The organism is Achromobacter sp. RW408 (assembly GCF_003184165.1).
GTDB classification, from domain to species: Bacteria; Pseudomonadota; Gammaproteobacteria; order Burkholderiales; family Burkholderiaceae_B; genus Achromobacter; species Achromobacter xylosoxidans.
The window spans coordinates 659,117-745,477 of the sequence record NZ_QHHO01000046.1 but is presented as its reverse complement, the minus strand read 5'-3'; the positions used below and the strand labels follow the sequence as shown (position 1 = coordinate 745,477).

Below are 86,361 nucleotides of genomic sequence, written 5' to 3'. Positions count from 1 at the left end.
TGTTCGCCCCCGCCCTTGCCTGGTCCGGCCACCTGCGCCGCCGTCTCGATGCCCATCCGGACCTGGCCGCGTGGCTGGAAGACGCCGTACGGGAACCCGTCACGCGGGAACGGCTGGCGCACTGGCAGGCCGAGCTGGCCGGCCCCGGCGCGCCGGACATCCTGCCGGTGGAATTGTGCCGCCAGGTGCTGCGCAAATTGCGCGAGCGGGTCTTCAGCACGCTGATCGTGCGCGACCTGACCGGCCAGGCGCCGCTCGAGGAAGTGGTGGGCGCGATGACGGCGCTGGCGGATGCCGCGGTGGCCGCCGCCTATCGCAGCGTGGCCGCCGAATTGGCCGAGGTGCACGGGGTGCCGCGCGACCCGGCCACCGGCCTGCCCCAGGAAATGCTGATCGTGGGCATGGGCAAGCTGGGCGGCGCCGAACTGAACGTGTCCTCCGACATCGACCTGATCATGCTGTACGGCGAGGAAGGCGACACCGATGGCCCGCGCCGCATCAGCCACCACGAGTTCTATGGCCGCCTGACGCGCCGCATGATGCCGGTGTTGTCCGAGGTCGACGCCAACGGCCAGGTGTTCCGCACCGACCTGCGCCTGCGTCCCGACGGCGACGCCGGCCCGCTGGCCTGGAGCCTGGACGCGCTGGAGCACTATCTGATCGGCCAGGGCCGCGAATGGGAACGCTACGCATGGCTCAAGGCGCGCCTGATGCCGGCGCGGGCGTTCGAGGGAAGCGACAGCGCCGCCCAGGCCCGTCAGCTGGAAAGCCTGCGCGTGCCCTTCGTCTACCGCAAGTATTTCGACTTCGACGCCTTGGCCGCCCTGCGCGCCCTGCGCGAGCGCATCCGCCAGGACTGGCAGCGGCGGGCTTCCGCCCGCAACGGCATCGACAGCGCCAACAATATCAAGCTGGGCGATGGCGGCATCCGCGAAATCGAATTCGTGGTGCAACTGGCGCAGTTGATCCGCGGCGGCCGCATGCCGGCACTGCAACAACGCGGACTGTTGCCCGCCCTGCACGCCGAATGCGTCGCCGGCCTGGTTCCGGCGCAAGACGCGCGCCGCCTGGAGGATGCCTACCGGTTCCTGCGCCGCACCGAACACGCGCTGCAATACCGGGAAGACGAACAGACCCATCTCCTGCCGGGCGACCCGGCGCTGCGCGCCGGATTGGCCGCCGCCCTCGGCATGAGCGCGCAGGATTTCGAAACCACGCTGGCGGCGCATCGCCAGTTCGTCTCGCAGACCTTCCGCAACGTATTCCGCATGGTCGGCATGGACAAGGCGGACAGCGCCGATGCCACCGAAGAAACCACCGCGGACGAAAGCGACGAGCAATGCGAACTGGCCGAGCAGATCCGCCAGGCCTTCGGCGAGCAGGCCGACGACCTGCTGCGCCGCACCGAAACGCTGCTGGGTAGCCATCGCGTGCGCAGCCTGCCCGAAAGCAGCCGGCGCCGCATGGAAACGCTGTTGCCGGCCGCGCTGCGCGCCGCCCGCCAGACCGACGCGCCGCTGGACGCGGCCGTGCGCCTGTTCGACTTGATCGAGAAAATCGCCCAGCGCAGCGCCTATCTGGCCCTGCTGGCGGAATACCCCGACACCCTGGCGCGGGTCGCGCGCATGGTCGCGGCCAGCCCGTGGGCGGCCCAGTACCTGACGCAGCATCCGCTGCTGCTGGACAGCCTGATCGACTGGCGCACGCTGTTCGAACCGCTGGATTTCGCCCAGATCGCGCGCCAGTTGTCCGCCGACCTCGACGCCTGCCGCCTGCCCGATGGCGATCCCGACATCGAGCGCCAGATGAACCTGATGCGCGACGTGCAGCGCCAGGCCAGCTTCCAGTTGTTGGCGCAGGACCTGGAGGGCGAGCTGACGGTCGAAAAGCTCGCCGACCAGCTATCCGCGCTGGCCGACCTGCTGCTGACGGAAACCATCCGCCGCACCTGGCCGCTGGTGAACAAGGTCGCGGGCGCCGAACCGCGTTTCGCCGTGATCGCCTACGGCAAGCTGGGCGGCAAGGAACTGGGCTACGCCTCCGACCTGGACCTGGTGTTCCTGTATGACGATGCGCGCGAGGACGCCGCCGAGGTCTACGCCAAGCTGGGCCGCCGCATGACCTCCTGGCTGTCGACCATGACCTCGTCGGGCCGGCTGTATGAAGTCGACCTGCGCCTGCGCCCGGACGGCGACGCCGGGCTGCTGGCGGTATCGGTCGAAGCCTTCGAGCAGTACCAGCAAAAGCACGCCTGGGCCTGGGAACACCAGGCCCTGACCCGCGCCCGCTACGCATCCGGCGATGCCGCGGTCGGCCAGCGCTTCGAGCAGATCCGCGAAGCCATCCTGGTGATGCCGCGCGATACCGCCAAGCTGCGCGAGGAAGTGCTGGCGATGCGCCAGAAGATCAACGCCGGCCATCCGAACAGCACCGACCGGTTCGATCTCAAGCACGACGCCGGCGGCATGGTCGACGTGGAATTCGTGACCCAGTACCTGGTGCTGAGCCATGCCGGCACCCACCCGGTGCTGGTGCGCAACCTGGGCAACATCACCCTGCTGCGGCTGGCCGGCGAGGCCGGGCTGATCGATCCGGCGTTGGCCGCGCGCGCGGGCGATGCCTACCGCACGCTGCGGCGCGTGCAGCACCAATTGCGCATGCAGGGGGTGGAAAAGGCGCGCGTGGCGCCGGACCAGTTGCAGGCCGAGCGCACGGCCGTGCGCGAACTGTGGGATGCGGTGCTGGGCTGAACAACGGGGGACGCCCCCTCCCCGTGCCACGCGCCACCCGCCGTCACGGCAACTCGGCGTAAAATAAGGGGTTTTCCGCCTCATTGCCCGCTTTGACCATGTCCGAATTCGTGCGCCCCAAACTCGACCTGCCCGTCGGCCGCAGCAAGGTGCTGTTGCACTCGTGCTGCGCGCCCTGTTCCGGCGAAGTCATGGAAGCCATGACGGCTTCCGGCATCGACTACGCGATCTACTTCTACAACCCGAACATCCATCCGGTCAAGGAATACGAGATCCGCAAGCAGGAGAACATCCGCTTCGCCGAACAGCACGGCATCGAATTCATCGACGCCGACTACGATATGGACAACTGGTTCGAGCGCGTCAAGGGCATGGAAGACGCCCCCGAGCGCGGCGAGCGCTGCACCGCCTGCTTCGACATGCGCTTCGAGCGCACCGCGCTGTATGCCCACGAGCATGGCTTCGACACCATCACCAGCTCGCTCGGCATTTCGCGCTGGAAGGACATGAACCAGATCAACGGCTGCGGCGAACGCGCGGCCGCGCGCTACGACGACCTGGTCTACTGGACCTACAACTGGCGCAAGGGCGGCGGCTCGTCGCGCATGATCGAGATCAGCAAGCGCGAGAACTTCTACCAGCAGGAATACTGCGGCTGCGTCTATTCGCTGCGCGACACCAACCGCCATCGTCGCGCGCAGGGCCGCGAGCGCATCCACATCGGCGTGAAGTTCTACGGCAAGGAAGACCTGATCAACGCGGAAGAGCTTTAAGGCCTGCGTGGGTCCGCGCCGGCCCCGCCCGGCCGCTCAGTCCGGCTCGTCCGTCCGGCGTCCCTGGCGCCGGTATTCCGACGGCGACACCCCATAGCGATTGCGGAACGCGTGGCTGAAGCGCGCCGCGTCCGAGAACCCATGCCGGAAGGCGATCTCGCCGATCTGCCGCGCGGTCTGTGCGGCGTCGGCCAGCATGTCGCGGCAACGCTCCAGCCGCGCGCCGAGAATGAAGTCGGCCGGCGTGGTGGCCGCCTGCGCGAACAGGTTGTACAGATAACGCCGCGACACGCGCAGCGCCTCGGCCGCCGTGGCCGGCGACAGATCGGGGTCATGCAGGTTCTCGATCAGGTACTGCTGCACCCGCCGCAACTGCGCCTGCCGCAATTCGGCGGGGTCTTGCGCCCCGCCCCCGCCCGCCCGCTCACTGATGTCGAGCCCCATCATCTGCATCACCGCGTTGGCGGCGTCGCGCGCGGCGCTTTCGGACAGGTGCGCGTGTTCGCTCAGGGCCACCCGCAGCAGATCCATGGCCATCCGGCCGCAACCATGGCGCGCGCTGAAGCTGCGCGCCACGGCGTTGCGCATGGCCGGCAGCCAGGCTTCGGACTGCTTGGCGGGCACCTGCATTACCAGGAAATGCGCATTGTCGTCGACATCGACCTCGTACGGCCGGGTGGTGTCGTAGATGCCCCATTCGCCCGGCATCAGCAAGGCGGTGCGCGCGGCCTGGCGGATTTCACTGCGGCCGTCGAGCTGCAGCGTCACCTTGTAGCCGGATGCCTCGGCCCGCTCGGCCAGCAGCCGGGTGCGCCGCACGCGCTGGGCCCCCGTGCGCATTTCGCAGATCTGCATCCATCCCAGCGCATCCACCGCCACGCTGCTGCGAAAGTGCTTGGGATCGGCGGCCGACACTTCCAGCGGCACGAACGTGTTGCTGATGTTTTCCTTCCAGCTGGCGCAATCCAGGAACTGCTGGGGCGCGCTGCGTACGAGGGGGGGTGACATGGCGACTCCGGCGCGCGGCATGGAACAAGTGGCGGTATTCTTTCTATCACCGAGCCCCGGGCGCGGAGTATCGGTGACAACCCCTAGGACGCAACCGCAATCCAGCATGCCGGGCACCCTCCGCGCCGGCGCTCCCGACAACGCGCGCCTCAGGGCTTGCGGGCGCTGCCATATGAATAGTCGGACAGGGCAAAACCCAGCGCCCCCAACTCACGCGCGAGGCCGTGGCGTACCGGCACCACGTCGTCGTATCGGCGTGGCCGGGCCGCCGCCACCTCGCTTTCAGTGTACGGACGGAACCCTGCCGGCAGTTGCGCCGGGCTGAAGGTGTGGAGCAGCCAATTCAGCACGTTCGCCAATTCGGCATTGTTCAATTGTGAATAGGCGGCGCCCGGCACCCGGATGAGGTATTCGCGGCCCGCGGGCAGGTGCGTGAACGCGCCCACCGAATTGCGGAAATCGGGAATGCCGTGCGGTGTGCTGCCGCGCCCGTCGACCCGATGGCACCCTGCGCATTGCAGTATGTAGTCGGCGCGAGCGGCCTGCCACAGCGCGCCGGCGCCGGCCGCGCCCGGGGCGTCTGGCGCCGCCGCGGGGACGGGATCGCCGGCGGCCGCGCCGAAGGACGCGGCCGCCGCCACGATGGCCATGGCACAGGCGAGCGCAACCCGGGCGCCCCGCCGCCGGCGCGCCCCGCCGCGAGCCCTTGCCGCCATGACGTTCATGGCTTCTTCTTGGCCAACCCCACGATGACGGAGGTGGTGCAATGGAAGATGGACGACTCGTTCGACATGCACCAGTTGACGTCATTGTGCAGGAACATCTGGTAGCCGGGCCGCTCGCGCTCGGCCGAGGCGCACATGCACTTGCCGCAGGCCGTCTTGCCGCAGCAGTCGTTGTAGCTGATGAGATAGTCCTTGCCATCGAGCGGGTTGTGGCAGGTTCCCACCCACGATACCGCCGACGGCGAGGTGCCCGGCGGGCACGAGGTCATGCTGCCACCGCAGCATGAGCACAGAAAGCCGTCCACCGCGCAATAGCGCCAGTAGTCGCAAGCGGTCTCATCGGTCTGCGGCTTCCTGGCCGCCGCGGGAGCCGAGCGGGCCACCGGCAGCACCGGCACCAGGAAGGCGGTGCCGACCAGCACGCGGCCGATGCGGTTGAGCACGCTACGGCGCGAGGTGGTGTGGGCGACGGAGCGCGTGACGCGCTCGCCAAGCTTATCCAGCCAGAGCATTGCCGTTCTCCTTGCGTGAAACACGGGTTTCCTGCAGCGCGCTCCCGGCCAGGAATTCCTGTACCGAGGCCACGCCCAGCTCCTTGGCCGTGAACAGGCTTTCGAGCTGCTCGCGGGAATTGATCAGGCCCTTGGCGCGGATCACGCCGGACTCGTCGATCAGCACGGCATAAGGCAGCTTGCTGATCTGGAACTTCATGCCGAGTTCGGTCGACAGCAGGTAGGGAAAACGCTCCAGGCCGGCCTGGCGGTAGAACGCCAGGTGCTCGGGCATCTCGCCGTCGCTGGCCAGCACGATGCGCAGCCAGGCGTTCTCGGTGCTCGCCACGGACTTCAGGATGGGCAACAGCTTCTTGCACACCGGGCAGGTCGGCGACAGGAAGAACAGCAACTGGCTGTGCTGGCCGCGTTCGCCGATGGTCAGGCGCCGCCCCAGCAGGTCGGCCAGCTCGAACCGCGGCGCGGCCTCGCCCACCGCCGGCCCCTTGTCCATGGTCAGGGCCCCCATCGGCGCCACCCGTTCGTACAGCACGCCGATCTGGCGCGACAGCGCCAGGATGACCAGCAGCAGGCAGAGCACCACGCCCCACAGCAGAAAATTGGAAATGATCAAGGCTTCCATATCGTGTCTCTCCGTTGTTCCTAGATGTGCAGCTGCCGCAGCTTCAGGTGCGAGGCCAGCAGGTGATTGGCGGTGAAGTAAAGGGCCACGGCGCTCATCGCCAGGCCGAACACCGAGGCGGCGTCGGCCCACTGCAGGCTGCGCGACGCGCCCTGCGCCGCGGCGAAAACCGGCAGCGTCCACAACGCCAGCAAGGCGTTGCGCGGCACCATCCACCACGACAGGCCGGCGCCGCGCGCCGCCGCGCCGCGCATGGCGGGACCGCCGCAGCCGCAATCGATGTCGCGGCGGCCGCGTGCCAGGTTCACCGCCACGCCGGCGGTGGCCAGCGCCAGCACCAGCAGCGCCAGCGCCGCCCCCGGCGAACGCAGGCCGGGTACCAGCAGCAAGGCGCCAGCCAGCGCTTCGGCGAGCACATAGCCCCAGGCAAACAGGCCACCGAACGCTGCCGGCACGATCTCATAGGCCTGCACGGCGGCGGCAAACGCGGCCATGTCCTTGAGCTTTTCCAATGCCCCCAACAGCAGCACGCAGGCCAGCGCGGCGCTGGCGGCATAGAGCAGGACGGGATCGGTCATGGCGTGCCTCCCGGTTGCGGTTCGACCTGCAAGGCGGTTTCACCGGCGCCCTGGATGGTGCCCTTGAACACCGGCGCGGCCGGCGCCGCGTCGTAGACGTTGACGTTGCCGCCGTCGATGGTGAACAGGCGCGGCTTGTCGTCCTGCGACACCGACATCGACAACGCGTTCTTGCCCGGGATGCGCGCCAATCGCTTGTGCGTGGCCAGGTCGTAGACCCAGATCTCGGCCGCCGGCGTCTTGTGCGACCCCTCGGCGCCATTCGGATGCATGCCCACGTACAGCCGCTTGCTGGCGCGGTTCACCGCCAGCAGGTTGTAGCCGCCGGGGCGCCAGCCGCGATCCTTGCCGGAAGCGTCCAGCAGCGACCAGCGCTCGCCGAAGCGGGCCTCGGCGCCGCTGAAGTCGGCGCTGTAGACGTTGCCGTTGTACGAGACGAAATAGAAGGTGTCGCCCAACCGGTCGGTATGGGTGAAGATCGGGTCCTTCTCCACCTCGAACATCGGCTTGCTGCGCTGCTGGCCGGATGGCTTGCCGGCGGAATCAAGGTCGACCATGACGAAAGAGCCGTCGCCGCAGATGCTGGCGAAGCTGCGCGGCCGCGATGGCGGCACGATGATGCTCCAGCAGCCCGCCGCCGCGGTCACTTCGTCGGCGAACTTGCGCGTCTTCAGGTCGACCACCGTCACCGACGACGCGGGCGTGGCGTTCTGCACGAACAGCAGGCCGCCGTCCGAACTCTGCTGCAGGTAATTGCGGTAATTCAACGCCTGCGCGCGCTTCTCCGGGATGGGCACCTCATACTTGGGCGTCAACGTCTCGGCATCCCAGGCCTCGACCACGTCGGTGCGCTTGCCCCGGTTCAGGCGCTCGTAGTAGGTGGTCATGATGTAGATGTCCTTGCCGTCCGCCGACACCGTCATGTGGCCGTTGAACGACGAGGGCACCAGCCCCAGGAATTTCATCGTATCGCCGTCATAGATGTTGATGCGGCTGTCGACCAGGTGGTTGAACACCGCATCCATCACGTACAACCGATGCGGCGTGGCCGGCGGCAGGCGCGTGCCGCCCTTGAGTTCCTCGACCGGCAGGTCGGCGCGGGCAAGCCCGGCCGCGGCGGCCAGCGCCGCGCACAGCGCCCACTTGCCGGCCCGCCCGGCGCTGCCCTTGGCACAAAGCGCAATCATTGGCTCTCTCCTGGTGTCATGTCCATTGCTCCTAGAAGGCGTAGACGTAGCGCATCTGCACGCCCCGCATGCGCGGGCCGTTCTCGACCTTCAGGTCGTGGATGTACTGCATCTGGATCTGGTTGGCGTCGTTGATCTGGTGGGTAAGCTCCAGCGCCAGCTGGTGGTTGCGCGCGCGGCTGCTCACGGTTTCGCCGCTGGAGCGTTCGCGCCCGCCGGTCTCATAGCGGTAGCGTATGCCCGTATAGGTGTCGGGCGTGAGGTTGGTGGAAGCCAGCGCAAAGAAGCGGAAGGACGGATCCTTCTTGAGCGTCTGGCTCATCCAGTCGGTGTTGCGTCCGTAGATTTCCACTTCGGCGATGGCCTCGAGGAAGGTGGACTCGCCCACGCCCTTGACGAACGAAAAGTCCTGGACCGTGGACCAGCGATTCTTGCCTGGCGAGGTGTCGGGGCGCGAACCGTCGTAGCGGCCAAGCGGCACCACCACGAAGGGTTCCCAGGCGAACCAGGTCTTGGTCTGCTCATTGTTGTAAAGCCAGATCGCGGAACCCAAGGTAACGTCGCCGATACCGGTCTGGCGATCGCGCGAGGCGCCCGGCATCTCCATGGTGGTGCGCGACATCGGCACGATGAACTCCAACTGCACGGTCTTGCCGAACAGTTCGCGATAGTGCATCTGGCGGTAGATCAGCGCGTCCACGTCCACCGAGGCGCCGTCGACGCGCTTGCCGGCCGAGTACAGCCCGGACGAACGCAGTCCGGACAGGTAGCCGGCGATGATATTGGTGCCCACCGGCGCGGGTATCCAGTCGCGCGCGCTGGGATCTCCCGCCCATGCCGTCTGCGCCATCGCCAGGCACGCCAGCAGCAATGCTGTGCGCGCCCGGGCCCGGCAAATGGTCTTGCCTGCCATGCACTTCCCCTTGGTTGCGCAGCCTGCGCGCGCCGGTATCTCCCGGCTTGTCCCGCGCGGCCGTCAGTCTAATAAGCGATACAAACGGACTTCTTCTCCAGGTACAGATCGAGGACGGCGCGGCCATGTTCACGGCCGACACCGGACTGCTTGAAACCTCCGAACGGCATGTTCGGGTCCAGCATGTTGTGGGTGTTGATCCAGAGCGTGCCCGCGTCGATGCGCGGAATCAGCCGCTGGACTCGCGCCAGGTCGTTGCTCCAGAGACTGGCGCCCAGCCCGAAGGCGCTGTCGTTGGCCAGCCTCACGGCGTCGTCCAGCGTGTCGAAGGACTGGGCCACCACCACCGGCCCGAAGATCTCCTCGCGGGCGATGCGGGCGTCCTGCGGCAGATCCGCGAACACGGTCGGCCGCACGAAATAGCCGCCGCCCTCGCCCGCCTCGCCGCCGGCCAGCACCTTGCCGCCTTCGGCGCGGCCGATACCGATGTAGTCCATCACGCGTTGCTGGTGGCGGGCCGACACCAGCGGACCGACCTGCGTATCCGGGGCAAAGCCGGAACCCAGCTTCATGCCGCTGGCCAGGTCGGCCAGCCGCTCCACCACCTTGCCGTACAAGCCTTTCTGCACATACAAGCGCGAGCCGGCGGTACAGACCTGTCCCTGGTTGAAGAAGATCGCGGCGGCGGCTCCCTGTGCCGCCATATCCGCATCGCAGTCATCGAGCACGATGACGGGCGATTTGCCGCCCAACTCCAGCGAGACGCGCTTCATGTCGTCCATGGCGGCGCGGCCGATGAGCTTGCCGACTTCGGTGGAGCCGGTGAAGGCGATCTTGTCCACGCCGGGATGCGCAACCAGCGCCGCGCCAGCGGTCTCGCCACGGCCGGTCACCACGTTGACCACGCCCGGCGGGAACCCCGCCTCCAGCACCAGTTCGGCCAGGCGCAAGGCGGTCAGCGGGGTTTCCTCGGCCGGCTTGAGCACCACCGTGCAACCGGCGGCCAGCGCCGGCGCGATCTTCCAGATCGCCATCAGCAGCGGAAAATTCCACGGAATGATCGCGGCCACCACGCCCACCGGCTGCGGCAGTGTGTAGGCGCTGTACTTCACCCCGGGCGGGAACGGGATCGACAGGGCCAGCGTGTCGCCGGTCAGCTTGGTGGCCCAACCCGCCATGTAGCGCAGCCATTGGGCGCCGGAGCCAACCTCCAGGCCCTGCGCCACGCCCAGCAGCTTGCCGTTGTTCAGGGTCTCCAGGCGCGCCAGTTCCTCGCCATGGCGTTCCACCAGGTCCGCCAGGTTCAGCAGCAGGCGCTCGCGTCCGGCCGGCAGCATCTCGTGCCAAGGGCCACCGGCGAACGCCCGGCGCGCGGCCTGCACCGCCAGGTCGACCTGCGCCGCGCCAGCGTCCAGCTGCATGGCGATGATCTCGCCGGTTGCCGGATCGTGGACGGGAATGGGATCGCCCTGCCCCTCGCGCAGCGGCTTGCCGTCGACGATCATGTATTCCCGGATGGCAGCCAATTCCGGACGGCCGGTGGCGGAAACGCTGGCGGAGGGGCGGGCGGACGACATGCGAAAGCTCCAACGGATAGTGTCGGGCCAGCATAGCAACGGCCCATCGCGTTCGCTTGTCCGCCCGTGCATGGCGATTTGTCCCGGTGCGCACGGCCCAAAAAAAAGCGGGACGCTCGCTGCGCCCCGCCTTGCCAGTCGCGCGCCCCGGGGGCGCGCCGGATCAATCCAGCATCAGCACGGTGGCGCCGGTGGTCTTGCGCGAGGCCAGCGCGGTCTGCGCTTCGCCCGCCTGTTCCAGGCCGTAGCGCTGGTCGATACGCACCTTGATCTTCTTCTTCAGGACCAGGTCGAACAGCTCATCCGAGGCGGCCTGCAGCTTTTCCAGCGTGTTGACGTGCACGCCCAGCGACGGCCGCGTCACGTACAGGCTGCCCTTCTGGTTCAGGATGCCCAGGTTGACGCCCGCCACCGGACCGGACGCATTGCCGAAGCTGACCATCAGGCCGCGCGGCTCGATGCAGTCCAGCGAGGTTTCCCAGGTGTCCTTGCCGACGCCGTCGTACACCACCGGCACCTTCTTGCCGCCGGTCAGGGCCAGCACGCGCTCGGCGACGTTCTCGCGCGAGTAGTCGATGGTTTCCCAGGCGCCGTTGGCGCGCGCCAGCTCGGCCTTCTCGGGGCTGGAGACGGTGCCGATCAGCTTCACGCCCAGGGCGCGCGCCCATTGGCAGGCGATCAGGCCGACGCCGCCCGCGGCGGCGTGGAACAGGATGGTCTCGTTGCCTTGCAGGCGGTAGGTCTGGCGGAACAGGTACTGCACGGTCAGGCCCTTGAGCATCACCGCCGCCGCTTCGTCGAAGCCGATGCCCTTGGGCACCTTCACGACCTGGTTGGCCGGCACGTTGCGGGCCTTGGCGTAGGCGCCGATGGGGCTCTGGCCATAGGCCACCCGGTCGCCCTTTTTCAGGTGCTTGACGTCGGCGCCCACGGCGGTGACCACGCCAGCGCCTTCGAAGCCCAGGCCATGCGGCAGCGGATGGGGATACAAGCCCGTGCGGAAATAGATATCGATGAAGTTCAGCCCGGCCGCATGCTGGTCGATGGTGACCTCATTGGCGGCCGGCGGCGGCACTTCGACTTCGACCAGTTTCAGGACTTCGGGACCGCCATGCTGCTCGATACGGATTGCCTTGACGAGATTGCTGGCCATGCTGGCCTCCTTTCATTGGATTGTTGCGACGCAAGCTTGAGAATCAAACGGGAAGCCCGGACTTCAACGCGGAGCAGCGTTGCCGCCGGGCGCGGCGGGCGAAGGCCTGGCGGCCCCGCCCCCCATCAATACGAATACACCCGCCAGTACCAGCGCGGTCCCGGCCATCTGCCAGACCGTGATGGGCTCTTGCAGGAACCACGACGCCAGGAACAACACCGACACCGGCCCCAGCATGCCCAGGAGCGAGGCGGTCGGCGCGCCGATCAGCGCCACCGCCCACATCAGCATGAAGACGGGCACCACCGTGTTCAGGGTGGCGTGGATGATCGAGTAGCCGTACACGCCCATCGGCTGGACCAGCACGGAGGCGGGATGGATCACGAAGAACTGCACGATGCAGGCCACGCAGGACACCAGCATGGCATAGGCCACCAGCCGCGTGGGTCCGACGCGCTTGATCAGCTCCCCGGAACAGATCAGGTACACAGAATAGCTGAGCGCCGAACCGAAAACGAACAAAGACCCTGACAACACCTCGGCGGAGCCGCCGAAGCTGAGGTCATGGGCAAAAACCAGCACCACGCCGGCGTATGACAGCGTCATTGCCAGCCACTGGCGGCGCTCGACCGGGCGCTTGAACCAGAACGCCGAAATCAGCACCACCAGCGACGGCGACAGGAACAGGATCAGCCGCTCCAGGCTGGCGGTGATGTAGCGCAGGCCGAGAAAGTCCAGGAAACTGGACAGGTAATACCCGAGCAACCCCAGCAGGCAGACCTGCAGGCGCTCTTTCCAGGTCATGACGACGATCTCGCCGCGCGCCGCCAGGCGCGACTGGTGCCAGGCCACGGCCGCGAAAAACGGCATGGCGAACAACATGCGGAAAGCGATGAGGGTGACCGCGTCGATGCCGTAGCGGTAGGTGAACTTGACGACGATGGCCTTGGCCGAAAACAGGATGGCGCCAAGCGCGGCCATGAAGAACCCGGCCGCGCGGCTGGAGGGACGGGAGACCGGCAAAAGCTTGGCAATACGATTCATGCGATGATTTTAGATTCAGCGCCACGGGATTTGCACGCCCGCGCGCTTTTTTTAGCCACTAGCCCAGCGTCCCCCCGCCGTCCCATTGCGAATGACCCGACACCGCGCCCTCACCTACATCCACATCGCCGCCGTCCTGTTCGGCCTGACCGGCGTCTTCGGCGAACTGATCCAGGCCAGCGCGGCGGTCATCACATTGGGCCGGGCGGTCTTCGCGGTCATTTCGCTGGGGCTTTTTGCCCGCATGCGGCGGCGCCCGCTGCTCGGCGCCCTGACGCCGGCCCAGCTGTTCGTGCTGGTGATCGCGGGCGCCCTGCTGGCGGCCCACTGGGTCACCTTCTTCATTTCGGTGAAAGTGGGCGGGATCGCCATCGCCACCTTGGGCTTTGCCAGCTTTCCCGCCTTCATCACGCTGTTCGAGGGTCTGATCTTCCGTGAGCGCGTGCGGTTGGCCGAATGGTTGCTGCTGGGACTGGTCACCGCCGGCCTGGTGCTGGTCACGCCCTCGTTCGATCTCGCCGACCAGGGCACCATCGGCCTGGCCTGGGGCCTGCTGTCGGGCCTGACCTTCGCGCTGCTGGCCCTGAGCAACCGCCGCTCGGCCTCGGGCATGGATCCGATGCAGGTGGCCTGCTGGCAAAACCTGGTGGTGGCGCTGGTAATGCTGCCATTCGCCGTCGGCCAATTGCCCGCCCTGCCCGCCATGGACTGGTTCTGGCTGGCATTGCTGGGCGTGTTCTGCACCGGCCTGTCGCATTTCCTGTTCGTTTCCAGCCTGACGCGCCTGAACGCGCGCAGCGCCGGCCTGGTGATCGCGCTGGAGCCGGTGTACGCCATCGCCTTCGCCTGGATCCTGTTCAGCCAGCAGCCGACCGTGCGCATGATGGCCGGCGCGGCCCTGATCGTGGCCGCCATCGTCTGGTCCGGCCTGCGCAAAACGCCTGCTCCTCTCCCGGAAAGCGAGCCTGGAAAGCAGTCTTGACAATTACTGCCTAGGCAGTAAAATTCGCGAATGAACGCCCCGCCCCGCCCTGATTCCTCCGAAAATCCGATCCATTATCGCGGCGACACGCGCTGCATGATGGAAGAGAACGCCGGCTACCTGATCAAGCTCGTCGCCAACTCCCTGAACCGGATGCTGGACCAGGAAATGGCTCCGCTCGATCTCACCGCCATGCAGTGGCGCCCCATAGCCATGGTCTCCCTGGGCCGTGCCGACACGCCCGCCGAACTGGCCCGGCTCAATGGGGTGGACACCGGCGCCATGACGCGCACCCTCGACCGGCTCGAGGCCAAGGGTCTGCTGCGCCGCGCCCGCAGCCAGCAAGACCGGCGCGTCGTGAAAATCGAGTTGACCGAACTGGGCGAAGCCAAGGCGCGCGAAATCCCGCCCAATATCGCCCATGTGTTGAACCATCATCTGCGCGGTTTTTCCGCTGACGAAGTCACGCAACTGATGCACTTCCTGCGCCGCATGATCGCCAACGGTTCCGCCTCCGCCCCCGAACGCTGACGGCGTCGGCCGGCACCGCCCCCCCCTGTAAAAGGGGTTTTATTTGACGTAATATTTGCCTAGGCAAATACAGATTAATCAATTACTTTCAGCAGATTGTCAGGATGAAACGCCTTCTTTCTACCGCATTAGTGTTGGCTTTGAGCGGTTGCGCCCTGATGGAACCCGGCCCCGAGCCGGTGGCCGCCCTGAATGAAGCCAAGCTGGGATTGACGGGCCAGGCAGTGGCCTGGCCCGAAACGAAATGGTGGCAGCGCTACGGCGACAGCCAGCTCGACACGCTGATGGACGAGGCGCTCGCCAACAGCCCCTCCATGACCGCAGCGCAGGCCCGCCTGGCCAAGGCCAACGCGGCCGTCAGTACGGCCCGCGCCCCGTTGATGCCGCGCGTCGACGCCAACTACACGCTTAACCGCGAGCACCTGTCCGCCGACTACATCTATCCGGCCCCGCTCGGTGGCTCGGTGGTCAGCGAAAACCGCCTGGCGCTGGACTTCAGCTACGAGCTCGATTTCTGGGGCAAGAATCGCTCGCACCTGAAGGCAGCCGTCTCGCAGCAGGCCGCCGCCGAAGCCGACGCCCAGGCCGCGCGCAACGTGCTCGCCAGCGCCACCGTGCGCGCCTACCTCAATCTGCAGGACGCCTTCGCCCAGCGCGACGTCATCAAGCGCGTGCTGGCCCAACGCGAGGAAGTGCTGTCGCTGACCCGCGGCCGCTATTCCGCCGGGCTGGACACCCAGGTCGAGGTCAAGCAGGCCGAATCGTCGCTGGCCGCCGGCCAGGTCGAGCTGACCCAGACCGAAACCACGCTGGCGCAATTGCGCAACCAGGTCGCGGCGCTGGCGGGCGCCGGTCCGCAGCGCGGCCAGTCGCTGGTGGCAACGGCGCTGACCGCCCCCGCCGGCGGCGTGCCCGCCAGCGTGCCGCTGGAGCTGCTGGGCCATCGCCCCGACGTGGTCGCGGCGCGCTGGCGCGCCGAAGCCGCCCGGCACCAGATCGACAGCGCCCGCGCCGAGTTCTATCCCAACGTCAATCTGGTGGCTTTCGCCGGCTTCCAGGCGATCGGCACCGGCAACCTGCTCGGCGCCGCCGCCCGCACCGCCGGCATCGGCCCCGCCATCACCCTGCCGATCTTCCACGGCGGCGAATTGAACGCCAACCTGGCCAGCCGCCGCGCCGACGCCGACCTGGCCGTGTCCGACTACAACCAGACCGTGCTCGATGCCGTGCACCAGGTCGCCGACGCGCTCGACGGCCTGCGCCTGCTGGAACAGGAAAGAGCGCAGCAGCGCCAGGCGCGCGAAGCCATCGAGGCGGCCTATGAACTGGCCGTCAATCGCTACAAGGCGGGCATGGGCAACTACCTGACCGTGCTGATCGCGCAGACCGGCGTGCTGACGCAGGCGCGACTCGACACCGACCTGCGCATCCGTGCCTACCAACTCGACGCAAACCTGGCCAACGCGCTGGGCGGCGGCTATGCGCCCGCCCCCGCGACCGACGCCGCGCCCGCCACGAACTCCACTCATTGAACGCTCCGGATTCAGACGTCATGAACGCAGCCACTCCCACGACCAATCCCGCCCGCAAACGCCTGCTGCTGATCGCGACCGGCGTTTTCCTCCTTATCGCGATCGCCTACGGCATCTGGTGGGTCCTGTTCGGCGCCCACTTCGAGAGCACCGACGACGCCTACGTGCACGGCAACCTGGTGCAGATTACGCCGCAGGTGCCCGGCACCGTGGTGGCCATCGAGGCCGATGACACCGAGACCGTCGCGGCCGGCCAGCCGCTGGTGCGCCTCGATCCGGCCGACACGCAGGTCGCCCTGCAGCAGGCCGAGGCCAAGCTGGCGCAGACCGTGCGCCAGGTCCGCACCTACTATGTCCAGAACGACGCGCTGGCCGCCGACGTCGACCTGCGCAACGCCGACATCCTGCGCGCCCAGGCCGAACTGACCCGCGCCCAGAGCGACGTCAGCCGCCGCCAGCAGTTGGCCAAGTCGGGCGGCGTCAGCGGCGAGGAAATCCTGCACGCCGAAGCCGCGCTAAAGACCGCGCAATCGGGCCTGGCCCAGGCCCGCGCGGCACTGGCCGCCTCGCGCGCCAAGCTGGCGACCAATCAGGCACTGACCCAGGGCACCACGGTGGCGGACCACCCCGACGTGCGCCAGGCCGTGGCCGGCCTGCGCAACGCCTGGCTGGCGCAATCGCGCACGGTGCTGCCGGCCCCCGTCGGCGGCGTCGTCGCCCGCCGCAGCGCGCAGGTGGGCCAGCGCGTGGCGCCCGGCGCCGCGCTCATGACCGTGGTGCCGCTGGACCAGGTCTGGGTCGAAGCCAACTTCAAGGAAGGCCAGCTGCGCAAGATGCGCGTCGGCCAGCCGGTCAAGATGGTCGCCGACCTGTACGGCAGCTCGATCACCTATCACGGCACTGTCGAGGGCCTGGATGCCGGCACCGGCAGCGCGTTTGCCCTGCTGCCGGCCCAGAACGCCACCGGTAACTGGATCAAGGTGGTGCAGCGCGTGCCCGTGCGCATCAAGCTCGATCCCGAAGACCTGAAAACGCACCCGCTGCGCGTAGGCCTGTCGATGGATGTGGAAGTCGACGTCGGCAAACAGGAAGGCGAAGCGCTGACGGCCGCCACCCGCAAGGAACCGGCCTGGTCGACGCGCGCCTTCGAACCCGCCCATGACGAGCTCGACGCCATGATCCAGAAAATCATCCAGGCCAACCTCGCCTCCGACGAATTCACCCCGCAGGCGGACGCCTCGCCCGTGGCCAAAGCCGGCTTGGCGCGCGGCGCCAAGTAAGGGAGCGCTCCCATGAGCACCACCGCGCAGCCCGCGGCCGGCGGCGCCCCCGCCGAACCCACCGTTCTCCCGCCGGGCACCTACCCGCCGCTGGAAGGCGCCACCCGCATCATCGGGTCGATCGCCCTATCCACGGCGGTGTTCATGAACGTGCTGGACACCTCGATCGCGAACGTGTCCATTCCCACGATCTCCGGCGACCTGGGCGTCAGCTCCAGCCAGGGCACCTGGGTCATCACCTCGTTCGCCGTGGCCAACGCCATCACCGTGCCGCTGACCGGCTGGCTGACGCAGCGGTTCGGCCAGGTCCGGCTGTTCCTGATCTCCACGCTGCTGTTCGTGCTGGCCTCGTGGCTGTGCGGCTTCTCGCCCTCGCTCGAAGCGCTGATCGCCTTCCGCGTGCTGCAAGGCGCGGTGGCCGGGCCGATGATCCCGCTGTCGCAAACGTTGATGCTTGCCAGCTTTCCCAAATCCAAGGCCGGCATGGCATTGGCGGTGTGGTCCATGACCACACTGGTCGCGCCGGTGGCGGGGCCGCTGCTGGGCGGCTGGATCTCCGACAACTACACCTGGCCGTGGATCTTCTACATCAACGTGCCGGTTGGCCTGCTGGCCGCGTGGATCAGCTGGCGCATCTATGGCAATCGCGAATCGCTGACCCGCAAGCTGCCGATCGACAAGCTCGGCCTGGTGCTGCTGGTGGTGTGGGTCGGCGCCTTGCAGATCATGCTCGACAAGGGCAAGGAACTGGATTGGTTCGCCAGTCCCACCATCATTGCGCTGGCGGCGATCGCCTTCGTCGCTTTCGTCTTTTTCCTGATCTGGGAACTGACGGATGCGCATCCGGTGGTGGACCTGCGCCTGTTCAAGGTCCGAAACTTCACGGTGGGTGCGCTGACCCTGGCGGTGGCGTACGGCGTGTTCTTCGGCAATGTGGTGCTGCTGCCCCTGTGGCTGCAGAGCTACATGGGCTACACAGCCACCTATGCCGGTCTGGTGACCGCGCCGGTGGGACTGCTGGCCATCCTGCTCACACCCATGGTGGGCAAGATGCTGGCCACGCGCGACCCGCGTCAGATCGTCACGGTGGCATTCCTGATCTTTGCGCTGGTCTGCTTCATGCGGTCCGGTTTCAATACGCAGACCGATGTGCGCACGCTGATGATCCCCACCATCATCCAGGGCGCGGCCATGGCGGCGTTCTTCGTGCCGCTGACCTCGATCACGCTGTCCAGCATCGAACCCTGGCGCATACCCGCGGCCTCCGGCCTGTCGAACTTCCTGCGCCTGACGGCCGGCGCATTCGGCACCTCGATCGCCACCACGTTGTGGGAAAACCGCGCCACCCTGCACCATGCGCAGCTGACCGAAGTCGCCAAGCCCGGTCAACAGGCCTTCGACCAGACCGTGAACCTGCTGCAGAATAGCGTGGGCATGTCGCACTCGCAGGCGCTGAGCACCGTGGACCGGATGATCAACTCGCAGGCCTTCACCATGTCGGCGGTCGATGTCTTCTACGCCTCGGCGGTGATCTTCCTGCTGCTGACCGGACTGGTATGGTTCGCGCGGCCCCGCTCGGCCAAGGCGGGCGGTGGCGGCGGCGCCGCGGAAGCCGCGGCAGGCGCTCACTGAACGGCGCCACGCCCGCGAAACACGCGAAAAAAAGCCCGGCGAGCGCCGGGCTTTTTTTCAATTCTTGAGAAGCGCCTGCCAATCCTGCCGCTCGATCACCTCTGGCGGCAACGCGCTCACCGGCGACAGGTTGATCACCGACACGCCTCGGCCGCGCCACTGCTGCGCGGCAAAACGGAACGATGGCTCGATCAAGCGGGCAAAGTTGCGCACCAGGCGGCTGGTCTGCGGCGTGGCGCCCTCATCGTAGAAACGCATGCCGTGCTGCAGTGTCAGGTCGAGACCATGCAAGTAGACCTTGCGCGCTCCGCCCGAAATCAAGACCTGCAGCGCCACATAGGCCACCGTATCGGCATCGAACACGCCCAGCGACGCGTCGAAGCTGTAGCCCAATCCTTGCTTGGCATCCAGCAATTGCAGGTCGGGTGATGCCGCCACCATGCGCTTGAGCACCGCCGGCGCGGCGCTGCGCTCGTAGGCGCGCTCCGAGATCAGCTCGATGATGCAGATGCGGCAACGGATGAGATCCTGCGGAATGCCCTGCATGATGTAGCGCAGGACTTCCGGCAACACATACAAGGTCAGGTCGCAAGCGACGATTTCACGCACCAGGTCGATGCGATCACGCACGAAATTCTGGTCGATGATGCAGTAGTACTTGAACGGCAACTTGAACTTGCGAGCCAGCGCGATCGAGCCATTGACGCCCATCGCCGTCCGGATATCCAGGCGGTCGTATGGAATCTGCGCAATGGAGGGTCCGCTCAGGATCAGGTGCACCTCTGCGTCCGCCGGGTCATAGCCCTGCTGCAGCGGGGTAATGGGAAAGGTGCGTCCGAACGCCCGAAAACCGCAGATCACGCCCGCCGGATCGCGCCAGATCCGCACGAACGGCCACAGGTGCTGGTTGTGTCGCTGCGTGCGCGAGCGAAGCATGCGAAACAGCTTGCGGGCGAAGCGGTCGGCCCGGCTCCCGCCCACCGGCGCGGGCGGAGCGGCAATCGAATCGACCACGTTATCGGCCCCTGGCTGATGCATCGCTACGCCGTGGGAATCAGCGACGCAATGGCGTCGCCCACTTCGGCCGTGGACGCGCTGCCCTTCATGTCGCGTGTGCGCGGGCCATCGGCCAGCACGGTTTCGATGGCGCGAACCACCGCCGCCGATGCGTCCGGATAACCCAGGAAATCCAGCATCAGCGCGCCGCTCCAGATCTGGCCGATCGGGTTGGCGATGCCCTTGCCGTAGATGTCGGGCGCGGATCCATGCACCGGTTCGAACAACGACGGAAACTTGCGCTCGGGATTCAGGTTGGCCGACGGGGCGATGCCGATCGTGCCGGTGCAAGCCGGGCCGAGATCGGACAGGATATCGCCGAAAAGATTGGAAGCCACGACCACGTCGAACCAGTCAGGATGCTGCACGAAATGCGCGCACAGAATGTCGATGTGATATTTGTCCCAGCGGACGTCGGGGAAGTTCCGGGCCATGTCGGCCACGCGTTGGTCCCACCACGGCATCGAGATCGAAATGCCATTGGACTTGGTTGCCGCGGTCAAGTGCTTGCCGCGCTTGCGGGCCAGTTCGAAGGCGAATTTCAGGACCCGCTCGGCGCCGACGCGGGTGAACACGCTTTCCTGGATGACCACCTCGCGCTCGGTGCCGCCGAACAGTACGCCACCGCTGTTCGAATACTCGCCTTCGGTGTTCTCACGGACGATGAAGAAATCGATCTCGCCCGGCTTGCGATCGGCCAGCGGCGACGGCACCCCGGGCATCAGGCGCACCGGGCGCAGATTGATGTACTGGTCGAATTCGCGACGGAACTTGAACAGCGAGCCCCAGAGCGCTTCATGATCGGGCACGGTGGCGGGCCAGCCGATGGCGCCGAAGAAAATCGCCTCGTGCTGGCCGATCTGCTGCTGCCAGTCGTCCGGCATCATCTTGCCGTGCTTGGCGTAATAGTCGCAGCTCCAGTCGAAATGATCCCACTGGAAATCGATGCCGAAGCGCGTCGCGGCGGCCTCAAGCACCTTCAAGCCTTCCGGCATGACCTCCTTGCCGATGCCATCTCCTGGAAGTACTGCAATCTTGTGTTTTGCCACCACGTTTTCCTTTGGATTTCCGGGTTATATCGCCCAGAATCATAGGCATAAATGGTGCCAACGCAACACCCCCAGTTACAAACAACACAATACCTCGGGTTACAACACGCGGGGGCCCGAATTTGTCCTAAAAATGGAATACAGCGTTCAGCGGCGGGATTTGGATCCTAGCAGGGACCCCAGGATGCCCCGGGCCAATTGCGTCGCGATCGAACGGGCCGTGCTCTTGGCGAAGGTCTGCACCACGCCGTCGCGTTTGCCGCCACGCGGTCCGGTCGAGCCAAACAGCACGTCATTCAGGCTGTCCATGAGACCACCGCCCTGCTTCTCGGCCGGCGCGCCCCCCGCCGTTGGCGTGGGCGCGGCCTTCCCGGGCGCCTGATCGGCTGGCGCCGCGGCGCGTCCGGCCAGCACTTCGTAGGCGGATTCGCGGTCGATGGCCTTGTCATATTTGGCCGACATGGGACTGCCCTGGCGCAAGGCCTGGCGCTCGGCGTCGGTGGCCGGCCCGATGCGGCTGGCCGGCGGCACGATCCAGGCGCGCTCGGTCGGCATCGGCCGGCCCTTGGCATCCAACAGCGACACCAGCGCTTCGCCCACGCCCAGTTCAGTGATGGCCGCCTCGATATCCAGCCCCGGATTGGGCCGCATGGTCTGGGCCGCGGTCTTGACGGCCTTCTGGTCGCGCGGCGTGAAGGCCCGCAGCGCGTGCTGCACCCGGTTGCCCAGCTGGCCCAGCACCGTGTCCGGGATGTCCAGCGGATTCTGCGTGACGAAATACACGCCTACGCCCTTGGAACGCACCAGGCGCACCACCTGCTCGATCTTGTTCAGCAGCGCGGGCGGCGCGTCGTTGAAAAGCAAGTGCGCTTCGTCGAAGAAGAACACCAGCTTGGGCTGGTCGGGATCCCCCACTTCGGGCAGCTTCTCGTACAGGTCGGCCAGCAGCCACAGCAGGAAGATCGCGTACAGCCGCGGCGCCTGCATCAGCTTGTCGGCGGCCAGCACGTTGACGATGCCGCGGCCCTGGGCGTCGGTGCGCATCAGGTCGGCCACGTCCAGCATGGGTTCGCCGAAGAATTTCTCGGCGCCTTGTGACTCCAGCGCCAGCAGGCTGCGCTGGATCGCGCCGACGCTGGCCGCCGACACATTGCCGTAACGGGTCTTCAGTTCGGCGGCGCGATCGGCGACGTTCTGCAGCATGGCGCGCAGGTCTTTCAGGTCCAGCAGCAACTGGCCTTCGTCGTCGGCCACCTTGAAAACCAGGGTCAGCACCCCTTCCTGGGTATCGTTCAGTTCCAGGATGCGCGCCAGCAACAGCGGGCCCATGTCGGTAATGGTGGCCCGCACCGGCGTGCCCTGCTCGCCGAACACGTCCCACAGCGTGACCGGGCTGGCGCCCCACGCCGGCTCCGACAGGCCCAGGTTTTTCAGGCGTTCCTGTAATTTGGGACTGGCCACCCCCGCCTGCGAGATGCCGGTCAGGTCGCCCTTGACGTCGGCCATGAAGACCGGCGTGCCGATGCGGGAAAAGGACTCGGCCAGCACCTGCAGGGTGACGGTCTTGCCCGTCCCCGTGGCGCCGGTGATACAGCCGTGGCGATTGGCCAGGGCCGGCAACAGGGCCAGCTCGGTCTGGGCGTTCTTGGCGATGACGATGGGGTTGGGCATGGACTGCTCTCCGGACCGGAATGACTCAGATGCCCAAGTGTAGAGCCTGCCGCGGCGCTTGTGCGCGTGGCAATATGGACACAGGCGGTCGGCAGCCGGGCGCACCGGCCGCCGGCACGGTAAAATGCCCGTTTTGCAGACAATTTATCCTGGGAAGCCATGGCCGGACACAGCAAATGGGCCAATATTCAGCACCGCAAAGGCCGCCAAGACGCCAAACGCGGAAAGCTCTGGACCAAGATCATTCGTGAAATCACCGTGGCGGCGCGCGCCGGCGGCCCCGACCCGGACAGCAATCCGCGCTTGCGCATGGCCTGGGACAAGGCCACCGACGCCAACATGCCCAAGGACAACATCCAGCGCGCCATCCAGCGCGGCGCGGGCGGCGCGGACGGCGACGCCTACGAGGAAGTCCGCTACGAAGGCTACGGCATCGGTGGCGCGGCGGTCATCGTCGACTGCATGACCGACAACCGCACCCGCACCGTGGCGGAAGTGCGCCACGCCTTCGCCAAGAACGGCGGCAACCTGGGCCAGGAAGGCTCGGTGGCCTTCATGTTCAAGCACTGCGGGCAGTTCGTGTTCGCTCCCGGCACGCCGGAAGACCAGGTCATGGAAGCCGCCCTCGAGGCCGGCGCCGAAGACGTCACCACCGATGAGGAAGGCGTGATCGAAGTGGTCTGCGCCCCGGCCGACTACGCCGCCGTGCGCAAGGCCTTCGACGACGCCGGCCTGAAGGCCGAAGTCGACGGCATCGTCATGAAGGCCCTGAACGAAACCGAACTGGCCGGCGAAGACGCCATCAAGATGCAGAAACTGCTCGACGCCCTCGAAAGCCTGGACGACGTGCAGGAAGTCTATACGACCGTCATTTTCGACGAAGCGCAATAATTTTCCGCAGTCTTGTCGACGCTGCTTTTTCACGCAGTTTTTCCATTACCCGGCGCGCCGCAGGCCTGGCCTTCCCCGCGCCCCGCTGTCACCGGATCCGGGCCCGCCCGGATCCGTGGCCTACTTCTCGGGCAGGTGTCTGACGACACTCGACTGGCAACCTTAAGAATCACGCAACAATGAAACTCCTGGTAATTGGCTCGGGCGGCCGCGAACATGCCCTCGCCTGGCGGTTGGCCCGCTCCCCGCGCGTACACAAGGTGTACGTGGCGCCGGGCAACGGCGGCACGCAACGGGCCGAGCAGATGGAAAACATCCCGCTCACCAATGCCGAGGAACTGGCCGATTTCGTCCAGCGCGAAGGCATCGCCCTGACGGTCGTCGGCCCCGAAGCGCCGCTGGCCGCTGGCGTGGTCGACGTCTTCCGCGCTCGTGGCCTGAAGATCTTCGGCCCCACCAAGGCCGCCGCGCAGCTGGAAAGCTCCAAGGACTACGCCAAGGCCTTCATGGTCCGGCACAACATCCCGACCGCGCGCTACGAGACCTTCACCGATCCGGCCGCCGCCCACGCCTACATCGACCAGGAAGGCGCCCCCATCGTGATCAAGGCCGACGGCCTGGCCGCCGGCAAGGGCGTGGTGGTCGCCGCCACGCTCGAAGAAGCGCACGCAGCCGTCGACGCCATGCTCGGCGACGGCTCCATGGGCGAAGCCGGCGCGCGCGTCGTCATCGAGGAATGCCTGGTCGGCGAGGAAGCCAGCTTCATCGTCATGTGCGACGGCCGCAACGTGCTGGCGCTGGCCACCAGCCAGGACCACAAGCGCCTGCAAGATGGCGACCAGGGTCCGAACACCGGCGGCATGGGCGCCTATTCGCCCGCGCCCATCGTCACGCCCGAGCTGCATCACCGCATCATGCGCGAAATCATCCTGCCGACCGTGCAGGGCATGACGCGCGACGGCATCCCCTACACCGGCTTCCTGTACGCCGGCCTGATGATCGCCCCCGGCGACGATCCCGACCGCGACATCAAGACGCTGGAATTCAACTGCCGCATGGGCGACCCGGAAACCCAGCCCATCATGATGCGCGTCAAGAGCGACCTGCTGGACGCGCTCGAGCACGCCGTCGAAGGCACGCTGGACCAGGCCGACATCACCTGGGACCGCCGCACCGCCCTGGGCGTGGTGCTGGCCTCGCACAACTATCCCAATACCCCGCGCACCGGCGACGTCATCCGCGGCCTGCCCGCAGACGCCGACGACTGCATGGTGTTCCACGCGGCCACCCGCCTGGAAGGCGACGAAACCCAGACCACCGGCGGCCGCGTGCTGTGCGTCACCGCGCTGGGCGACTCGGTCAAGATGGCGCGCGACCGCGTCTACGAAGCCATCGACGGCATCCACTTCGACGGCCGCCAGTACCGCAGCGACATCGGCTGGCGCGCGCTCAAGCCGTCGCAGCAGAAGCCCAAGTCCAACGCGTAACTGGAAGCGCCGATGAACGCATTGCCCGTCGCCGACGTCCGCGGCTACTTCACCGGCCTGCAGGCCCGCATCGTCGGGGCGCTGGAAGCCGCCGAGGGCGGCCCGTTCCGCACCGACGAATGGATCCGGCCCGAAGGCGGCGGCGGCGTGTCGCGCCTGCTCGAAGGCGGCCAGTTGTTCGAACGCGCCGGCGTGCTGTTCAGCCACGTCCAGGGTTCCAAGCTGCCGCCCTCGGCCAGCGCGCACCGGCCCGAACTGGCCGGCCGCTCGTGGCAGGCCATGGGTGTCTCGATGGTGCTGCATCCGCGCAACCCCTACGTGCCCACCACGCACATGAACGTGCGCATGTTCGTCGCCACGGCCCGTCCCGGCCATGACGAAACCGACGTGTTCTGGTTCGGCGGGGGGATCGACCTGACGCCCTACTACCCCTTCGAGGAAGACGCGCGCCACTTCCACACAGTGTGCCGCGACGCCCTGGCGGGCCACGGCGCCGACTACTACCCGCGCTACAAGCGCTGGTGCGACGAATACTTCTTCCTCAAGCACCGCAACGAAACCCGCGGCATCGGCGGCATCTTCTTCGACGACCTGAACGCCCCCGGTTTCGACGCCTCCTTCGCCTTGACGCGTTCGGTCGGCGACGCCTTCCTCGACAGCTACCTGCCAATCGTCGACCGCCGCCGCCACACGCCGTATGGCGAGCGAGAACGCGACTTCCAGGCCTACCGCCGCGGCCGCTACGTCGAGTTCAACCTGGTGTTCGACCGCGGCACGCTGTTCGGCCTGCAATCGGGCGGCCGCACCGAGTCGATCCTGCTGTCGATGCCGCCGCTGGCGCAATGGCGCTACGACTGGCAGCCCCAGGCAGGGACGCCCGAGGCCGAACTGGCCGCCTACCTGACGCCGCGGGATTGGGTGTGAAGCGTATCGGGCTCCTGGGCGGCAGTTTCGACCCCGTCCACGTCGCGCATGTCGCCCTGGCCGAAAACGCGCTGCGCGCGCTCGGCCTGGCGCAGGTGCAAATGATCCCGGCCGCCAACCCGTGGCAACGCGCCGCCCTGCACGCCACCGCGGAACAACGCCGCACCATGCTGGAACTGGCCATTGCGGGCCGCGACGGCCTGGCGGTCAACCCGATCGAACTGGAGCGAGGCGGCGCCACCTACACCATCGACACCCTGCGTGCCCTGCCCGCCGATGCGCGCTACGTCTGGCTGCTGGGCGCCGACCAACTGGCCAATTTCTGCACCTGGCAATCCTGGCGCGACATCGCCAGCCTGGTGGACCTGGCGGTAGCGACCCGCCCCGGCACGCCGCTGGCGCCGCCGGCGGAGCTGGCTGACTGGCTGCGCGGCCAGGGGCGCGAACTCGAAGAATTGCCTTTCGCCCCGATGCCGGTTTCAGCCTCGCAGATCCGCGAGCGCCTGGCCCGAGGCGAACCGACCGACGGCCTGCTGGCCGCACCCGTCGCCGCCTATATTGCGGCGCACCATCTTTACCGATAAACCCATCCCGCCCTGGCGCGCAGCGCCACGGAAACCGGCACTCGCCGTCCGTCAGCGGGTTATATTTGCAGCTATGGATATACAGAAACTCCAACGCGCCGTCATCGACGCTCTCGAAGACGTCAAGGCGCAAGACATCAAGGTCTTCAACACCACGCATCTGACCAGCCTGTTCGATCGCGTCGTGATTGCAAGCGCCACCTCCAACCGGCAGACCCGCGCGCTGGCCTCCAGCGTCTCCGACCGCGGCCGCGCGCTCGGCCTGTCGGGCATCACGATCGAAGGCGAAGACACCGGCGAATGGGTCGTCGTCGACTTGGGCGACGTTGTCGTCCACATCATGCAGCCCGCCATCCGCCAGTACTACAACCTGGAAGAGATCTGGGGCGGCAAGCCGGTGCGCGTCAAACTGCTGCCCGAATCCACTCGGTCCGCGCCGATCGCCGGCGACAGCGGCTACGACAGCACTGACGACTGAGGCGCGTCGTGAAACTGATCGTCGCGGCCGTGGGCACCCGCATGCCGGACTGGGTGCAGACAGCCTGGGACGACTACGCCAAGCGCCTGCCGCCGGACTGCGCGCTGGAACTGCGTGAAATCAAGCCCGAACCGCGCACCACCGGCAAGACCCCGGCACAGATGATGGCGGCCGAAGCCAAGCGCATCGAGGCCGCCCTGCCGGCCGGCGCGTTGCGCCTGGCGCTGGACGAACGCGGCCGCGATCTCACCACCATGGCGTTATCGCAAAAGCTCGAGCAATGGCGCGCCGGCGGCCAGGACGTCGCCTTCCTGGTCGGCGGCCCCGACGGACTCGACGCCGACCTCAAGGCCTCGTGCAGCGGTCAACTGCGCCTGTCATCCCTGACGCTGCCACACCCCATGGTGCGCGTGGTGCTGGCCGAACAGCTCTACCGCGCCTGGGCCATCATGACCAACCATCCCTATCACCGCGCCTGAGGCATGACGCCGGGCGCCAGCCTCGCGCGCCTGCAGCGCGCCGCCTCCCATGACTGACGCCTTGCCCGCACGCCTCTACCTCGCCTCCGCCAGTCCTCGCCGGCGCGAATTGCTGACACAGATCGGCCTGCCGCACGCGGTGCTGCGCGTGCCCGCGCCGCCCGGCGAAGACGAACCGCAACACCCCGGCGAAAGCGCCGCCGACTACGTCCGGCGCACGGCCCGCGACAAGGCCGAACGCGGTCGCGACTGGCTGCGCGCCCAATCCTTGCCCATCATGCCGCTGCTGGCCGCCGACACCACGGTCATCCTGGACGGCCAGGTGCTGGGCAAGCCCGCCGACCGCGACGACGCCATCCGCATCCTGCAGGCGCTGTCGGGCCAGACGCACCAAGTGCACACCGCCGTGGCGCTGTGGAGCGGCGAACGCCTGCTGGAGTCGGTCTCCATCACCGAGGTGCAAATGCGTCCGCTGCAAGCGGACGAAATCGCGCGCTATTGCGACAGCGGCGAACCCTACGGCAAGGCCGGCGCCTATGGCATCCAGGGACTGGCCGGCACTTTCATCGCGCGCATCGACGGCAGCTACACCGGCGTCATGGGCCTGCCCCTGTTCGAAACCGCCAACCTGCTGCGGGCCGCCGGCATCGCGATTCCCTGATTCGCGCGGCAACATGAAAAAAGCCCCCGGGACCTTGGCGATCCCGGGGGCTTTTTTGTAGCGATCCGCGGCAGCGATCAGCTTTGCGAGGTCGACACCTGCGCCATCGCCTGCGGTTGCACGCCGGGCGCCGGGGCCTCGCCTTCCAGCGCCGCATGCAACTGGTCCTTGTCCAGCTCGCCTTCCCAGCGCGCCACCACCACGGCGGCGGTGGCGTTACCCACCAGGTTGGTCAGCGCGCGGCATTCGGACATGAAGCGGTCCACGCCCAGGATCAGCGCCATGCCGGCCACCGGCACGGTCGGCACCACCGACAGCGTGGCTGCCAGCGTGATGAAGCCGGCGCCCGTCACGCCCGCGGCGCCCTTGGAACTCAGCATCGCCACCAGCAGCAGCAGGATCTGGTCGCCCAACGACAGCGGAATGTCGCAGGCCTGGGCGATGAACAGCGCCGCCATCGTCATGTAGATGTTGGTGCCGTCCAGGTTGAACGAATACCCGGTAGGCACCACCAGGCCGACCACCGACTTCGAGCAGCCGGCGCGCTCCATCTTCTGCATCAGCGTCGGCAGTGCCGCTTCCGACGAGCTCGTGCCCAGCACCAGGAGCAGTTCTTCGCGGATGTAGCGCACCAGCTTCAGGATCGAGAAGCCGTTGTAGCGCGCCACCAGGCCCAGCACCACGACCACGAACAGCACCGAAGTGGCGTAGAACGTGCCCACCAGCATCGCCAGGTTGATGATCGACTTGATGCCGTACTTGCCGATGGTGAACGCCATCGCGCCAAATGCGCCGATGGGCGCGGCCTTCATCAGGATGGCGACCAGCTTGAAGATGGGCTGGGCCAGCGCCGTCAGGAAGTCCAGCACCGGCTTGCCGCGCTCGCCGACCTGCGCCAGCGCGATGCCGAACAGCACCGCCACGAACAACACCTGCAGGATGTCGCCGCCGACGAAGGGGCTGAAGATCGTGGTGGGGATGACGTTCAGCAGGAAGCCAGTGATGGTCGAGTCATGCGCCTTGGCGACATAGCCCGACACCGCCTTCTGGTCGAGCGTGGCCGGATTGATGTGCATGCCGGCGCCCGGCTGCACAAGGTGGCTCACCAGCATGCCGACGATCAGCGCCAGGGTCGAGAACACCAGGAAGTACAGCATGGCCTTGCCGGCCACCCGGCCGACCTTCTTCAGGTCGCTCATGGCCGCGATGCCGGTCGCCACCGTCAGGAAGATCACCGGCGCGATGATCATCTTCACCAGCTTGATGAAGCCATCGCCCAGGGGCTGCATCGCCTGGCCGAGATCGGGCTTGAAATAGCCCAGCAGAATGCCGACCACAATGGCGAACAGCACCTGCACGTACAGGATTTGATAGAACTTGAGCTTGCGCGCAGGCGCGCCTTGATCCACTTCGATCATTGGGATTTGTCCCCACCAGGGGCCCCTGTTCCCCCGCGTCGTGGCGCAGCGGATATCGGGGCGTTATCTCTTTTAGAGCCTTGCGTATTGGCGCAGGCCGATTTCACCCGGTGTGCGATGTGGCCGGGCTTGGAGGGACATACGCAAACCCCGTGCCAGCAGCAGGCCTCCCTCGCCGCTGCCTCAAGTGTTTGATTCGACTTGGAATTTTTTCCACCCCAAGGTACACCGATAAAATATCGAGCGAAATACCGCACAGAAACCGGATAAAATGTGCGAAAAACCGCACAACACCATGCCCCTCCCCTCAGCCTTCCCGCCGACGCAGCCGGACCCGGACGCCATCGGCCCACGCCGCCTTCCCGCCTGGGCCTGGATCCTGCTGGCCTTGGTGGCGGTGGCCGCCGTCTTTGGCATCCTGCACGCCGCCAGTCAATGGGCGCGGGAAGGAGCGCTCAAGGAGGCCTACCAGCAGGCCCGCAGCGCGGGACAGATCAATGCCGCCCTGCTGCGCAACAACCTGGACAAGTTCCGCGCGCTGCCCTTCGTCCTGACGCGCGACGTGGACCTGCGCGCCACGCTGCAGGCGCCCTCGGCAGCGCAGATCGAAGCGCTGGACGAGAAACTCGATACCTTGAGCCGCGGCGTCGGCGCATCCGCAATCTACGTGCTGGACCGCAGCGGCTATGCGATCGCCGCCAGCAACTGGCGCGAGCCGGCCACCTTCGTCGGCGTCGACTACCAGTTCCGGCCGTATTTCCGCGGCGCAGTGGCACATGGCTCGGCCGAACACTTCGCCCTGGGCACGGTCAGCCACGAAGCCGGGCTGTACCTGTCGCGCCGTGTGGACGACGCCAATGGCGCCATGCTGGGCGTGGTGGTATTGAAAGTCGATTTCCGCGATCTCGAGGCCGATTGGCGCCAGTCGAACGCGCCCATCTTCGTCACCGACGAGCATGGCGTGGTGCTCCTGGGAAGCGTGCCCGACTGGCGCTTTCGCGTCGTGGCGCCGCTCGCGCCCGACCTGGCCCAGACCCTGCGCACCAGCCTGCAGTTCGGCGATGCCATGTTCCAGCCACTCCCGTTGCAGCCGCCCCTGCAAACCCTCAGTGGCGGCCAACTGGTGCGGGCCGGCGAAGCCTTGCCGCAAATCCCGGCCAGTGCGCCGCTGCTGCACACCACGCTGCCCATTGTCGAATCGCCGGGCTGGACGTTGCATCTGCTGTCGCCGGTGCAGTCGGCCCTGAACCGCGCCACCGCCAACGCGCAGCTGGGCGCGCTGCTGGCGCAAGGCGTGCTGTCCGCGGTGATCGGCATCCTGCTGTACCGCCGTCACCGGAGCCGCGAGCGCAGCGCGCAGCAATTGGCCGTACGCCGGCAACTGGCCGCGCAGGTCGAGGAACGCACCGCGCAGTTGCGCGCGGCCAATCAGCAATTGGTCGCGCAGATGGACGAACGCCAACGCACCGAAGCGCGCCTGCACACCATGCAGGACGAACTGGTGCAGGCCAGCAAGCTCGCGCTATTGGGACAGGTGGCCGCCGGCGTGGCGCATGAAATCAACCAGCCGGTGGCCGCCATCCGCGCCTATGCCGACAACGCCGCCGAATTCCTGCGCCGGCGCGACAATCCCTCGGTCGAGGAAAACCTGGCCACCATCGCCTCGCTTACAGAACGCATCGGCCATATAACCGGCGAACTGCGAGCCTTTTCGCGCAAGGCCGGGGCCTCGGTCGGTCCCACCAGCCTGCAGGAAGCGCTGGACGGCGCGCTGCTGCTGGTCGGCCCGCGCGCCAGGCGGCAGGGCGTGGTCCTGCAGCGGCCTCCCGTCGAACAGGATCATCGGGTGTGGGCCGACCGCATCCGTCTGGAGCAGGTGATGGTGAATCTGCTGCAGAACGGTCTGGATGCGCTTGAAGGCCGGGCCGACGGCCGCATCGTCGTCGCCATGCAGGACATGGGCGCATCGGTGCAGTTGTTCGTCAGCGACAACGGCCCGGGTCTGTCGGCCGAAACCAGCGCCCGGCTGTTCACGCCGTTCCACACGACCAAGGCCGAAGGCCTCGGACTGGGGTTGGTGATCTCGCGCGACATCGTCGCCGAGTTCGGCGGCGACCTGCGTGTCGCCCATCCCGGCGACGCCATTTTTCCCGCGCCCCACGGTCCCGACCGCGGCGCGATGTTCACCCTCACGCTGCGCAAGTCGCCGCCCGCCGATCCATGACCCGCGTTCCTGATTCCCCTTCCCGCCCGCCGACCCGGCCCGATCCGGCGACGCCGGCATCAGACACCAGACACCTGGAACACACCGAGGCCGAGCCGGCCATGGCCGCAATGTTCGAAGCGGCTGCCGGCAACCGGCCGGCGCCCCTGGTGGCTTTCATCGATGACGACGACGAACTGCGCCGCGCCAACGTGCAGACACTCAAGCTGCGCGGTATCGACGTGCAAGCCCACACCAGCGCGCGCGGCGCGCTTGCCACCTTGAATCGTGATTTCGATGGCGTGGTGGTCACCGACATCCGCATGCCCGATATCGACGGCCTGCAACTGTTCCAGCGCCTGCGCGCCATCGATCCGGAAATTCCCGTCATCCTCATTACCGGCCATGGCGATATCGCCATGGCGGTGCAATGCATGCGCGACGGCGCCTATGATTTCCTGGCCAAGCCCTATCCGCCCGACCGCCTCGTCACCGCCATCACCCACGCCGCCGAAAAGCGCCACCTGGTGCTTGAAAACCGCCGCCTGCGCGAAGCGGCGTTCGCCGTCGAAGCCGATGAAGTGCCCTTTATCGGCACCACACCGGCCATGCAGCGCATCAAGCAGACCTTGCGCCACATCGCCGATGCGGACGTCGATGTCCTGGTGGAGGGCGAGACCGGCACGGGCAAGGAAGTGGTCGCCACCGCCCTGCATCGCCTGAGCCGCCGCCGTCACCGGGCGTTGGTCGCGATCAACTGTGGCGCGCTACCCGAAAGCGTGATCGAAAGTGAGCTGTTCGGCCATGAGGCCGGCGCCTTCACCGGCGCACAGAAGCGCCGCATCGGGCGTATCGAGCATGCCAGCGGCGGCACGCTGTTCCTGGACGAAATCGAAAGCATGCCGCTCGCCGTGCAGGTCAAGCTGCTGCGGGTACTGGAATCCCGCCAGATCACGCCGCTGGGCAGCAACGAGGTCCGCAACCTGGATCTGCGTGTCGTCGCCGCCACCAAGGAAGACCTGGGCAATCCCGCGATCCGCGCCAAATTCCGTGAAGATCTCTTCTACCGGCTCAACGTCGTCACCATCCGTATCCCGCCGCTGCGCGAACGCCGCGAGGACATTCCGCTGCTGCTGGCCCATTATCTGGGTCACGCCTCGCGCCGCTTCCAACGCGACATTCCCGATATGCCGGCCGACATCAAGCGTCACCTGTTGACGCACGACTGGCCCGGCAACGTACGGGAACTCGCCCACTTCGCCGAGCGCTTCGTGCTGGGCGTGCTCAACACGCCGGCCGCAGTCTCGCCAACCGCGGAAACCACGCCAGGCACCCTGCCGGAAAAGATGGAACGCTTCGAGGCCCAGCTCATCCGCGACGCCCTCGCCGCCCATCAGGGCGATGTGCGCGCCACGCTGGAAGCGTTGGGCATTCCGCGCAAGACCTTCTACGACAAGCTGCAGCGCCACGGCATCGATCGGCAGGATTACACCGGCGCCACCAACTGAACCGTCCGCGCTGAATTTCCGGGGGACCAAGTAAAACCCCCCGTGCGGCACCAGCCGCACGGGGGTTCTTGTTTCACACGCCACAAAAACAAAACCCCACAGGCGCGAGCCTATGGGGTTTTGAGCAATAAAAGCCTGACGATGACCTACTTTCACAGACGTCCGTCCACTATCATCGGCGCAAAGGCGTTTCACTGTCCTGTTCGGGATGGGAAGGAGTGGTACCACCTTGCTATGGTCGTCAGGCGTAACGGGTTGAGAGATTGTCTTTGGGGACAACCGCTCCAATCTTGGAAGAAGCGCAACGTGTGGGGATCAGAGAGTGTCTCGATGATCCCGCACAGTGGGTGTAATTGGTGTTGGCTGGCTGCTGACGGGGCAGCCAGATTTTGTATTGAACGACACTTGGAACGCTATACCACCAGGTCATAACCATCAGTGTTATAGGATCAAGCCTCACGAGCAATTAGTATCGGTTAGCTTAACGCATTACTGCGCTTCCACACCCGACCTATCAACGTCCTGGTCTCGAACGACTCTTCAGGGGGATCAAGTCCCCGGGATACCTAATCTTCAGACGAGTTTCCCGCTTAGATGCCTTCAGCGGTTATCTCTTCCGTACTTAGCTACCCGGCAATGCCATTGGCATGACAACCGGTACACCAGAGGTACGTCCACTCCGGTCCTCTCGTACTAGGAGCAGGCTCCGTCAAGTATCCAACGCCCACGGCAGATAGGGACCAAACTGTCTCACGACGTTTTAAACCCAGCTCACGTACCTCTTTAAATGGCGAACAGCCATACCCTTGGGACCGGCTACAGCCCCAGGATGAGATGAGCCGACATCGAGGTGCCAAACACCGCCGTCGATATGAACTCTTGGGCGGTATCAGCCTGTTATCCCCAGAGTACCTTTTATCCGTTGAGCGATGGCCCTTCCATTCAGAACCACCGGATCACTATGTCCTGCTTTCGCACCTGTTCGACTTGTCAGTCTCACAGTCAAGCACGCTTATGCCATTGCACTATCAGCACGATTTCCGACCGTACCTAGCGTACCTTCGAACTCCTCCGTTACACTTTGGGAGGAGACCGCCCCAGTCAAACTGCCCACCATGCACTGTCCCCGATCCGGATAACGGACCAAGGTTAGAACCGCAAACAAACCAGGGTGGTATTTCAAGGATGGCTCCACGTGATCTAGCGACCACGCTTCAAAGCCTCCCACCTATCCTACACAGGCCGGTTCACAGTCCAATGCAAAGCTACAGTAAAGGTTCATGGGGTCTTTCCGTCTAGCCGCGGGTAGATTGCATCATCACAAACACTTCAACTTCGCTGAGTCTCAGGAGGAGACAGTGTGGCCATCGTTACGCCATTCGTGCAGGTCGGAACTTACCCGACAAGGAATTTCGCTACCTTAGGACCGTTATAGTTACGGCCGCCGTTTACCGGGGCTTCGATCAAGAGCTTGCACCCCATCACTTAACCTTCCGGCACCGGGCAGGCGTCACACCCTATACGTCGACTTTCGTCTTTGCAGAGTGCTGTGTTTTTAATAAACAGTCGCAGCCACCGATTCTCTGCGACCCCATCATGCTAAGCGCGCAGGCGCTTCACACTACCGGGGTATACCTTCTCCCGAAGTTACGGTATCAATTTGCCGAGTTCCTTCTCCTGAGTTCTCTCAAGCGCCTTGGAATATTCATCCCGTCCACCTGTGTCGGTTTGCGGTACGGTCTCGTACAGCTGAAGCTTAGAGGCTTTTCTTGGAACCACTTCCAATCACTTCGCAAGCAATGCTCGCTCGTGCCGTACCCTTGATTTACGCGCCCGGATTTGCCTAAGCGCCATCTTCGATACGTCAACAGGGACATCCAACACCCTGATGATCTTCCGCGATCCGTCCCCCCATCGCACTGTACGACGGTGCTGGAATATTAACCAGCTTCCCATCAGCTACGCATCTCTGCCTCGCCTTAGGGGCCGACTCACCCTGCGCCGATGAACGTTGCGCAGGAAACCTTGGACTTACGGCGAGGGGGCTTTTCACCCCCTTTATCGCTACTCATGTCAGCATTCGCACTTCTGATACCTCCAGCAGCCTTTACAAGCCACCTTCGCAGGCTTACAGAACGCTCTCCTACCGCGTGCACAAAGTGCACACCCGCAGCTTCGGTTTATCGCTTAGCCCCGTTACATCTTCCGCGCAGGACGACTCGATCAGTGAGCTATTACGCTTTCTTTAAAGGATGGCTGCTTCTAAGCCAACCTCCTGACTGTCTATGCCTTCCCACTTCGTTTCCCACTTAGCGATAATTTGGGACCTTAGCTGGCGGTCTGGGTTGTTTCCCTCTTGAGTCCGGACGTTAGCACCCGGTGCTCTGTCTCCCAAGCTGTACTTGCGGGTATTCGGAGTTTGCCATAGTTTGGTAAGTCGCCATGACCCCCTAGCTATAACAGTGCTCTACCCCCCGCAGTAATACTTGAGGCACTACCTAAATAGTTTTCGGAGAGAACCAGCTATTTCCAGATTTGTTTAGCCTTTCACCCCTATCCACAGCTCATCCCCTAATTTTTCAACATTAGTGGGTTCGGTCCTCCAGCACGTGTTACCGTGCCTTCAACCTGGCCATGGATAGATCATCTGGTTTCGGGTCTACACCCAGCGACTGAATCGCCCTATTCGGACTCGCTTTCGCTACGGCTTCCCTATTCGGTTAACCTTGCCACTGAATGTAAGTCGCTGACCCATTATACAAAAGGTACGCAGTCACCCCACAAGGAGGCTCCTACTGTTTGTATGCATACGGTTTCAGGATCTATTTCACTCCCCTTCCGGGGTTCTTTTCGCCTTTCCCTCACGGTACTGGTTCACTATCGGTCGATCACGAGTATTTAGCCTTGGAGGATGGTCCCCCCATCTTCAAACAGGATTTCACGTGTCCCGCCCTACTTTTCTCACGCTTAGTTCCACACACAAAATTTCGTCTACAGGGCTATCACCTGCTACGGCCGGACTTTCCATTCCGTTCGACTATCTTGCATGCTAAAACGTGAAGGCTCTTCCGATTTCGCTCGCCACTACTTTCGGAATCTCGGTTGATTTCTTTTCCTCGAGCTACTGAGATGTTTCAGTTCACCCGGTTCGCTTCCACTGACCTATGTATTCAGTCAGGGATACTGCTTGCGCAGTGGGTTTCCCCATTCGGACATCTGCGGATCAAAGCTTGTTTGCCAGCTCCCCGCAGCTTTTCGCAGGCTACTACGTCCTTCATCGCCTGTGATCGCCAAGGCATCCACCATATGCACTTAGTCGCTTGATCCTATAACGCTGTAGGCTATAGGACCTGAGTATTAGCGTTTGTGCCGTTCATAAGTTTCAAAGCAGTCTGAGGTTATTCACCCCAGTCTTGAGAACTTGGAACAAAATTAATGCAATCACAACCCGTACCCATCTTCATCAGCAAGCTGATTACTTGATGAGCACATTTCGTTGTGCTTCTTCCAGATTGTTAAAGAACAAATATAGCTGTTGAGTAAAACCCAACTCATAAGACCGGGCAGATACTATCCGCACGACGCTATGAGTTAGCCTCTACATCCCACCAGGCACAGGTCTTGGTGGAGGTGAACGGGATCGAACCGATGACATCCTGCTTGCAAAGCAGGCGCTCTCCCAGCTGAGCTACACCCCCATATTCACGGCATCTCTACCTGCGAATACTTGGTGGGTCTGGTTGGATTCGAACCAACGACCCCCGCCTTATCAAGACGGTGCTCTAACCGACTGAGCTACAGACCCAAAACCTTCCCGGATCAGTAGTCAGAAGTCATGGACACAGGGAGGAGTCCCTCTACCCAAGCCCACAACCGATCCCAGCTATATCAAACAACCGATAAGAGTGGACGCTTAACACGAGCACTAAGCTCTGAAAGGAGGTGATCCAGCCGCACCTTCCGATACGGCTACCTTGTTACGACTTCACCCCAGTCATGAATCCTACCGTGGTAATCGCCCCCCTTGCGGTTAGGCTAACTACTTCTGGTAAAACCCACTCCCATGGTGTGACGGGCGGTGTGTACAAGACCCGGGAACGTATTCACCGCGACATGCTGATCCGCGATTACTAGCGATTCCGACTTCACGCAGTCGAGTTGCAGACTGCGATCCGGACTACGATCGGGTTTCTGGGATTGGCTCCCCCTCGCGGGTTGGCGACCCTCTGTCCCGACCATTGTATGACGTGTGAAGCCCTACCCATAAGGGCCATGAGGACTTGACGTCATCCCCACCTTCCTCCGGTTTGTCACCGGCAGTCTCATTAGAGTGCCCTTTCGTAGCAACTAATGACAAGGGTTGCGCTCGTTGCGGGACTTAACCCAACATCTCACGACACGAGCTGACGACAGCCATGCAGCACCTGTGTTCCGGTTCTCTTGCGAGCACTGCCAAATCTCTTCGGCATTCCAGACATGTCAAGGGTAGGTAAGGTTTTTCGCGTTGCATCGAATTAATCCACATCATCCACCGCTTGTGCGGGTCCCCGTCAATTCCTTTGAGTTTTAATCTTGCGACCGTACTCCCCAGGCGGTCAACTTCACGCGTTAGCTGCGCTACCAAGGCCCGAAGGCCCCAACAGCTAGTTGACATCGTTTAGGGCGTGGACTACCAGGGTATCTAATCCTGTTTGCTCCCCACGCTTTCGTGCATGAGCGTCAGTGTTATCCCAGGAGGCTGCCTTCGCCATCGGTGTTCCTCCGCATATCTACGCATTTCACTGCTACACGCGGAATTCCACCTCCCTCTGACACACTCTAGCCCGGTAGTTAAAAATGCAGTTCCAAAGTTAAGCTCTGGGATTTCACATCTTTCTTTCCGAACCGCCTGCGCACGCTTTACGCCCAGTAATTCCGATTAACGCTTGCACCCTACGTATTACCGCGGCTGCTGGCACGTAGTTAGCCGGTGCTTATTCTGCAGGTACCGTCAGTTTCGCGGGGTATTAACCCGCGACGTTTCTTTCCTGCCAAAAGTGCTTTACAACCCGAAGGCCTTCATCGCACACGCGGGATGGCTGGATCAGGGTTTCCCCCATTGTCCAAAATTCCCCACTGCTGCCTCCCGTAGGAGTCTGGGCCGTGTCTCAGTCCCAGTGTGGCTGGTCGTCCTCTCAAACCAGCTACGGATCGTCGCCTTGGTGAGCCGTTACCCCACCAACTAGCTAATCCGATATCGGCCGCTCCAATAGTGCAAGGTCTTGCGATCCCCTGCTTTCCCCCGTAGGGCGTATGCGGTATTAGCTACGCTTTCGCGTAGTTATCCCCCGCTACTGGGCACGTTCCGATACATTACTCACCCGTTCGCCACTCGCCACCAGACCGAAGTCCGTGCTGCCGTTCGACTTGCATGTGTAAGGCATCCCGCTAGCGTTCAATCTGAGCCAGGATCAAACTCTTCAGTTTAATCTCTGTATTTGTTTCGTATTTCTTAGTTCCGAAGAACCGAGTCATACGTCGCTACTCAAAGGAAGTGAGGTATGTGCTTAGACTTGACATCTAAGGTACTTCACTTCTAGTGAGCACTTGATTTCATTGTGCTTGTGAAAGGGTTTAAAACCCAATCACTGTGCACTCGCATCAAGCGCCCACACTTATCGGTTGTTTAATTGTTAAAGAGCGGTACTGCTGAATTCTGTACTACCAAACTACTTACTGCATCTTCTGCTTTCTTTGGCGATTTCGCTTTCGCGTCGATCGCTGTGTCAGCAGCAGAGAAACGAGATTATGAAGAAGTTTTTATCGCTTGTCAAGTCAGCGCCGCTTGCTTCACTTCGCTGCCTTGCCTACGACCTCTTCAGGTCTCACCAGGCTCGCACCCGGCTTTCTCTTTAGCAGCTATCGAAATATCAGGGTTAACCCTAAGTTTTCGGTAACTGCCAAGCCTGAAACTATAACACAACTTTTGCAGATTATGCAACCGGCTTTTGCCCAACTTGCACCCTATCTTGCAACCCCGCCGTTCGTGAATCGCTTCACTTTCGCAGCAGCCCCGAATCGCTTCGGAGGTTGGTTACCGCTCCAGCCGGCTTGCAACGCTGACCAGACCACCCTATCGGGTAAACCCTGATTCGCCGTCACCAGCCAAGCCCAAGACTATAGCACAATTTTTGCAGATCGTGCAACTGGCTTCTGCCTGATTCGCACCATCCTATGCAAAATTCGCCGACCGCCGGTTCGAGAGAATCATCGCTGACTCACCGCCTTGCTGCCCCTGCGGCAGATCCGCTTGCCGTAGCCCTCGGATCCGTTGCACTTGCCTGGCCTCGCCGCTCAACAAAACTGCTTGAACTGCGAAGGAGCGAGACTATAGCACAGAATTTTGGCTTGTCATGCCAGCATGACAACCATTTTGCAGAAAGATGATGTTTGGTGGCGCAACACGGCCTTTGAACGGCCGCAGCGCCGTTGACGAACCACCCTTCCCCATGGGGGCCTACGCCGTTGCGAGGCGCCTGGTGGCGACAGGCGACAGCGCAACCTGCCACATATAGATAGAGGCGTGGCACTGGGAGAGTGGAGAGGCGGCGCACGCTCCCCCTCTCCCTATATATATAAGAGGTCCTTGGATGGAGGCCTCCGTCGCCCCGGGCAGGCAGGCGCCTCGCCATCGCTCGGCCGCCCCAGGGCCAATGGCAGCATTACAAGCAGGCCCAGGCGGACGCCGCCCCGCCTGCTCGCCGCCATGGACCACCGCGGCCGCTACCAACGCAAGGCGTCGATGCGGGTGATCCGCTTGAGCGATTCCTCGACCGAACTCTGGTTCACCAGCCACTCCGGCGCGCCGACGTCCCTGAGCAAATGGGGATCCATATTCTCGGCGAGGTTGCGCAGCGTTCTTTCCCTCCGCCATTCCCGGTACGCGCGCCAGAGGCGGGAGACGAGGCCGGCCGGTAGCGCTGCGTCGGCACTTGGCGGGACGGCTATCGCCGGCGCGGACATCACGGATTCGGAGCGGACCGGCGGGGACGATTCTGGCGTCGGCAGCCGCTTCGGCTCGATGCCAAAGGGGCCGGTGGGTTGGATGCAGGTTTCGGCAGACATGGGCAGCTCCTCGATGCGTCGTTTTGGTAAGCGTATTCGCCCAAATCGCCGCTGAAAATCGAATTGTTTTACCCGCTACGGTAAGCTATTCTTACCAATTCAATGCCATCCGTGCGGGCTCGCCAGGAACGTTTCCCGTCCTCCCCTTTTTCGACCACACTCTCCATGCGCCTGCCTCTGAATACCCTGCCCGCCTTCCGCGCCGTTGCTGAACTGCAGAACCTGCGCGCAGCCGCTGATCGGCTGCATCTGACGCACAGCGCGGTCAGCCAGCAGATCAAGGGGCTGGAGGAACAGCTGGGTTTTCCTCTGTTCGAACGCAGCGGCCGCGGCATTGTGCTGAACACGGCCGGCGCCGCGCTGCTTTGCAGCGTGCAAAGCGCAATGGCGCTGCTGGACGAGGGGCTGATGGCCGCGTCCGCCGCGGCCAGCGGCAGCGCCCAGCGCTTGCGCGTCTCGGTGCTGCCTTCGTTCGCGCAGCGCTGGTTGCTGCCCCGGATGGCGCGTTGGCACAAGCGCCATCCAGGGCTGTCGCTGGAGATCGAGACCTCGCAACAGGTGGTGGATCTGTTGCGTGACGGCTTTCACGCCGCATTGCGGTTCGGGCGGGGTCCCTGGCCCGGGGTGGAGTCCGAGCCGCTGTTCGACATGCCGCTACCGCTGATTGCCCTGGCCTCGCCGGAAACCGCGGCGGCGCTGCCCGACAACACCGCCGAAACGCTGGCGCGCCAGCCCCTGCTGGGTGAACGCGACATGTGGCAGCACTGGTTCAACGCGGCCGGCTTGCGGGTGCCGGTCACGCCCGTGGCCACTTTCAACGACGCCGGCATGATGCTGCAGGCCGCCGAACAAGGACTGGGCATCACGCTCGGCCGCGAGCTGCTGGCGGCGGACGCGATCCGCGCGGGACGATTGGTGCAGGTTTCCCCGGTGACCGTGCATTACGAGCAGGCCCAGACCTATCACCTGGTCTATCGGCCCAGTCTGCGCGACTGGGAACCGCTGGTCGCCTTGAAGCAATGGTTGCGCGATGAACTGGAGCGGTCGGGCAAGGGCCTGGTCACCGCGGCACGCCATGACCCCGCCCAGGCGACGCGGGACGAGAAGCCATAGACGGTGCCGCCGGAAGCGGCGCTCGCGCCTCAGGCGACCTTGCGGGTCGCGGGCGGGACCGAACGCATCGTGTCGGTCTCATTGAAGCGTTGGTGCCAGGAAAACGCTTCCTCGAGCAGGTGCGGCGTCTGTCCGCCGCGTTCGCAGGCCCGGTCGAAATAGTCCTGCAGCGCTTCTCGGTAGGAAGGATGCACGCAATGCTGGATGATGGCGCGGGCGCGCTCGCGCGGCGCCAGGCCGCGCAGATCGGCCAGGCCGCATTCGGTGACCAGGACGTCGACATCATGCTCGGTGTGGTCCACGTGGGACACCATCGGCACCACACTGGAAATGTCGCCGTTCTTGGCCATGGACTTGGACACGAAGATCGCCAGATGCGCATTGCGGGCAAAGTCGCCCGAGCCGCCGATACCGTTCATCATGTGCGTGCCGCCAACGTGGGTCGAATTGACGTTGCCGTAGATATCGAATTCCAGGGCCGTATTGATGGCGATGATGCCCAGGCGGCGCACGATCTCGGGCGCGTTGCTGATTTCCTGCGGGCGCAGCACGATGCGTTGGCGGTAGTGCTCGATGTTGGCCAGGATCTTTTCGTACACCGGCTTGGACACCGTGATGGACGAGGCCGAGGCGAACGCCAGCTTGCCCTGGTCGAGCAGCTCGATGGCGCTATCCTGCAGCACTTCCGAATACATCGTCAACGATTCGAAATCCGACGATTCGAAGCCATGCAGCACGGCATTGGCGATGGTGCCGATGCCGGCTTGCAGCGGCAGCAGCGAATTGCCCAGTCTTCCGGCGTCGACTTCGCGGCGCAGGAAAGCATTGATGTGCGCCGCGATGGCGTTGGTCTCGGCATCGGGCGGCAAGGCGTTGGACGGGCTGTCCGGCTCCTGCGTAATCACGATGGCGGCGATCTTGTCCGGGTCCACCTCGATGAACGGCTGGCCGATGCGCTGGTCAGCCGACACCAGGCCCATGGGCTCGCGCTTTGGACGCTCCGTGGGCACGTAGATGTCGTGCAGGCCCTCGATGGCGGCGGGCACGCCGAGATTCAACTCGATGATGACGCGCCGGGCCTGCTGCACGAACGAGGCCGAGTTGCCCACCGACATGGTCGGCACGATGGCGCCGGTTTCGGTGATGGCGGCCGCCTCGATGATGGCCACGTCGACCGGCCCGATATGGCCGGCGCGCAACTGTTCCGCGGTTTCCGACAGGTGCTGGTCGATGAAGGCGATTTCCCCCTGGTTGATCTTGCGGCGCAGCGTGGTGTCGACCTGGAACGGCATGCGGCGTGCCAGGACATTGGCCTGCGCCAGCATCTTGTCGGTGTCGTGTCCCAGCGAGGCGCCGGTGATCAGGGTGATGGACAGCGGCTCGTGCTCGGCGCGTCGCGCCAGCTCGGCCGGCACCGACTTGCAGTCGCCGGCGCGCGTGAAGCCGCTCATGCCGACGGTCATGCCGTCTTGGACCAGCAAGGCCGCCTGTTGGGCGGAAGTGATCTTGGCGCGTAGCCCGGGGTGGCGGATACGGTCGGAATGCATGGTGTCTCCTGATTCAATAGCCGGCGACTTGCGGCCGGACGCGGCGGAAGCGCCGCTCGCATCCAGGCGCCGTCTGACGCGGCGTTTCCTGACGTCCGCCGCGCATTCCAGCGCGGTTTCGGGACGAATTTCCGGCAGTATAGGAAGCGCCGGCAAAATCTCGTAATGACTTAAAATCATTCAATCCAGTCGTTTTTTTCATTGATTGAATGTTTCGCGCATTGCGCGGGGATGAGCCATGGACGTGCGCGCCTTACGGTATTTCGTGGAAACGGTCAGGCACGCCAGCTTTACGCAGGCCGCCAAGGCGCTGTTCGTCACGCAGTCGACGGTCAGCAAGATGATCCGGCAGTTGGAAGAGGAGGCCGGCACGCCGCTGCTGGTGCGCGATGGCCACACCGCGCGCCCCACCGATACGGGCCGCGTGATGTACCAGCGCGGCCTGCAAGTGCTGGAAACCATGCGCCAGCTGACCGAGGAAATGCGGCAGACGGCGGAACTGCAACGCGGCTCGCTCGAAGTGGGCATCCCGCCGATGATCAACCTTCTGTTCACGCCGGTGGTCAAACGCTTCCGCGAACTTCACCCCGGGATACACCTGACCTTGCGCGAAGGCACCGGCCGCGCGGTGGAAGAATTGGTCGCCAGCGGCGAACTGGAGGTGGGCGCCACCATCCTGCCGATCGTCCCCGACAGCGGCCTGGCCGCGCGGGCCTTCGGCAGCCATCCGATCTGGGTGATCGGGCCGCCGGACGCGGCCTGGGCCGGCAAGACTTCATTGCCCCTGAGCGCCTTGCGCGATACGCGCCTGCTGATCCCGACGGACGATTTCGCCATGACCCGACGCTTGCGGCAGGCTTTTGCCGACGCCGGCTTGCAACCCGGCATTGCGGCCCAGAGCGCGCATTGGGACTTCCTGGTGGCCATGGCTTCCGCCGGCCTGGGCGCGGCGCTGCTGCCTGAACCCCTGATGCGGCGCATGAAGACCCGCGGCCTGAGCACCGCCCGACTGGCAAAATCGGGACTGCAGTGGGAGGTCGGCCACATCTGGCAGCAATCGGGTTACTTGTCGTACGCCGCCCGCGCCTGGCTGCAAGTGTGCGATGAGGTTCTGGGCGCGGGCAAACGGGTTGGACGTTCCTGAAACGCGCTCGCCGCGAATCTAAGGGGGACACAGAGGAGTTTTTGTTGCAACGGACCGGGTGGCAGCTTGTTATGCTGCCGCCTCGATGCGAGCCTATCGCCCCAAGAAAACATGACCCCGAACCCGCAACATCCGCTTTTTCGCGCCCGTTCTTTCGCCGCGCTGATCGCCGCCTTGCTGCTGGCGCTGTGCCTGGCGCCGGCATTCGCCGCCACGCCCGCTTCGCCCGCCGAAGTCGACAGCATGCTGGCCGGCGCCCGCAAGCAACTCGATGACATCCGCAAACGGGTGCCGGATGAAACCGACGACGCCGAGCTGGTCAAGCAGCGTGGCGATGCGCTCGATATCCAGTCCAAGGCCGACGCCACCGCCGACGCGCTCACGCCACAGTTGACCAGCGTCGCCGCCCGCCTGAGCGAGTTGGGCGCGCCGCCCGCAGGCGCCAAGGAAGCGCCCGACGTCGCCGCGCAGCGTACGCAACTGGAAAAGAACAGCCGCGCGCTGGACGCGCAGATCAAACTGGCGCGGCTGCTGTCGGTCGATGCCGCGCAGACGGCGGAACAGATATCGGGTCTGCGCCGCACGCAATTCCAGGCACGACTCGGGGAACGACGCGATTCCTTCCTGTCGGGGCAGTTCTGGGCCGAATTCCGCGAGGAATTCCCGGGCGACCTCGAGCGGCTGGTGGCGTTGCGCGACGATCTGGTCACGGCGGTCGGCCAGACGCCGAAATGGGGTTGGCTGCTGCTGGCCACGGCGGCGGCGCTGGTGATCGCGTTGCGAGTCTGGATCGGCCGGGTGCTGCTGCGCCTCACGGCCACACGTGTGCCGCCGGGACGCTTGCGCCGCTCGTTCCTGGCGGTGGCGCTGTTGACGCTGGCGGTGGCGACGCCCGGCATCATTGCCCTGCTGGCCCACGTCGGCCTGGACTGGAATTCACAGTTGTCGGAGAGCACCGGCGCCCTGTTGGCCAACCTCGTCGTGACGGTCTGTTTCGGGGGCTACGTTTCGGGCCTGGGTTATGCGCTGCTGTCGGCCAACCGGCCGTCATGGCGCCTGCCGCCGATCTCCGACAAGGTGGCGCATCGCCTGCGTTGGCTGCCGGGCGCGCTTGGCGTGCTGGTCGTGATGATCTGGCTGGCCGAGCGGCTGCCGGTGCTGTTGAACGCCAGTCTCACCACCACCATCACGTTGACCGGCATCGTCGCGGTGTTCGTGATGGTGACGATGGCGGTGGCGCTGTCGATCGGCCGCCGGCTGCGGCGCCGGGCGCTGCGGGAAGAGGGCCCCCCTCCGCCCTTCTGGACCTCGCTGTTGCTGACGGCCACCGGCACGGTGCTGCTGATCAGTCTGGCCAGCCTGCTGGCCGGGTATGTCGCGTTCGGCAGCTTCCTGACCAAGCAGGTGCTGTGGGTCGTGATCGTGCTGGCGTCGGCGTACCTGCTGGCCGTGCTGATCGAGGACGGCTTCAGCACCTTGCTCGGCACCTCGCACCGCGATGACAGCGAAGGGCCCAGCCTGCGCGACCAGGCGGCCGTGCTGCTGTCGGGCGTGGGCCGGGTGGCGGTTGCCCTGCTGGCCATCATCCTGCTGCTGGCGCCTTTCGGCGAAGGCCCGATGGATCTGTTGCAACGCTTCGACCAGTTGCGCAAAGGCCTGGCCATCGGCGAGGCGCAGATCCGCCCCGGCGCGGTGTTGCAGGCGCTGATGGTGCTGGGCCTGTCGCTGCTGGGCGTGAAGATGCTCAAGCGCTGGCTGTCGAATCGCTACCTGCCCACCACCGAACTGGATCCGGGCATGCAGCTGTCGGCGGCGACGCTGTTCGGCTATGCCGGCTTCGTGCTGGCGGTGGCGTTGTCGCTGTCGGCCGCGGGCATCGGGCTGGAGCGGGTGGCATGGATCGCCAGCGCGCTGTCGGTGGGCATCGGTTTCGGTCTGCAGGCGGTGGTGCAGAACTTCGTTTCGGGCCTGATCCTGCTGGCCGAACGGCCGGTCAAGGTGGGCGACTGGGTGTCGCTGGGCGGCGTCGAAGGCGACATCCTGCGGATCAATGTGCGCGCCACCGAGATCCAGATGGGCGACCGTTCCACCGTGATCGTGCCGAACTCGGAGTTCGTGACCAAGACGGTACGCAACGTGACGCGCTCGAATCCGCTGGGACTGGTGCAGATCAAGCTGCCGCTGCCGCTGTCAACCGATGCGCAGCGCGTGCGCGAGTTGATCCTGCAGGCCTTTGCCGACCACGAGGACGTTCTGGAGACGCCGGCACCCAATGTGTTCCTGGATGGCATCGAGGGCGGCAACCTGATATTTAACGCCAAGGGCTACGTCTCGTCGCCACGCTCGGCCTATGGCGTGCGCAGCGCGCTGCTGTTCACGGTGCTGCAGCGCCTGCACGATGCCGGCCTTGAGGTGTCGTCGCCGCCCACGATGCTGCTGGCATCGCCCCCTCCAGCCATGGCCTCGCAGCGCCCCGACGCGGCCGAGGGGCCGGGCGCCGCGGCCGCGCCCGCCGCCACGCCCTGACCACCCGGGTCGATGATCGCGCGCCACGATCGTCAACCCGGCGAATAGAAGTCAAGCAAGCCCTGGCGATCCATCCTTGGATTACGCAGCGGCGGCGAATTGGCCATGATGTTCTGCGCGGACGACACCGGGTATGCCTGCGCGACGGGCGCGCTCGCCGTATATTGCGCGCCGGGCGCCGGCGAGGGGGCGTATTGGGCCTGCACCGGCGGCGCGACCTGCGCGACGTTGGGCGTCGGATTCTCGAAGCGGTGATCGGCCGTGGTCAGCGAGGGATTGGTGCACAGTCCCTGCGCGGTGAGGGCGGCCTTGGTGCGGTCATCCGTCTGGCACAGGATGTCGACGGCGGCGGTTTCCAGCCGACGCGAACGCTCGGGGTCCTTGGTGGACGCGGCCGCTTGCATGGTGCGCTCGAAGTTGCGGCGCAGGCTGCACTTCTGGTCCTCGACCGGAAAAGCCACGTTCATGCCGAAGCCCACCACCGAGCCGCCGCCCCCCGCCGACACCATGCAGCTGTCGGAGGAGAACGAACCGTAGAAACTCTGCGCGCCGATGGGCGGGGCGGTGCGCAAGGTGCTCGAACCGTTGCTGTTGGAATTGAACGTGATGCCCTGATTGTTGCCGGCGTTGGTCGAGCCCGATGTCGCCGAGGTGGTCGAGGAAGAAGTACTGGTCTGCGCACCGGCGGAGAAGGCCACCAGCGACAGGGATAAGGCAAGCGCAAGGGTTTTCATGATGTCCTCTCGACCGGACGGCCGAAGCCGTCCGGATTGCGTGCTGCTCAGTGACCGAAACCGCCCACGTGGCCCACCGGGCCGATGCCGTGGATCGACGCGGTGGCCCCGATCGCGCCGGCGTTGTACGTTCCCGTCGCCGTTGCGTTGGTGGTGGTGCTGCCGAACGTGGCGCCGCCATTGGCGATGCTGTCGCCGACCATGATCGGCGCGTTGCCATGGATGTGGCCGTAGGTCTCGCTGGTGGCGTATTGGCGGGTGCTGGTGACCACGGTGGTGCCATCCGGGCTGAACGATCCCCCCGCGGTGGCGACGCCGCCCGTTTCACCAAACGACGTCTGGCTCGACGAGCCGTAGCCGTTGATCTGGGTGGAGACCACGGACGTGCCGGTGGAGACCGAGGATACCGTTCCGGAAATGGTGCCGACGTAGCCAGAGGCGGAAATGCCGGGTTGGCCCGGCCCGGTCGCGTAGGCGGTGGATACCGCGACGAGGGACAACGCTGCGACTGCTGCGAGCTTTTTCATTTGAGCTCCTCCTGATCCGCTGCACGCGGATGAACAGGTGCCGGTGGCCGACCGGCGCGGACCTTTACCACCCCGACGCAGTACGCCTATGAGGCAACGTGGCGCTCGGGACTTTCGTATTGGTACGGAATGATTGCGCCGGACTAAGGACGTCGGTATCGGGTAAACGGGCGACCGGTCCCAAGAGACTGGGGAGGAAGACGTAAAAGATGTCGGGCAATCTGCGACTACCGTGCCGCGGGCCATGCATATGGCCGAGGCCGGACGCCCGTGGCGCCAGATTGCTGCGCCGCATCTCAGCTCATAGGATGGGATGCGGTGGCGCCCCCTCGCACGATTTCCCTAGCGCGCAAGACGGCGGCCCGGCAGGCGCACGCCGTTAGGCTTACTGTCAGGATGAAGGGGGCGCGCGCGACGATGAAGTGGGGCAAGGTCCGGGGAATCGGTTCATCGGCCGGGAAATTTTGAGCCATACTACTCCGCCGGCCGGCCCCTGCCCGGCCACTTTCATCCGGAGACACCATCATGATCCAGGAGATTGCCAGCATCCACGTGCGCGAAGGACAGGAAGCCCTGTTCGAAGCCGGCGTGGCACAGGCCAAGCCGTTGTTCCTGCGCGCCCGCGGCTGCCATGGCATGGAGTTGTACCGCAGCATCGAGCAGCCGCAGCGCTACACCCTGGTGGTGGACTGGGAAACCGTCGAAAACCACATGGTGGACTTCCGGGAATCCGCCGATTTCCAGGAGTGGCGCAAACTCGTGGCGGGCTTCTTCGTCGAACCGCCGCAGGTGCATCACGAACAGAAGGTGATCTGAGCCTGGGGTACTTTCCGGCGGATGCGGTTCAGGTCCGCCGGGCCATTGGAACGGCGTCGGCTTGCCCGTCCGGCGATGGCCTCAGGCCGTCGCCAGGCGGGAGCTGGCCGCCAGCGCAACGGCCACCGTGGTGCGCACGTCGGCCAGGGCCCGGTGGGTCGGTTCCGAGGCGCCCACGTGGCGCGCCAGCACGTCGAGCTTGTGCGACGGCAATTCCGGCCAGGCGCGCCGGGCCAGCGCCAGCGTGCAATGGGTGGCGTTGACGAACGGCAGGCCGGTCTGCAACGCCGCGGCATCCAGGAAACGGCGATCGAACGAGGCGTTGTGGAAAAACACCGGCAAGTCCTCGACGAAATCCAGGAACGCGGCAAATGCCTGTCCCACCGGCACTCCCTGGCGCTCGACCTCCGCTTCGGTAATGCCTGTCAGTCGCGTGATGAACGGCGGCACCGTGGCGCGGGTGCGCACCACCTGCGCGTATTCGCGCTCGGCCGCGCCGTCGGCGCCGACCCGGACCGCCGCAAATTCCAGGATCTCGCAGGACGCGGTCGACAGCCCCGTGGTTTCCAGGTCGGCCACCACGAAGGGGCCGCGCAAGGCGTCCAGCGCCGCCGACAGCGCCGCTGAAGGCGCCCGGCCAGCAGCGGGGGAGCGCGCCGCGGCCCCCGGCGCGCGGGTCCTGCGGTAATAGAAGGCCATGCCCTACTCCGCCCGATGCAACGGCGCGAAGCGCGGCGAACCGTCGGCCAGCTGGCCGAAGAACAGCTCCGCCGGACGCACCCACAAGCCGCGCGCATGCGGCCACAGGTGCTCATAGACCACCATCGCTTCTTCCGTCTCGGAATGGCGCGCCGTATCGATGTAGCGATAGAGACCGCCCTTGTAGTGGCGATGGGTGGCGAGAGCCAGGGCTTCGGATTCGGTCATGGAGCATTGCCGCAAAAGACGCGGCCCGGGCGGAAAGGCTCCTGCCAGGGCCGACGGGTTCGAACAAGTCCGTATTTATAGCGCACTCGGGCAGCGGCCAACACATCGCCGCCCGGGCGCTCAGTAGCGCACGTACTCGAGCACCGGCTCGGCCGGCAACGGCGTGTTGGCGGCCGGCCGGGCGCGCACCGCCGGCGCCACCGGCTTGAGCGCGGGTTTCAGGACGCGGTTGCCGCCGTGCAACTCGTGGGCCGCCTGCGGCACCGAGGCGGCATCGGCGGTCATGTGGGTGATGTCCTCGGTCACCTCGCCCAGTTTGCCCGACTGGGCCAGCGACACTTCCACCACTTCGGCCATGATCTCCGTGACCCGGCGCGACGACGCCACGATGTCCTCCATGGTGACGCCGGCCGACTGGACCTGGCCGGCGCCGTTCTCGATCTGTTCGACCGAGGTGGTAATCAGTCCCTTGATCTCCTTGGCCGCCGCCGCGCTGTTCTGCGCCAGGCTGCGCACTTCGGAGGCGACCACCGCGAAGCCCTTGCCGTGCGTGCCGGCGCGCGCGGCCTCGACCGCGGCGTTCAGCGCCAGGATATTGGTCTGGAACGCGATGCCGTCCATGACGCCGATGATCTCGGAGATGCGCTTGGAACTCTCGGTAATGGCGCCCATGGTGCGCACCACGCCCGCCACGGTCCTGCCCCCTTCTTCGGCCACCCGACAGGCATCCCGCGCCAGCGCATTGGCCTGCCCGGCGCGATCGGCGTTTTCGGTCAGGCCCTGCACCGCCACCCGCAGCGTCTGCGCGGCGGTGAAGCGGCGGGTGATATCGGTGGCGAACTTCACCACTTTGAATGGCCGTCCTTCGGCGTCGAAGATCGGGTTGTAGCTGGCCTCGATCCAGACCTGCCGGCCATTCTTGCCGATGCGCAGGTATTGTCCGGTATCGTGACGTCCGCTACGGAGCTTGTGCCAGAAATCGGCATAGGCGGAGCCGCGCGCCTCTTCCGGCGACACGAACATGCTGTGGTGCCTGCCGCGCACTTCGTCCTCGCGGTACCCGACCGCATTCAGGAACAGTTCGTTGGCGCGAATGATCGTGCCGTCCAGCTCGAATTCGATGATGGCCTGCACCTTGGAAATCGCCTCCAGCTGGCCTTCGGTATCGGCCTGGCGCTGCTGCTGCGCGGTAATGTCGGTGGCGTACTTCACTACTTTGAATGGCCGGCCATGCCTGTCGAAAATCGGGTTGTAGCTGGCCTGCAGCCAGACGTCGCCGCCGTCCTTGCGAATGCGGCGATAACGCCCCGAGTCATGCGCCCCCTGCCCCAGCTGGTCCCAGAACGCCAGATAATCAGCGGATTCGCGCTCGTCGGGCAACACGAATATGCGGTGATGTTGCCCGATCACTTCGTCCAGTTCGTAGCCCATGGTGTCGAGGAAATTCTGGTTGGCCATCAGCACATGGCCATCGAGATCGAACTCGATAACCGCCTGTGCCTTGTGGATGGCCGCTATCTGCCCGTATAGATCCGCTTTCCGCATGCCGCGTTCGGCGCGCAGCAGGCGTTTTAGGGTAAGCCATTGCATATTGACGTCTCCCGCAGGGAATGGGACGAGTTTGCTGAAAGGCGATGAGGAAACCAATTGGCTTGTCTGAAGCAGACTGCTGGCGCGTCCCACGAACCGGGCCGTGCACGCCGCGCCGCATGCACGCGCTTGCCTGGATGTCCGCCGCCAACGCCACGACGGGAGGTGAGTGATTACAAGAAAAGGAAGAATGTATCCAGTCGAAAATATTTAATCCCAAAAATGGGGCGTTCTCAATATATTCAGCGCGCGTTTACCAAAAAAATTCCGCCGGCCGTTATTTCACCGTGTTTCATCGGCGCTCAAGCCGCCGCCTTCGGATTATTAATAGGGGTTAATACGAATCCGCCCGCGGCGCCCGACTGCGAACCGGAATCGTTATTCCGCGTCCAGTTCCGGATAATGGCGGAATATGCCTTCGCCGAACGGCAGGCGGCGACCGCTGGTGAAATAGGGCTGCAGCGCCGGCAATTCGGCGACACGGCGGTGCAAGGCCATGACATTGGGAAACCTGACCGCCTGCGTCCGCATGCGACGCGGAAAGGCATAAAGCAGGCCATCGACCAGCTGAAACAGCGACAGGTCGGCGTAGCTCCAGCGCTTGCCGCCCGCGAGCCAGGCGTCCGGGCCGCTCAGCACCCGCTCGAAGTAACCCAGGAATTTCGGAATACGCGCTTGGCGGAAATCACGGGCACGCCGCGCCGCCTCTTCTTTCTGGTCTTCGTAATAATCGCTGGCGGAAATGGGGTGGTGCGTATCGTGCGCCTCGGCCACCATATCGGCGATGGTCAGCTGCAATTGATTCACCCACAGCCGGCCTTCGACGCTGGCGGGCGCAAGGCCGTGCTTTTCACCCAGGAACAACAGGATGTTGGCGGTTTGCGCCAGGGTCATCTTGCCTGCCACCAGGTACGGCGGCGCAAAGGGCGGGTGCTTGCGGTCGGACAGCATGTCCTTGACCAGCGCGTCTTCGTCGCCGCCGGGCTCGCGCGCGCGCTCCCGATACGGAATCCCGCCCGCTTCCAGCGCCAGGCGCACGAATTCGCCGCGTCCGGGTATGCCGTCCCAATACCAAAGGTCGTATGTCATGCCGGTCTCCTTGCGGGCGCAAGGCTACGCGGGAAAGACGCTGATTTCGCCTTCGTGCCGCGCGGCCTGCCGCCCGTGGCTTTGCTGATACTGGCGCGGGGATTGCCCGAAATGCGCGCGGAAATCGCGTGAAAAATGCGCGCCGTCGGCAAATCCGCAATCCAGCGCGATTTGCGTGATGCTGCAGGCATTATTAAGCAACAACCAGCTGCCATATTCCAGCCGCAATTGCCGCTGGAACGCCATCGGCGACATGCCGGTGGCCAGGCGGAAGGCCCGTTCCAGCTGGCGCCGGCCCACGCCGACGTAACGCGCGATGGCGTCCAGCGGCGGCGGATTGTCGATGCGCTGCTCGATGAAATGCGCCGCCTGCCGCACGCGCAGGTCCTGGATGCCGGACAGGTCGGTGCGGAAATGCGCCTGCGGCACGCGGCCCGGCCGCGCCCCCTGCAACATCATGTGGCGCATGGCCTGCTGCGCCTTGTCGCGGCCGCAATGGCGCGCCACCAGGTACAGGCCCAGGTCGATGGCGGCGGTCGAGCCGGCGCAGGAAATCAGGTCGCCTTCGTCGACGAACAGGCGATCGACCACGGCGCGGGTCTGCGCGAAGCGCTCGCGGAAGGCTTCCAGCACGTTCCAGTGCACGCAGACCGTGCGCGGCCCGATCACGTCGGCCTGCGCCAGGGCGAAGGTGCCGGTGCAGATGCCCAGCAGCCGCACCCGCAGCGCCGCCGCCAGCCGCAGCCAATCGCGCAGCGGCTCGGGCATGCGGCCGCTCGAATAATCATTGCCGCCGCAGACCGCGATGTAGTCGAACTGCGCCGGATCGTCGGGCAGGCCGGCTTCCACTTCGATGGTCAGGCCGGCGCTGGAGCAGCGCGGCTTGCCGTCCCAGCTCATCACGCGCCAGGCGGTATGGATCTGGCGGCTGCGCCCGCCATGGTCGCCGGCCAGCCGCAACACGTCGACGAAACCGGCGAACGCCGCCAGCGTGAACTGGTCCAGCAGCACGATGCCGATGGTCAGGGCGGGTTTTCCCTGAGGCGGGCGCGCTTCGCCGTCTTCATAGGAGAGCGGCAAGGACGGGGGTGGCGCGACGACGGACATGACGCAATTATTCAAGTTTATGTCCCGCGCCTTCAAGCTCGTTTTCCCGAGGATCGCCCAAGATGCGCCTGTGGTACTTGAGTCAATGAGTCGCGGATCGACAAATCTACAAGGGGAATCCGACATGGCAACAAACACCCGCAGCGCGCTGGGCGCGGCTGCGCTCGGCGCGGGGCTGCTCCTGGCTTCGCACGCGGCGCTGGCGCAGCAGCAGAAAATCACCGTCGCCTGGTATGGCGGCAACTGGGGCGACGCGTTCCGCGCCTGCGTGGCCGAACCGTACACCAAGGCCACCGGCGTCACGGTGGTGCCGGAAGTCGGCACCTCCACCACCACGCTGGCCAAGCTGCAGCAGCAGAAGGCCGCGCCCACCATCGACGTGGCCTGGATGGACGGCGGCATCAGCGAGCTGGCGCAGCAGGCCGGCGTGCTGGATGCGCTGGATGCCGGCGCCATTCCCAACCTGAAGAACGTCATCGAACAGGGTGTGTACCGCGACGGCAATGCCGCCTTCGCGGTCAGCACCGGTTATTACTCGCTCGGCATCACCTACAGCACCAAGGAGGTGACGCAGCCGCCGAGCAGCTGGAAGGACCTGTGGAAGCCCGAGTATGCCGGCGCGGTGGCGGTGCCCTCGCCCGCCAACTCGTCGGGCGTGCCGTTCATCTTCTTCCTGGCGCGGGTGTGGGCAATCGACCCGTCGAACCTGGGGCCGCTCTATTCCAAGCTGGCCTCGCTGGACACCGCGCTGTTCTTCGACAGCTCGGGCGCGGCCACCAACGCCTTCCAGAGCGGCGAAGCCGTGATCGGCGCGCACTTCAACGTCGGCGCCTGGGACCTGATCGACAAGGGCCTGCCCATCGGCTTCAGCGTGCCGAAGGAAGGCGTGTGGGCCACCGACGCCCGCCTGCATCTGGTCAAGGGCGCGCCCAACAAGGCCGCCGCGCAGAAGTTCATCGACACCGCGCTGACGCCGGACGCGGCCGCCTGCCTGGCGACCAAGCTGTACCTGGGCCCCGCGGTCAAGGACGTGCAGGTATCCAAGGACGTGGCCCGCAAGCTGCCCTGGGGCGCCGACGGCTCGGTCAAGAACCTGAGCCTGTTCGACTGGAACATCATCAACGCCCGCCGCGCCGAGGTCACCGACGCGTGGAACCGGCAGGTCGCCCGCAAGCGCTGAGCAAGGTCCGTTCCCCATGTCCGCTTTGCTTACCATCGAAGGCGTGTCGATGCACTTCGGCGCCTACCAGGCGCTGGACCGAATCGACCTGGCGATCCAGCAGGGAGAGTTCGTGGCGCTGCTCGGCCCCAGCGGCTGCGGCAAGACCACGCTGCTCAAGTCGATCGCCGGTTTCCTGCAGCCGGAATCGGGCCGGATCCTGATCGACGGCCAGGACGTCAGCCGGCTGCCGGCGCACAAGCGCCCGCTCAATACCGTGTTCCAGAACTACGCGCTGTTTCCGCACATGACGGTGCTGGAGAACGTCGCCTACGGTCCGCGGCGCCAGGGCGCGTCGAAATCGGAAGCGGCCGAGCGCGCCCGGGGTGCGCTGGACATGGTCGGCCTGGCCGACTTCGGCCCGCGCTATCCGCGCGAGATGTCCGGGGGCCAGCAGCAGCGCGTGGCGCTGGCGCGCGCCATCGTCAACCAGCCCAAGCTGCTGTTGCTGGACGAGCCGCTGTCGGCGCTGGACCTGAAGCTGCGCAAGCGCATGCAGCTCGAACTCAAGCATCTGCAGGCCCGCCTCGGCATCGCCTTCATCTTCGTCACCCACGACCAGGAAGAAGCGATGACCATGGCGGACCGCGTCGTGGTCATGCACGCCGGCCGCATCGAGCAGGTCGGCGCCGGCGCCGACATCTACCGCCAGCCGGCCACGCGTTTCGTCGCCGAGTTCATCGGCGACGCCAATTTCATCGCCTATACCGTGGCCGATGACGGCGCCCTGATGCTGGATGCCCAGGGCCTGCGCGTGCCGCTCGCCCAACGCCCGGCGGCGGGTCGCGGCCTGGCCGTGCTGCGGCCCGAAGACCTGAAGCTGTGCCAACGCGCCGACGCCATGCTGACCGGCACCGTGAGCGACGTGATCAACGTGGGCAGCCACAGCATGATCCACGTCGACATCGGCGGCCAGACGCTGGTGGCACGGCACGGCGGCCTCGCGCCCGGCGGCCTGCATGCCGGCGGCGAGGTGGCGCTGGCGTTCGCGCCCGAGCACCTGCACCTGATCGGCGGCCAGCCATGACGCGGCGCGCCTGGCTCTCTCCCGGCCTGCTGCTGGCGGCCCCGGTGCTGTTCTTCGCGGCCTTCTTCCTGGCGCCGCTGGCGGTGGTGGCGCTGGCCAGCGCCACCGGCGGACCCGACGGACTGACGCCGACCGCCGCGCAATACATGAAGGTGCTGGCCGACCAATACCACTGGGACGTGATCCTGGTGACGTTCCGGCTGGCCCTGTTCACCACCGTCGCCTGCCTGCTGCTGGGCTATCCGCTGGCCTGGTACCTGGTGCGCGTGGTGCGCTGGCAGGCCTGGCGCCGCGCCTGCGTGATCCTGCTGGTGGTGCCGCTGTTCACCAGCAACATCGTGCGCGCCTTCGGCTGGATGGTGCTGCTGGGCCGCAACGGCCTGGTCAACCAGGGCTTGATGGCCACCGGCGCGGTGGACCGGCCGATGCGCTTCATCGGCACCGAGCTGGGCATCCTGATCGGCATGGTCTACGTGCTGCTGCCGTTCGTGGTGCTGGCGGTGGGCAATGCGCTGGCGCGGGTCGATCCGGCCTGCGAGCAGGCTTCGGCCGACCTGGGCGCGAGCCCGGTCGCGACCTTCCTTCACGTGACCTGGCCGCTGACGCTGCCCGGCGTGGTGTCGGGCGCCATCATCGTCTTCACGCTGGCGGTCAGCGCCTACGTGACGCCGGCGCTGCTGTCGGGCGGCCGCGTCACGGTGCTGTCGATGCTGATCTTCCAGCAGTACAGCACTGTGTTCGATTTCCACTACGGCGGCGCGCTGAGCATGGTGCTGCTGGTCTTCACCCTGATCCTGGTGGCGCTGGCCAACCGCGCCGCCGCCTTGCCGGGAGCCGCGCGATGATCGCCCGCCACCTGATCCGCCTGACCGCGCTGGCCGTGCTGGCCTACCTGGCGCTGCCGCTCGTGGTGATCCTGGGCGCGTCGTTCACCGCCACGCCGTACCTGGCGTTTCCGCCGCAGGGCTGGACGCTGGAGTGGTACCGCACCTTGCTGGTCGAGGCCGGCTACATGGCCGCGTTCACCACCAGCACGGTGCTGGCGCTGGCCGCCACGGTGGCGGCGGTGCTGCTGACGGTGCCGGCGGCGCTGGCGCTGGCGCGCTACGAGTTCCCGGGCAAGGCCGCGTTGACCTCGGTGCTGATGTCGCCGCTGGTGCTGCCGCACATCGTGCTGGGCGCGGCATTGCTGCAATTCGGCGCGTACTTCGGCCTGACCCGCAGCTTCCTGTCGCTGCTGATCGGCCACGTCGTGATCATCGCGCCGTTCGTGCTGCGCTCCACCCTGACGCTGCTGACGCCGGAACAGCGCGCGCTGGAGGAGGCGTCGGCCGACCTGGGCGCCAACCCCTGGACCACGTTCTTCCTGGTGGTGCTGCCGCAGATCCGCCCGGGCATCGTGACCGGTTCGATCTTCGCCTTCATCTCGTCGTGGATCAATGTGGAACTGTCGATTTTCAACACCACGGCGGACCTGAACACCATCCCCGTGAAGCTTTTCAACTACGTGCAATACACGATTGATCCGACCATCGCAGCCGTATCGGACGCCACGATCGTGGCTGCGGTCGTCGCCATCGTGATCCTGGATTTGACCGTCGGGCTGGACATGCTGTCCGAACGCGGCAAATAACTTTCCTCTTCCCCCTATCTACCGCCTGGAGTCACTGTCATGCGCAAGCAAGACGCGTTCGATGTCATCTATACCCATACGGAAGGCGAGCCCCTGTGCATCGTGCACAGCGGCATTCCGTACCCCGCCGGCTCCACCATCCTGGAGAAGCGCGCGTTCCTGGAGCAGCACTACGACTGGCTGCGCAAGGCGCTGATGCGCGAGCCACGCGGCCACAAGGACATGTTCGGCGTGTTCCTGACGCCGCCGTCCAGCCCCGAGTACGACGCCGGCCTGATCTACATCGACGGCACCGAGTATTCGCACATGTGCGGCCACGGCACCATCGCGGTCAGCATGGCCATGGTGGCCAACGGCCTGGTGCCACGCGGCCAGGACGGCATCACCCGCATCCGCTTCGAGACCACCGCCGGCCTGGTGGTGTCGGAAGTGGCCTCGGAAGGCGACAACGTGCTGTGGACGCGCTTCGAGAACGTGCCGGCCTATGTCGCGGCGCAGGACATCCCGGTGGAATTGCCGGGCTACGGCAAGCTGTCGGCCGACATCGTCTGGGGCGGCAACTACTTCGGCATCGTCGACCTGTCGAACTGCGACCTGCGCATCTCGCCCGACAACGGCACCGAACTGTCGCGCATGGGCCTGATCGTGCGCGACCAGCTCAATGCCCGCCAGCGCATCCAGCATCCGACCGAAGCGCACATCAACAACCTGAACTTCATCACGTTCTGGCACCAGCCGACGATCGAGGGCGCGTTCTACAAGAACGTGCACGTGTTCAGCGCCGGCCAGCTCGACCGCTCGCCCGGCGGCACCGGCACCAGCGCGATGATGGCCATGTTCGAGGCGCGCGGCAAGATGGGGCTGAACCAGCCGATCAGGTCCGAAGGCCTGCTGGGCAGCGGCACCTTCGAAGGCTGCCTGCTGGGCGAGGTCGACCTGAACGGCACCCGGGCGGTGCGGCCGACGGTGAAGGGCACGGCCAGCATCCTGGGCACGGCGCGCTGGGTCATCGACAAGAACGATCCGGTGGGCGCGGGATTCCTGATCCGCTGAGGACGCGCGGCGGCCGGCGATGGCGCGGCGTCAGACCTTCAGCGCCGCGCCCGCCGGCACCACGGATAGCCGCATGCCGACGGCATGCAGCACGGCCAGCAGCGTCTTGAGCGTCGGATTTCCCTGGGGCGAGAGCGCGCGGTACAGGGCCTCGCGCGAGATGCCCGCGGCCGCCGCGACGGCGGCGATGCCGCCATAGGCTTCCGCCACGTCGCGCAGCGCCAGCAGTCCGGCGGCGCGATGATCCGGATGGTCCAGCTCTTCCAGCGCCGCCTTCAGGTATTCGACCGCGAAGTCGTGATCCTCGCGCAATTCGGCGATGGTCTCCGCAGTATGGGAAATCGACGTGATGTCATGTTGGCGATTGTTCATGCCTGCCTCTGCTTCCAGTCCGCCCAATAACGCCTGGCCAGTTCGATGTCATGCCGCTGCGTGCCTTTCGCGCCCCCGGCCAGCAGCACGATCAAGCGGGTGCCATGCCTGCCGGCATAGACGCGATAACCCGGACCGATATCCAGACGAAATTCGATGACACCTTGCCCAACGGCCCGCCAATCGCCCAGGAGACCGGCGCCGATGCGCTTCAGGCGCACTTCGATCCATGCGCGCAGCTTGGCGTCGCCGAGTTCGCGCAACCACACGCCGAATGGCGATATGCCCTGCGCGGTCACGTAGCGCCGCAACTCAATCGTCGCGACGGCCATGGTGTAGCTTATAAGTTACAGAGAAATTATCAAGCGGGCAACCGGCTTTGATCATGAACGGATATATCGGAATCAAATGACATTCCGCGATGATCCCGTCCGCGCCGCTGTCCACGCTATTGTGGCCGACCGCAACGCTATGGCCGGCAAACTTGCGGCAATCCCGTCGCCGGGCTTAGGATGGAGCCACGGCCAGACCGTGCGCCGGCTGAAGGCGCCCGGCACGGACTCGGGCCGGCGCGTGAACCTTGCCAGCGATTCGGGAGCACATCGTGAAGAAAGTTGCTGAGATTCTCAGGGAAAAGGCCAACCCCGCCGTCGTGACCGTCTCACCGGACTCGTCCGTGTACGACGCCATCAAAACCATGGCCGAGCGCAGTATCGGCGCCGTGGTGGTGGCGCAGGGCGACGAGGTGCTGGGCATGCTGACCGAGCGCGACTACGCCCGCAAGATCGTGCTGCAGGACCGCTCGTCGCGTACCACCAAGGTACGCGAAATCATGACCGATTCCGTCTTCTACGTGCGTCCGGAAGACACCCGAGAACACTGCATGGCGCTGATGACCGAACGTCACTTCCGCCATCTGCCGGTCATCCAGGACCAGAAGCTGGTCGGCCTGGTTTCCATCGGCGACCTGGTCAAGGACGTCATGAGCGAACAGAAGTTCATCATCACCGAACTCGAACGCTACATCACCGGCGAGCGCGGCTGAACGCCATCTCCGGCATCACCGGGGGCCTCGCGGCTAGCCCGCCGCGAGGAGCCGCGACGCCGGCACCACCAGGCCCAGGCCGGCCGCCAGCAGCAGCACGAACACCATCCGCTTGACGGTCTTCATCGACCCGGCGGTGGCATAGCGGCGCGCCACCCACGTCACGCCGATCACCACCGGCAGGGCCTGCAGGCTCAGCCAGAACGAGGTCGCCATGAAGGCGCCCTGTCCCGCCACCAGCGTCAGGCGCACGACGGCATTCAGCGAAAACAGCACCAGCAGGCTGTTGCGGATCGACGCCAGAGGCAGCGGCTGGCGGTACAGGTGATAGACCATGGGCGGCCCGGCGCTGGAGAACAGGCCGCCCAGCACGCCCGAAACGCCGCCGAAGAACAGAAACGACGCGCGCGACGAGAGGCGCGCCAGGGGCTGGGCGCGCGCCACCAGCAATACGGCGCAGGCCATGATGGTGAGGCCCAGCAGCAATTGCAGCAGCACCGCCATGGCGCCACTGATCCAGGCGAGCGCGGCCACGCCCACCGCCACGCCCGCCAGGCTGCTGAGCAGCGCCGGCGCCATCAACGGCCAGTTGATCTGGGGCTTGGCGCGCGCCAGCGTAACCACGGCGTTCACCAGCGAGAGGACGCTGACCACATTGGCCACCTCGGACACGGACGCCAGCTGGAACACCCCGGACAGGCCCAGCAGCACCAGGCCAAAGGCGAAACCGGTCATGGTCTGGGCGTACGTCGCCAGCGCCACGCAGGCGAGGAACAACACGTGTTGGAGGATGCTCATGCTGGGGCGGAGCCTGACCTGCCTCGGCTCGGCCCCGCCGCGAAATATCGCGATCCGGAGCGGAACGACTTGGGAGAAACGGCGTATCTAGAGGGGTGTTCGACGCCGGCGATGATAGCACCGGGTCCAGGGCTTGCCGGGCGGTTTTCCTACATTTTGTAATAATCGGATGCGCTCATGCACCCCGTCCACCGCGCCCGGCCGCTATCCTTGCCGCCCAGTAAGCCCGCCGCGCCCGGGCGGGCCGCGCCATCCCGGCGCCACCCCGGACGCGGCCCGCCCGTCCCCACGCATGACACCCAAACAGACCACGATCAATACGGTGACGCTGACCTGCTCGACCTGCGGCAGCGCCCAGTTCACCAAGCTGGACACCAACGAGTACCAGTGCAGCCATTGCCACGCCGTCACCCTGGTCGAGGACAACGTCGCCCAGCGCCTGGAGAAGATTCTGCGCGGCATGCAGCAGCCGGCGCCAGCAGCCAGGCTGCAGCCCGGCGCGGTCATCGCGATCGGGCTGGTGGTGCTTGCCGCCATCCTGGTGCCGGTCACCGCCTCGTTGTTCACCAGTGGTTCGTCGACCCGCCCGCCTTCGCGCGCGGCGCCTCCGCCGATCGATGCGGCGCTGGTCAAGCTGACGGACGTGCAGGAGGTGCGTTCGCGCGGCCGTAGCCAACTGGTGATGCTGATGCGCAACGAGACCGGCAAGAAGATCGATGCGCCGCGCGTCACCGCCACGTTCTACCAGGGCGAGCTGACCCTGTCGTCCTCCTCGGGTTCGCCGATGGCGCGCACCCTGCTGCCGGGCGAATACACCCCGGTGACGATCTCCCTGCCGGACACCGCCTATAGCCGCTACGTCCTGAAGCCGGCCACGCCGTCGCTGGCGCACAGCAACGCCCGCGAGGTCGCCGCCGACAAAGTGCAGTTGGTGCGCAACGATGGCGCCTATCGGCTGGTGGGCCTGCTGCGCAACAAGGGCACGGCCGCGGCCAGCAGCACCCAGGTGACGGTGATGCTGTACGGCGAGGACGGCAAGCTGATCGGCACCGGCAATGGCTACGGGTCGGCCAGTCCGCTCGCCCCCGGCGCGCTGACCTCGTTCGACGTGCGCTGCGACATGCTGGCCGAAGGCAAGGTCGGATCCTACGATTACATGGTGCAAAGTGAAGGCTGACCGTTCCCCCGCACGGCCCCTGTCGCGGCCCGCCCGGGCCGGGCTGGTGCTGATCATCCTGGCCGCCGGCGGCTATGCCCTGGCCAAGTACAACGGCCTGCTGCCCTGGGACGCGCCCAAGGCAGCCCAGGCCGCGCCGGCGCCCGCCGCCACGGCGCCGGTTCCCGAAGGCCCCGCCAGCCGCATCGTGCGTGTCAGCCCCGCCAACCCACGCATCATCGACGATGTGCGATTGACCACGGCCGAACTGCTGGATCCGGACTTCGCCCTTTTCGATCCGGCGGCGCTGGCCTTGTCGCCGCCGCGCCGCCTGCTCGACGAGATCGAACGTCCGCTGCTGCTGGCCGAGGTGGTCAACCGCAGCGACAAGTACGTGGCGTTGTCGCCGGGTATGGAGATCTCGGTGTTCGACGGCTCGCGCCCCCTGCGTCTGCGCCAGGAATGGTCGCTGCCGGCCATGCTCTATCCCGGCGAGCGCATTCCGGTGCTGTTGAACGGCGAGAATTTCGAGCGCTATTCCGAGGTCAAGACCCACTGGAAGCCGGCCAAGCGCGCGGCCCTGCCCGGCTCGCGCCCGGCGCTGGACATCAGCGTCGAGAACACCGAGGCCGGCATCGGCACCGGCACCCTGAATTTCACCTACCGCTATCGCTACAAGTACGTCACCGTGCATGGCCGGGTGCGCAACAACGACAACGCCGAGATCGACAACGTCAAGGTCTGGGTCAGCCTCTACGACGCCCAGGACAAGCTGACCGGCGCGCGCTATTCGGAGCTGCGCCTGCCCAAGCTCAAGCCGGGCGAGAGCGCGCCGTTCCAGCTGGACGTCAAGCAGTATGGCGCCAACTTCGCCCGCGTGGGCGTGGTATACGACGCCAAGGCCAACTGAGCCACGGGCGGCGCGGCCCGCCCGCAATTGATCGAGGCAGCGCAAAGGCACCGTTACTCCACCGCGGCTATGGTGCCTGACGCAGCGCGCCCGCGACGTCCCGCCCGGGACGCCCCCCGGCGCGGAAGGCCGAATCGACCCCATTTTCAGGCTCGCCGGACCGCCACCGCCATGCCGGGCGACGCCCCGGCGTGGCCCGCAGGCAACGTCTATCGACCCAAGTCTTATATAAGATATAAGACATTTGCTAGCGGCCCCCTCTTCCCTCTACAATTCCGGCGACAACCCTTCTTCCAACCCGACTTTGAGCAGGCCTCACATGCTGGATACTTACCGCCAACACGTTGCCGAACGCGCGGCCCTGGGGATTCCCCCGCTGCCCCTGACGGCAAAACAAACCGCTGAACTGATCGAACTGCTGAAGAACCCGCCCGCGGGCGAAGAGCAGAACCTGGTCGATCTGCTGACCCACCGTGTTCCGGCCGGCGTGGACGATGCCGCCAAGGTCAAGGCCTCGTATCTGGCCGCCGTGGCCCTGGGCACCGAAGCTTGTGCCCTGATCAGCCGCGCCAAGGCGACCGAACTGCTCGGCACCATGCTGGGCGGCTACAACATTGGCCCGCTGGTCCAACTGCTCGACGACAAGGAAATCGGCACGATCGCCGCCGACGCCCTGAAAAAGACCCTGCTGATGTTCGACGCCTTCCACGACGTCAAGGAAAAGGCCGACAAGGGCAACGCCAACGCCAAGTCCGTGATGCAGAGCTGGGCCGACGCCGAGTGGTTCACCAGCCGCCCCGAACTGCCCGAAAGCCTGACCATCACGGTCTTCAAGGTGCCCGGCGAAACCAACACCGACGACCTGTCGCCGGCCCCGGACGCCACCACCCGCCCCGACATCCCGATGCACGCCCTGGCGATGCTCAAGAACAAGCGCGACGGCGCCGCCTTCCAACCGGAAGAAGACGGCAAGCGCGGTCCCGTGAAGTTCATCGAATCGCTGAAGGAAAAGGGCCACCTGGTCGCCTACGTCGGCGACGTGGTCGGCACCGGCTCCTCGCGCAAGTCGGCCACCAACTCGGTGCTGTGGTTCACCGGCGAAGACATCCCCTTCGTGCCGAACAAGCGTTTCGGCGGCGTGTGCCTGGGCAACAAGATCGCCCCGATCTTCTACAACACCATGGAAGACGCCGGCGCCCTGCCGATCGAACTCGACGTTTCCAAGATGGAAATGGGCGACGTGGTCGAGCTGCGCCCCTATGAAGGCAAGGCCATCAAGAACGGCGAAGTCATCGCCGAATTCGAAGTGAAGTCCGACGTGCTGTTCGACGAAGTGCGCGCCGGCGGCCGCATTCCGCTGATCATCGGCCGCGGCCTGACCGCCAAGGCGCGCGAAGCGCTGGGCCTGGCCCCGTCGACGCTGTTCCGCCTGCCCAAGGACCCGGCCGACACCGGCAAGGGCTTCTCGCTGGCCCAGAAGATGGTCGGCCGCGCCTGCGGCCTGCCGGAAGGCCGCGGCATCCGTCCGGGCACCTACTGCGAACCGAAGATGACCTCGGTCGGCAGCCAGGACACCACCGGTCCCATGACCCGCGACGAACTCAAGGACCTGGCCTGCCTGGGCTTCTCGGCCGACCTGGTGATGCAGTCGTTCTGCCACACCGCCGCCTACCCGAAGCCCGTGGACGTCAAGACGCACCACACGCTGCCCGAGTTCATCAGCACCCGCGGCGGCGTCTCGCTGCGTCCGGGCGACGGCGTGATCCACTCGTGGCTCAACCGCATGCTGCTGCCCGACACCGTCGGCACCGGCGGCGACTCGCACACCCGCTTCCCCATCGGCATCTCGTTCCCGGCCGGTTCGGGCCTGGTCGCCTTCGCCGCCGCCACCGGCGTGATGCCGCTGGACATGCCGGAATCGGTGCTGGTGCGCTTCAAGGGCAAGCTGCAACCCGGCGTCACCCTGCGTGACCTGGTCAACGCGATCCCGCTGTACGCCATCAAGCAGGGCCTGCTGACGGTCGCCAAGCAAGGCAAGAAGAACATCTTCTCCGGCCGCATCCTGGAAATCGAAGGCCTGCCCGACCTGAAGGTCGAACAAGCCTTCGAACTGTCGGACGCCTCGGCCGAGCGTTCGGCCGCCGGCTGCTCGGTGCGCCTGAACAAGGAACCGATCATCGAGTACATCAACAGCAACATCGTGATGCTCAAGTGGATGATCGCCAACGGCTACGAAGACGAGCGCACGCTGGGCCGCCGCATCAAGGCGATGGAAGCCTGGCTGGCCAATCCCCAGCTGCTGGAACCGGACGCCGACGCCGAATACGCCGCTGTCATCGAGATCGACCTGGCCGACGTGCACGAGCCCATCGTGGCCTGCCCGAACGACCCGGACGACGTCAAGACGCTGTCGGAAGTCGCCGGCGCCAAGATCGACGAAGTGTTCATCGGCAGCTGCATGACCAACATCGGCCACTTCCGCGCGGCGTCCAAGCTGCTCGAAGGCAAGCGCGACATCCCGGTCAAGCTGTGGGTGGCCCCGCCCACCAAGATGGATGCCACCCAGCTGACCGAGGAAGGCCACTACGGCGTGTTCGGCACCGCCGGCGCCCGCACCGAAATGCCGGGCTGCTCGCTGTGCATGGGCAACCAGGCGCAGGTCCGCGAAGGCGCGACGGTGATGTCCACCAGCACCCGCAACTTCCCGAACCGCCTGGGCAAGAACACCAACGTGTACCTGGGTTCGGCCGAACTGGCCGCGATCTGCTCGAAGCTGGGCCGCATCCCGACCAAGGACGAGTACATGGCCGACATGGGCGTCATCAACAAGAGCGGCGACCAGATCTACCAGTACCTGAACTTCGACAAGATCGCCGACTACAAGGACGTGGCGGACGTGATCGAGGTGTAAACCTCGCCACGTAGGCTCGCCTGCGACACGGCCCCGGAGTGATCCGGGGCCGTTTTCATTGGCGCGGCCCACGGGTTTGGCGAAGCCGCAGATCGGACTGACACACCCTGCCATGCGTCCGAAAGTAGGGGACGGAACTTTCACGGCGATACGTTTTCATACAATCACCGCAAATCGTGACAAGCAAGACGTAACCGCCGCCCGCCGGCACCGGGAGAAAACCGCCAATGACACGGCTCTTGATGCCGCTGCCGCTGCTGACCGCGCTGGCCGGCTGCGCCACCGCCCCGCCCTCGAATCCCGAGAACATCTGCGCCATCTTCCGCGAAAAGCCGGATTGGCACGACGCCGCGCTGAAGGTGCAGAAGAAATGGGGCGCGCCGGTGCCGGTGCCAATGGCGATGATGTATCAGGAATCCAGCTTCAAGCAGGACGCGGTGCCGCCGCGCTATTACTTCCTGGGCATCATTCCGTGGGGCCGGGTCAGTTCCGCCTACGGCTACGCCCAGGCCAAGGACGAAACCTGGGCCGATTACAAGAAAGATGCCGGCGGCTGGGGCGCCAGCCGCGACAATTTCGCCGATGCGCTCGATTTCATGGGCTGGTACATGAACAAGACCCAGCGCCTGAATGGCATCTCCAAATGGGACGCCTATGGCCAGTACCTGAACTACCACGAGGGCTGGACCGGCTATCGCAACCGCAGCTACGACCGCAAGGCGTGGTTGAAGACCGTATCAAAGAAAGTGCAGGCGCGCGCCGACAAGTTCGCCAGCCAGTACAAGAGCTGCGAGAAGGACCTGACCCGCGGCGGCTGGTTCTTCTGAGCCGGCGAGCGGGACACGGCGCCAGGCGGCAGGCCGGGCACGCCCCGAGCGCCCGACGGGCGGCGTCGACGCGCCGCCCGGCAAGCTCTCAGGCCTGGACCCCCAGCCGGTAGACGACGGTGTCCAGCCGGCTGACGCCGCGTTCGGCGAACTTGGGTTCCTTGGCCAGGATGTCGCGGCGGTCGATGATGACCGCTGGCGACACGCCGGTGAACAGATTGCGCATCTCGGCGTCGACCACCGCGAATGGCGGCCCGTCCATTTCTTCCTGCGGATAGTCCAGGGTGATCAACAGCCCACGGTAGCCGGGCGCCAGCTGGCCATAGACGTGGCGCACATAGTCGCCGCGCATGTCGGCGGGCAGCGCCACCAGCGCGGCACGATCATACGCGCCCACGCAGTGCGACAGCAGCGGCGCGTCCAGCTTGAAGATGTCGCCGCAGATGATCTCGATATTGCCCGCCACGTAGTGCCTGCCATAGGCGCTCTCGTGGATCACCGGCTTGAGCTCATTCTCGGTGAAGAACTGCTCGACGGCCAATTGCGACAGTTCCACGCCCAGGACCTGGTAGCCCTGCGCCGCCAGCCAGACCATGTCCAGCGACTTGCCGCACAGCGGCACCAGCACCTTGCCGCCCGCGGGCACCGAGAGTGCCGGCCAGTATTTCTGCAACAGCGGCGTCACTCGTGTCTGATGAAAATGCGTGCGCCCGTCACGCCAGCGCTCCAACCAGAATTCCGCGTCCATGTTTGTTCTTGTCCTCCGGAAAAATAGCGAATCGCGCGATTCGCGGACAATGCCGCGCGCCGGTGCGCGGCATGGCAATGCTCCCTGGATACTAACCGGCCGAAAGCCGATCGAGGTTTTGAACAGACGCCCGAAAGGCGCGCTTACCGGCATCCCGTGCCGGCCATGACCCGGGCAGCGTGCCGGACCGGCCGTCAAACCCGCTATTGTAGTGGTCGCGCCAGGGTGACGCGCGGGCGCCGCGCCGGTATGCTTTAGCCGGCCTGCCCCCACCGACGCGATCGACGTTTTCCAGGATCCGATGCCCGACGCCCAGCGCCTCCAGGACCTGCTCGCCCAATGTGCGCAACAGCGCGAATCCGCGCTGTCCGAACTGTACAGGCTTGCGTCCCCGCATCTGTTTGCGCTCGCCAGGCGTATGTTGAGAGACCAGGCAGCCGCCGAGGACGTGCTGCAGGAATGTTTCGTTTCGATCTGGCGCCAGGCCGGCCAATACCGCGCCGAGCAGAGCCAGGCGATGACCTGGATGACCCGCATCGTCCGCAACCGTTGCATCGACCGGTTGCGGCGTCCAGGCATCGAACTGCCAGACCCCGACGATAGCTTGACGCTGGCCATGGCGGACGACGCGCCCGGCCCGCTGGCCCGCCTGTCCGCCAGCCGCGACGGCGAGCGACTGGCCGACTGCATGGGGCAGCTGGAAGGCCCGCAGCGGGTAGCGATCGCCATGGCGTTCTTCGACGACATGGCGCATCCGGACATCGCCGCCCGCCTGGATGCGCCGCTGGGAACCATAAAAAGCTGGATACGCCGCGGCCTGCTGCGGCTCAAGAGGTGCCTGGAATGAACTATCGCGATCCCGACCTGCAGGACCGCCTGGCCGCTGAATACGTGCTCGGCGGCCTGCGCGCGGGCGCGCGGCGGCGCTTCATGCAGTTGATGCGGGAAGACGCCGCGCTGCGCCGGGCGGTGGCCGAATGGGAGGACCGGCTGTTGCCACTGGCGCTGGCCCTGCCGCCCGAAGCGCCGCCGCCGCGCGTCTGGCAGGCGGTACGGGCTCGCATCGCGGCGCCGCGCGACGCCGCACGCTCGTCCTGGCGCGGACTGACATGGTGGCGCACCCTGTCGGCCGGATTGGCCGCGGCCGTCGTGGTGCTGGCCTTCCTGACGCTGACGCCCACCCCGTCACCGCGCGAGCCGCAGACCATCGCCGTCCTCGCCGGAGACAAGACGCCTGCCCTGCTGGTGCTCAATCGCGTGTCGGATCAGCGCCTGGCTGTCCAGCCCATGCAGGACCTGACGGCGCTGGCCGACGGTCGCGCGCTGGAGCTGTGGGCCATTTCGCCGGGCCAGGCGCCGCGCTCGCTCGGGCTGCTGGCGCCCGGCGCCATCACCTTCATCACCCCCCGCCAACCGCCACGCCAGGGCGATACGGTGGCGGTCTCGCTCGAACCACCGGGCGGCGCGCCGCAGGGCGTTCCGACCGGTCCGATCGTGCTGAGTGGCAAGGTGATCTGAGCCCGCGCCACGGGCCGGCGCCAAATGGCTCCACCTAGGGTTTGTACTGATCAAGCGACTGCATCCAACGGCCCAGGCGCCGCGTATCTCCTGGTGACGGCCAACCAAAAAGGAGATCGTCATGAAACTGCTAGCCTCGCTTGCCATCGCCTGCTCTGCCCTGACCCTGTCGCCCGCCCATGCGGCCGACGTCATGGTGGGCGGACAACCGATGATGCCCGCCAGGAACATCGTCGCCAACGCGGTCAACTCCGCCGACCACACCACCCTGGTGGCGGCGGTCAAGGCCGCCGGCCTGGTCGATACCCTGCAGGGCAAGGGCCCCTTCACCGTGTTCGCGCCCACCAACGCCGCCTTCGCCAAGTTGCCGGCAGGGACCGTCGACAACCTGGTCAAGCCGGAGAACAAGGCGACTCTCGCCAAGATCCTCACCTACCACGTCGTTCCGGGAAAGCTGGACTTCGACGCGCTGGCCGCCCGGGCCAGGAAGGGCGGCGTCACGGAACTGGCCACCGCCAGCGGCGGCAAGCTCTGGGTCATGATGAACGGCAAGCACAACCTGGTCGTCAAGGACGAAAAGGGCGGCGTGGCCAATATCAGCACCTATGACGTCTACCAGTCCAACGGCGTGATCCATGTGATCGACACCGTGCTCATGCCCAAGTGATCGCGGCGAGCCTCGGAGAGCGGCCATGGGCCCGGCGGCAATGCCGGGCCCATGGCCGCGCGGCGTGCATGCCGGGATTTCGCGATATCGTAGGGGCTCCATCCTGAGCCTGGGGCCTGCATGCCGCCGATCGTGCCTTCATCTTCCCGCCGCCGCTTCACCCTGGCCCTGGCCGCGTTGGCCTGCGCGCCGTTGCGCGCCCGGGCGAGCCCGGGGCGCGACACCATTGTCAGGCAGGTGTTCCAGGCCGCCCCCGGGCAGATCCGCTATGGCGCGCAACACGCCGCGTTGATGCGGCGCCTGGGCGTGATCTGGATTCCGGTGGAATCGGGCGCGCCCGGCATCGAATTCGAGCATCCCCTGGGCGGCAGGGATACCTTGGCCGCGGCCATGGCGGCACTGGACACGCGCGACCCCGCGCTGGCGGCGCAACGGCTGGCGGAAGTCTGCCGGCTGGTGCCGACCTATGTTCGCCAGCTGGGACGGCTGGCGCCCGGCCGCTACGCCGTGCCGCCGGAGCGCCGGGAGATGTTCGACTTTCCCGACAGCGGCGTCGACGCGCAGGGCCGCTTCGAACTGCGGCGCGAGCACCTGACGCTGCTGCGCGCGGCCAGCTGGCGCGAAGCCGGCAAGGACGAACTGGAAGCGGTGCTGCGTGAAGGCGACGCCTTTTGGCCCATGCCGTTCATCGATGGCAAGCGCCCCTATGGCGACAGCAGCCACTACCAGATCGACATGGCGCGGCTGCTGGGAGAGCCTTACCCCATCGACGCCAAGGGCCGCGCCATCACCGACCCGGCCAGGGACGCCCGCCTCGAAAGCCTGCATTGGCAGACGGCCGCCGCGCTGCAGGTCTTTCTGGCACACGCCAAGGCCTGAGCCGCGCCCGGACCAGGCGCCAGGGTCATGCAAAGCTAGGGGCGCGCAAAGAAATGGCGGATGTCGTCGGCCACCGGCACCGCCGCCAGAACCAGCAGGAACAACGCCAGCGGCAGGGTCGAGCCGAAACCGTAGTGGAAGAAGGAATAGGCGCCCACCACCCCGCCGCAGAAGAACAGCGTGACCAGCGTGCTGAGCACGATCAGCTTGCCACGGTCGGCCCGCACTCGCGGGCCGCCAGCCTTGTCGTCGTGAGCCAGATTCCAGTAGAACAGCTTGCCCAGCTCGATGCCGATGTCGGTGACCATTCCGGTCACGTGGGTCGTGCGGATCTCGGACTTGGACACCTTGGTGATCATCGCGTTCTGCAGGCCCATGATGTAGCACAGCAGCATCACCGTGCCCGGCACGTAGAACCAGCGCAGGTCCCCCAGGTTCGCGCCCAGCAGGCCGAAGGCCAGCAGCAGCAAGGCCTCGAGCACCAGGGGCAGCGCGAATTCGCTGGCCAGGTGCGAACGCCGCCCAAAGTTGATCAACGAGGCCGACGTCGCCGCGCCCGCCAGGAACGACAGCAACGCGGCCAATCCCTGCAAGACCACTGCCACGCTGCCGAGCACCATGTGATCGGCCATCATCGAAACAATGCCGGACATGTGCGAGGTGTATTGCTGCACCGCCAGGAACCCGCCCGCGTTGACCGCCCCGGCGACGAAGGTGAGGAAGTAGGCCAGCCGCCGGTTGGCCTGCGGCGTGCGGCTGACCGCGGTGAGCTGGCGCAGGAAAGGAATGGCCATGGCGACGCGATACGCTAGCGCGTCGGGCGGTCCCACGGACCCACGTAGCCGGTGCGCGGCATGAGTTCGAGCGCGGCCAGCGATTTGTCACGCTGCGCCAGGGTGGCAACGCGCGCGGTGCGCGGCATACGGAGGCTCCCGGAAATAGGCGGCGCGGCCGGCTGGCCGGCCGCGCCTGGTTCCAGGATTCTACCCGCCCGGCCGCCCCTTCGGCAGGCGGCAGCCGCCGCCATCGACGCTTTACCAGCCCAAATCCGTTCACACGGCGTCGGACTCGCTCAGCTGCTTGCGCCGGAACTCGCCCTGGCGCGTGAACATCCAGCCCGGATATTCCGGCGGCAGGGCGCTGACCTTGTCCAGGGCCGCCAGTTCGTCGCCGGTCAAGCGGATGGCGGTGGCCGCGAGGTTGTCGTCCAGCTGGTCGACGCGCTTGGCGCCGATGATGACGCTGGTGACCGCTCGCTGATGGAGCAGCCAGGCCAGCGCAACCTGCGCCACCGACACGCCGCGCGCCTCGGCCACCTGGCGCAAGACGTCGATGCTGTCGAAGGCACGCTCGCGGTCGACCGGCGGGAAGTCAAACTGGGCGCGGCGGTCGCCGGCCGCGGCCTGGCCATCGCGGCCGTACTTGCCGGTGAGCAGGCCGCCCGCCAGCGGGCTCCACACCATCAGGCCGAGCCCCTCGCTTTGCAGCATGGGCACGATCTCGCGCTCCAGGTCGCGGCCGGCGATGGTGTAGTAGGCCTGCAGCGATTCGAAACGGGCCAGGCCCAGGCGCTCGGCGATGCCCAGCGCCTTCACGATCTGCCAGGCCGCCCAGTTGGATACCCCGACGTAGCGCACGTGCCCGTGCTGCACCAGATTGTCGAGCGCCCGCACCGTTTCCTCGATGGGCGTGGCCGGGTCAAAGCCATGAATCTGGTACAGGTCGATATGGTCCAGCTGCAGGCGCGCCAGGCTCTTCTTGACGCTGTCCATGATGTGAAAACGCGAATTGCCACGGGCATTGGCCCCTGGCCCGGTCTGGCCGAACACCTTGGTGGCGACGACCACATCGTCACGCGCCACCTTCAGGTCGCGCAGCGCCTGCCCGGTGATGATCTCGGAACGGCCTTCCGAATACACGTCGGCCGTGTCGATGAAGTTGACGCCCGCCTCCAGGGCACGGCCCACCAGCCGGTTGGCGTCCTCCTGCTGCAAGGCGCCGATCTTGCTCCACAACTCGCCTTCGCCGCCGAAGGTCATCGTGCCCAGGCACAATTCCGAAACGAACAGGCCGGTATTGCCGAATTTCTTGTACCGCATGAGTGCACTCCTTCGCAGGCACGGCGCGGTACCGGCCCGGGATGGGACGGCGGCGGCGCACGGCCGGGGTGGAAACAGTATGCGGCGCCGCAGGGGCCGCCGGCGATGCTCGATCCTGCCCTTTTTTTGCCCGATCCTCCGGCCCGGCCGCCCCCCTCCCTGGCATGCGCCCGATCCTCCATGTTTTTTGCCTATTCCTCCGCACCCACTTGCCGGATGGCACGCAGGCTCGCTGGTTGGATCTACACTCGACGACGCCTGATCCTCCGGCGCCCCGCCCGCCACGCGCGCGCAAGGGCGCCTTGCCCGGAGCCCCTCCATGCCTCCCGTCCCCACCGACACGATCACCCCGCCGAATGCCGTTTTCGAACCCGCCCGGCACGAACTGCTGTGCCTGCTCGAGCGCATGACCGGCACGCTCGAAGGCTCGCTCGATACACCCATCGAAGGCCTGTTCCTGCACCGCATCTCGCAGCCGACCGGCCCCAAGCCCGCCTTGCAAAAGGCGGCGCTGGCCGTCATCGCGCAAGGATCCAAGCGGGTGCTGATCGGTGACGAAGCCTACGAGTACGATCCGTTCCACTACCTGATCTCCTCAGTCGACCTGCCGGTGGTAGCCAAGGTCTCGGTGGCCAGCCCGACCCTGCCCTACCTGGGCTTGCGGCTGGACCTGAACCCAGAGGAAATCACCGCCCTGATCAGCGACGAGAACCTGCCGCCGCTGGTGCCGGCCGAAGCCTCGCGCGCCATGTGCGTCAATCCGCTTGGCGGCACCCTGCTGGACGTGATGCTGCGCCTGCTCCGCCTGCTCGATACGCCACGCGACATTCCCATCCTGGCGCCCATGGTCAAGCGCGAACTGCTGTACCGCCTGCTGATGAACGGCCAGGGCGTGGTGCTGCGCCAGACCGTGCTGCAGGACAGCCAGCTCAATCGGGTGGCCAAGGCGATCCGCATCCTGCGCGACAACTACGCGCTGCCATTGCGGGTCGAGGAAATCGCCCGCGACGTGCATATGAGCGTGTCATCACTGCATCATCATTTCAAGCAGGCCACCGCCATGAGCCCGCTGCAGTACCAGAAGCACCTGCGGCTGCAGGAGGCGCGCCGGCTGATGCTGACCGATGATGCCGGCGTGGCCCTGGCGGCCCATGCGGTCGGCTACGAGAGTTCGTCGCAGTTCAGCCGTGAATACAGCCGCCTGTTCGGCACGCCGCCCTTGCGCGACAAACAGCGCTGGAAGGACGAAGCGCTGGCGGCTGCCTGATCCTGCGACGCACGGCCGCAGCCGCACAGCCACCCGGCTCGGGCCTCCAGGCGACGCGACGCGGAGCGCCTGACCGGGAATCGGCGATATGCTTGGGGACTCCCCACTGCGAATGCGGGCGCGCCCATGCAAGACCTGAACGACCTTTACTACTTCGTGCAAGTGGTGCGCAACGGCGGCTTCGCGCCGGCCGGACGCGCGCTCGACATCCCCAAATCGCGCCTCAGCCGGAGGATCGCGCTACTGGAAGAACGGCTCGGCGTACGGCTGATCCAGCGCTCCACGCGTACTTTCGCGGTCACGGAGCTGGGCCAGGAATATTTCGAGCAGTGCCTGTCGATGCTTGCTGGCGCGGAGGCGGCGCAGGAAGTCATCGACCGCACCCACGCCGAGCCGCAAGGCACCATCCGCATGAGCGCGCCACCGGCGTTGATCTATTATTTCCTGGGCGACATGGTGGCGCGCTTCATGGAGCAGTGTCCCAAGGTGAACGTTTACCTGAAGAGCTTCAGCCGACCCGTGGACGTGCTGCGCGAGGGTTACGACCTGGCGGTACGGGTGCGCTTCGGCCAGATCGAAAGCAGCGACCTGGTGATGAAGCATCTGGGCGTTGGACGCCAGTGCCTGGTGGCCAGCCCCGCACTGGCGCGGCGCCTGCCGGCGTCGGCCGATCCGCAACAACTCAGCCAGCTGCCGACGCTGGCGCTGGGGCCCGAGCAGCGCGAATCGGTCTGGAGACTGGATGGCGCCGATGGCGCGCGCCTGGAAGTGCCTTACTCGCCGCGGTTTGTCACCGACGACATGCTGGCCTTGAAGCAGGCCGCGCTACGGGGCGTGGGCGTCGTCGCCTTGCCGATGGTCATGATCCACGACGAACTGGATGCGGGGCGCCTGGTGAACGTGGGCGGCCCCTGGCAGCCCGAGCCGGGCAACGTGCACGCGGTCTTCCCCTCGCGTCGCGGCCTGCTGCCGGCGGTGCGCGAACTGCTGGATTTCATGGCCGAGCAATATCACGGCATCAGCGAACTCGAAGCGCAGGCGCAGCGCCGCCATTGCCCGCAGATTGTTCAAGGGGCGCATATATCGTCCCAGGAATAGAACGCTGAGGATCGCTTTGAACCACTACCGACATGTTCCCCGGCTAATCTAGGATGCAGGCTACAGACTCAAGATTCTGACCACGGCGCGGCCCTGGGCCCGCCTCCCTCACGCAACCGGAGCAAAGCCATGAGCAAACCCTACGTCAAACTGGACAAGAACGAAGCCGCCGTACTGCTGGTCGACCATCAGGCCGGCCTGCTGTCTCTGGTGCGCGACTTTCAACCCGATCAATTCAAGAACAACGTGCTGGCGCTGGCCGACCTGGCCGCCTATTTCAAGCTGCCCACCATCCTGACCACCAGCTTCGAAGACGGCCCCAACGGCCCCCTGGTGCAGGAGCTGAAGGACAAGTTCCCCAAGGCGCCCTACATCGCCCGCCCCGGCAACATCAATGCCTGGGACAACGAAGACTTCGTCAAGGCGGTCAAGGCCACCGGCAAGAAGCAGCTCATCATCGCCGGCGTGGTGACCGAAGTGTGCGTGGCCTTCCCCGCCTTGTCGGCGCTGGAGGAAGGCTTCGACGTATTCGTGGTGACCGATGCCTCGGGCACCTTCAACGAAGTCACCCGCAACGCCGCCTGGAGCCGCATGGAACAGGCCGGCGCGCAACTGATGTCGTGGTTCGGCGTGGCCTGCGAACTGCATCGCGACTGGCGCAACGACATCGAGGGCCTGGGTACGCTGTTCGCCAACCACATCCCCGACTATCGCAACCTGATGGCGTCGTACTCGACCACCAAGGGCAAGTAAGCCGCCCGGCGCACGCCTGCCTCGCGGGCCTACCTCTTGCGGAAGGGGTAGGCCTGTTGCGCCAGGAACGTGCCGGGCATGTCGTTGTCGAGAATGCCGTAGTTTTCCGGCAGGCGCTTGCCGGTGCCGCGCACCGCCGTGCCGAACAGATAGTCGATGAACGACAGGTGCGCCGCGTAGTTCTTGTCGATGGCCTCGGTGTCGGACGAGTGGTGCCAGTGGTGGAAGTCCGGCGTCACGATCACGTAGCGCAGCCAGCCCCACGGCAGCTTGACGTTGGAGTGGATGAGCACCGCCTGGAAGCCGACGATGATGATGTAGGCATCCAGCACCGGCTTGGAAAAGCCCAGCGCGAACAGCACGCCCAGCACCGCCACCCGCGTGATCAGCAGCTCGACGATGTGCAGGCGCGAACCGGCCAGCCAGTCGAGCGTACGGGTGCTGTGGTGCACGGCGTGGATGCGCCACAGGAACGGCACCTCGTGATACGCGCGGTGCGCGGCATACTGCACCAGGTCCGCCACCAGCACCGCCACGAACAGTTCCGCCAGGTACGGCAACGACTGGATCGCCTGCTGCAGCGGCTCATACGCGGCCCACGAGAACAACCGGTGCACGAAGAAGTTGATGCACAACAGCACCGCGCCGACCGACAGGTGATTGAACAGGAAATGCTTCATGTCCACCTGCCATTCGCCGCGGAACACAGGCTGGCCCGGGTACAAGGGGAACAGCTTCTCGAAGATGATGAACACCGTGCTCGAGGCCAGCAGGTCCAGGATGAACCAGTCCAGCCCCAGATAGGGGTGGTGGCCGGTATTGGAGGAAATCACCACGACCTGGCTGCCGCCCGCCGCGACCGCGCAGCACACCAGCACGAAAGCGGCGATGTTGAGCCAGCGCTGGCGGCCGAACACGATGTTGGTCAAGGCAATGGTGCCGGAGGCCAGCAAGGCGGCGAACAGCAGCGTGCGCATTGCCTCCACCGTATAGAAACTGCGTAGCTCCGGGGTCGTCAGATATGCCGGGAAATGAAATGCCAGGACGCCCAGTACGGACAGGATCGCCAGGAACAACGCGATCACGCCGGTGATCATTCCCGTGCCGGGGCGGATGCGGCCGTCCTGCTTGAACAAATCCAGGACCTGACGGTAAATGGGCGCGCGCTGATTCATTTCACTTTTATGGCAGACCACGGGGAAGCGAGTGTATCCCCGGCCCAGGCATGCCATGTAAACAAACGTGAGTAGATAAGACCAGGCTACGGCGCGCCTGAACCGTGCTTGCGCCGCGTCAAACCGGCCGCGGCGGCACGGGCGCGGCGGGTTGACTTTGACGGGGCATTGTTATGTCATGGAACCGACAGCTCATTTACGGGCCGGTCCGCCGGCCCCGCGCAGTCCCCTTCCACCCGGATCCAGCAAGAGGCCGTCATGTTCCCTGAGTACCGCCAACTGATCACCCGCCTGAAAGCCGAGAACGGTCACTTCTCGGCCCTGTTCCAGCGCCATAACGACCTGGACCAGGAAATCAAGAATATGGAGGCGGGCATCGTGCCAGCCTCGGACACCAGCGTCGAAATCCTGAAAAAGGAAAAATTGCTGCTCAAGGACAAGCTGTACAGCTTGCTGAAGGCGGCAGACCAGAGCGCCGGCTGACCCCCTCCTTCCCGAGCCCGATCATTGCGCAGGGCGCCGCCATCGCGGCGCCTTTTTGCTGCCTGGCAAGCCGTTGCCGCCACGCTGCCACGGCGTCCGCCGCCCATCGACAGGGTAAAGCTCCTGCCCTTGTCCAGTTATCCAGTCCGATTATGTAGGCGCCCGCTTGCTGACAAATAACTGAATTAATAAAATCAGGCCTTCCGGCCATCCGCCGGATGCGTAAACAGGACGGTGCAAGGTGCAAGACAGAGATTTCAAGGCCGGCGAAGCCGTGTCGCCCGTGACGGGCTGGGCCATGATGCCGCTGCGGGAACATGATTCGCTGCTGCTGCGGCTGGATTTCCTGAGCGATCCTTCGCCCACGGCGATGGGCCGCGCTGGCCGCGGCCGCGTCTACGCCATGACCTCCGAACAACTGCAACTGCTGCTCGATTCGCTGCAGGCCCAGCTCGACAAGCTACAGCCCGAACCCACCCGTCCGCGCCACTGAGCCGCCCGGCGTTCCTTCAGTATCCCTAAAGATGGATTAGCATCTTTAGATTCTCTAATCACCCTGCAGCCGCTAGTCTGTCGCCCTTGATCCAGGGTATGACATGACCAGCGCCTTCCTTCCCGGTTTTTTCCTCAGCCTGAGCCTGATCCTCGCGATCGGCGCCCAGAACGCCTTCGTGCTGCGGCAAGGCTTGCGCCAGGAACACGTCTTCGCCGTCTGCCTGGTATGCGCCGTCTCGGACGCGATCCTCATTGCCGCCGGCGTGGCCGGCTTCGGCCTGGCATCGCATGCCCTGCCCTGGCTGGAACCGGTGCTGCGCTATGGCGGGGCGCTGTTCCTGCTGGCGTACGCGGCGCGCAGCCTGCGTTCCGCCCTGCGCAACCACGGCAGCCTGACGCCATCGGGTCGGCAAGCGGCCGGGCTGGGCGCCACCCTGGCCACCTGCCTGGCCTTCACCTGGCTCAATCCCCATGTCTATCTCGACACGGTGGTGCTGCTCGGTTCGATCTCCAGCCAGTACGACGGACACAAGGCTGCCTTCGCGCTGGGCGCGATGGCGGCTTCGTTCACGTTCTTCTTCACACTGGGGTTCGGCGCCCGCCTGTTGCGGCCGGTGTTCGCCAGCCAGGCGGCGTGGCGGGTGCTGGACGTCCTGGTCGGCATCGCCATGCTGGCGATCGCGTTGAAGCTGGTCTGGCCGTGATTCTGTCGCGCCGCCGGCCTCATTGGCCCGACGTGGCTTTGCGGACGGCGGCCGGCGTATTGCGGAACGTGACGCCCAGGCGATTGAACGCGTTCATCAGTCCGATTGCATAGGTCAGGTCGGCCAGCTCCTTGTCGTTGAACTGTGCCGAGGCGGCCTCGTAATCATCATCCGGCACGCCGCTGTCGGCCACCCGCGTCACGCATTCGGCCCAGGCCAGCGCCGCCTGTTCGCGCCCGCTGAACAAGGCGCCCGCTTCGCGCCACACCGGCACCAGCACCAGCTTGTCCACCGCGACGCCCTGCTTGAGCAGGTCGCGCGAGTGCATGTCGATGCAATAGGCGCAACCATTGATCTGCGAGACCCGCAGATACACGAGGTTGACCAGCTCCTCGGGCAGGCCGCATTGGCGCAGATAGGCGTATACGGCGCCAAAGGCCTTGTAGCCCTCGGGCGCGGCTTGGGCGTAGTCGATGCGTTGGCTCATGGTGAATCCTGAATTCGGCTGTGAAAACGTCATGTTGCGCCCGCATGGCGTTTTCCGGTAGATCCAAGAATCAGGTTGCGTGCTGGGCCATGTGCAACGGCCACCTCATCGCTTCAACCATCGCAGATAGGCGGCTTCCATGCTTTCCGCCATGCCGGCGAGCGAGAATTTTTTCTCGCCGCGCACGTAGGCCGCGCCGGCGGCGCCCATGCGTCGCCGCAAGGTCGCGTCGGCGGCCAGGGTTTCCACGCAGGCGCGCAAGGCGTCGACATCGCCGTAGGGCACCAGCAGCCCGGTCTCGCCGTGCTTCACGACTTCGGGGACGCCTCCCACGCGCGTGCCGATGATGGGCAGCCCGCAGGCGGCCGCTTCGATGAACGAAGTGCCCAGGGCCTCGAACTGGGTGGCAAGCGCGAAGATGTCGCCGGCCGCCAGCACGTTGCCGATATCGGCGCGTCGGCCAAGAAAATGCGTGCGCGCCTGGCAGCCATGCTGGCGTGCCATGTCCTTGAGGACGTCGAGCTGCGAGCCTTCGCCCGCGAAAACCAGATGGATATCGGCCGGACCGTTCATCAGGGGCGCCGCCGCGGACAGCAACAGGCCCTGGCCTTTCTGCGGCCGCAGGTGCGCGACGCAGACGATGACGATGGCGGCCCGCGCAATGCCCAGTTCTTCGCGCAGGCTGGAGCGGCCGTCGTTCGGCGCGATGGGAATGGCGTCGGACACCGTCGCGACATGGCTCTGGGGCACGCCGCGCTCGATCATCTGGGTGGCGACATAGTCGCTGACCGCCACCACGCGGTGTGGCAGCCGCGTGTAACTCCATAGGGACCCTGGCCGCTTCGCCAGGTGACGGGTCCGCACGATCAGCGGCGTGCCCGCGAGCCTGCCCGCCATCGCCGCGATCACCGTATCGCGCCGGCTATGGGTATTGAGGACGTCGAACTTGCCGCGCGCCAGGATCCCGCGGATCCCATATACCGCCCGGGTGTAGTTCGACATCCCGTCCATCAGGAATTCGTGCACGCGAAACCCCTCGGCCTGCAGGCGCGAAGACAGCTTGCTTGCGGGTTGGCAGATCGCCTCGAGCGTATGGCCGCGCTCGCGCAGCGCCATCATTTCCCGGAAGATCCGATTTTCCTGGCCACCGAAGGTGGTGGCCGCCTCGGAATGCATGATCCGCAGGCGTATCTGGCCGCCGTCGCGCATCAGGATGCCTCGCTTTGCGACATCAGCACCATGGCCTCGGCGTAGAGAAAATCCTCGGTCGAGATCACGCCATAAGGGGTGGTGGCCTTTGGCTCGATGTCCAGGCGCTTGTCATGCTGGCGCGCCTGGATATTGCCGGACGGGTCCAGGCACAGGCGCCAGCCGGCCTGCCGCAACCGGGTCATGGTGGCGGAAGGTTCCAGCACGGTCAGTGCATAAGGCTCGGCCGCTTCGGAAATGTGTGACGGAATCGCACTGGCCAGCCCTACATCCACGAGCCGCGGAGCCTTGCCATTGCCAGGATCGAAAGAAAACCGAAACAACGCGGGTAGCCGAAGGCCCTGAAAATGCGGCATAAGAATGTTTCAATTAAATAATTATTGCCGCATTTTAACAAACTGTGTCCAACATCCCGGCTTCGGCACGTAACGCGTCAACTTCTTGGTCTTATATTTTTCACATCAGCACCGAGCGGCAAGGACGAGGTCGGCCGGGCAGGCGGAAGCTTACCATTTCCTGAATGAACAGGTTGCCAAAGCCACGGAGCGGACAACCGCTTGATAAACGCCCGTTCCGCTTATCGCCGCAAAAAAACTCGAGCGGGAAACGACAAAGGCCGTTAGTGAACGCGTTCACTAACGGCCTTGTGTTTCCTGGTCGGGGCGGCGGGATTCGAACTCGCGACCCTCTGCTCCCAAAGCAGATGCGCTACCAGGCTGCGCTACGCCCCGAGGGTCGCAACTATACCAGATACCGGCGCCATCCCCGACCACATCGGGAGCATGCCGCCGCTCCGCGCCCGTCGGGCGTGCCCTGATTGACACCTATATAGTTGAAGCATAAATTAAATGCGGCCCTCAGAGCCCCACGACTCATAACGACATTCATCGGGAACCACATGGCTAACGCCTCCACTCCGTCCGCCTGGGCCACGCCCGCGCGGACCACCTACACCGTGCTGTTCGTTTGCTGGCTGGCCATCCTGTTCGAGGGCTACGACGTCGGCGTCATGGGCGCGGTGCTGCCGGCGTTGGCCGACGACAAGAGCTGGAATCTCAGTTCGATCGAACTGGGCATGCTGGGCAGCTACGCGCTGGCAGGCATGTTCGTCGGCTCGTTCGCGGTGGGCACGCTGTCCGACCTGCTGGGCCGCCGGCGCATGCTGCTGGCCTGCGTGACGCTGTTCTCCCTGACCATGATCGGCGCGGCCTGGGCGCCCACCCCGACCTGGTTCGCGGCCTTCCGCTTCATCGGCGGCCTGGGGCTGGGCGGCGTGATCCCGGTGGCGGCGGCATTGACGATCGAGTATTCACCGCCCGCAAAGCGCGGCTTCAACTACGGCGTCATGTACTCCGGCTACTCGCTCGGCATCCTGTGCTCGGCCGCGGTGGCCATGGCGGTGCTGCAGCACTGGGGCTGGCGCGCGGTGATCCTGGTGGGCGCGGCGCCGCTGCTGCTGGTGCCGGTGCTGGCGCGCCTGCTGCCCGAGTCGCTCGAATACCTGCTGGCCAAGGGCGACGAGGCCGGCGCCCGCGCCATGGCGCAACGCCTGGGCATCGCCTCGCTGGAGCCGTTCCGCCCGCGCGAAGTGACGGGCGAGAAGACCACCTGGCGCGATGTGATGGCCGCGGTTTTCGCGCCGCGCCACCTGCGCGCCACCCTGTGCTTCTGGGGAGCGCTGTTCCTGGGCATGATGCTGGTCTACGGCCTGAACACCTGGCTGCCGCAGATCATGCGCAAGAACGGCTACGACCTGGGGTCGAGCATCTCGTTCCTGCTGGTCTTCAGCCTGGCCTCCGCGATCGGCGGCCTGGTGCTGGGCCAGTTCGCCGACAAGAGCGAACCGCGCAGGATCGTGGCGCTGTTCTATCTGGTGGGCGCTATCGGCATCTATTGCCTGACCTACAACAATCCGCTGGCGGTCAACTACCTGTGGGTGGCGCTGGCAGGGATCGGCAGCATTTCGTCTTCGCTGATCCTGACCGGCTATCTGGCGGGCTACTACCCGGCGCATGCGCGTGGCGCCGCCACCGGCTGGGCGCTGTCGTTCGCCCGCATCGGCGCGATGAGCGGCCCCATCGTCGGCGGCTATCTGGCCGGGCTGCAGCTGCCGCTGGCATGGAATTTCATGGCGTTCTCGTGCGCGGCGGTGCTGGCGGCGGTGTTCGTGATCCTGATCCCGGGGCGCTACGCCGGTGGCGCGTCGGCGCAACCCGCGGCCGGCGCGCGGACGCTGGAACAGCAGCGTTCCTGATGCTGCCCATCTGCCGGGCGAGCAACGCAGGCCAGCGGAAATGACAACGGCGCGCCCTTCCGGGCGCGCCGCCGATACCACCGTGATGAAGCGCCGCGGGAGCGCCGCCCGCCGGTTGCCCGCCAGGCGCGCTCCCGCCGCCGATCAGCCGAAGCGGCCGGTGATGTAGTCCTCGGTTTCCTTGCGCGACGGCTTCACGAAGATCTGGTCGGTCTGGCCGAATTCCATCAGTTCGCCCAGGTACATGTAGGCCGTGAAATCCGAACAGCGGGCGGCCTGCTGCATGTTGTGGGTCACGATGACGACGGTGTAGTCGTTCTTCAGTTCGGCGATCAGTTCCTCGATCTTGGCGGTCGAGATCGGATCCAGTGCCGAACACGGCTCGTCCAGCAGCAGCACTTCCGGCTTGATGGCCACGCCGCGCGCGATGCACAGGCGCTGTTGCTGGCCGCCCGACAGGCTGTTGCCGCTCTGGTGCAGCTTGTCCTTCACTTCGTTCCAGAGCGCGGCCTTGCTCAGCGCCCACTCCACGCGCTCGTCCATCTCGCCCTTGGACAGGCGCTCGAACAGGCGCACGCCGAAGGCGATGTTGTCGTAGATGCTCATGGGAAACGGCGTGGGCTTCTGGAACACCATGCCGACCTTGGCGCGGATCAGCGAGATATCGGTCTTGGCGGTCAGCAGGTTCTCGCCGTCCAGGATGATCTCGCCCTCGGCGCGCTGGCCCGGGTACAGCTCGAACATGCGGTTGAAGGTGCGCAGCAGCGTCGACTTGCCGCAGCCCGACGGGCCGATGAAGGCGGTGACCTTCTTCTCCTGGATCGACATGTTCACATTGCGGATCGCATGGAACTTGCCGTAGTAGAAGTTCAGGTTCTTGACCTCGATCTTGTTCTTGACGGCGGTGGCGGTGTTTTCCATTTGGTTTCCCTAGGTCCGGCGCGGCACGCGCGCCGGCAAAGCGATCTTTATTTGCGGAACATGTTGCGGGCGATGATGTTGATGCCCAGCACCAGCAGCGTAATCAGGGTGGCGCCGGCCCAGGCCAGGTCGTTCCAGTCCTTGAAGGGGCTGGCGGCGTATTGGTAGATCACGACCGGCAGGTTGGCCATCGGGCCGTTCATGTTGGTCGACATGAACTGGTTCGACAGCGCGGTGAACAGCAGCGGCGCGGTTTCGCCCGAGATGCGGGCAATCGCCAGCAGCACGCCGGTGATGATGCCGGTCTTGGCGGCGCGATAGCACACCAGGGTGATCATGCGCCACTTCGGGCAGCCCAGCGCGGCCGCGGCTTCGCGCAGGCTGTTGGGCACCAGCAGCAGCATGTTGTCGGTGGTGCGCACCACCACCGGGATCACCAGGATCGACAGCGCGATGGCGCCGGCCCAGCCCGAATAGTGCCCGACCTGCGCCACGTACACGGCGTAGATGAACAGACCGATGATGATGGACGGGGCCGACAGCAGCACGTCGTTCAGGAAGCGCGTGGCCGGCGCCAGCCAGCCGCGCTGGCCGTATTCGGCCAGGTAGGTGCCGGCCAGGATGCCGACCGGCGTGCCGATCAGCGTGCCCACGCCCGCCATCATCACGCTGCCGAAGATGGCATTGACCAGCCCGCCGGACTGCCCCGGCGGCGGCGTGATCTCGGTGAAGAGCGTGTACGACAGCGCCGGCGCGCCCTTGAGCAGCAGCGTCAGGATGATCCAGAACAGCCAGAACAGGCCGAACACCAGGGTGCCAAGCGAGATGGTCAGCATCACGCGGTTGACCACGCGGCGCCGGCGGTAGACGCCGTTTTGCATATTGAGTACGGATACAGCAGCCATGATCTTTTCCTTGTGCGGCGCCGGTCAGGTACGCTTGCCTTCACCGGCCGACAGGCGGACCAGCAGCATCTTGGCAAGCGCCAGCACGATCGTGGTGATCAGGAACAGGATCAGGCCCAGTTCCAGCAACGCCGACTTCTGGATGCCGCCGGCTTCATTGAATTCGTTGGCCAGGGCCGAGGCGATCGAGTTGCCCGGGGAGAACAGCGAACCGGACCACTTGAAGGCGTTGCCGATCACGAAGGTCACCGCCATGGTCTCGCCCAGCGCGCGCCCCAGGCCCAGCATGATGCCGCCGATGACGCCCGACTTGGTGAACGGCAGCACCACGCGCCACATCACTTCCCAGGTCGTGCTGCCCAGGCCGTAGGCCGATTCCTTCAGCATGGCGGGCACCAGTTCGAACACGTCGCGCATCACCGCGGCGATGAACGGGATGATCATGATCGACAGGATCAGCCCGGCGGTGAAGATGCCGATGCCGAATGGCGGTCCCGCGAAGATGCCGCCGATGACGGGCACGCTGCCCAGCGTGGCGATCAGGAAAGGCTGCACGTATTGCTGGAACACCGGCACGAAGACGAACAGGCCCCACATGCCGTAGATGATCGACGGAATCGCCGCCAGCATCTCGACCGCGGTGCCCAGCGGGCGGCGCAGCCAGGTCGGCGACAGTTCGGTCAGGAAGATGGCGATGCCGAACGACACCGGCACCGCGATGATCAGGGCAATGGCCGAGGTCAGCAGCGTGCCGATGATGGGCACCACCGCGCCATAGTTCTGCTTGACGGGGTCCCAATCGTTGAGCCACAGGAACGACAGGCCGTACTTGGCCAGCGATTCGCGGCTGCCATAGATCAGGGAAACGAGGATCGCCGCCAGCAGGATGAACACCAGGAAGGCGAACAGGCGGGTCAGGTTCTTGAACAGCGCATCCATCAGCGCGTTTTTGTTTTGCTTCATAGGCGAAGGCGTGCCGGTAGTCACGGAGTCCGCCACGCTGGGCGGAAGCGGCACACTATTATCCATTACCGCGCTCATGGATGGACTTTCCTTAGGAAACCTTGGGGGAAACGACAAATGGGTCCGGGAGACCCGCCCCGACGTCCGGCGAACCGGATGCCGGGGCAGTTGGCAGATGCCGGCGCGTGGCTGGGCCGTCGCGCCGGGCAACCGCTTTACTTCCAGACGGCCTTGCCGTCGGCGGACTTGACCTCGCCCCAGGCGGCGCGGATTTCCTTGGTGACGGCTTCCGGCAGCGGCACGTAGTCCATGGCTTCAGCCGACTTGGCGCCGTTCTTGAAGGCCCAGTCGAAGAAGTCCAGCACGGCCTTGCCTTGCACCGGCTTGTCCTGCGACTTGTGGACCAGGATGAAGGTGGCGGCGGTGACGGGCCACGAATCGGCGCCCGGCTCGTCGGTCAGCACCACGCCCATGCCAGGCGCGCTCTTCCAGTCGGCGTTCGCGGCAGCGGCGGCGAAGGCCTTCTGTTCCGGCTGGACGAACTTGCCGGCCTTGTTCTGCAGTTGGGTCCAGGCCAGCTTGTTCTGCTTGGCGTAGGCGTATTCGACGTAGCCGATCGAGTTCTTCAGCTGGCCGACGTAGGCGGCCACGCCTTCGTTGCCCTTGCCACCCTGGCCCACGGGCCACTTGACGGCCTTGCCTTCGCCGACTTGTTCCTTCCATTCCGGCGACACCTTGGACAGGTAGTTGGTCCAGCCGAAGGTGGTGCCCGAACCGTCCGAACGGTGCACAACGATGATGTCGGCCGACGGCAGCTTCAGGTCGGGGTTCAGCGCCTTGATGGCGGCATCGTCCCACTTCTTGATCTTGCCCAGGAAGATGTCGCCCAGGACCTTGCCCGACAGCTTCAGCTTGCCCGGCTCGATGCCGTCGATGTTCACCACGGCCACGGTGCCGCCGATGACGGCCGGGAACTGCAGCAGACCATTCTTTTCCAGATCGGCGGCCTTCATGGGATCGTCCGAGGCGCCGAAATCGACGGTCTTGGCGATGATCTGTTGCTGACCGCCGCCCGAACCGATCGACTGGTAGTTCACGGCGTTGTTGGTGGCAGCCTTGTAGTCCGACGCCCACTTGGCGTAGATCGGGTACGGGAACGAAGCGCCGGCGCCGGTCACATCGGCGGCCTGGACGGCGAAAACGGCGGCGCTCAGCGCGACGCCCAGGGAAACTTGTTTGAAGACACGTTTGAACATCTTGGTTCCTTCTGTGCTCGTTAGAGGAGTCTTTGGCAGGCTTTCCACTGCCTGTCTTTCAGCGACCCTCGCATCTTAGAAGTCCAACGTGACAGGA

77 protein-coding genes, 3 tRNA genes, 3 rRNA genes and 1 pseudogene are annotated in these 86,361 nt (G+C 65.5%); 41 read left to right on the top strand and 43 right to left on the bottom strand.

Annotated features, from left to right (window positions below; all coding sequences use genetic code 11):
* Nucleotides 1–2,750: bifunctional [glutamate--ammonia ligase]-adenylyl-L-tyrosine phosphorylase/[glutamate--ammonia-ligase] adenylyltransferase (glnE, locus tag DK459_RS13565; RefSeq protein WP_110134886.1), on the top strand; the 2,750-nt coding region annotated here is incomplete at its 5' end.
* 98 nt (nt 2,751–2,848) lie between these two features.
* Complete coding sequence (locus DK459_RS13560) at nt 2,849–3,523, top strand: epoxyqueuosine reductase QueH (protein ID WP_006387813.1); 675 nt, start codon at nt 2,849–2,851, stop codon at nt 3,521–3,523.
* Nucleotides 3,524–3,559: 36 nt separating this feature from the next.
* Here the strand turns inward: DK459_RS13560 and DK459_RS13555 are convergent, their stop codons facing one another.
* The 10 genes from DK459_RS13555 to DK459_RS13510 all read right to left on the bottom strand — a co-directional run bounded on the left by DK459_RS13555 (nt 3,560) and on the right by DK459_RS13510 (nt 12,842).
* Nucleotides 3,560–4,531 carry a helix-turn-helix domain-containing protein gene (locus DK459_RS13555; RefSeq protein WP_006387812.1) on the bottom strand — a complete coding sequence of 324 codons (972 nt, stop codon included), beginning with the start codon at nt 4,529–4,531 and terminating at the stop codon, nt 3,560–3,562.
* Nucleotides 4,532–4,680: 149 nt separating this feature from the next.
* The gene (locus DK459_RS13550) at nt 4,681–5,256 is read right to left on the bottom strand and encodes a cytochrome c (protein WP_227740218.1); all 576 of its coding nucleotides are present in this window, start codon (nt 5,254–5,256) and stop codon (nt 4,681–4,683) included.
* Complete coding sequence (locus DK459_RS13545; RefSeq protein ID WP_006387810.1) at nt 5,253–5,768, bottom strand: methylamine dehydrogenase light chain; 516 nt, start codon at nt 5,766–5,768, stop codon at nt 5,253–5,255. Before DK459_RS13545 ends, DK459_RS13550 begins: the two co-directional genes overlap by 4 nt.
* The gene (mauD, locus tag DK459_RS13540) at nt 5,752–6,390 is read right to left on the bottom strand and encodes a methylamine dehydrogenase accessory protein MauD (RefSeq protein ID WP_020926902.1); all 639 of its coding nucleotides are present in this window, start codon (nt 6,388–6,390) and stop codon (nt 5,752–5,754) included. The genes DK459_RS13545 and mauD overlap by 17 nt, the downstream gene beginning before the upstream one ends.
* Before the next feature lie 20 nt (nt 6,391–6,410).
* A complete protein-coding gene (locus DK459_RS13535) occupies nt 6,411–6,968 on the bottom strand; it encodes a MauE/DoxX family redox-associated membrane protein (protein ID WP_020926901.1) in 558 nt (185 codons plus the stop codon).
* Nucleotides 6,965–8,155 (bottom strand): amine dehydrogenase large subunit, encoded by a 1,191-nt coding sequence (locus tag DK459_RS13530; protein WP_054444361.1) that lies wholly within the window; start codon nt 8,153–8,155, stop codon nt 6,965–6,967. Before DK459_RS13530 ends, DK459_RS13535 begins: the two co-directional genes overlap by 4 nt.
* A gap of 31 nt (nt 8,156–8,186) precedes the next feature.
* Entirely contained in the window at nt 8,187–9,068 is an 882-nt protein-coding gene (locus DK459_RS13525) for a transporter (RefSeq protein WP_054444360.1), read from the bottom strand.
* 68 nt (nt 9,069–9,136) lie between these two features.
* Nucleotides 9,137–10,645 carry an aldehyde dehydrogenase gene (locus DK459_RS13520; RefSeq protein ID WP_024068327.1) on the bottom strand — a complete coding sequence of 503 codons (1,509 nt, stop codon included), beginning with the start codon at nt 10,643–10,645 and terminating at the stop codon, nt 9,137–9,139.
* A 163-nt stretch (nt 10,646–10,808) separates the two neighbouring features.
* Complete coding sequence (locus tag DK459_RS13515; protein ID WP_006387805.1) at nt 10,809–11,798, bottom strand: quinone oxidoreductase; 990 nt, start codon at nt 11,796–11,798, stop codon at nt 10,809–10,811.
* 63 nt (nt 11,799–11,861) lie between these two features.
* Nucleotides 11,862–12,842, bottom strand: a complete 981-nt coding sequence (locus DK459_RS13510; RefSeq protein WP_006387804.1) for a DMT family transporter — start codon at nt 12,840–12,842, stop codon at nt 11,862–11,864.
* A 91-nt stretch (nt 12,843–12,933) separates the two neighbouring features.
* Between DK459_RS13510 and DK459_RS13505 the strand changes: the two genes are divergently transcribed.
* The 5 genes from DK459_RS13505 to DK459_RS13485 all read left to right on the top strand — a co-directional run bounded on the left by DK459_RS13505 (nt 12,934) and on the right by DK459_RS13485 (nt 18,799).
* The gene (locus DK459_RS13505; RefSeq protein ID WP_024068326.1) at nt 12,934–13,824 is read left to right on the top strand and encodes a DMT family transporter; all 891 of its coding nucleotides are present in this window, start codon (nt 12,934–12,936) and stop codon (nt 13,822–13,824) included.
* A 96-nt stretch (nt 13,825–13,920) separates the two neighbouring features.
* Nucleotides 13,921–14,355, top strand: coding sequence for a MarR family winged helix-turn-helix transcriptional regulator (locus DK459_RS13500; RefSeq protein ID WP_024068325.1), 435 nt, complete (start codon nt 13,921–13,923; stop codon nt 14,353–14,355).
* 104 nt (nt 14,356–14,459) lie between these two features.
* Nucleotides 14,460–15,887 carry an efflux transporter outer membrane subunit gene (locus tag DK459_RS13495; protein WP_026384881.1) on the top strand — a complete coding sequence of 476 codons (1,428 nt, stop codon included), beginning with the start codon at nt 14,460–14,462 and terminating at the stop codon, nt 15,885–15,887.
* A 20-nt stretch (nt 15,888–15,907) separates the two neighbouring features.
* Nucleotides 15,908–17,167, top strand: a complete 1,260-nt coding sequence (locus DK459_RS13490; RefSeq protein WP_020926895.1) for an HlyD family efflux transporter periplasmic adaptor subunit — start codon at nt 15,908–15,910, stop codon at nt 17,165–17,167.
* A 12-nt stretch (nt 17,168–17,179) separates the two neighbouring features.
* Nucleotides 17,180–18,799: a DHA2 family efflux MFS transporter permease subunit gene (locus tag DK459_RS13485; RefSeq protein ID WP_110134808.1), complete on the top strand. Its 1,620-nt coding sequence runs from the start codon at nt 17,180–17,182 to the stop codon at nt 18,797–18,799.
* 57 nt (nt 18,800–18,856) lie between these two features.
* Here the strand turns inward: DK459_RS13485 and DK459_RS13480 are convergent, their stop codons facing one another.
* The 3 genes from DK459_RS13480 to DK459_RS13470 all read right to left on the bottom strand — a co-directional run bounded on the left by DK459_RS13480 (nt 18,857) and on the right by DK459_RS13470 (nt 22,575).
* Nucleotides 18,857–19,837 (bottom strand): putative glycosyltransferase, encoded by a 981-nt coding sequence (locus DK459_RS13480; RefSeq protein ID WP_024068322.1) that lies wholly within the window; start codon nt 19,835–19,837, stop codon nt 18,857–18,859.
* Between the two features lie 2 nt (nt 19,838–19,839).
* Complete coding sequence (locus tag DK459_RS13475) at nt 19,840–20,907, bottom strand: tartrate dehydrogenase (protein ID WP_054449226.1); 1,068 nt, start codon at nt 20,905–20,907, stop codon at nt 19,840–19,842.
* A gap of 144 nt (nt 20,908–21,051) precedes the next feature.
* On the bottom strand, nt 21,052–22,575 hold the full coding sequence (locus DK459_RS13470; protein ID WP_024068320.1) for a helicase HerA-like C-terminal domain-containing protein: 1,524 nt from the start codon (nt 22,573–22,575) through the stop codon (nt 21,052–21,054).
* A 159-nt stretch (nt 22,576–22,734) separates the two neighbouring features.
* On the opposite strand from DK459_RS13470, the gene DK459_RS13465 reads away from it, so the two are divergent.
* The 7 genes from DK459_RS13465 (at nt 22,735) to DK459_RS13435 (ending at nt 28,079) form a co-directional block, all read left to right on the top strand.
* Entirely contained in the window at nt 22,735–23,466 is a 732-nt protein-coding gene (locus DK459_RS13465; protein ID WP_006387795.1) for a YebC/PmpR family DNA-binding transcriptional regulator, read from the top strand.
* A 179-nt stretch (nt 23,467–23,645) separates the two neighbouring features.
* Entirely contained in the window at nt 23,646–24,953 is a 1,308-nt protein-coding gene (gene purD, locus DK459_RS13460) for a phosphoribosylamine--glycine ligase (RefSeq protein ID WP_006387794.1), read from the top strand.
* A 12-nt stretch (nt 24,954–24,965) separates the two neighbouring features.
* Complete coding sequence (hemF, locus tag DK459_RS13455; protein ID WP_020926888.1) at nt 24,966–25,877, top strand: oxygen-dependent coproporphyrinogen oxidase; 912 nt, start codon at nt 24,966–24,968, stop codon at nt 25,875–25,877.
* Nucleotides 25,874–26,461: a nicotinate (nicotinamide) nucleotide adenylyltransferase gene (gene nadD, locus DK459_RS13450; protein WP_110134807.1), complete on the top strand. Its 588-nt coding sequence runs from the start codon at nt 25,874–25,876 to the stop codon at nt 26,459–26,461. The genes hemF and nadD overlap by 4 nt, the downstream gene beginning before the upstream one ends.
* A gap of 73 nt (nt 26,462–26,534) precedes the next feature.
* Nucleotides 26,535–26,939, top strand: coding sequence for a ribosome silencing factor (gene rsfS, locus DK459_RS13445; protein WP_006387791.1), 405 nt, complete (start codon nt 26,535–26,537; stop codon nt 26,937–26,939).
* An 8-nt stretch (nt 26,940–26,947) separates the two neighbouring features.
* Nucleotides 26,948–27,418 (top strand): 23S rRNA (pseudouridine(1915)-N(3))-methyltransferase RlmH, encoded by a 471-nt coding sequence (gene rlmH, locus DK459_RS13440; RefSeq protein ID WP_006387790.1) that lies wholly within the window; start codon nt 26,948–26,950, stop codon nt 27,416–27,418.
* A 49-nt stretch (nt 27,419–27,467) separates the two neighbouring features.
* Nucleotides 27,468–28,079, top strand: coding sequence for a nucleoside triphosphate pyrophosphatase (locus DK459_RS13435; protein WP_049051828.1), 612 nt, complete (start codon nt 27,468–27,470; stop codon nt 28,077–28,079).
* Between the two features lie 77 nt (nt 28,080–28,156).
* Here DK459_RS13435 and DK459_RS13430 read toward each other — a convergent pair whose 3' ends face one another.
* Nucleotides 28,157–29,497, bottom strand: a complete 1,341-nt coding sequence (locus tag DK459_RS13430; RefSeq protein ID WP_006387788.1) for a dicarboxylate/amino acid:cation symporter — start codon at nt 29,495–29,497, stop codon at nt 28,157–28,159.
* Between the two features lie 295 nt (nt 29,498–29,792).
* Here DK459_RS13430 and DK459_RS13425 point away from each other — a divergent pair, with 295 nt between their 5' ends.
* Nucleotides 29,793–31,721, top strand: coding sequence for an ATP-binding protein (locus tag DK459_RS13425; RefSeq protein WP_232254235.1), 1,929 nt, complete (start codon nt 29,793–29,795; stop codon nt 31,719–31,721).
* A 101-nt stretch (nt 31,722–31,822) separates the two neighbouring features.
* Nucleotides 31,823–33,208, top strand: coding sequence for a sigma-54 dependent transcriptional regulator (locus DK459_RS13420; protein WP_053499208.1), 1,386 nt, complete (start codon nt 31,823–31,825; stop codon nt 33,206–33,208).
* A 133-nt stretch (nt 33,209–33,341) separates the two neighbouring features.
* Here DK459_RS13420 and rrf read toward each other — a convergent pair.
* From rrf to DK459_RS13390, 6 genes are all read right to left on the bottom strand, one after another.
* Nucleotides 33,342–33,454 (bottom strand): 5S ribosomal RNA (rrf, locus tag DK459_RS13415).
* A 199-nt stretch (nt 33,455–33,653) separates the two neighbouring features.
* Nucleotides 33,654–36,534 (bottom strand): 23S ribosomal RNA (locus tag DK459_RS13410).
* Nucleotides 36,535–36,830: 296 nt separating this feature from the next.
* A tRNA-Ala gene (locus tag DK459_RS13405) sits at nt 36,831–36,906 on the bottom strand.
* A 30-nt stretch (nt 36,907–36,936) separates the two neighbouring features.
* Nucleotides 36,937–37,013 (bottom strand) — tRNA-Ile (locus DK459_RS13400).
* 130 nt (nt 37,014–37,143) lie between these two features.
* Nucleotides 37,144–38,674, bottom strand: a 16S ribosomal RNA gene (locus DK459_RS13395).
* The 16S, 23S and 5S rRNA genes sit together here with 2 tRNA genes alongside, the layout of an rRNA operon.
* A 1,296-nt stretch (nt 38,675–39,970) precedes the next feature.
* Entirely contained in the window at nt 39,971–40,312 is a 342-nt protein-coding gene (locus DK459_RS13390; protein WP_232254270.1) for a hypothetical protein, read from the bottom strand.
* Nucleotides 40,313–40,477: 165 nt separating this feature from the next.
* Between DK459_RS13390 and DK459_RS13385 the strand changes: the two genes are divergently transcribed.
* The gene (locus DK459_RS13385; protein ID WP_024070020.1) at nt 40,478–41,425 is read left to right on the top strand and encodes a LysR substrate-binding domain-containing protein; all 948 of its coding nucleotides are present in this window, start codon (nt 40,478–40,480) and stop codon (nt 41,423–41,425) included.
* Between the two features lie 29 nt (nt 41,426–41,454).
* On the opposite strand, the gene DK459_RS13380 is transcribed toward DK459_RS13385, so the two are convergent.
* Nucleotides 41,455–42,972, bottom strand: a complete 1,518-nt coding sequence (locus DK459_RS13380; RefSeq protein ID WP_026383790.1) for an acetyl-CoA hydrolase/transferase family protein — start codon at nt 42,970–42,972, stop codon at nt 41,455–41,457.
* A 238-nt stretch (nt 42,973–43,210) separates the two neighbouring features.
* Here DK459_RS13380 and DK459_RS13375 point away from each other — a divergent pair, with 238 nt between their 5' ends.
* On the top strand, nt 43,211–44,116 hold the full coding sequence (locus DK459_RS13375) for a LysR family transcriptional regulator (protein ID WP_047993206.1): 906 nt from the start codon (nt 43,211–43,213) through the stop codon (nt 44,114–44,116).
* 111 nt (nt 44,117–44,227) lie between these two features.
* Nucleotides 44,228–46,642: a DUF3772 domain-containing protein gene (locus DK459_RS13370; protein ID WP_006383941.1), complete on the top strand. Its 2,415-nt coding sequence runs from the start codon at nt 44,228–44,230 to the stop codon at nt 46,640–46,642.
* Between the two features lie 32 nt (nt 46,643–46,674).
* Here the strand turns inward: DK459_RS13370 and DK459_RS13365 are convergent, their stop codons facing one another.
* Both DK459_RS13365 and DK459_RS13360 read right to left on the bottom strand, forming a co-directional pair.
* The gene (locus DK459_RS13365) at nt 46,675–47,376 is read right to left on the bottom strand and encodes a hypothetical protein (protein ID WP_054473824.1); all 702 of its coding nucleotides are present in this window, start codon (nt 47,374–47,376) and stop codon (nt 46,675–46,677) included.
* A gap of 47 nt (nt 47,377–47,423) precedes the next feature.
* Nucleotides 47,424–47,903, bottom strand: a complete 480-nt coding sequence (locus tag DK459_RS13360) for a hypothetical protein (protein WP_020926875.1) — start codon at nt 47,901–47,903, stop codon at nt 47,424–47,426.
* Nucleotides 47,904–48,428: 525 nt separating this feature from the next.
* Between DK459_RS13360 and DK459_RS13355 the strand changes: the two genes are divergently transcribed.
* Nucleotides 48,429–48,719, top strand: coding sequence for an antibiotic biosynthesis monooxygenase (locus DK459_RS13355; protein ID WP_020926874.1), 291 nt, complete (start codon nt 48,429–48,431; stop codon nt 48,717–48,719).
* Nucleotides 48,720–48,800: 81 nt separating this feature from the next.
* Here the strand turns inward: DK459_RS13355 and DK459_RS13350 are convergent, their stop codons facing one another.
* The 5 genes from DK459_RS13350 to DK459_RS13330 all read right to left on the bottom strand — a co-directional run bounded on the left by DK459_RS13350 (nt 48,801) and on the right by DK459_RS13330 (nt 53,432).
* The gene (locus tag DK459_RS13350; RefSeq protein WP_024070025.1) at nt 48,801–49,418 is read right to left on the bottom strand and encodes a PolC-type DNA polymerase III; all 618 of its coding nucleotides are present in this window, start codon (nt 49,416–49,418) and stop codon (nt 48,801–48,803) included.
* A gap of 3 nt (nt 49,419–49,421) precedes the next feature.
* The gene (locus DK459_RS13345) at nt 49,422–49,646 is read right to left on the bottom strand and encodes a DUF1653 domain-containing protein (RefSeq protein ID WP_024070026.1); all 225 of its coding nucleotides are present in this window, start codon (nt 49,644–49,646) and stop codon (nt 49,422–49,424) included.
* A gap of 120 nt (nt 49,647–49,766) precedes the next feature.
* Nucleotides 49,767–51,236, bottom strand: coding sequence for a methyl-accepting chemotaxis protein (locus DK459_RS13340; protein WP_024070027.1), 1,470 nt, complete (start codon nt 51,234–51,236; stop codon nt 49,767–49,769).
* Nucleotides 51,237–51,614: 378 nt separating this feature from the next.
* Nucleotides 51,615–52,325: a glutathione S-transferase gene (locus DK459_RS13335; protein WP_053500090.1), complete on the bottom strand. Its 711-nt coding sequence runs from the start codon at nt 52,323–52,325 to the stop codon at nt 51,615–51,617.
* Nucleotides 52,326–52,349: 24 nt separating this feature from the next.
* Nucleotides 52,350–53,432 (bottom strand): GlxA family transcriptional regulator, encoded by a 1,083-nt coding sequence (locus DK459_RS13330; protein ID WP_024070028.1) that lies wholly within the window; start codon nt 53,430–53,432, stop codon nt 52,350–52,352.
* 124 nt (nt 53,433–53,556) lie between these two features.
* On the opposite strand from DK459_RS13330, the gene DK459_RS13325 reads away from it, so the two are divergent.
* The 5 genes from DK459_RS13325 to DK459_RS13305 are packed head-to-tail and all read left to right on the top strand — an operon-like array spanning nt 53,557 to nt 58,364.
* Complete coding sequence (locus DK459_RS13325) at nt 53,557–54,612, top strand: ABC transporter substrate-binding protein (RefSeq protein WP_006383932.1); 1,056 nt, start codon at nt 53,557–53,559, stop codon at nt 54,610–54,612.
* Nucleotides 54,613–54,628: 16 nt separating this feature from the next.
* A complete protein-coding gene (locus tag DK459_RS13320; RefSeq protein WP_054438662.1) occupies nt 54,629–55,678 on the top strand; it encodes an ABC transporter ATP-binding protein in 1,050 nt (349 codons plus the stop codon).
* Nucleotides 55,675–56,523: an ABC transporter permease gene (locus DK459_RS13315; RefSeq protein ID WP_054438659.1), complete on the top strand. Its 849-nt coding sequence runs from the start codon at nt 55,675–55,677 to the stop codon at nt 56,521–56,523. The genes DK459_RS13320 and DK459_RS13315 overlap by 4 nt, the downstream gene beginning before the upstream one ends.
* A complete protein-coding gene (locus DK459_RS13310; protein WP_110134806.1) occupies nt 56,520–57,311 on the top strand; it encodes an ABC transporter permease in 792 nt (263 codons plus the stop codon). The genes DK459_RS13315 and DK459_RS13310 overlap by 4 nt, the downstream gene beginning before the upstream one ends.
* 39 nt (nt 57,312–57,350) lie before the next feature.
* Nucleotides 57,351–58,364 (top strand): proline racemase family protein, encoded by a 1,014-nt coding sequence (locus tag DK459_RS13305; RefSeq protein WP_006383928.1) that lies wholly within the window; start codon nt 57,351–57,353, stop codon nt 58,362–58,364.
* Nucleotides 58,365–58,394: 30 nt separating this feature from the next.
* Here DK459_RS13305 and DK459_RS13300 read toward each other — a convergent pair whose 3' ends face one another.
* Together DK459_RS13300 and DK459_RS13295 are read right to left on the bottom strand one after the other, a co-directional pair.
* The gene (locus DK459_RS13300; protein WP_006383927.1) at nt 58,395–58,736 is read right to left on the bottom strand and encodes an addiction module antidote protein; all 342 of its coding nucleotides are present in this window, start codon (nt 58,734–58,736) and stop codon (nt 58,395–58,397) included.
* Nucleotides 58,733–59,068 (bottom strand): type II toxin-antitoxin system RelE/ParE family toxin, encoded by a 336-nt coding sequence (locus tag DK459_RS13295; RefSeq protein ID WP_006383926.1) that lies wholly within the window; start codon nt 59,066–59,068, stop codon nt 58,733–58,735. The genes DK459_RS13300 and DK459_RS13295 overlap by 4 nt, the downstream gene beginning before the upstream one ends.
* Nucleotides 59,069–59,340: 272 nt before the next feature.
* Here DK459_RS13295 and DK459_RS13290 point away from each other — a divergent pair, with 272 nt between their 5' ends.
* Entirely contained in the window at nt 59,341–59,781 is a 441-nt protein-coding gene (locus tag DK459_RS13290) for a CBS domain-containing protein (protein WP_006383925.1), read from the top strand.
* Nucleotides 59,782–59,814: 33 nt separating this feature from the next.
* On the opposite strand, the gene DK459_RS13285 is transcribed toward DK459_RS13290, so the two are convergent.
* Nucleotides 59,815–60,579, bottom strand: coding sequence for a TSUP family transporter (locus DK459_RS13285; protein WP_110134805.1), 765 nt, complete (start codon nt 60,577–60,579; stop codon nt 59,815–59,817).
* Between the two features lie 292 nt (nt 60,580–60,871).
* Here DK459_RS13285 and DK459_RS13280 point away from each other — a divergent pair, with 292 nt between their 5' ends.
* From DK459_RS13280 to DK459_RS13265, 4 genes are all read left to right on the top strand, one after another.
* Entirely contained in the window at nt 60,872–61,756 is an 885-nt protein-coding gene (locus tag DK459_RS13280; protein WP_006383923.1) for an FxLYD domain-containing protein, read from the top strand.
* Nucleotides 61,746–62,645 carry an FxLYD domain-containing protein gene (locus DK459_RS13275; protein WP_006383922.1) on the top strand — a complete coding sequence of 300 codons (900 nt, stop codon included), beginning with the start codon at nt 61,746–61,748 and terminating at the stop codon, nt 62,643–62,645. The genes DK459_RS13280 and DK459_RS13275 overlap by 11 nt, the downstream gene beginning before the upstream one ends.
* A 319-nt stretch (nt 62,646–62,964) precedes the next feature.
* Nucleotides 62,965–65,556, top strand: a complete 2,592-nt coding sequence (gene acnB, locus DK459_RS13270; RefSeq protein ID WP_006383921.1) for a bifunctional aconitate hydratase 2/2-methylisocitrate dehydratase — start codon at nt 62,965–62,967, stop codon at nt 65,554–65,556.
* 227 nt (nt 65,557–65,783) lie between these two features.
* Nucleotides 65,784–66,383, top strand: a complete 600-nt coding sequence (locus DK459_RS13265) for a hypothetical protein (RefSeq protein WP_006383920.1) — start codon at nt 65,784–65,786, stop codon at nt 66,381–66,383.
* Between the two features lie 88 nt (nt 66,384–66,471).
* Here the strand turns inward: DK459_RS13265 and DK459_RS13260 are convergent, their stop codons facing one another.
* Nucleotides 66,472–67,131 carry a thiopurine S-methyltransferase gene (locus tag DK459_RS13260; RefSeq protein ID WP_054498059.1) on the bottom strand — a complete coding sequence of 220 codons (660 nt, stop codon included), beginning with the start codon at nt 67,129–67,131 and terminating at the stop codon, nt 66,472–66,474.
* A 301-nt stretch (nt 67,132–67,432) separates the two neighbouring features.
* On the opposite strand from DK459_RS13260, the gene DK459_RS13255 reads away from it, so the two are divergent.
* The 4 genes from DK459_RS13255 (at nt 67,433) to DK459_RS13240 (ending at nt 70,195) form a co-directional block, all read left to right on the top strand.
* Nucleotides 67,433–67,978: a sigma-70 family RNA polymerase sigma factor gene (locus tag DK459_RS13255; protein ID WP_006383918.1), complete on the top strand. Its 546-nt coding sequence runs from the start codon at nt 67,433–67,435 to the stop codon at nt 67,976–67,978.
* Nucleotides 67,975–68,649 (top strand): anti-sigma factor domain-containing protein, encoded by a 675-nt coding sequence (locus DK459_RS13250; protein WP_110134804.1) that lies wholly within the window; start codon nt 67,975–67,977, stop codon nt 68,647–68,649. The genes DK459_RS13255 and DK459_RS13250 overlap by 4 nt, the downstream gene beginning before the upstream one ends.
* Nucleotides 68,650–68,770: 121 nt before the next feature.
* On the top strand, nt 68,771–69,316 hold the full coding sequence (locus tag DK459_RS13245) for a fasciclin domain-containing protein (protein ID WP_006383916.1): 546 nt from the start codon (nt 68,771–68,773) through the stop codon (nt 69,314–69,316).
* 120 nt (nt 69,317–69,436) lie between these two features.
* Nucleotides 69,437–70,195, top strand: a complete 759-nt coding sequence (locus DK459_RS13240; RefSeq protein ID WP_006383915.1) for a hypothetical protein — start codon at nt 69,437–69,439, stop codon at nt 70,193–70,195.
* A 56-nt stretch (nt 70,196–70,251) separates the two neighbouring features.
* On the opposite strand, the pseudogene DK459_RS13235 reads toward DK459_RS13240, so the two are convergent.
* Together DK459_RS13235 and DK459_RS13230 are read right to left on the bottom strand one after the other, a co-directional pair.
* A pseudogene (locus DK459_RS13235) lies at nt 70,252–70,989 on the bottom strand (YoaK family protein); the annotation flags it as partial.
* A gap of 258 nt (nt 70,990–71,247) precedes the next feature.
* Nucleotides 71,248–72,294 (bottom strand): aldo/keto reductase, encoded by a 1,047-nt coding sequence (locus DK459_RS13230; RefSeq protein WP_006383913.1) that lies wholly within the window; start codon nt 72,292–72,294, stop codon nt 71,248–71,250.
* A 319-nt stretch (nt 72,295–72,613) separates the two neighbouring features.
* Between DK459_RS13230 and DK459_RS13225 the strand changes: the two genes are divergently transcribed.
* The 3 genes from DK459_RS13225 (at nt 72,614) to ycaC (ending at nt 75,412) form a co-directional block, all read left to right on the top strand.
* Nucleotides 72,614–73,561 carry an AraC family transcriptional regulator gene (locus tag DK459_RS13225; protein WP_006383912.1) on the top strand — a complete coding sequence of 316 codons (948 nt, stop codon included), beginning with the start codon at nt 72,614–72,616 and terminating at the stop codon, nt 73,559–73,561.
* Nucleotides 73,562–73,687: 126 nt separating this feature from the next.
* Nucleotides 73,688–74,659: a LysR substrate-binding domain-containing protein gene (locus DK459_RS13220; RefSeq protein WP_020926850.1), complete on the top strand. Its 972-nt coding sequence runs from the start codon at nt 73,688–73,690 to the stop codon at nt 74,657–74,659.
* A 129-nt stretch (nt 74,660–74,788) separates the two neighbouring features.
* Nucleotides 74,789–75,412, top strand: coding sequence for an isochorismate family cysteine hydrolase YcaC (gene ycaC / locus DK459_RS13215; protein WP_006383910.1), 624 nt, complete (start codon nt 74,789–74,791; stop codon nt 75,410–75,412).
* Nucleotides 75,413–75,441: 29 nt separating this feature from the next.
* Here ycaC and DK459_RS13210 read toward each other — a convergent pair whose 3' ends face one another.
* Nucleotides 75,442–76,587 (bottom strand): sterol desaturase family protein, encoded by a 1,146-nt coding sequence (locus DK459_RS13210; RefSeq protein ID WP_070540236.1) that lies wholly within the window; start codon nt 76,585–76,587, stop codon nt 75,442–75,444.
* 258 nt (nt 76,588–76,845) lie between these two features.
* Between DK459_RS13210 and DK459_RS13205 the strand changes: the two genes are divergently transcribed.
* The 3 genes from DK459_RS13205 to DK459_RS13195 all read left to right on the top strand — a co-directional run bounded on the left by DK459_RS13205 (nt 76,846) and on the right by DK459_RS13195 (nt 78,269).
* Entirely contained in the window at nt 76,846–77,070 is a 225-nt protein-coding gene (locus DK459_RS13205; RefSeq protein WP_006383908.1) for a YdcH family protein, read from the top strand.
* A 241-nt stretch (nt 77,071–77,311) separates the two neighbouring features.
* Nucleotides 77,312–77,563, top strand: a complete 252-nt coding sequence (locus tag DK459_RS13200) for a hypothetical protein (protein WP_049051161.1) — start codon at nt 77,312–77,314, stop codon at nt 77,561–77,563.
* Nucleotides 77,564–77,666: 103 nt separating this feature from the next.
* Nucleotides 77,667–78,269: a LysE/ArgO family amino acid transporter gene (locus DK459_RS13195; protein WP_054438643.1), complete on the top strand. Its 603-nt coding sequence runs from the start codon at nt 77,667–77,669 to the stop codon at nt 78,267–78,269.
* 19 nt (nt 78,270–78,288) lie between these two features.
* Here the strand turns inward: DK459_RS13195 and DK459_RS13190 are convergent, their stop codons facing one another.
* The 4 genes from DK459_RS13190 to DK459_RS13175 form a co-directional block, all read right to left on the bottom strand.
* Nucleotides 78,289–78,756 (bottom strand): carboxymuconolactone decarboxylase family protein, encoded by a 468-nt coding sequence (locus DK459_RS13190; RefSeq protein WP_006383905.1) that lies wholly within the window; start codon nt 78,754–78,756, stop codon nt 78,289–78,291.
* A 105-nt stretch (nt 78,757–78,861) separates the two neighbouring features.
* On the bottom strand, nt 78,862–79,965 hold the full coding sequence (locus DK459_RS13185; RefSeq protein ID WP_070543005.1) for a glycosyltransferase family 4 protein: 1,104 nt from the start codon (nt 79,963–79,965) through the stop codon (nt 78,862–78,864).
* Nucleotides 79,965–80,171, bottom strand: coding sequence for a hypothetical protein (locus DK459_RS13180; RefSeq protein ID WP_110134803.1), 207 nt, complete (start codon nt 80,169–80,171; stop codon nt 79,965–79,967). Before DK459_RS13180 ends, DK459_RS13185 begins: the two co-directional genes overlap by 1 nt.
* Before the next feature lie 448 nt (nt 80,172–80,619).
* Nucleotides 80,620–80,696: transfer RNA gene (locus DK459_RS13175), tRNA-Pro, on the bottom strand.
* A 167-nt stretch (nt 80,697–80,863) separates the two neighbouring features.
* On the opposite strand from DK459_RS13175, the gene DK459_RS13170 reads away from it, so the two are divergent.
* Nucleotides 80,864–82,219: an aromatic acid/H+ symport family MFS transporter gene (locus DK459_RS13170; protein ID WP_006385462.1), complete on the top strand. Its 1,356-nt coding sequence runs from the start codon at nt 80,864–80,866 to the stop codon at nt 82,217–82,219.
* A 144-nt stretch (nt 82,220–82,363) separates the two neighbouring features.
* Here the strand turns inward: DK459_RS13170 and pstB are convergent, their stop codons facing one another.
* The 4 genes from pstB to pstS all read right to left on the bottom strand — a co-directional run bounded on the left by pstB (nt 82,364) and on the right by pstS (nt 86,264).
* Complete coding sequence (pstB, locus tag DK459_RS13165; protein ID WP_006385463.1) at nt 82,364–83,140, bottom strand: phosphate ABC transporter ATP-binding protein PstB; 777 nt, start codon at nt 83,138–83,140, stop codon at nt 82,364–82,366.
* 47 nt (nt 83,141–83,187) lie between these two features.
* Nucleotides 83,188–84,045 carry a phosphate ABC transporter permease PstA gene (gene pstA / locus DK459_RS13160; protein ID WP_006385464.1) on the bottom strand — a complete coding sequence of 286 codons (858 nt, stop codon included), beginning with the start codon at nt 84,043–84,045 and terminating at the stop codon, nt 83,188–83,190.
* 24 nt (nt 84,046–84,069) lie between these two features.
* Nucleotides 84,070–85,086 (bottom strand): phosphate ABC transporter permease subunit PstC, encoded by a 1,017-nt coding sequence (gene pstC, locus DK459_RS13155; RefSeq protein ID WP_045953031.1) that lies wholly within the window; start codon nt 85,084–85,086, stop codon nt 84,070–84,072.
* A gap of 137 nt (nt 85,087–85,223) precedes the next feature.
* Nucleotides 85,224–86,264 carry a phosphate ABC transporter substrate-binding protein PstS gene (gene pstS / locus DK459_RS13150; protein ID WP_006385466.1) on the bottom strand — a complete coding sequence of 347 codons (1,041 nt, stop codon included), beginning with the start codon at nt 86,262–86,264 and terminating at the stop codon, nt 85,224–85,226.
* Nucleotides 86,265–86,361 lie beyond the last annotated feature (97 nt).

What these genes read in the sequence shown, in the direction of transcription:
- DK459_RS13560 (WP_006387813.1), top strand. Translation starts at nt 2,849, where the DNA reads ATGTCCGAATTCGTGCGCCCCAAACTCGACCTGCCCGTCGGCCGCAGC.
- DK459_RS13555 (WP_006387812.1), bottom strand. Translation starts at nt 4,531, where the DNA reads ATGTCACCCCCCCTCGTACGCAGCGCGCCCCAGCAGTTCCTGGATTGC.
- DK459_RS13550 (WP_227740218.1), bottom strand. Translation starts at nt 5,256, where the DNA reads ATGAACGTCATGGCGGCAAGGGCTCGCGGCGGGGCGCGCCGGCGGCGG.
- DK459_RS13545 (WP_006387810.1), bottom strand. Translation starts at nt 5,768, where the DNA reads ATGCTCTGGCTGGATAAGCTTGGCGAGCGCGTCACGCGCTCCGTCGCC.
- mauD (WP_020926902.1), bottom strand. Translation starts at nt 6,390, where the DNA reads ATGGAAGCCTTGATCATTTCCAATTTTCTGCTGTGGGGCGTGGTGCTC.
- DK459_RS13535 (WP_020926901.1), bottom strand. Translation starts at nt 6,968, where the DNA reads ATGACCGATCCCGTCCTGCTCTATGCCGCCAGCGCCGCGCTGGCCTGC.
- DK459_RS13530 (WP_054444361.1), bottom strand. Translation starts at nt 8,155, where the DNA reads ATGATTGCGCTTTGTGCCAAGGGCAGCGCCGGGCGGGCCGGCAAGTGG.
- DK459_RS13525 (WP_054444360.1), bottom strand. Translation starts at nt 9,068, where the DNA reads ATGGCAGGCAAGACCATTTGCCGGGCCCGGGCGCGCACAGCATTGCTG.
- DK459_RS13520 (WP_024068327.1), bottom strand. Translation starts at nt 10,645, where the DNA reads ATGTCGTCCGCCCGCCCCTCCGCCAGCGTTTCCGCCACCGGCCGTCCG.
- DK459_RS13515 (WP_006387805.1), bottom strand. Translation starts at nt 11,798, where the DNA reads ATGGCCAGCAATCTCGTCAAGGCAATCCGTATCGAGCAGCATGGCGGT.
- DK459_RS13510 (WP_006387804.1), bottom strand. Translation starts at nt 12,842, where the DNA reads ATGAATCGTATTGCCAAGCTTTTGCCGGTCTCCCGTCCCTCCAGCCGC.
- DK459_RS13505 (WP_024068326.1), top strand. Translation starts at nt 12,934, where the DNA reads ATGACCCGACACCGCGCCCTCACCTACATCCACATCGCCGCCGTCCTG.
- DK459_RS13500 (WP_024068325.1), top strand. Translation starts at nt 13,921, where the DNA reads ATGATGGAAGAGAACGCCGGCTACCTGATCAAGCTCGTCGCCAACTCC.
- DK459_RS13495 (WP_026384881.1), top strand. Translation starts at nt 14,460, where the DNA reads ATGAAACGCCTTCTTTCTACCGCATTAGTGTTGGCTTTGAGCGGTTGC.
- DK459_RS13490 (WP_020926895.1), top strand. Translation starts at nt 15,908, where the DNA reads ATGAACGCAGCCACTCCCACGACCAATCCCGCCCGCAAACGCCTGCTG.
- DK459_RS13485 (WP_110134808.1), top strand. Translation starts at nt 17,180, where the DNA reads ATGAGCACCACCGCGCAGCCCGCGGCCGGCGGCGCCCCCGCCGAACCC.
- DK459_RS13480 (WP_024068322.1), bottom strand. Translation starts at nt 19,837, where the DNA reads ATGCATCAGCCAGGGGCCGATAACGTGGTCGATTCGATTGCCGCTCCG.
- DK459_RS13470 (WP_024068320.1), bottom strand. Translation starts at nt 22,575, where the DNA reads ATGCCCAACCCCATCGTCATCGCCAAGAACGCCCAGACCGAGCTGGCC.
- DK459_RS13465 (WP_006387795.1), top strand. Translation starts at nt 22,735, where the DNA reads ATGGCCGGACACAGCAAATGGGCCAATATTCAGCACCGCAAAGGCCGC.
- purD (WP_006387794.1), top strand. Translation starts at nt 23,646, where the DNA reads ATGAAACTCCTGGTAATTGGCTCGGGCGGCCGCGAACATGCCCTCGCC.
- hemF (WP_020926888.1), top strand. Translation starts at nt 24,966, where the DNA reads ATGAACGCATTGCCCGTCGCCGACGTCCGCGGCTACTTCACCGGCCTG.
- rsfS (WP_006387791.1), top strand. Translation starts at nt 26,535, where the DNA reads ATGGATATACAGAAACTCCAACGCGCCGTCATCGACGCTCTCGAAGAC.
- DK459_RS13435 (WP_049051828.1), top strand. Translation starts at nt 27,468, where the DNA reads ATGACTGACGCCTTGCCCGCACGCCTCTACCTCGCCTCCGCCAGTCCT.
- DK459_RS13430 (WP_006387788.1), bottom strand. Translation starts at nt 29,497, where the DNA reads ATGATCGAAGTGGATCAAGGCGCGCCTGCGCGCAAGCTCAAGTTCTAT.
- DK459_RS13425 (WP_232254235.1), top strand. Translation starts at nt 29,793, where the DNA reads ATGCCCCTCCCCTCAGCCTTCCCGCCGACGCAGCCGGACCCGGACGCC.
- DK459_RS13420 (WP_053499208.1), top strand. Translation starts at nt 31,823, where the DNA reads ATGGCCGCAATGTTCGAAGCGGCTGCCGGCAACCGGCCGGCGCCCCTG.
- DK459_RS13390 (WP_232254270.1), bottom strand. Translation starts at nt 40,312, where the DNA reads ATGTCTGCCGAAACCTGCATCCAACCCACCGGCCCCTTTGGCATCGAG.
- DK459_RS13385 (WP_024070020.1), top strand. Translation starts at nt 40,478, where the DNA reads ATGCGCCTGCCTCTGAATACCCTGCCCGCCTTCCGCGCCGTTGCTGAA.
- DK459_RS13380 (WP_026383790.1), bottom strand. Translation starts at nt 42,972, where the DNA reads ATGCATTCCGACCGTATCCGCCACCCCGGGCTACGCGCCAAGATCACT.
- DK459_RS13375 (WP_047993206.1), top strand. Translation starts at nt 43,211, where the DNA reads ATGGACGTGCGCGCCTTACGGTATTTCGTGGAAACGGTCAGGCACGCC.
- DK459_RS13370 (WP_006383941.1), top strand. Translation starts at nt 44,228, where the DNA reads ATGACCCCGAACCCGCAACATCCGCTTTTTCGCGCCCGTTCTTTCGCC.
- DK459_RS13365 (WP_054473824.1), bottom strand. Translation starts at nt 47,376, where the DNA reads ATGAAAACCCTTGCGCTTGCCTTATCCCTGTCGCTGGTGGCCTTCTCC.
- DK459_RS13360 (WP_020926875.1), bottom strand. Translation starts at nt 47,903, where the DNA reads ATGAAAAAGCTCGCAGCAGTCGCAGCGTTGTCCCTCGTCGCGGTATCC.
- DK459_RS13355 (WP_020926874.1), top strand. Translation starts at nt 48,429, where the DNA reads ATGATCCAGGAGATTGCCAGCATCCACGTGCGCGAAGGACAGGAAGCC.
- DK459_RS13350 (WP_024070025.1), bottom strand. Translation starts at nt 49,418, where the DNA reads ATGGCCTTCTATTACCGCAGGACCCGCGCGCCGGGGGCCGCGGCGCGC.
- DK459_RS13345 (WP_024070026.1), bottom strand. Translation starts at nt 49,646, where the DNA reads ATGACCGAATCCGAAGCCCTGGCTCTCGCCACCCATCGCCACTACAAG.
- DK459_RS13340 (WP_024070027.1), bottom strand. Translation starts at nt 51,236, where the DNA reads ATGCAATGGCTTACCCTAAAACGCCTGCTGCGCGCCGAACGCGGCATG.
- DK459_RS13335 (WP_053500090.1), bottom strand. Translation starts at nt 52,325, where the DNA reads ATGACATACGACCTTTGGTATTGGGACGGCATACCCGGACGCGGCGAA.
- DK459_RS13330 (WP_024070028.1), bottom strand. Translation starts at nt 53,432, where the DNA reads ATGTCCGTCGTCGCGCCACCCCCGTCCTTGCCGCTCTCCTATGAAGAC.
- DK459_RS13325 (WP_006383932.1), top strand. Translation starts at nt 53,557, where the DNA reads ATGGCAACAAACACCCGCAGCGCGCTGGGCGCGGCTGCGCTCGGCGCG.
- DK459_RS13320 (WP_054438662.1), top strand. Translation starts at nt 54,629, where the DNA reads ATGTCCGCTTTGCTTACCATCGAAGGCGTGTCGATGCACTTCGGCGCC.
- DK459_RS13315 (WP_054438659.1), top strand. Translation starts at nt 55,675, where the DNA reads ATGACGCGGCGCGCCTGGCTCTCTCCCGGCCTGCTGCTGGCGGCCCCG.
- DK459_RS13310 (WP_110134806.1), top strand. Translation starts at nt 56,520, where the DNA reads ATGATCGCCCGCCACCTGATCCGCCTGACCGCGCTGGCCGTGCTGGCC.
- DK459_RS13305 (WP_006383928.1), top strand. Translation starts at nt 57,351, where the DNA reads ATGCGCAAGCAAGACGCGTTCGATGTCATCTATACCCATACGGAAGGC.
- DK459_RS13300 (WP_006383927.1), bottom strand. Translation starts at nt 58,736, where the DNA reads ATGAACAATCGCCAACATGACATCACGTCGATTTCCCATACTGCGGAG.
- DK459_RS13295 (WP_006383926.1), bottom strand. Translation starts at nt 59,068, where the DNA reads ATGGCCGTCGCGACGATTGAGTTGCGGCGCTACGTGACCGCGCAGGGC.
- DK459_RS13285 (WP_110134805.1), bottom strand. Translation starts at nt 60,579, where the DNA reads ATGAGCATCCTCCAACACGTGTTGTTCCTCGCCTGCGTGGCGCTGGCG.
- DK459_RS13280 (WP_006383923.1), top strand. Translation starts at nt 60,872, where the DNA reads ATGACACCCAAACAGACCACGATCAATACGGTGACGCTGACCTGCTCG.
- acnB (WP_006383921.1), top strand. Translation starts at nt 62,965, where the DNA reads ATGCTGGATACTTACCGCCAACACGTTGCCGAACGCGCGGCCCTGGGG.
- DK459_RS13265 (WP_006383920.1), top strand. Translation starts at nt 65,784, where the DNA reads ATGACACGGCTCTTGATGCCGCTGCCGCTGCTGACCGCGCTGGCCGGC.
- DK459_RS13260 (WP_054498059.1), bottom strand. Translation starts at nt 67,131, where the DNA reads ATGGACGCGGAATTCTGGTTGGAGCGCTGGCGTGACGGGCGCACGCAT.
- DK459_RS13255 (WP_006383918.1), top strand. Translation starts at nt 67,433, where the DNA reads ATGCCCGACGCCCAGCGCCTCCAGGACCTGCTCGCCCAATGTGCGCAA.
- DK459_RS13250 (WP_110134804.1), top strand. Translation starts at nt 67,975, where the DNA reads ATGAACTATCGCGATCCCGACCTGCAGGACCGCCTGGCCGCTGAATAC.
- DK459_RS13245 (WP_006383916.1), top strand. Translation starts at nt 68,771, where the DNA reads ATGAAACTGCTAGCCTCGCTTGCCATCGCCTGCTCTGCCCTGACCCTG.
- DK459_RS13240 (WP_006383915.1), top strand. Translation starts at nt 69,437, where the DNA reads ATGCCGCCGATCGTGCCTTCATCTTCCCGCCGCCGCTTCACCCTGGCC.
- DK459_RS13230 (WP_006383913.1), bottom strand. Translation starts at nt 72,294, where the DNA reads ATGCGGTACAAGAAATTCGGCAATACCGGCCTGTTCGTTTCGGAATTG.
- DK459_RS13225 (WP_006383912.1), top strand. Translation starts at nt 72,614, where the DNA reads ATGCCTCCCGTCCCCACCGACACGATCACCCCGCCGAATGCCGTTTTC.
- DK459_RS13220 (WP_020926850.1), top strand. Translation starts at nt 73,688, where the DNA reads ATGCAAGACCTGAACGACCTTTACTACTTCGTGCAAGTGGTGCGCAAC.
- ycaC (WP_006383910.1), top strand. Translation starts at nt 74,789, where the DNA reads ATGAGCAAACCCTACGTCAAACTGGACAAGAACGAAGCCGCCGTACTG.
- DK459_RS13210 (WP_070540236.1), bottom strand. Translation starts at nt 76,587, where the DNA reads ATGAATCAGCGCGCGCCCATTTACCGTCAGGTCCTGGATTTGTTCAAG.
- DK459_RS13205 (WP_006383908.1), top strand. Translation starts at nt 76,846, where the DNA reads ATGTTCCCTGAGTACCGCCAACTGATCACCCGCCTGAAAGCCGAGAAC.
- DK459_RS13195 (WP_054438643.1), top strand. Translation starts at nt 77,667, where the DNA reads ATGACCAGCGCCTTCCTTCCCGGTTTTTTCCTCAGCCTGAGCCTGATC.
- DK459_RS13190 (WP_006383905.1), bottom strand. Translation starts at nt 78,756, where the DNA reads ATGAGCCAACGCATCGACTACGCCCAAGCCGCGCCCGAGGGCTACAAG.
- DK459_RS13185 (WP_070543005.1), bottom strand. Translation starts at nt 79,965, where the DNA reads ATGCGCGACGGCGGCCAGATACGCCTGCGGATCATGCATTCCGAGGCG.
- DK459_RS13170 (WP_006385462.1), top strand. Translation starts at nt 80,864, where the DNA reads ATGGCTAACGCCTCCACTCCGTCCGCCTGGGCCACGCCCGCGCGGACC.
- pstB (WP_006385463.1), bottom strand. Translation starts at nt 83,140, where the DNA reads ATGGAAAACACCGCCACCGCCGTCAAGAACAAGATCGAGGTCAAGAAC.
- pstA (WP_006385464.1), bottom strand. Translation starts at nt 84,045, where the DNA reads ATGGCTGCTGTATCCGTACTCAATATGCAAAACGGCGTCTACCGCCGG.
- pstC (WP_045953031.1), bottom strand. Translation starts at nt 85,086, where the DNA reads ATGAGCGCGGTAATGGATAATAGTGTGCCGCTTCCGCCCAGCGTGGCG.
- pstS (WP_006385466.1), bottom strand. Translation starts at nt 86,264, where the DNA reads ATGTTCAAACGTGTCTTCAAACAAGTTTCCCTGGGCGTCGCGCTGAGC.